Here is a 115343-nt window from a genome sequence, read left to right as displayed (position 1 = left end):
TAAACTGCCCGTCGCGGAACACGGTCACGTCGTCGCAAATCTCGAAGATCTCTTTCATGCGGTGGGAGATATAGACGATGCCACGTCCCTGGGCTTTCAGCTCGCGGATAACGCGGAATAAAGAATCGGTTTCGGTATCGGTCAAAGCATCGGTTGGTTCGTCCATCACAATGACTTTCGACTCGAAGCTCAGAACCTTGGCGATTTCGACCATCTGCTGATCGCCAATCGACAAATCACCCACCAGCTTCTGGCTAGTAAAGCGCAGGTTCAGTTTCGCCAGCAGTTTGTCTGCTTCGGCGTACATTTTCGTCCAGTCAATCTTGCCGAAACGGCCAACAAATTCACGACCGAGGAAGATGTTTTCCGCAATACTGAGCTGCGGAATCAGGTTGAGTTCCTGATGAATAATCCCGATGCCCGCTTCCTGTGAGGATTTTGGGCCGGTAAAGATGGTTTCTTTGCCAAGCCACAACAGCGAACCCGCATCACGCTGATAAATGCCGGTCAGCACTTTCATCATGGTGGATTTGCCTGCGCCGTTTTCACCTACCAGCGCCATCACGCGCCCCGGATAAACATTCAGCGCGGCTCCTGACAGGGCTTTTACGCCCGGGAACGCTTTATCGATCCCTTTTAATTGCAGTAACGGTTCCATGCCGGCCTCAGAAAGTTACGCCAGCACAGAGAATGATATTCGCATACGGGGAACACTCCCCGCTGCGAATAACCGCCTGGCTATCAGCGGTGTGTTGCTTGAACTGCTCATGACTAATGTAACGAATAGAAATGGTGTTTCCCTGGTGTTGTTGCAGTTGCTCGATATGGCTAAGCAACGTTTCATGGAGTTGGGGATTATGTTGTTTAATTTCCGAAGCTAAGTACGCCGCTTCAACCTGCATCTCTTGCGTTACGACTTCAACGACCTGCATAAAACCCGGTACGCCGTGAGTCAGAGCCAAATCTATACGCGGTGTATTGCGCGGGATCGGCAATCCTGCATCGCCAATCACCAGCGTGTCGGTGTGGCCAAGACGGGAAATAACAGACGAGATATCAGCGTTGAGAACTGTGCCTTTCTTCATTTTCTTACTCCACTAGCGAAACGTTTCGCTGGAGTAAAGTGTAGGAAATATAGTGATGGTAAAACAACCAGCACATTGCGGAAATGTGATCGCCATCGAAACGTTTCGCTGCATTGTTTCATTAAGAAGGAAATGAGAGCGCGTTCAGTCAAGAGGCAAAGAAAAACGCCCCTTCGATTGAAGAGGCGTTGGCGTTAAATCTCGACCTGGGTACCTAACTCGATAACCCGGTTTGGCGGGATTTCGAACTGGTCAGGCGCTCGCAGAGCGTTTCGTTGCAAGGCTAAGAATAGCTTGCCGCGCAGTCGCAAATACCACGGGCGTTTGCCGATGATCAGCGATTCATGGGACATAAAGAACGACGTCTCCATCATTCGGCAGCTCAACCCTTCCAGGCCACAGCGATGGAACACCTCTTCCACGTTTGGCGTTTCGCGCCAGCCGTAGCTTGCGACCACTCGCCAGAAGGTAGGCGAAAGCTGTTCTATAGAAACACGACGTACATTATGAACGTACGGTGCATCTTCAGTTCGCAGCGTCAGGAGTACCACGCGCTCATGCAGCACTTTGTTGTGCTTGAGGTTGTGAAGCATGGCAAAAGGAATCACGTTCAGCGCACGGGACATATAAACCGCTGTACCCGGCACGCGTACCGGCGGTGATTTTTCCAGGGAGGCAATCATTGCTTCCAGTGAATTTCCGTGCTCATGCATACGGCGCAGCAGACGGAAACGCTCGCTTTTCCAGGTCGTCATAATGATAAACATCACTAGCGCCAGGCACAGCGGCAGCCAACCACCGGAGAAGATTTTGACCACGTTAGCTGAGAACAACGGGATATCGATACACAGGAAAGCAAAGCCCATCAGCAGCACAGCAATTTTGTTCCAGTGCCAGTTTTTGGTGGCGACGGTACAACAAAGGATGGACGTCAGCACCATCGTACCCGTTACCGCGATACCGTAAGCTGCTGCCAGGTTGCTGGAGTGCTCGAAACTCACAATCACAATCACCACGGAGATATAAAGGAGCCAGTTAATTGCTGGCACATAAATCTGCCCGGATTCCATTTCCGAGGTGTGGATGATGCGCATTGGCGACAGGTAACCCAGGCGCACAGCCTGGCGAGTCAACGAGAACACGCCGGATATAACCGCCTGAGAAGCGATAACCGTTGCCAGTGTTGCCAGAATCATCAGCGGGATCAGCGCCCAGTCAGGAGCTAACAAGAAGAATGGGTTCTTTATAGCTTCCGGGGTTTTGAGCAGCAGTGCGCCCTGGCCGAAATAGTTAAGCACCAGTGACGGCAATACCACCGAGAACCACGCAATACGAATCGGCAACTTACCAAAGTGGCCCATATCCGCATACAACGCTTCAACCCCGGTAATAGAAAGCACTACAGCGCCGAGAGCAAAGAATGAAACTGTTTTGTATTCGATGAAGAAGTGCACCGCCCACGCAGGATTCAGCGCATGAAGCACTTCCGGGTTGTCGATAATACTGCGCGCACCTAACACTGCCAGAACCAGGAACCATAGCATCATGACAGGAGCAAACAGTTTACCCACCAGCCCAGTACCGTGTTTCTGAATCATAAACAGCAGAGTCAGTACTGCTATCGACAACGGAACGATATAGGCGTCAAGCTGCGGCGCGGCTATCTCAAGCCCTTCGATGGCCGACATAACCGATATTGCCGGGGTGATGACTACCTCGCCATAGAAGAAGCTGCCGCCGATCAATCCCATGATCACCAGCACCGACGTCATTCTTGCCGAAGTATTACGCCCAGCCAAAGACATTAGCGTCAAAATACCGCCTTCACCGGCGTTATCAGCACGCATGACAAAAGTGAGATATTTAACAGAGACGACTAAGATCAATAACCAGAAAATTAAAGATAAAAAGCCAAATACGGCGTCACGTTCTACGCCAAACCCAAATTGACCAGACAGACATTCACGAAGGGTATAAAGCGGGCTAGTACCGATATCACCGTATACCACCCCAATTGCAGCCAGCGTTATCGCAGGCAATGATTGTTTATTATCAGCGCTCATAGACTAATCTTTTGTTGGAATCCTGAAAGCGTGTGCTTAGTCCCTTGGCCCACAAAAAGGCGCACAGTATGCACGATAATGAAGTAAATCGTACCCCTAAATACAACAGGCTTAACTTATGTCAGGGAAAAAAGAGCCGTTCATCAATCCATTAACGATAATATAGATGAACGATATACTCGCTGTACCCAATGAGTTTTATACCGCGTAAGGATGCAATGCTAATTATGGCTCAATCACATTTATTGGCTGAAAGAATTTCACGGCTTAGCCAGGCACTGGAAAAAGGATTGTTTGAACGCCAACACGCGGTGCGTCTTTGCCTGCTGGCAGCGCTAAGCGGAGAAAGTGTTTTCTTGCTTGGCCCTCCAGGTATAGCCAAGAGTTTGATTGCCCGCCGACTGAAGTTTGCATTCCAGCATGCGCGCGCTTTTGAATACCTGATGACGCGTTTCTCGACCCCAGAAGAGGTGTTTGGTCCGCTTTCCATTCAGGCTTTAAAAGATGAAGGCCGCTATGAACGTCTGACTGCGGGCTATTTGCCAGAAGCTGAAATCGTCTTTCTCGATGAAATCTGGAAGGCAGGCCCAGCAATTCTGAATACTCTGCTGACCGCAATAAATGAACGCCGTTTCCGTAATGGGGCAAGTGAAGAAAAAATCCCAATGCGTTTGCTGGTGGCCGCCTCCAATGAACTCCCGGAAGCAGACAGCAGCCTGGAAGCCTTATACGACCGTATGCTGATTCGCCTGTGGCTCGACAAAGTGCAGGATAAAGGCAATTTCCGCTCAATGCTGGTCAGCCAACATGATGAGAACGACAACCCGGTTCCCGAAAGCCTGCAAGTCACTGACGATGAGTATTTCCAGTGGCAGAAAGATATTGGCACGGTTTCGTTACCGGATAATGTATTTGAGCTGATCTTCACTTTGCGCCAGCAGCTAGAGAATGTGTCGGGAGCACCTTATGTATCAGACCGCCGCTGGAAGAAAGCCATTCGTCTGCTGCAAGCCAGCGCCTTCTTTAATGGCCGAAATTCCGTCGCGCCAATTGATTTAATCCTGCTGAAAGATTGCCTGTGGCACGACACCGCAGCGATGAATTTGATGCAACAACAGCTGGAAATATTGATGACAGGGCACGCGTGGCAACAACATGCCATGCTCAGTAAATTAGCAGCCATCGTGCAGCGCCGGATTCAGTTACAACAGCAGCATAGCGACCGCGAAGCCATCACGGTGGCCAAACAGGGCGGCATGTTTGCCCGTCGCCCTCAGTATCAGTTGCCTGACAATCTGATGGGCGAAACGCTGACATTGCTGCTCCAGCAACCGCTAAAACTGCATGATATCGAAGTTCTCCATGTATCCATTCCCCGTGAAGCCTGCGCTCAATGGCTAATAAAAGGTGGCGAATTACGCGGTAAACTCAACGGTATTGGTTTTGCCCAGGTTCTGAATATGGAAGTCGACAGCAGCCAGCATCTGGTTTTGCGCGATATCAGTTTGCAAGGCACGCGGCTGATGATGCCGGGCAAACAGCAGGAAGGCATGCCAGAGGAGATCAAGCAGCAATTTGACTCTCTCGAAGAGACTCTCCACCAGCAACATGAACGATTTAACGATCAGCAAAAATGCCTGTTTATCCACAACGATTGGCTTGGAAAGATCGAAGCCAGTCTGCAAGATGTGGCCGAACAGATTAAACAGGCGCGGCATTAATGCTCAGCGTTGAGGCTCTTGATGTCATCCTCGCGATTAGCGAGGGTGAATTAATAGAAGGAGTGATTATCGCGCTGCTGGCAGCCCCGCAGCTGGCTATATTCTTTGAGAAATTCCCGCGCATGAAAAAGGCGGTGACCAAAGACATCCCCCGTTGGCGCGAATTGCTGAAAGCCCGCTTGCATGACACCAACATCCCTCAAGAATTAGCCCGGGAAGTGCAGTGTTATCAGGAAAGCCAGTTGCTTACCACCAGCCAGCTTTCTGCAAAACTGTCGGAAATTTTACAGTTACTGAAAAGCGTCGATTCACCCTTTTTTGAGCAAGCCCAGAAGCTGGTGGCCGAAACACCTCGACTGACACCCGCCCAACAAACGCTGTTTCTGCAACGCTGGCGTCTGAGTCTGGTGGTTCAGACCACATCACTTAACCAACAATTACTGGAAGACGAGCGTGACCTGTTGCTCGCTGAAGTGCAGCAGCGTCTGGCATTAAGCGGCCAGCTAGAACCAGTTTTAGTCGATAGCGATAACGCCGCAGGGCGTCTGTGGGATATGAGTGCCGGTTCGCTTAAACGTGGGGATTATCAGCTCATCGTTCAGTACGGTGATTTTCTTGCCAGCCAGCCTGAATTGCTCAAACTGGCCGAACAGCTTGGTCGCTCTAAAGAAGCAAAAGCGGTGCCGAGAAAAGATGCTCCAACCGAAACCTGGCGCATGTTGGTGCGTGAGCCCGCAACGGTGCCAGAACAGGTTGACGGGCTTCAGCGTAGCGATGACATTTTGCGGTTATTACCCCCAGAGTTGGCAACACTTGGCATTAGTGAGCTGGAATTTGAGTTCTATCGTCGGCTGGTGGAAAAGCAGTTGCTGACTTATCGGTTACATGGTGATTCCTGGCGCGAGAAAGTTGTCGAGCGCCCTGTCGTTCACCAGAATTTTGACGAGCAGCCACGCGGGCCTTTCATTGTTTGCGTGGATACTTCAGGTTCAATGGGTGGTTTTAACGAACAATGTGCCAAAGCGTTTTGCCTCGCACTGATGCGCGTGGCGCTGGCCGATAACCGTCGCTGTTTCATCATGCTGTTTTCCAGTGAAGTGGTGCGCTACGAGGTGTGTGGTGCAGATGGTATTGAGCAAGCGATCCGTTTTCTGAGCCAGCGTTTTCGCGGTGGTACCGATCTCGCCAGTTGCTTTAGGGCAATCGCAGAAAAAATGCAGGGAAGTGAATGGTTTGATGCCGATGCGGTTGTGATTTCTGACTTTATTGCTCAACGCTTGCCAGATGATGTCGTCACACAAGTGAAGGATCTGCAGCGTAAACATTTACATCGTTTTCATGCAGTCGCGATGTCGGGGCATGGTAAGCCCGGCATCATGCGCATATTCGATCATATCTGGCGCTTCGATACCGGGATGCGTAGCCGCCTGCTGCGTCGCTGGCGGCGTTAATTCTTACAACAGTGATGCTACCTTCGAATGGACTTCAGCAGGCCACACGCCGCACTGTACCTGACCAATGTGCGGCTGTTGCAGCATCAGCATCACCAGGCGAGACTGGCCAATACCACCACCAATAGTTTGCGGCATTTCACCTTTGAGCAGTGACTGGTGCCACTCAAGTTGCAGACGATCGTCATCACCCGTTACGGCCAACTGGCGTTTTAAAGTTTCAGCGTCGACTCGAATCCCCATAGACGAGAGCTCAAACGCATCTTCGAGGATCGGGTTCCACACCATAATGTCACCGTTCAACCCTTTGAAATCGCCCTGACAGGCGGTTGACCAGTCATCGTAATCCGGTGCACGAACATCATGGCGTTTTCCATCTGCCAGTTTGCCACCAATACCAATCAGGAACACCGCGCCCAGCTCTTTGGCAATCGCACGCTCACGCCCTTTTGCATCAAGGTCGGGGAAACGCTGTTGTAGCTCTTCGCTATGAACAAAGTGGATTTGTTCAGGCAGGAAAGGCGTCAAACCGTATTGCTCGCTCACTGCGGCTTCCGTGGCTTTCATTGCCGCCCAGATGCTTTCTACAGTTTGCTTGAGCGTACCGAGATGACGTTCTCCTTCACCCATAACTCGTTCCCAATCCCACTGATCAACGTACACAGAGTGAATAGGGGTCAAACGGTCTTCATCGGGGCGAAGAGCTTTCATGTGCGTGTAAAGCCCTTCGCCCGCGCTGAAGTCGTGCTGGCCGAGTGTTTTTCTTTTCCATTTAGCCAGCGAATGCACCACTTCAAACTGCGCGTCAGGCAAGGTTTTCACCTTCACCTGCACCGCCTTTTCACAACCAGACAGATTGTCTTGTGTACCATCACCCACGCGGCTGAGAATCGGAGCCTGGACTTCCATCAGACCAAGCTTTTCTTCCAGTTGACGAGAGAAGTGGGACTTAACAAAACTAATCTGGCGTTGTTTAGCGATGTAGGCAGTTTTCATGGTTTTCTCTTTATTGTGTTGTTTTACTGACGATGATTAAGCAACAAACTCGGCATAACATTCAATAATCAACAATAAAAAAGCCTTACTGGTTTTCAATCGACTAATTTAAGGCTATAAAATCTGAACTATCGTTACTAATCATAGGAAAAAGTGATGGATAATTATCAGATCGACAATCTCGATCGCGGCATCCTCGACGCTTTAATGGCAAATGCGCGTACCGCTTACGCAGAACTGGCTAAACAGTTCGGTGTTAGCCCTGGCACTATTCACGTGCGCGTAGAGAAGATGAAACAGGCGGGAATTATTACCGGCGCACGCATCGATATCAGTCCCAAGCAGTTGGGATACGACGTTTGCTGCTTTATCGGCATCATTTTAAAGAGTGCGAAGGACTACCCTTCGGCACTGGCAAAACTGGAAAGCCTCGAAGAAGTCACCGAGGCGTATTACACCACCGGACACTACAGCATCTTTATTAAGGTGATGTGTCGATCTATCGATGCGCTGCAACAGGTACTTATCAACAAGATCCAAACAATTGATGAAATTCAGTCCACCGAGACACTGATCTCCCTCCAGAACCCGATCATGCGCACTATCAAGCCATAGCCGCTATTTTTAATACCCATATTATCCACAGGTAGATCGCAGGCCTTACACAGCGTACAATGCCCATCGTTTCGAAAAGGTGGGATCGCAATGACAGAAGTTACTCTGATTAGCGGCAGTACCCTGGGCAGTGCTGAATATGTGGCTGAACATTTAGCGCAGAAGCTAGATGAGGCGGGTTTTACGACCCAAACGCTGCATGGGCCACTGTTTGAAGATCTACAAACCAGTGGGATATGGCTGATTGTCTCTTCTACTCATGGAGCAGGTGATCTTCCTGACAATCTGCAACCGTTGTTCGATGCTATAAATGAAGAACGTCCGGATCTGAGTTCTCTTCATTATGGTGCAATCGGAATTGGTAGTCGTGAATACGACACTTTTTGCGGCGCAATTGAAAAATTGGACACCCTTCTGACGGAGTGCGGAGCTAAAAGAGTGGGCTCTTTACTCAAAGTGAACATCCTTGATCACGATATTCCGGAGGATCCGGCAGAGATTTGGGTCGGATCATGGAAGAATTTACTCCTGGATTTGTAAAGATCTAACTTTTATCTGTGTATAAGTATGCTTAAAACCTTGGGTTAAGCAGTAGTTATCCCAATAACAACTCCTGTTCACTTTTTGAGTTGTGCATAACTAGTGATTTTGATCCCAGCTTATACGTTCTGGGATCACCGATCATTCACAGCTAATGATCCTTCTTAATCACTTGATCTCTTTAGCATAAAAACGGTTATCCACAGAACATGCCGATCCTAATAAGAGATCATAATAAAGAGATCTTTAAATAAAAAAGATCTTCTTTTAATTACCTACGATCCCAATACTTTCTCGAAAGGCTAAAGTTAAGTAGAATCGCCAACCTCGGGAATCAGTCATCCCCCCATTTGCAAAACCGTGAGGCAGTACCATGTTTTATCCAGATCCTTTTGACGTCATCATCATTGGCGGGGGTCATGCAGGCACTGAGGCTGCAATGGCCGCTGCACGGATGGGCCAACAAACCCTTCTTTTGACTCACAATATCGACACTCTGGGACAGATGTCTTGTAACCCAGCAATCGGTGGTATTGGCAAGGGACATCTGGTTAAAGAAGTGGATGCTTTAGGCGGTTTGATGGCAAAAGCTATCGACCATGCCGGTATCCAGTTTAGGATACTAAACGCGAGTAAAGGCCCTGCAGTACGGGCTACTCGTGCTCAGGCAGACCGAGTGCTGTATCGCCAGGCGGTACGCACTGCACTGGAAAACCAGCCGAACCTGATGATCTTCCAACAAGCTGTTGAAGATCTGATTGTTGAGAACGATCGCGTTGTCGGTGCTGTCACCCAAATGGGTCTGAAGTTCCGCGCTAAATCCGTGGTACTGACTGTCGGTACGTTCCTGGACGGCAAAATTCATATCGGACTGGATAACTACAGCGGTGGCCGTGCAGGCGATCCGCCATCCATTTCGCTTTCACGTCGTCTGCGTGAACTGCCACTTCGTGTCAGTCGCCTGAAAACAGGCACACCACCACGTATCGACGCACGCACCATCGATTTCAGCGTACTTGCAAAGCAGCATGGCGATACCCCAATGCCGGTGTTCTCGTTCATGGGAAATGTGAACCAGCATCCTGCGCAAGTACCGTGTTACATCACGCATACGAACGAAAAAACGCATGACGTTATTCGTAATAACCTCGATCGCAGCCCGATGTATGCAGGTGTTATCGAAGGGATTGGCCCGCGTTACTGCCCGTCAATCGAAGACAAAGTGATGCGTTTTGCTGATCGCAATCAGCACCAAATCTTCCTTGAACCTGAAGGACTAACCAGCAACGAAATCTACCCGAACGGCATCTCCACCAGCCTGCCGTTTGACGTGCAGATGCAGATCGTCCGTTCGATGGAAGGCATGGAAAATGCGAAGATCGTGCGACCTGGCTATGCTATCGAATACGACTTCTTCGATCCTCGCGATCTGAAACCAACGCTGGAAAGTAAATACATTCAGGGTCTGTTCTTTGCTGGCCAAATCAACGGCACTACCGGTTACGAAGAAGCTGCGGCACAAGGCTTATTGGCTGGTTTGAACGCAGCACGCTTCTCTGCAGAGAAAGAGGGTTGGGCACCAGCTCGCTCACAGGCATACCTCGGCGTACTGGTAGACGATCTTTGCACCCTCGGCACGAAAGAACCGTACCGCATGTTTACCTCACGTGCTGAATACCGCCTGATGCTGCGTGAAGATAACGCCGATCTGCGTTTAACCGCTGTTGGCCGTGAAATGGGTCTGGTGGATGACGAACGTTGGGCACGCTTTAACGAAAAGCTGGAAAGCATTGAGCTTGAGCGTCAGCGTCTGAAAGACATCTGGCTGCATCCTCACTCTGAAAGTGTTGAAGAAGTGAACGCCAAGCTAAGTGCTCCACTATCGCGTGAAGCAAATGGCGAAGATCTGCTGCGTCGTCCAGAAATGACCTATGCTGAGATGATGCAACTGTCAGTATTTGCACCGGGTCTTCAAGATCCACAGTCTGCTGAACAGGTAGAAATTCAGGTCAAATACGAAGGCTACATCGTGCGTCAGCAAGAAGAGATTGAAAAACAACAACGTAACGAAAATACGTTGCTTCCTGCAACGCTGGATTACCGGCAGGTGAGTGGTCTTTCTAACGAAGTGATCGCTAAGCTTAACGATCACAAACCAGTCTCAATAGGCCAGGCATCACGCATTTCAGGGGTAACCCCGGCGGCGATCTCCATTTTGCTTGTCTGGCTAAAAAAACAAGGCCTGCTACGCCGTAGCGCCTGATTTATAAATTTTCAGGGCCAGGAATTCCTGGCCCGTTTTTTTGATGGGTATTGACCACAGTGCTTAACAAACTGAATCGCCTGCTGGAAAGCGCAGGCATTACGCTGCCAGAAAACCAGAAACAACAGCTGGTGGGTTATGTTGAACTGCTCCACAAGTGGAACAAAGCGTATAACCTAACCTCTGTTCGTCTTCCTGAAGACATGTTGGTACGCCATATTCTGGATAGTATCGTTGTAGAGCCGTACTTGCAGGGCTCACGTTTTATCGATGTGGGAACAGGTCCTGGTTTACCAGGGATCCCGCTGGCCATTGTGCGCCCGGACTCGCATTTTACGCTGCTCGACAGCCTCGGTAAGCGCGTACGCTTCCTGCGGCAGGTCCAGCATGAGCTTCACCTTGATAACATCACGCCAGTACAAAGCCGTGTAGAAGAGTTCCCGGCCGAGCCACCTTTTGATGGGGTTATCAGCCGTGCTTTTGCCTCAATGACTGACATGGTGACCTGGTGTAAACATCTGCCTGCTGAGCATGGTCGCTTCTATGCTCTCAAAGGATTGCGCCCGGATGATGAAATTGCAGCCTTACCCGCAAGCTTCACGGTTGAAGAAGTGATTCGTTTGCAGGTGCCAGAGCTTGATGGTGAACGTCATCTGGTGATGATTAAGCCAAACAAAAATTAATATTTATCAAAAAAAGGCGAAAAAGGATTGTTTCTTTTTGGTTAAAAAATCAAGAGAAAAGGCCTGAAATCTCTGGTTACATTTAACGTGAGTTTAACTTTTCTCTATCACTTTTTTAACGCGAAATGCAGAGTTAGGTTTAAAAGTAGTTAAGCATGAAAATATAACCCTGCTAAATATTACGTAAGTATCAAACGCGGATAATTGTTAAAATATAAATAAAAATGTCAATGAAATGTTTTAATGATGTTTCAGGCTATTTTAAATAGAGTAGACAGTAATCAGCTTATTTATCAGACATCTGTGTTTCGCACTTAATGAGACAGACAAATGCATAATGGCTGTGACATGTTTGATTTGTGATCTTGTGCACGCTTTATTAGGCGACTATTTCGGTTGTTTGCCCTTTTAGGGAAAATAACCAGTATTTAGAAAAAGTTGAAAAATAACTGCGTTGGAAAATATTTAAACATTTGTTCACCTTTTTGCTACTTATTGTTTGAAATCACGGGGCCGCACCGTATAATTTGCTCGCTTTTTGAGGCTTGACTCAAAGACGTAAAGGCAGTTTTATACCAGCGCGACATACCCCGAAGGGAGCAGGAGTTAGGATACGCCATGTCTGTGTCGCTATTGAGTAGAAACGTTGCTCGTAAGCTTCTGTTCCTTCAGCTTCTTGCAGTGATAGCAATTGGATTGCTGTTTTGCCTCAAAGACCCCGCGTGGGGTGCTTCTGCTTTTGGCGGAGGCCTGGCAGCCTGGTTGCCAAATGCTGTATTTATGAATTTTGCCTGGCGTCACCAGGTGCATACACCGTCAAAGGGCCGTTTGGCCTGGACCTTCGCTATCGGCGAAGTATTAAAGGTGATAGCGAGCTTTACCATACTGGTGGTGGCGTTAGCTGGTTTTAAGGCGGTCTTGTTGCCGCTTATTGTGACGTGGGTTTCGGTGCTGGTTGTGCAGATACTCGCACCAGCTGTAATTAACAACAAAGGGTAAGAGGCATCATGTCTGCAGGAGAAATCTCTACACCGCAGGAGTATATAGGCCACCATCTGAATAACCTTCAGTTGGACCTGCGTACTTTCTCGCTGGTTGATCCGTATCACCCCCCAGCTACCTTCTGGACACTCAATATTGACTCCATGTTCTTCTCCGTGGTTCTGGGTTTCTTGTTCCTGGTGTTATTCCGCAAAGTAGCAAAAAATGCTACTAGTGGTGTCCCAGGGAAATTCCAGACAGCAGTTGAGTTGGTCATCGGTTTTGTTAATAGCAGTGTCAAAGACATGTACCATGGCAAGAGTAAGGTCATTGCACCGCTTGCTCTGACGGTCTTTGTCTGGGTATTCCTGATGAACCTGATGGACCTGCTGCCAATCGATTTCCTGCCGTTCATCGGCGAGCATATCTTTGGCCTGCCAGCCCTGCGTGTGGTGCCGTCTGCGGACGTGAACATCACCCTGTCTATGGCGCTTGGCGTGTTTATCCTGATTCTTTTCTACAGCATCAAAATGAAAGGCATTGGCGGCTTCACGAAAGAGCTGACGCTGCAGCCGTTCAATCACTGGGCATTTATACCGTTCAACTTAATCCTTGAAGGTGTGAGCCTGCTTTCCAAACCTATTTCTCTTGGTCTGCGACTGTTCGGCAACATGTATGCCGGTGAATTGATTTTCATTCTGATTGCTGGTCTGTTGCCGTGGTGGTCACAGTGGATTCTGAGTGTGCCTTGGGCCATTTTCCACATCCTGATCATTACGCTGCAAGCCTTCATTTTCATGGTTCTGACGATCGTCTATCTGTCGATGGCATCTGAAGAGCATTGATTTTACTTACCACTACTGCGTTTTAACTGAAACAAACTGGAGACTGTCATGGAAAACCTGAATATGGATCTGCTGTACATGGCTGCCGCAATTATGATGGGCCTTGCGGCAATCGGTGCGGCGATCGGTATCGGCATCCTCGGTGGAAAATTCCTGGAAGGCGCAGCGCGTCAACCTGATTTGATTCCTCTGCTGCGTACTCAGTTCTTTATCGTTATGGGTCTGGTGGATGCTATCCCGATGATCGCTGTTGGTCTGGGTCTGTACGTGATGTTCGCCGTCGCGTAGTAAGCATTGCTTAATACACCAAGCAATATCAGAACGTTAACTAACAAAGAGGCATTGTGCTGTGAATCTTAACGCAACAATCCTCGGCCAGGCCATCGCGTTTGTCCTGTTTGTTCTGTTCTGCATGAAGTACGTATGGCCGCCAATCATGGCTGCCATCGAGAAGCGTCAACAAGAAATTGCTGACGGTCTCTCTTCTGCAGAACGTGCCAAAAAGGACCTTGACCTTGCACAGGCCAACGCGACCGACCAGCTGAAAAAAGCCAAAGGTGAAGCTCAGGTGATTATTGAGCAGGCGAACAAACGCCGTGCTCAGATCCTTGAAGAAGCTAAAACCGAGGCAGAGCAGGAACGTGACAAAATCGTTGCACAGGCTCAGGCAGAAATCGACGCAGAGCGTAAACGCGCTCGTGAAGAACTGCGTAAGCAAGTGGCTCTGCTGGCTATCGCCGGTGCCGAGAAGATCATTGAACGTTCCGTGGATGAAGCTGCTAACAGCGACATCGTTGATAAACTGGTCGCTGAACTGTAAGGAGGGAGGGGCTGATGTCTGAATTTGTAACTGTAGCTCGCCCCTACGCCAAAGCAGCTTTTGACTTTGCCGTCGAGCACCAAAGCGTTGATAACTGGCAGCATATGCTGGGTTTCGCCGCTGAGGTGTCTAAAAACGAACAAATAGCAGAGCTTCTTTCCGGCGCATTAGCTCCGGATACGCTCTCTGCGTCGTTTATCTCCATCTGTGGTGACCAGCTAGACGCCAATGGCCAGAACCTGATTAAGGTGATGGCTGAAAATGGGCGTCTGAAAGTTCTTCCTGATGTTCTTGAGCAATTCGTTCAACTGCGTGCAGCCCAAGAGGCTACCGTTGAAGTCGAAGTGACTTCTGCCAGCGCATTAAACGAAGACCAGCTTTCGAAAATCAGCGCCGCGATGGAAAAACGTCTGTCACGCAAAGTTAAGCTGAATTGCAAAATTGACAAGTCTGTAATGGCGGGTGTCATTATCCGCGCAGGTGATATGGTTATTGATGGTAGCGTACGCGGCCGTCTTGATCGCCTGACAGACGTCTTGCAGTCTTAAGGGGACTGGAGCATGCAACTGAATTCCACCGAAATCAGCGAACTGATCAAGCAGCGCATTGCTCAGTTCAGTGTTGTGAGCGAGGCTCACAACGAAGGTACAATCGTTTCTGTAAGTGACGGTATCATCCGCGTACACGGCCTGGCCGATGTAATGCAGGGTGAGATGATTTCCCTTCCGGGAAACCGTTACGCCATTGCACTGAACCTCGAGCGCGACTCTGTAGGTGCAGTAGTAATGGGTCCGTACGCTGACCTTGCCGAAGGCATGAAAGTTAAGTGTACTGGCCGTATTCTTGAAGTACCGGTAGGCCGTGGCCTGCTGGGTCGTGTGGTGAACACCCTGGGTGCACCTATCGATGGTAAAGGTCCGCTTGAGCATGACGGTTTTGCTGCCGTTGAAGCGATCGCACCTGGTGTAATCGAACGTCAATCCGTAGACCAACCTGTACAGACTGGTTATAAGTCCGTCGATGCCATGATCCCAATCGGTCGTGGTCAGCGTGAACTTATCATCGGTGACCGTCAGACAGGTAAAACTGCTCTGGCAATCGATGCCATCATCAACCAGCGTGATTCCGGCATCAAATGTATCTACGTTGCTATCGGCCAGAAAGCGTCCACTATCTCTAACGTGGTTCGTAAACTGGAAGAGCACGGCGCACTGGCTAACACTATCGTTGTTGTTGCAACTGCATCAGAATCTGCTGCACTGCAATACCTGGCACCGTACTCCGGTTGCGCGATGGGTGAATACTTCCGTGACCGCGGTGAAGATGCACTGATTATTTATGATGACCTGTCTAAACAGGCTGTTGCTTATCGTCAGATTTCCCTGCTGCTTCGTCGTCCACCAGGTCGTGAAGCTTACCCAGGCGACGTATTCTATCTCCACTCCCGTTTGCTGGAACGTGCTGCGCGTGTAAACGCTGAATACGTTGAAGCATTCACTAAGGGTGAAGTAACAGGCAAAACAGGTTCCCTGACTGCGCTTCCGATTATCGAAACGCAAGCGGGTGACGTTTCCGCGTTCGTTCCGACCAACGTAATTTCTATTACCGATGGTCAGATCTTCCTGGAATCAACACTGTTTAACGCCGGTATTCGTCCTGCGGTTAACCCGGGTATCTCCGTATCTCGTGTTGGTGGTGCTGCTCAGACCAAGATCATGAAAAAACTGTCCGGTGGTATCCGTACCGCTCTGGCACAGTATCGTGAACTGGCTGCGTTCTCTCAGTTTGCATCAGACCTTGACGATGCGACCCGTAAGCAGTTGAGCCATGGTCAGAAAGTGACCGAGCTCCTGAAACAGAAACAATATGCGCCGATGTCTGTTGCGCAGCAGTCTCTGGTTCTGTTCGCTGCTGAACGTGGTTACCTCGAAGATGTGGAACTGGCTAAAATCGGTAGCTTCGAAGCCGCTCTGCTGGCTTACGTTGACCGTGACCATGCTCCACTGATGCAAGAAATCAACCAATCTGGTGGCTATAACGACGAAATCGAAGGCAAGCTGAAAGGCATCCTCGATTCCTTCAAAGCAACTCAGTCCTGGTAAAGTCTGGCGGCTTGTCTTAGGGCAAGCCGCAAGGCATTGAGGAGAAGCTCATGGCCGGCGCAAAAGAGATACGTAGTAAGATCGCAAGCGTCCAGAACACGCAGAAGATCACCAAAGCAATGGAAATGGTCGCCGCGTCCAAAATGCGTAAAACGCAGGAACGCATGGCTGCCAGCCGTCCTTACGCAGAAACTATGCGTAAAGTGATCGGCCACCTGGCTTTGGGTAATCTTGAATACAAACACCCTTACCTGGATGAACGCGAAGTCAAACGCGTGGGCTACCTGGTGGTGTCCACTGACCGTGGTCTGTGTGGTGGCTTGAACACTAACCTGTTCAAAAAGCTGCTGGCTGACATGAAAGAGTGGTCCGATAAAGGCGTTCAAAGCGAAATCGCAATGATCGGCTCTAAAGGCGTCTCTTTCTTCAACTCTGTAGGCGGCAATATTGTTGCTCAGGTGACTGGTATGGGTGATAACCCTTCCCTGTCCGAGTTGATTGGCCCGGTGAAAGTGATGTTGCAGGCCTACGATGAAGGCCGTCTGGACAAGCTGTATGTTGTCAGCAACAAATTTATTAACACAATGTCTCAGGTTCCTACCCTTACCCAACTGCTGCCGTTACCGCCAGCAGAAGACGGCGAGTTGAAGAAGAAATCCTGGGATTATCTGTATGAACCTGATCCTAAAGCGCTGCTGGACACCTTGTTGCGCCGTTATGTGGAATCTCAGGTTTATCAGGGCGTCGTAGAAAACCTGGCCAGCGAGCAGGCCGCACGTATGGTGGCGATGAAAGCCGCTACCGACAATGGCGGCAGCCTGATTAAAGAGCTGCAGTTGGTTTACAACAAAGCTCGTCAGGCCAGCATTACTCAGGAACTCACCGAAATCGTCGGTGGCGCTTCCGCGGTATAACCAGGTTTACGTATTTAGAGGATTCGAGATGGCTACTGGAAAGATTATCCAGGTAATCGGCGCCGTGGTGGACGTCGAGTTCCCTCAGGATGCCGTACCAAAAGTGTACGACGCTCTTGAGGTTACAAATGGTAAAGACCGTCTGGTGCTGGAAGTTCAGCAACAGTTAGGTGGTGGCGTAGTTCGTACTATCGCCATGGGTACTTCTGATGGTTTGCGTCGTGGTCTGGAAGTTTCTAACCTCGATCACCCAATTGAAGTGCCGGTAGGTAAAGCAACTCTGGGTCGTATCATGAACGTCCTGGGCGAGCCTATCGACATGAAAGGCGATATCGGCGAGGAAGAGCGTTGGGCTATTCACCGTTCTGCTCCAAGCTACGAAGAGCTGTCAAGCTCTCAGGATCTGCTGGAAACCGGCATCAAAGTAATGGACCTGATTTGCCCGTTCGCTAAGGGCGGTAAAGTTGGTCTGTTCGGTGGTGCGGGTGTTGGTAAAACTGTAAACATGATGGAGCTGATCCGTAACATCGCGATCGAGCACTCCGGTTACTCTGTGTTTGCAGGTGTGGGTGAGCGTACTCGTGAGGGTAACGACTTCTACCACGAAATGACCGACTCCAACGTTCTGGACAAAGTATCACTGGTTTATGGCCAGATGAACGAGCCACCAGGTAACCGTCTGCGCGTTGCGCTGACCGGTCTGACCATGGCTGAGAAGTTCCGTGACGAAGGTCGTGACGTTCTGCTGTTCGTTGATAACATTTACCGTTATACCCTGGCCGGTACAGAAGTATCTGCACTGCTGGGTCGTATGCCATCTGCGGTAGGTTACCAGCCAACTCTGGCAGAAGAGATGGGTGTTTTGCAGGAGCGTATTACCTCCACCAAAACTGGCTCAATCACTTCTGTTCAAGCGGTATACGTACCTGCGGATGACTTGACTGACCCATCTCCAGCAACCACCTTTGCTCACTTGGATGCAACCGTGGTACTGAGCCGTAACATCGCGTCTCTGGGTATCTACCCTGCGGTAGATCCACTGGATTCCACCAGCCGTCAGTTAGATCCACTGGTTGTTGGCCAGGAACACTACGACACCGCGCGTGGCGTGCAGTCTATTCTGCAACGTTACCAGGAACTGAAAGACATCATCGCCATTCTTGGTATGGATGAACTTTCTGAAGAAGATAAATTGGTTGTAGCACGTGCGCGTAAGATTCAGCGCTTCCTGTCTCAGCCATTCTTCGTAGCAGAAGTCTTTACCGGTTCTCCGGGCAAGTTCGTATCGCTGAAAGATACTATCCGTGGCTTTAAAGGCATCATGGACGGCGAATATGACCATCTGCCAGAGCAGGCGTTCTACATGGTTGGTACTATCGACGAAGCCGTTGAGAAAGCTAAAAAACTTTAACGCCTTAATCGGAGGGTGACATGGCAATGACTTATCACCTGGACGTCGTCAGCGCGGAGAGCCAAATGTTCTCCGGTCTGGTTGAGAAGATCCAGGTAACGGGTAGCGAAGGTGAGCTGGGGATTTATCCTGGCCACGCCCCGCTGCTCACCGCCATTAAGCCTGGTATGATCCGCATCGTTAAACAGCACGGACATGAAGAGTATATCTACTTGTCTGGTGGTGTGATGGAAGTGCAGCCTGGCACGGTAACCGTGCTGGCCGATACCGCAATTCGCGGTCAGGACCTCGACGAAGCTCGAGCCCTGGAAGCGAAGCGTAAAGCGGAAGAGCGCATCCATAGTTCCCACGGTGATGTGGACTACGCTCAGGCTTCTGCTGAACTGGCTAAGGCGATCGCGAAACTTCGCGTTATCGAGTTGACCAGAAAAGCGATGTAACTACCTGCTTGAAAAGACAAATGCCAGCCAGGTTTCCCTGACTGGCATTTTTTTCGTCTGAACCTTTTACTGCTTCGTTAAAAACTCACCTGTTTTGAACGAACCATCAGCATTGCGTTGCAACGGGACTGGCAGCGTCAAAGACTGATAATCTTTTATGCTCAGTTGCTTACCTTCGCTGTTTTCTGTTTTACCATCCCGAATGAAATAGTTGCTGTTATCTACATTTCCGGTGATAGCGTCATCATATTTCCCCTCAACGCTACGCAATGAAATGTTATCGGTGAATTTACCCTGAGTTTCTGCGCGCCCATAAGGGCTTGGGCGGAAGATGTAGTTAAAGCGTTGGTTATCCACTGCGACGTTGTTCGCCACCACCAGTGCACCAGGGTTGAAGTTATCGGTAAAGCCATCGAGGTGGTTACCAATCGCAATGCTGTTATGGATTTCATGCGCGACAGGCTGCCCTTCCCCGCCCAATTTGAAACCGTTGCTGGTGTTGTTGCGGGCAATAGAGTTCTCGATCACCACAACGCCATTGGCACCATCTTCAATCTTGTTGAACAGGTCATAGCCATCATCAATATTGTCGTGCGCATAGCATCCTTCAAGACGGTTGCCATCACCCACACGCATCTTCACCGCAAAGCCATCAGCATTGATTTTGCCTGGGTCTTCATTACTGAAGGATTCAGCGTTAACAACCTTGTTGTAGCTTGCCCACAACGGGCGGCCTACATCAGAAGGAGATGAAATCTGGATGCCTGTGTCGTCATTTTTATAGGCGACTACACTTTCGATAAGGTTATGACTGCCCTGAACTCGCAAGCTCTTATCGGTAACTTCAATGCCTTTGACATGCCAGTAGTTGCCATCCAAAGCCAGGCCGCGAATCACGACTTTACCATCGGCCTCGAGGGTTTTCAGTTTGCCTTTTAAGCCACTGTCCGCTGTCGAAATGGTAGTAAGTGGGTACTCACCGCTGCTTAAGATGAGTTTTCCACCAGGAGAGACGAGAGAGATGGCACTGGCCAAATCAAGCGGTGCAGATTTAGAACCATTGTTACTTGATGCACCATCTGGCGCTACGTAAAGCGTATTACCCTCCATGTTTTTGACTTGCTCAACCATGAAGTTTTGGGTGACAGGGGTTTTGTCTTTACCGCTGGTCGGGGTAAACGTCACGGTGAAACGTGCTTGCTCTTTAAGTGTGGTTGGCAGAGTGAACATCTCTCCGGCCTTGGCCACTTTTTCCTGACCGATCACAACTTCATCCTGACGTACGGTGAAGTTGCCGTCATAGTTAGCGCGAGCCTGTACCACGTACTCGCTGGTGGTGCTTTTTGCTGGAGAGGCAATTTGCATCACAACAGGCCATGCTTTCGGCACGAAAGGTGTGGAAGCAACAGTATTTGCCGCGCTGGTTTCTAATGACGCATCACTGACGGTGATTTTTGCATTACGTGAAGCAAAGAAACCAACGTAGTACTGGCTTTTGTCCTGTACGGTGATGATATCAGCGCGTTTAACATTTTCAGAAACCCATGCATCGCTTCCGGCTGGAGCCCATGAAGTGACAAAACCCTCGTTGGTTCGCTCGAGCTTCATGCGGAAAGTCGGTGCTTTGCTCAGATCAATGGCTTCCTGATAGCTTTTACGAGAAATAGTTGAGCCGGTATTTCCCCATGGCTGAGTAATACCATCACGCGCAATGGCCTGCATTTTCACGCGTGATGCGTCCTTTTTATCCTGCGTCATGATGGCATTCATCACCATATTGGAAGCCGCAGGGAACTCTTCGTAGCCTTCCTTCAGCGGCTCCTGGCGCGGATTGCCTAATACATCCCTTACCAGCATCCCGGCACCTTCCTGCGCGGCCGGTTTCGCACCATTTTCAGGGCCAAACTGATCGACAGTGACTGTTGCCTGTAAGACAAAATTCTCACTGGCGGGTAATGCGGTATAGAAGAACGTTAATCCATCGTGAGAGTTAGCGATTTTACCGCCACGGCTTTCGATGGTGATGGGTTTCGAAAGGTCGACGGAATCCGCTGTTGCCAGCTTTTTACCATCGATCGTTACGTTGTTCACACCCACTTTTTCAGGTAAGACGTTAGATGAAAAGTTAACATCTGTTGATTGCCCGAAAGCAATCGCGTGCCAGATGGGTTGTTGCTCTGCGGTTGCTGGCAGGGATAAAGCCGCGCCGCAAAGCGTAAGAGCCAGAGGTATTTTTGACGCCATTATTATTCTCCTTATAAATGTCCAAGCCATTATCTATAAAAATGAAACGTTGTTTCTTTTATGCTTGTCACAAAGGGTGATTTTTAAAACACTAACATTTCAAATATGTGGAGTAGCTTTGTTTCCGGCCGAAAAGAAGTCTTAATCCACAGAGATCTATGGCTTTTGTTATTTCAGAAGTACTTTTTACGAGCTTATCCACCTACAATTGAGCACATGAGCAACTCAAAAGCGCATCAAGAGCCTGTTTTTTAGGCATCGCGTTTTTTGTTGCAAAATATGTAGAATTTTCAACGTGAAATCGTTTTACTTCCCTCTCAAATTAAAGTCAGGACGCGTATGTCAAACAATGCGATGAGCGTGGTTATCCTAGCCGCAGGCAAAGGAACCCGCATGTATTCAGACCTCCCGAAGGTATTACATACTCTTGCTGGGAAACCGATGGTTCAACATGTTATTGATGCGGCTAATAATTTAGGCGCGCAGCGTGTACATCTGGTTTACGGCCATGGCGGCGATCTACTCAAAAATACACTCAGTGATAGCTCTCTTAATTGGGTATTGCAGGCTGAACAGCTTGGTACCGGCCACGCCATGCAGCAGGCCGCACCTTTCTTTGCTGACGACGAAGACATTCTGATGCTTTACGGCGATGTGCCGCTTATTTCCGTCGAATCTCTACAGCGCCTGCGTGATGCCAAACCACAGGGCGGCATTGGTTTGCTGACGGTAAAACTCGACGATCCAACCGGTTATGGCCGTATCGCTCGTGAGAATGGCAAGGTCGTTGGTATTGTTGAGCATAAAGACGCGACTGAAGAACAACGCAAAATTGACGAAATCAACACCGGGATTCTGGTGGCGAATGGCGCGGATCTGAAACGCTGGCTAGCGAAGCTCGATAACAACAATGCTCAGGGTGAGTTCTATATCACTGACATTATCGCGCTGGCTCACCACGAAGGTCATGAAATCACCGCCGTTCACCCGGACCGTTTAAGTGAAGTGGAAGGCGTGAACAACCGTCTGCAACTGTCACGTCTTGAGCGCGTCTACCAAAGTGAGCAAGCTGAGAAACTACTGCTGGCAGGTGTGATGCTGCGCGATCCGGCGCGTTTCGACCTGCGGGGTGAACTGACGCACGGGCGTGATGTAGAAATTGATACTAATGTCATTATTGAAGGTTCGGTGACCCTGGGTCATCGCGTCAAAATTGGCACCGGCTGCGTTATCAAAAACAGCGTGATTGGCGATGATTGTGAAATCAGTCCATACACCGTTGTAGATGATTCGACCCTTGCGGCAGCTTGCACCATTGGGCCATTCACTCGTTTGCGCCCTGGTGCGGAACTGGCGGAAGGCGCACACGTTGGCAACTTCGTGGAAATGAAGAAAGCGCGCCTGGGCAAAGGCTCAAAAGCTGGGCATCTGAGTTACCTGGGTGATGCTGAAATTGGCGACAACGTGAATATTGGCGCTGGCACCATCACCTGTAATTACGACGGCGCGAACAAATTCAAAACTATCATCGGCGATGATGTTTTTGTCGGTTCTGATAGCCAACTGGTGGCACCGGTCACCGTTGCACGCGGTGCGACGATTGGCGCAGGCACGACGGTCACACGTAATGTTGGTGAAGATGAACTGGTTATTAGTCGCGTAAAGCAGACTCATATCCAGGGTTGGCAGCGTCCGGTTAAGAAAAAATAATTTTTAACCCTCTCCCAAGGGAGAGGGTTGGAGTGAAGGTTGTTCTCGAAAATAACCCGCTCCGTAGCAGTACTAAAACTATAACCCCACTCTCTACAAGGCTCGGGGCCCCGGAATACGGGATATTTACCCAAAGAATTTCGTGCGGCAGAAAGGTGGCAAACTTGAGAAACCCAGGGAGCTTACATCAGTAAGTGACTTGGTTGAGCAAGTGCAGCCAACGCATCTGCAGTGCGAAAGACAACGGGTAAAACAGGTCAGCGACAACACATGGCGTAATGCCATTATCAGGAATCTAATCTTATGTGTGGAATTGTTGGCGCGGTCGCGCAACGTGATATCGCTGAAATCCTTCTCGAAGGACTACGTCGTCTGGAATACCGTGGTTATGACTCTGCGGGCCTGGCTGTAGTAGACGAAAAAGGTCAAATGACCCGTCTGCGCCGTCTGGGTAAAGTGAACAAACTGGCCGAAGCTGCCGCAGAAACTGCGCTGCATGGCGGTACCGGTATTGCACACACTCGCTGGGCGACTCACGGCGAACCATCAGAAGTTAACGCTCACCCACATGTTTCCGAACATATTGTGGTGGTTCATAACGGCATTATCGAAAACTATGAACCGCTGCGCGAAGCCCTACAGGGTCGCGGTTACATCTTCGTTTCACAAACCGATACCGAAGTTATTGCTCACCTGGTTCACTGGGAACTGGAGCAAGGCGGTAGTCTGCGTGAAGCTGTGCTGCGTACCATCCCACAACTGCGTGGCGCTTACGGCACCGTTATCATGGACACCCGTAACCCAGACGTGCTGCTGGCAGCTCGTTCAGGTAGCCCGATGGTTATCGGCCTTGGCATGGGTGAAAACTTTATCGCATCCGACCAACTGGCATTGCTGCCGGTAACGCGTCGTTTCATCTTCCTTGAAGAAGGCGATATCGCGGAAGTGACTCGTCGCTCCGTAACCGTATTCGATACCAAAGGTGAGCAGGTTAAACGCCCGGATATCGAATCTAGTCTGCAATATGACGCGGGCGACAAAGGCATTTATCGCCACTACATGCAGAAAGAGATCTACGAACAGCCGAACGCGATTAAAAATACCCTGACTGGCCGCATTAGTCATGGCGCTATCGATCTTTCTGAGCTTGGCCCGCAAGCCAACGAAATGTTGTCTCAGGTTGAGCACATTCAAATTGTCGCGTGTGGCACTTCCTACAACTCGGGCATGGTTTCACGTTACTGGTTTGAATCACTGGCAGGCGTGCCGTGCGATGTCGAAATCGCTTCTGAGTTCCGTTACCGTAAATCAGCGGTGCGTCGTAACAGCCTGATGATCACCCTTTCCCAGTCTGGCGAAACGGCTGATACCCTTGCAGCGTTACGTTTGTCCAAAGAATTAGGTTATTTAGGTTCGCTGGCGATCTGTAACGTTCCAGGTTCTTCCCTGGTGCGTGAATCCGACCTCGCGCTGATGACCAACGCGGGCACTGAAATCGGCGTGGCATCCACCAAAGCGTTTACCACTCAGCTTACCGTTCTGCTGATGCTGGTGGCGAAACTGAGCCGCCTGAAAGGCGGGGATGCTGCGATTGAGCAAGACATCGTTCATGGCCTGCAGGCGCTGCCAAGCCGTATTGAGCAGATGCTGTCTCAGGACAAACGCATTGAAGCGCTGGCTGAAGATTTCTCAGACAAGCATCATGCGCTGTTCTTAGGCCGTGGCGATCAATACCCAATCGCAATGGAAGGCGCGCTGAAGCTTAAAGAAATCTCTTACATTCACGCTGAAGCGTATGCGGCAGGCGAGCTGAAACACGGCCCGCTGGCGCTGATTGATGCAGATATGCCGGTTATCGTTGTGGCTCCAAACAACGAGCTGCTTGAAAAGCTGAAATCGAATATCGAAGAAGTGCGCGCGCGTGGCGGCCACCTGTATGTATTTGCAGATAAAGATGCAGGCTTTGCCAGCAGCGACAACATGCACATCATTGAGATGCCGCATGTAGAAGAAGTTATTGCACCTATCTTCTACACCGTACCGTTGCAGTTGCTGTCTTATCACGTTGCGCTAATTAAAGGCACCGACGTTGACCAGCCACGTAACCTGGCAAAATCAGTTACGGTTGAGTAATTGCTCTGATCGGTAATACAAAATAAAAAAGGCCGGTTGCGCTAAGCACAACCGGCCTTTTTACTGCTAAATCAATTCTCTTCCTGCGTCACCAGTTTTGGTTCTTCAGGGGATTTCAGCAGAACCCACAAGACAATCGCCCCGATTACATCAAACACCGAAAGCACAGCGAACAGCGGGCTGAAACCAACCGTGTCGGCCAGAGCCCCCACAACCAGTGCAAACATGGTGCTGGCGGTCCAGGCTGCCATGCCGGTAAAACCGTTGGCGGTGGCAACTTCGTTTGAATCAAACATGTCGGAAGACAGTGTAATCAACGCACCAGACAGTGACTGGTGAGCGAAGCCACCAACGCATAGCAATGCAATTGCCACCATTGGGCTGCCAAACAAACCGACCATGCCTGGCAGAATCATCAGCGCGGCACCCATTGTGACCACTAGTTTGCGGGAAACAACAATATTCACGCCGAAGACTTTCTGGAACATACCCGGCAAATAACCACCAATAATGCAGCCAAAATCGGCGAACAGCATCGGGATCCAGGCAAACATAGCGATATCTTTGAGGTTAAAGCCGTAGGTGTGCACCATAAACAGTGGGATCCACGCGTTAAACGTCCCCCATGCAGGTTCAGCCAGGAAACGCGGCAGAGCGATACCCCAAAACTTGCGCTGTTTCAGCAGGTGGCCAATGCGAACCTTTTCAACCTTTGGCTTTTCTGGCTGGCCGCCAGTGATATACAGATATTCATCTTTCGATAGTGATTTGGTTTTTGACGGACGGTTATATGTGAAATACCAGCCAGCGGCCCACAGCACGCTGAAAACACCGACGATAATAAACGCCAGTCTCCAGTCCCTGATATAGATTGCCCATGCGACCAGTGGAGGGGCAATCACCGCGCCAATAGAGGAACCAACGTTGAAATAGCCGACGGCGACTGAACGTTCAGTATCCGGGAACCATTCAGTTACTGATTTCAAACCAGCAGGTATCATCGCACTTTCGGCGAAACCGCCGAGGCCACGGAACATTGCCAGGCCTTTCCAGCCAGTCGCGAATGACGCACCAATGCAGAACACGCCCCACATCAGGCCGAAAATGGTGTAACCCACTTTTGTACCCAATGTATCAAGCAGATAACCGGCAATAGGTTGTGCAATGGTGTAGCACGCCGAGAATGTCGCAATAATGTAAGAATATTGCTGGGTGGTAATGTGCAGATCGCTCTGTAATGTTGGCGCTGCGGCAGAAATAGTATTTCGGGTTAAATAGCAAAGAATGGTGCCTAATGTCACCAGTGACAGCATAAACCAGCGCTTGTGGCCTGTTTTGCGCATAATGAATCCCCGTTTTTCAAGCAATAAGTGGCCTGACCGCTGCAAGGCAGCAGGCAAATAAATAATTCAGAGGAGATAAAAATCAGCGGCGCTTCAGAAGACGTCGAGGATTCTGGTTTGGCCCATCCTGGACTTGTTTTTGTTATGCAGATCACACTATGCGTTGATAATGAACCTGTGTTTCACTTTTATTTGTGATTAATCTCAATTTTTTGTGGGTAATCTACCCCTAACGGGTAGCGTATGTGACGTGTGTCACATTTTTTTAAGTGATGGGTTAATGGTAATTATGCAAAATTTGAATAAAACGCATCGCAAAATGCCCACTGATTCACCCATACGAATTAATAAATACATTAGCGATTGCGGTATCTGCTCCCGCCGTGAGGCCGATCGTTACGTTGAGCAGGGCGAAGTGTTTATTAACGACAGCCAGGCTAGTTTTGGCGCTCAGGTATTTTCCGGTGATGTGGTGAAGGTAAACGGTCAGCTTATTGTGCCGCGTGATGACAACGATCTCGTGCTGATGGTTTTGAATAAGCCTGTGGGCATCATCACTACAATGGAAAAGAGTGTGCGCGATAACATCAGCGGTCTCATTCATAGCGACAAACGCGTTTCCCCTATCGGGCGTCTGGATAAAGATTCGCAGGGGCTCATTTTACTGACCAACCACGGTGATGTAGTTAATAAAATTCTGCGTGCCGGTAACAATCATGAAAAAGAGTATGTGGTCACCGTCGATAAGCCGATAACTGACGAGTTTATTATTGGAATGGGCGCGGGCGTTCCGATACTTGGCACGGTAACCAAACACTGTAATGTGACGAAAGAATCTGAGCTGATATTTCGTGTTATTTTGGTGCAAGGACTGAACCGCCAGATCCGCCGGATGTGTAAATATTTCGGTTATGAAGTGACCCGGCTTGAACGTGTCCGCATCATGAATATCCACCTGCAAGGCCTGGCATTAGGGGAATCACGCCATTTGAGCTGCGAGGAAAAACGCGAATTATTGAGACGGATTGAGGGCTCAGAATCTGCAATGTGACAGGCGTAACTTGGTTGCAAAATCGCCTGTCATAAAACTGTCATAATTCGTACATTTAACTGTCACTAAACTGTCCTATTTTCTATCCTGCATCCACTAAACAATGAATTACGTTAATACCCAAATAATTCGAGTTGCAGGAAGGCGGCAAAAGAACGAATCCCGATGAGCTTAGTGAACTAAGTGATTCGGGTGAGAGAGTGCAGCCAACGCATCTGCAATTTGAAGTATGAGGGGTATATCACCTCTGCAGGAGACACTATGAAAGCTATGCGTACCACTGTCGCAACTGTTGTCGCCGCGACCTTATCCCTGACTGCTTTTGGCGCAAACGCCGCTGCAAGCCTGACTGGTGCCGGTGCAACATTCCCTGCGCCGGTGTATGCCAAATGGGCAGATACCTACAATAAATCAACTGGTAACAAAGTAAATTACCAGGGTATCGGCTCCTCCGGTGGCGTTAAACAAATCATTGCTAACACTGTAGATTTCGGCGCATCTGATGCTCCGCTGTCTGACGATAAACTGCAACAAGAAGGGCTGTTTCAGTTCCCGACTGTTATCGGCGGTGTCGTTCTGGCAGTTAACCTGCCGGGCGTGAAATCTGGTGAGCTGGTGCTCGATGGTAAAACTCTGGGTGACATCTACCTGGGCAAAATCAAAAAATGGGATGACGAAGCAATAGCTAAACTCAACCCAGGCATGAAACTGCCACAGCAGAATATCGCAGTTGTGCGTCGTGCTGATGGTTCCGGTACTTCCTTCGTCTTCACCAGCTACCTGGCGAAAGTAAACGAAGAGTGGAAAACCAAAATCGGTGCGGGCTCAACGGTAAACTGGCCAACGGGTCTGGGCGGTAAAGGTAACGACGGTATCGCAGCCTTCGTTCAACGTCTGCCTGGTTCAATTGGCTATGTTGAATACGCTTACGCTAAGCAAAACAACCTCGCTTATACCAAACTGGTATCTGCTGATGGTAAACCAGTAGCGCCTTCTGAAGAGAACTTTGCCAATGCGGCGAAGGGTGCAGACTGGAGCAAATCATTTGCTCAGGATCTGACTAACCAGAAAGGTGACGCTGCGTGGCCAATCACGTCCACAACCTTCATCCTGGTTCACAAAGAGCAGAAAAACCCAGAGCAAGGTGCTGAAGTACTGAAGTTCTTCGACTGGGCTTATAAAGACGGTGCAAAACAGGCGAGTGACCTGGATTACGCCGCCCTGCCAGACGCTGTGGTTGAGCAGGTTCGTGCGGCATGGAAGACCAACGTGAAAGACAGCTCCGGTAAGGCGCTTTATTAATTAACGAAAAAGGCGGATGGCACTTATGCTTATCCGCCCTACAACTGATTTCATAGGTCGGATTAGTGTTAGCGACATCCGACATGTTGTAAGAAATATATTTAACTTAAAGAGTAAGCTATGGCGGTAAGTAAGCCGACGTTCAAGTCCCCTGGTAAACAAGGTGATGTCATTTTCAGTGCGCTGGTAAAACTGGCTGCGCTGATTGTGCTATTTCTGCTAGGCGGCATCATCATCTCCCTGATCATCTCCTCCTGGCCGAGTATTCAGAAGTTTGGCTTCTCGTTCTTATGGACCAAAGAGTGGGATGCTCCTAACGATATTTACGGTGCACTGGTTCCGATTTACGGCACGCTGGTGACTTCGTTTATTGCCCTGTTGATTGCTGTGCCTGTGAGTTTTGGTATTGCTCTGTTCCTTACGGAGCTGGCGCCAAACTGGCTGCGCCGCCCGCTGGGTATCGCCATCGAACTATTGGCTGCGATCCCAAGTATCGTATACGGCATGTGGGGCCTGTTTATCTTTGCTCCGCTGTTTGCGAAATACTTCCAGGAACCTGTCGGTAACGTGCTCTCTTCGGTGCCGATTGTTGGTGAGCTGTTCTCAGGCCCGGCGTTCGGTATCGGTATTCTCGCCGCAGGCGTAATACTGGCCATCATGATCATTCCGTACATTGCCGCTGTTATGCGTGATGTATTCGAACAAACCCCAGTGATGATGAAAGAGTCAGCCTATGGCATTGGCTGCACCACATGGGAAGTTATCTGGCGTATCGTTTTGCCGTTTACCAAAAACGGTGTGATTGGTGGTGTGATGTTGGGTCTGGGCCGTGCTCTGGGTGAAACCATGGCGGTAACCTTTATCATCGGTAACACCTACCAGCTCGATAACGCCTCGCTGTATATGCCGGGCAACAGTATTACTTCTGCACTGGCGAACGAATTTGCTGAAGCGGAATCTGGCCTGCACACCGCAGCGCTGATGGAGCTTGGACTGATTCTGTTTGTGATCACCTTTATCGTACTGGCTATCTCTAAGTTCATGGTTATGCGTCTGGCGAAGAATGAAGGAGCGCGTTCATGACGACAATGGAAATGCAAAGCCGCGCGGCGCTCGCAGAATCTCGCCGCAAAATGCAGGCTCGTCGTCGGTTTAAAAACCGCATTGCTCTGACACTTTCAATGGGAACCATGGCGTTTGGCCTGTTCTGGTTGGTGTGGATCCTATTCTCTACGGTGACTCGCGGTATCGACGGTATGTCGATTGCGCTGTTTACCGAAATGACGCCACCGCCAAACACCGAAGGTGGTGGTTTAGCCAACGCCCTTGCAGGTAGCGGCCTGTTAATCCTGTGGGCGACCGTGTTTGGTACGCCGCTGGGCATCATGGCGGGTATCTACCTGGCGGAGTATGGCCGCAAATCAGCGCTGGCTGAGGTGATTCGTTTTATCAACGACATCCTGCTTTCTGCGCCATCCATTGTTGTCGGCCTGTTTGTTTACACCATTGTGGTTGCGAAAATGCAGCACTTCTCCGGCTGGGCTGGGGTGATTGCGCTGGCGTTATTGCAGGTGCCAATCGTTATTCGCACCACCGAGAACATGCTGAAACTGGTGCCAGACAGCCTGCGCGAAGCGGCTTACGCACTGGGTACGCCAAAGTGGAAAATGATTTCTGCGATTACGTTGAAAGCCTCTGTTTCCGGGATTATTACCGGGGTGTTGCTGGCGATTGCTCGTATCGCGGGTGAAACGGCCCCGCTGCTGTTCACGTCGCTCTCCAACCAGTTCTGGAGCACTGACATGATGCAGCCGATTGCCAACTTGCCAGTGACGATATTCAAATTTGCGATGAGCCCATTTGCCGAATGGCAACAGTTAGCCTGGGCTGGTGTTCTGATTATTACCCTTTGCGTACTGCTGCTAAATATTCTGGCGCGCGTGATTTTCTCAAAGAGTAAACACGGTTAAATTTTGCGACGCGGCAAAGGCGGCGTCGGATGGAGATTAAGAAACAGATGAGTATGGTCGATACTACCCCAGACAAAATTCAGGTTCGTGATTTGAACTTCTATTACGGTAAGTTCCATGCCCTGAAAAACATCAATCTGGATATCGCTAAGAACCAGGTTACCGCATTCATTGGCCCGTCAGGCTGTGGGAAATCCACCCTGCTGCGTACATTCAACAAAATGTACTCGCTCTATCCAGAGCAGCGTGCCGAAGGTGAGATTCTGCTGGATGGGGAAAATATCCTCACCCAGAGCCAGGATATCGCCCTGCTGCGTGCCAAAGTCGGCATGGTGTTCCAGAAGCCGACGCCATTCCCGATGTCGATTTATGACAACATCGCGTTCGGCGTGCGTCTGTTTGAAAAGCTGTCACGCAGCGACATGGACGAGCGTGTGCAGTGGGCTTTGACCAAAGCCGCATTGTGGAATGAAACCAAAGATAAATTACATCAGAGCGGATACAGTCTCTCCGGTGGCCAACAGCAGCGTCTGTGCATTGCGCGTGGTATTGCGATTCGCCCGGAAGTGTTGCTGCTTGATGAGCCGTGTTCAGCGCTTGACCCAATTTCTACTGGTCGCATCGAAGAGCTGATCACTGAGCTGAAAGAAGATTACACCGTGGTAATCGTGACCCACAACATGCAGCAAGCGGCGCGTTGTTCCGACCACACCGCGTTTATGTACTTGGGTGAGCTGATTGAATTTAGCGAAACCGACACGCTGTTTACCACACCAGCTAAAAAGCAAACCGAAGATTACATTACTGGCCGCTACGGCTGATCCGGGAGAACAAAATGGATAGCCTCAATCTCAACAAACACATTTCCGGCCAGTTTAACGCCGAGCTGGAATATATCCGCACTCAGGTGATGACCATGGGTGGGCTGGTGGAACAACAGCTTTCTGATGCGATCACCGCCATGCACAATCAAGATGGTGAGCTGGCAAAGCGCGTTATCGAAGGCGACCAGAAAGTTAATATGATGGAAGTGGCAATCGATGAAGCCTGTGTGCGCATCATCGCTAAGCGCCAGCCAACAGCCAGTGACTTACGCCTGGTGATGGCCATCATCAAAACGATATCTGAGCTGGAACGTATCGGCGACGTCGCAGACAAAATCTGCCGCACGGCGCTGGAGAAATTCTCTCAGCAACACCAGCCGTTACTGGTTAGCCTGGAATCATTGGGCCGCCACACCGTGCAAATGCTGCATGACGTGCTGGATGCGTTTGCGCGTATGGATCTCGACGAAGCGGTGCGTATTTATCGCGAAGATAAGAAAGTTGACCAGGAATATGAAGGCATCGTGCGCCAGCTGATGACTTATATGATGGAAGACTCACGCACCATTCCAAGCGTGCTGACTGCTCTGTTCTGTGCGCGTTCTATCGAGCGTATCGGCGACCGTTGCCAGAATATCTGCGAGTTTATTTTCTACTTCGTTAAAGGGCAGGACTTCCGTCATGTCGGTGGCGATGAGCTGGATAAGCTGCTGGCGGGTAAAGATCCGAAAGAGTGAGATCTATGAGTGGGGAATCCCGCTCTGTGAATATCATATTTAGTAAGCCGGATGAGCATGATTGCTATCCGGCTTTCTTTTTTACTTCGTAATATTCCAGCCTCGCGCGCGCCATAACTCCGGCAACTGCGCTAAATCGGTAAAGGTTGTCACTTTCGGGTGGTTAATCGGCTTGTTATGCGGGTCGGCACAGAAATAGAAAACTTCCATACCTGCAGCAATGCCTGATTGCGCACCGGCCATTGAATCGTCCACCAGCACGCAGTTTTTCACCTCGACGCGCATCGCATCGGCGGCGTGGTACATAATCGCCGGATCGGGCTTCCACAGCTGAATATCGTAGCCGCTGAACAGTTTGTCTTCGAAATGGTGGAGCATGCCGGTTTTGCCCAGCGAATGATGCATCTTGCTGACCGGGCCATTGGAGACAATGCATATCGGCACGGTGACTTGCGCAATCAGCGCGGTGGCTCCTTCAATCTCCACCAGCTCGCTGTCAAACAAGCGTGAAACTTCGGCGCGATAAATCGGCTCAAGTTCCTCTTTCGCCAGGTTCACTCCATATCGGGCATTGATCGTGTCGATGATCTCGTAGAGCTTGATACCCTTAAAGGTTTTATGAACCTCCTCGAGCGCAAGTTCGATGCCGTATTGCGCAAACATATGCACGTAGGCCTGGGAGCAAATCACTTCACTATCAACTAGCGTGCCATCGCAGTCGAAGAACACCGCATCTATCCGGGACATACTTCTTCCTTTTATTAAAGTGAAGGGCCATCTTACCCAATTTGCGCAATTTTTGCGGCACGCAATCGTTGCCGTATAAGAAAATTCAATGAAAAAAATCTGCGTTGGACATCATGTTTTGTCATTTTTGGTATAGGATAGCGACGGATTTTCCCTCTCAATGTTCGGAATTAAGACTAATGAGCCAACCACAATCTACTCCGGCCGCAAATCCGGGGCTGCTCGAGCGCGTGTTTAAACTGCGCGAACACGGCACCACGGCACGCACTGAAGTGATCGCCGGTCTTACGACCTTCCTGACGATGGTGTATATCGTTTTCGTCAACCCGCAGATCCTTGGCGCCGCTGGTATGGATACCCAGGCCGTTTTTGTCACCACCTGTTTGATTGCCGCATTAGGTAGCATCCTGATGGGTATTTTCGCCAACCTGCCAGTGGCACTGGCTCCGGCAATGGGCCTGAACGCGTTCTTCGCCTTCGTGGTGGTTGGCGCGATGGGGATCTCCTGGCAAATTGGGATGGGCGCCATTTTCTGGGGTGCTGTAGGCCTGCTGTTGCTGACCATTTTCCGCGTGCGCTACTGGATGATTGCCAATATCCCAATGAGCCTGCGCGTTGGTATCACCAGCGGTATTGGGCTATTCATCGGGATGATGGGCCTGAAAAACGCCGGTATTATCGTGGCGAACAAAGACACCCTGGTGACCATTGGTAACCTGACTTCGCACAGCGTACTGCTGGGCGCGCTGGGCTTCTTTATCATCGCTATTCTGGCATCACGTAACATTCATGCAGCTGTGCTGGTCTCAATCGTTGTGACTACTCTGCTGGGTTGGATGTTGGGCGATGTTCAATATAACGGCATTGTTTCTGCACCACCAAGCGTGCTTTCGGTTGTTGGTCAGGTTGATTTAGCCGGCTCCCTGAACATTGGTCTGGCGGGCGTTATCTTCTCCTTTATGCTGGTTAACCTGTTTGACTCATCCGGCACGCTGATTGGTGTGACAGATAAAGCAGGTCTTGCCGACGAAAAAGGGAAATTCCCACGCATGAAGCAGGCGCTGTACGTTGATAGCGTTTCATCTGTTGCGGGTGCGTTTATCGGGACATCTTCCGTTACCGCGTATATCGAAAGTTCTTCTGGCGTGTCTGTTGGCGGGCGTACTGGTCTGACGGCGGTGATCGTTGGTCTGCTGTTCCTGCTGGTAATCTTCCTGTCACCATTAGCGGGTATGGTTCCTGCGTATGCAGCAGCAGGCGCTCTGATTTACGTTGGCGTGTTGATGACATCCAGCCTGTCGCGCGTGAAATGGGATGACCTGACAGAAGCGGTTCCGGCGTTTATTACTGCGGTAATGATGCCATTTAGCTTCTCAATCACCGAAGGCATCGCGCTCGGCTTTATCTCTTACTGCGTGATGAAGCTCGGCACCGGTCGCTGGCGTGAAATCAGCCCATGCGTGATTGTTGTGGCGCTGTTGTTCATTCTGAAGATCGTGTTTATCGACGCACACTAATACCCGTCATACTTCAAGTTGCAGGTGCGTTGGCTGCGGCCGCGCGCGCCAGTCACATAGTTATCTATGTTCCTGGGGACTTACGGCCTGGCCGCCTTCCTGCAGCTCGAATTATTTTGGGTATTGGATGTACTATAAAATAGCCAGTTATTGCGACTGGCTATGATTCTCTCTGCGATACCTGCCCGGCGGCTGATTAAACGTACGCGTAAATATCCGCGTAAACGTCTGCTGCGAATCAAAACCATACTTCAAACTAATATCGTAAACCTTGTTATCGGTATCGCGTAAATCACGCGCCGCCAGCAGCAATTTGCGGTCGCGAATGTACTTCCCGAGACTCTCGCCTTTGTACTGCATAAACAAACGCTGCAAGTGCCACTTCGAATAACCCGCATGACCGGCGATATCGTCAATGCGTAATGGCTGGTGCAAATTGTCGTCAATCCATTCAACGATGGTGTCGATAACCTGAGCGGAAATCGTCATACGTCCCCCTGCGCGGTTCGCTTACATGGCACTGGCAGATTCCCACCAGGCGCTAAATTGTTGTGCGTTGTCATTCACCAGTACGGGTTCGCCCTGCTTTGGTGTTAACAGGCGGAATGGTTCGCCGGAACTTGCTTCGGTCAGGCTTTTATAGGGTGCATCCCAGGTATGTTTTGCCAGCACAAAACGGCCTGCATGGCCCGGCAAAATAGCGCGCGCGTTCAAATCTACGGCAGCCTGCGCGGTTTCTTTCGGCATCATATGAATATTGTTCCAGTCATCGTCGTACTGGCCGTTTTCCATAATCGCCAAATCCACTGATCCAAATTGCTCGCCGATAGCTTTGAAATGCGGCCCGTAGCCGGTATCGCCGCTGTAATAGATTTTGTGATCATTAGTCACGAACATAAAACTCGCCCAAAGCGTCTGGTTTCTTTTCAGGCCACGGCCTGAAAAATGACGCGCAGGCAAAACGTGAACGGTCAGTGCGTTCGAGAGTTTTACGGCCTGATTCCAGTCTTTTTCATGAATGATGTCGCTATTTATTCCCCAGTAACGCAGGTGCGAACCGACACCGAGCGGTGTGATCACCTGGCGGATTTTAGGTTTCAGCGCTTTGATGGTGGCGTAATCCAGATGATCGTAATGGTCGTGGGAAATAATCAGCAGGTCGATTTCAGGCATCGACTCCGCCGTCCACGGGTAATCCCCTGGGAAGGCTTTATTCAGAAACGGAAAGGGCGCGGCGTAATGACTGAACACCGGATCGATAAGAATGCGTTTTCCCGCCAGTTGCAGATACCACGAAGAGTGGCCGAGCCAAACCATGGTGTCTTGTTCCAGCGGCAAGCTGGCCAGATCGGTTTTCACTAACGGCAACGGCTGCTGCGGGCGCGCGTTTTCAGTGCGCGTGGTTAAAAATTCCCACGATGCCGCGAGGATACTTTTCTTCCCGGTATAACTTTGGGTTGGCACCTGGTTGCGGAATTGGCCGTCAACGTAATGGGCAGAACGTTCGACTAAACTTAAACCTTCTCCCTGCGGAGCCTGACCAAATCCGGCATTCAGGACAAAAGGCAAACTGGCTGCTGTAGCAATCAACATAATAATAACCGCGCATAAGGAGAGACGTTTCATATCCTGGCCTGCATGTACGCCCCATCCTTTGGAACGTTGCGAACAAAACTTGATAATGAGTGAGTAAGCACTCATTATAGGTGGCAAGTGACTTGCGTCAAGATGCTTTTCAAACGCTGACATTCAGCGTTGCAGTGGCGTAGCTCGCGTGATTCAATTCGGTTTCGTAAATTTAGAGGGTTAAACGTTGTGGCTCGTCCGAAGAGTGAAGATAAAAAACTAGCGTTACTGGAAGCGGCGACCATCGCTATTGGTCAGTCGGGTATCGTTGCGTCCACGGCGCAGATTGCCCGTGCCGCAGGGGTTGCAGAAGGCACGCTGTTTCGCTATTTCGCCACTAAGGATGATTTGCTCAACGAGCTTTATCTCCATTTGAAGCAGGGTTTGCTGCTTGCGATGCAGGCGAATCTCGACCGCACGTTGAAGGAACCCAAGGAATACACCCGCTATATCTGGAACAGCTACATCGACTGGGCGATTGCCAATCCGCAGGCGCATCGCGCGATTCGCCAGCTCGCAGTGAGCGATAAAATTGATGAAGAAACTAAGCAGAAAGTGGCTGAGTTGTTCCCGGAATTACACGAAATTTGCTCGCAATCGATCTTAAAAGCCTTCAGCAGCGGGCCGTATCGCGCGTTTAGCGATGCTATTTTTTCTTCACTGGCAGAAACGACGATGGAGTTCGCCAGCCGCGAACCGGAACGAGCTGGCGATTTTAAAGCGCTTGGTTTTGAAACGATGTGGCGCGCTTTGGCTAACTAGCGTTTAACGCGCTGAATATAGTCGCCAAATGCGGTGAGTTGCCCAGCCAGATGGTCGAGCGTGCTTTGATCGACCACTTCACCTGTTTGCGTATCGACTTTATTCTGAATCACGCCGCCCATAAATTCTGGCTTGTTCATGACCATCGCGTCGAGGAACACCAGAATCTGGCGTAGATGGTACTGACAACGTGCGCCGCCAATGGCGCCCATTGAACTGGTTTGAATCAGCACAGGCTTACCCGCCAGAGGTTGCTCAGGCAAACGAGATAGCCAGTCGATGGCATTCTTTAGCCCGCCCGGTACCGAGTAGTTATATTCCGGGGTGACAATCACCACGCCGTCAGCGGCGCGAATTTGCTCGGCAATGGCTTCAACTGTCGCCGGGAAACCCTCTTCTTGTTGCATATCCGCGTCATACAATGGAATGTCTTTAATCGACGGCAACGCATCGATGCTCATTCCCGCAGGAGCGATTCCGGGCAAAGTACGAGCAACCATGGCATTGAATGAGCCATGACGCAGGCTACCTAATAGCGTCACAATCTTTAACGTGTCGGACATGAGTACTCCTTGGTGTCAGTACGTTCGGAAACGATCAGTTTTGATATAACACTTTTTCTGATGGCATGCTGGTTAAGCGAATAATGCTGCCATTGGGATCCCGATAGCGAGATTTTACATCCCCCAGACTATGCCAGTTCTGCGGAGCTTCAAATTCCCACAAACTGAGCTTTTCAATGGCTGGTGACACCACGCATCCCCAGATCAATAGTCCTTCCACATCGCTGATCGCTTCAATTTCTGATTGGTCGTTAGCGCGTATTCGCCCAGCGCCTGGCAGAAGCTGCAAACTTTCTTCGCGGCCTGTCAGTTTAAAAGTGCTTTGATGCAATGTGCGTAGCTGTGCGCGGGCTTCAGCTGGGTTTTTTTGATTGTTTATCCAGATGGATTCATTGCTGCGAAAAGTGGAGCCTGAAGCGACAGAGGGGAGATGGCCAAAAGACTGATTAATCTCAATATCTAATCCACACCGGCCTTCTGTTGTTATCAAAACGGCGACATTGTTTCCGGCATAGGCAATGCTGAAGTCCATCAATGAAGGATCGGCAAAGTGCGGGCGTCCAGCTGCCGTGGCGATTATTCTCGGTAGTTGTTGAATGCCATAAAGCATATGTAGCAATTCAGCTAGCAGGCTACGAGAGGCTAAATACCGTGTTCGGCGATGCTCGGGCATTTGCAGAGCTTCAGCCTGGCACTCTTTATTCAGTCGGCTCGAAAAGGGGTATTTCTGGTTGATCGTCCATCTTGCGAAGTGCGTTGCCATTTGTCTCTCCTTGATAATGGGCACTGTACTTAGCGATCGATTGTAGGTTTTTTAAAGCGGAAACGCACGGACAGGTGTGTGTAAAAAAGCGTCAATAGATCGACCCTATGAATATTTAGCTTTTAATGCACCAGACAAAAGGGCAAAAAAATCCCGCAATACTGGATATATTGCGGGATGAATGAAAAGTAAGCGCCTGCTTACTTTTTCACTTATTTACCGATACAGAAACTCGAGAAGATACGTCCGAGCAAATCATCCGAAGTAAATTCCCCGGTGATTTCGCTCAGGCTCTGCTGAGAAAGACGCAACTCTTCGGCGAGTAATTCCCCGGCCCATGCGCCCAGAAGCTGCGCTTTGCCTTGCTCCAGGTGCGTTGCCGCCTGTTCGAGCGCCTGCAAATGGCGGCGACGTGCGAGGAATCCGCCTTCCATATTGGTTTCAAAACCCATGCTCTGTTTTAGATGATCGCGCAGCACATCTACGCCTTCACCGGTACGCGCAGACAGGCGTACAAGTGAGTGACCATTCACATCGCTCAAACCCAGCGTTTCGCCTGTGACATCAGCTTTGTTTCGCACCACGGTAATCGGCAGGCGTGTTGGTAAGCGCGCAATAAAATCAGGCCAAATGTCTGCCGGATCGGTGGCGTCGGTCGTTGTGCCGTCAACCATAAACAGCACGCGGTCGGCCTGTTCGATCTCATTCCATGCACGTTCGATGCCGATACGCTCAACTTCGTCACTTGCTTCGCGAAGACCTGCGGTATCGATGATATGCAGCGGCATACCGTCGATGTGGATATGTTCGCGTAATACGTCGCGCGTGGTGCCGGCAATATCCGTCACAATCGCTGCTTCGCGGCCAGCAAGGGCGTTCAGCAGGCTCGATTTCCCGGCGTTTGGACGACCGGCAATTACCACCTTCATCCCTTCGCGCAGCAGACTTCCCTGACGGGCTTCGGCGCGAACCGCGTCCAGATCGCCGATCACCTGGTTTAGCTGCGCTTCAATTTTGCCGTCAGAGAGAAAATCAATTTCTTCATCCGGGAAATCAATCGCCGCTTCTACGTAAATTCGCAGATGGGTCAACGCTTCAACCAGATGGTTTACGCGAGCCGAGAATGCGCCCTGCAAAGAGTTTAAGGCTGAGCGAGCAGCTTGTTCTGAGCTGGCATCAATCAGGTCAGCAATCGCTTCAGCTTGAGCCAAATCCAGCTTGTCATTCAGGAATGCACGCTCGGAGAACTCACCTGGCCTTGCGATACGCAGCCCTGGGAGCGCCAGAATGCGTTTTAACAGCAAATCGAGGATAACCGGACCACCGTGCCCCTGAAATTCCAACACGTCTTCACCTGTGAAGGAATTTGGCCCAGGGAACCACAGCGCGATGCCTTGATCGAGCACGCTGCCGTCCGCATCACGGAATGGCAAGTAATCGGCATAGCGTGGCTTGGGGAGTTTACCCAGAATCGCTTGCGCGACTTCACGAGCTTGCAGGCCTGAGACGCGCAGGATACCGACTCCACCACGTCCCGGCGGTGTCGCCTGGGCAACGATTGTCTCGTTATGGCTCATAATTTTCCCTTTCGAGATGGCTGGTGGATGACGCTTCGCTTATCCACCCTACAAAATAAAAAAGGCGGTCTAATGACCGCCTTTCGTAAGCTTATCGCTAATTGTTATCAGGTCTTTTTCTTATCGCGGCTGTGTAAGCCACGTTTCTCAAGACCGCGATAAATCAGCTGCTGCTGGATGATGGTCACTGTGTTACTGACGATATAGTACAGTACCAGGCCTGACGGGAACCACAGGAAGAACACCGTGAAGATGACCGGCATAAAGGTCATGATCTTCTGCTGCATCGGGTCGGTCACAGTGGTCGGCGACATCTTCTGAATGAAGAACATCGTCAAGCCCATCAGGATCGGCAGAATGTAGTACGGGTCTTGTGCAGACAGGTCATGAATCCACAGTGCGAACGGCGCATGGCGCAGTTCCACAGAACCCATCAGCATGTAGTACAACGCCAGGAAGATTGGCATCTGGATAACCAGCGGGAGACAACCACCCAACGGGTTAACCTTCTCAGCTTTATACAACGCCATCATTTCCTGGCTCTGGCGCTGTTTATCGTCACCAATACGTTCACGCATGGCGGCCAGTTTCGGCTGCAACATACGCATTTTCGCCATGGAGGTGTACTGCGCTTTAGTCAGCGGGTACATGATGCCACGAACGATAAAGGTGATTACGATAATGGAGAAGCCCCAGTTACCGATGAAGCTGTGCAGGAATTTCAACAGCTTGAACAGCGGCTGAGAAATAAACCACAACCAACCATAATCCACTGTCAGGTCAAGATGCGGCGCAACGGCTGCCATTTTGTCCTGAATTTCCGGGCCGACCCACAGGGTGCTACCCAGTTTAGCGGTCTGACCTGGCTGAACCAGTTGCGGCGAAGATTTATAACCAATCGCTGCCACATCGTTGTTCAGTTTGGTGGTATAGAAGTTGTTGGTACCCTGATTATTTGGAACCCACGCTGTTGCGAAATACTGCTGCAACATCGCAACCCAACCATTGCTGGCGTTAACGTTCAGGTTTTCACCATCAGCGATTTTATCGAATTTATATTTTTCGTATTTCGCATCTGGAGTCGAGTACGCAGCACCACGGAAGGTATGCAACGCAAAGTTGTTGCTTCCTGTATCGCGGTGAGTCGGCAGATTGATGGACTGCTTCAGCTGACCAAAAGTAGCCAGCTCCAGCGGTTTCTCACCGGCGTTCTTCACATCGTAATTCACGCTTACCGCGAACTCGCCGCGTTTCAGGGTGAAGGATTTAGTGAAGGTATTGCCCGCCGCATCGGTATACGTCATTGGGATAACGATTTCGTTCTGGCCTTCTGGCAGCACGAAAGTATCACTAGCAACGTTATACAGAGGACGCTCACCGTTAGCCGGGTTATCCGGGCCATCGCGACCGGTCAGGCCACTTTGTGCCTGGTAGACAAACTCTGGCGTAGTTTCCAGTAACTGGAACGGCTCATTAGATTTGAGCTCTTTCGGGTAGGTCAATAACAGCGCCTGCTCAACATCACCACCACGGGTGTTGATGGAAAGCTCAAGAACGTCAGTTTTAACCGTGATGATTTTACCCTGGCCACTGGTCGGCACACCCTGGTTTGCGGCGTTACCTGCTGCGGTGGTCGTAGTCTGCGTGGTCTGTTGCACCTGAGGTTGTGGAGCGTGGTCCTGCTCCCAGGCTTGCCAGATCATGAAAGACACGAACAACAAAGCGATGAGAAAGAGATTGCGTTGCGAATCCATCGTTAGTGTTCTCTGGTATCAAAAGGTCCAGGTGGGACGGGATCGTCTCCACCGGGGTTCAAAGGGTGGCATTTTAATACGCGTTTCACTGTCAACCAACTGCCTTTTAACACCCCAAACCTGCGCAATGCCTCAATTCCGTAGTGAGAACAGGTTGGAGTAAAACGGCAATGCGGCCCGAGAAGCGGACTTATCAGGCGCTGATAGACCCTAATCAGGCCTATCAAGAGCCGGGAGAAAGGCGACAATGACGGCGCCATAACTTTTCCAATGCTTCCGATAAAGCCCGGTTATCCAGGTCTGCAACCCCTTTCTTAGCCACTACCACGAAATCCATTGGAGGAAGTTCGTGCTGACGCAAACGGAAACTCTCACGCGTCAGACGTTTAATCCGATTGCGTTCGTGTGCACGTTTAACATTTTTCTTAGCGACTGTAAGACCGATGCGGGGATGCCCCAGCGAATTTAGGCGGCCGAGGATGGTGATTTGCGGCGTGCCAGCCCGTTGAGGCTGCTGGAAGACGAAAGTGAAATGAGTGGGAGTTAACAAGCGTAACTCCCTGGGAAATGCGAGCTTAACCACTCAGGGGTTAGCTTTTATTACTTAGAAACGGTCAGACGGGAACGGCCTTTAGCACGACGACGTGCCAAAACCTGACGACCATTTTTAGTTGCCATACGAGCACGGAAACCGTGTGAACGGTTACGCTTCAGTACGGACGGTTGAAAAGTGCGTTTCATGGCGATTTCTACCTAAACTTGGATAAATTTCACTGGGTTAGCGAAGAGCCTTGCAGAAACTGCAAACGACTTACGCCTCAGTGTGGCTGATTAAAGAGGCCGGATTGTAATAATTGTACACTCCGGAGTCAATTCTCTTTCCTTATTCCCGTGCCTTAATTCGCTTTTTGACCCCTGAAACGACCAGGATCTGACCAAAATAAAGCCGTGGTGACACGCGACGGGTGGGGAATTATACGGCGTCCCCACTAAAGCGCAAGGATCGTTGGGGATCTTCCTTAGATCAGATAAGTCGATTTTGTGCACTAGTCATTAAATTTTCCAATATAGGAAGGTAAAGCGCTGCGCGTCTGACAGGATCGTTTACACTTAGACTCCACAAAACAGCCCTGTGGATAAATCGGGAAGAAACTGTGAGAAACAGAAGATCTCTGGCGTACTTTAGGCTATGATCCGCGGTCCCGATCGTGATCCTTTAGCGTTCACCCTGGGGTATACCCGAGTGACTTCAGGATGTAGGTAGGCGGCAATCGAATGACAAATTCGTCGGGAACGAATTTGACCAGCCAAAGGCTGGCCTTCGGTGAGAGACAGGAGTCTCTCATTAATCCCGATGAGCTTACTTCAGTAAGTGATTTGGGTGAACGAGAGCAGCCAACAACCCTACATCTTGAAGGGCGATGGGTATAAACCGCAGATAGCGGTTCGCACGCTTCCCGAATCGGGGTTCCGTTGTGGAAGAGTCGGCGTGTGTCAACAATCATGAATATAAACTTTCAGTCTTCGTCATTTTATCGACTTTGTTCGAGTGGAGTCCGCCGTGTCACTTTCGCTTTGGCAGCAGTGTCTTGCCCGATTGCAGGATGAGTTACCAGCCACAGAATTTAGTATGTGGATACGCCCCCTACAGGCGGAACTAAGCGATAACACGCTGGCCCTGTATGCGCCAAACCGTTTTGTTCTCGATTGGGTGAGAGACAAGTACCTCAATAACATCAATGGCTTGCTCAATGATTTTTGTGGCACTGATGCACCCGTATTGCGTTTTGAAGTAGGCAGCAAACCGGTCAGCCAAACGCTGAATCAGCAGACTGTTACTACTGCTCCGGCGCATGTACACATCGCACGCCCTACTGCTCATCTTCGCCCAAGCTGGGATAACTCTCCGGCTCCGGCTGAACACTCCTATCGCTCTAACGTTAACGTAAAACATACTTTCGATAACTTCGTTGAAGGTAAGTCGAACCAACTGGCTCGCGCGGCAGCACGTCAGGTGGCAGACAACCCTGGTGGCGCTTATAACCCTTTATTCCTTTATGGCGGCACCGGTCTGGGTAAAACGCACCTTTTGCATGCTGTTGGCAACGGTATTATTGCGCGCAAACCGAATGCAAAAGTGGTGTACATGCACTCTGAACGTTTCGTTCAGGACATGGTAAAAGCACTGCAAAATAACGCTATTGAAGAGTTCAAACGTTACTACCGTTCTGTTGATGCACTGCTAATTGATGACATTCAATTCTTTGCTAATAAAGAACGTTCACAAGAAGAATTCTTCCACACCTTCAACGCCCTGCTTGAAGGCAACCAACAGATCATTCTGACTTCGGATCGTTATCCAAAAGAGATCAACGGTGTTGAAGATCGTCTGAAGTCCCGCTTCGGTTGGGGGTTAACGGTTGCCATCGAACCACCAGAACTGGAAACGCGTGTTGCGATCCTGATGAAAAAAGCAGACGAGAACGATATCCGTCTGCCAGGTGAAGTGGCCTTCTTTATTGCCAAGCGTTTACGTTCAAACGTGCGTGAGCTTGAAGGGGCATTGAACCGTGTTATCGCTAACGCCAACTTTACTGGCCGGGCGATTACTATCGACTTCGTGCGTGAAGCGCTGCGCGATCTGCTAGCGCTGCAAGAGAAGCTTGTCACCATCGACAATATTCAGAAGACGGTGGCAGAGTACTATAAAATAAAGATTGCTGACCTGTTGTCCAAGCGTCGTTCCCGCTCTGTTGCCCGTCCACGTCAAATGGCAATGGCTCTGGCGAAGGAACTGACTAACCATAGCTTGCCAGAAATCGGCGATGCCTTTGGTGGCCGCGACCATACTACGGTTCTGCACGCCTGCCGTAAGATTGAGCAGTTGCGTGAAGAAAGCCACGACATCAAAGAAGATTTCTCTAACCTAATCAGAACATTATCTTCGTGACGCTATGAAATTTACCGTTGAACGTGAAACTTTATTAAAACCGCTGCAACAGGTGAGTGGCCCGTTAGGTGGCCGTCCGACGTTACCGATTCTCGGCAACCTGCTGTTGCAAGTCGCACAAGGAACTCTTTCATTAACAGGTACTGACCTGGAAATGGAGATGGTGGCGCGTGTCGCGTTGGTGCAACCGCATGAGCCGGGTGCCACAACGGTTCCAGCACGTAAATTTTTTGATATCTGCCGTGGTTTGCCGGAAGGTGCAGAAATCGCTGTTACGCTTGAGGGTGACCGCATGTTGGTGCGCTCCGGGCGTAGCCGTTTCTCGCTTTCAACGCTGCCTGCTGCTGATTTCCCGAACCTGGACGACTGGCAGAGCGAAGTAGAATTCACGCTCCCGCAAGCGACCATGAAACGCCTGATTGAAGCCACGCAGTTTTCTATGGCGCATCAGGACGTTCGTTACTATTTGAACGGTATGTTGTTTGAAACCGAAGGCGAAGAACTGCGCACCGTGGCGACCGATGGTCACCGCCTGGCTGTGTGTTCTATGCCGGTCGGTCAGTCTCTGCCAAACCATTCGGTGATCGTGCCGCGTAAAGGCGTGATTGAGCTGATGCGTATGTTGGATGGCGGCGATTCACCGTTGCGTATCCAGATCGGCAGCAACAACATCCGCGCTCACGTCGGCGACTTTATCTTCACTTCCAAGCTGGTTGATGGCCGTTTCCCGGATTATCGCCGCGTATTGCCGAAGAACCCGGATAAACATCTCGATGCCAGTTGCGATTTGCTGAAACAAGCATTTTCACGCGCGGCAATTTTGTCGAATGAGAAATTCCGTGGCGTTCGTCTGCAAGTGATTGCCAATCAGTTGAAAATCACCGCTAACAACCCGGAGCAGGAAGAAGCCGAAGAGATTCTGGACGTCACTTATGACGGCACAGATATGGAAATCGGCTTTAACGTCAGTTACGTGCTGGATGTTCTGAATGCACTCAAATGCGAGAACGTGCGCATTTTGCTGACCGACTCTGTTTCCAGCGTGCAGATTGAAGATGCAGCCTCTCAAGCGGCGGCTTACGTCGTTATGCCAATGCGTCTTTAGTATCGGGCTATCTTACTTGTTATTCTGGTTCCGGGCAGTGCTCACAATCCTCACGTACTTCAGTACGCTCCGGTTGTTGCGCGCTGGCCGTAATCAGACTAACTGCGCCGATAACGCCCTGGTTGTGAGTTAAATATGTCGCTGTCGCGTTTGTTGATTAAAGACTTTCGAAATATCGAAGATGCGGATCTGGCTCTATCTCCAGGGTTTAATTTCCTGGTGGGGGCTAACGGAAGCGGCAAAACCAGCGTGCTTGAGGCGATTTATACCCTCGGGCATGGTCGCGCTTTTCGCAGTCTGAAAATCGAGCGCGTGATCCGCCATGAAACAGAATCCTTTGTACTGCATGGGCGTATACAGAACGGCGAGCGGGAAACCTCTGTTGGCCTGACCAAAGACCGTGCCGGCGACAGCAAAGTGCGTATCGATGGCAGCGACGGCCACAAAGTGGCTGAACTTGCTCTCTTGATGCCAATGCAACTTATCACCCCTGAAGGATTTACATTGCTCAACGGTGGCCCTAAATACCGTAGAGCTTTCCTCGATTGGGGATGCTTCCATAACGAACCAGGTTTTTTTGTTGCCTGGAGCAATCTCAAGCGCCTGCTTAAGCAACGCAACGCTGCGTTGCGACAGGTAACGCGCTATGCGCAACTACGGCCATGGGATCAAGAGCTTATCCCACTTGCGGAGCAAATCAGCCGCTGGCGTGCCGAGTACAGCGCAGCCATTGCTGATGATATGGCTGACACCTGTGCACAATTTCTGCCGGAGTTCTCGCTGAACTTCTCTTTCCAGCGCGGCTGGGAAAAAGAGAGTGACTACGGCGAGCTACTGGAACGCAACTTCGAACGCGATCGTATGCTGACCTACACCGCCCACGGCCCCCACAAAGCTGATTTTCGGATTCGTGCAGACGGTGCGACGGTAGAAGATACGTTGTCGCGCGGGCAGCTTAAATTACTGATGTGCGCCTTACGACTGGCGCAGGGTGAGTTTCTCACCCGACAGAACGGGCGACGTTGCCTGTATCTGATAGATGATTTTGCCTCTGAACTAGATGATGCACGCCGTGGTCTATTAGCCAGCCGGTTAAAGGCGACGGAATCACAAGTTTTTGTTAGCGCAATTAGCGCAGAACATGTGATGGATATGGCGGACAAAAATTCGAAGATGTTCGCCGTGGATCAGGGTAAAATAACGGATTAACCCAAGAATAAATGAGCGAGAAACGTTGATGTCGAATTCTTATGACTCCTCCAGTATCAAAGTCCTTAAAGGGCTGGATGCGGTACGTAAGCGCCCGGGAATGTATATCGGTGATACGGATGACGGCACCGGTCTGCACCACATGGTATTTGAGGTCGTAGATAACGCTATCGACGAAGCACTTGCCGGTCACTGTAAAGACATCGTTGTCACCATTCATGCTGATAACTCTGTCTCAGTAACCGATGATGGTCGTGGTATTCCTACTGGTATTCACCCGGAAGAAGGTGTGTCTGCTGCCGAAGTTATTATGACCGTGCTTCACGCCGGCGGTAAGTTCGATGACAACTCCTATAAAGTTTCTGGTGGTCTGCACGGTGTGGGTGTTTCTGTAGTTAACGCCCTGTCCCAGAAGCTGGAACTGCTGATTCGCCGCGAAGGCAAAGTGCACCAGCAAACTTATATTCACGGTGTGCCACAAGCGCCGCTGGCGGCAACGGGTGATACCGATGCAACCGGTACGCAAGTCCGTTTCTGGCCAAGCCACGAAACCTTCACCAACGTGATTGAGTTTGAATACGACATTCTGGCCAAACGCCTGCGTGAGTTGTCGTTCCTGAACTCTGGTGTTTCTATCCGCCTGATTGATAAGCGTGATGGCCGCCAGGACCACTTCCACTACGAAGGTGGTATCCGCGCGTTTGTTGAATACCTCAACAAAAACAAAACCCCAATTCACCCAACCGTGTTCTATTTCAGCACTGAAAAAGACGGCATTGGCGTGGAAGTGGCGTTGCAGTGGAACGATGGTTTCCAGGAAAACATCTACTGCTTTACCAACAACATCCCGCAGCGCGATGGTGGTACGCACCTGGCCGGTTTCCGCTCGGCGATGACACGTACGCTGAATGCGTATATGGAAAAAGAAGGCTACAGCAAAAAAGCGAAAGTTAGCGCCACCGGTGACGATGCCCGTGAAGGCCTGATTGCTGTTGTCTCTGTTAAAGTTCCAGATCCTAAATTCTCTTCTCAGACCAAAGACAAACTGGTTTCTTCAGAAGTGAAAACCGCGGTTGAACAGCAGATGAACGAACTGCTGTCTGAATACCTGCTGGAACACCCGTCTGACGCGAAAATCGTCGTCGGCAAAATTATTGATGCCGCTCGTGCTCGTGAAGCAGCACGTCGTGCACGTGAAATGACTCGTCGTAAAGGCGCGCTGGATTTGGCTGGCTTGCCAGGCAAACTGGCGGATTGCCAGGAACGCGACCCGGCTCACTCCGAACTGTACCTTGTGGAAGGGGACTCTGCGGGCGGCTCTGCAAAACAGGGGCGTAACCGTAAGAACCAGGCGATCCTGCCGCTGAAAGGTAAAATTCTGAACGTTGAGAAAGCGCGCTTTGACAAAATGCTCGCTTCTCAAGAAGTTGCCACGCTGATTACCGCGTTGGGCTGCGGCATTGGCCGTGACGAATACAACCCGGACAAACTGCGTTACCACAGCATCATCATCATGACGGATGCGGACGTCGATGGTTCGCACATCCGTACCTTGTTGCTGACCTTCTTCTACCGTCAGATGCCTGAAATCGTTGAGCGCGGCCATGTGTATATCGCACAGCCACCGCTGTACAAAGTGAAGAAAGGCAAGCAAGAGCAGTACATTAAAGATGATGAAGCGATGGACCAATACCAGATTGCAATCGCTCTGGATGGCGCTACGCTGCACACCAATGCCAACGCACCAGCTATCGCTGGCGAAGCGCTGGAAAAACTGGTGTCTGAGTTTAAAGCCTGCCAGAAAATGATTGGCCGCATGGAGCGCCGTTATCCGCGCAATTTGCTAAACAACCTGGTGTATCACCCAACGCTTGAAGATGCCGATCTGACTGACGAAAGCAAAGTGACTGCCTGGGTTTCTGCTCTGGTTACTCAGCTTAACGAAAAAGAACAGCACGGCAGCACCTGGAATTCCCTGGTTCGTCATAACCGTGAACTGAATCTTTTCGAGCCGGTGATTCGTGTGCGTACCCACGGTGTGGATACTGACTATCCGCTGGAGCAAGAGTTTATCGTCGGTGGCGAATACCGTCGTATTTGCACGCTGGGCGAGAAACTGCGTGGCCTTATCGAAGAAGACGCGTTTATCGAACGTGGCGAACGCCGTCAGCCAGTTGACAGCTTCGAAGAGGCGCTGGAATGGCTGGGCAAAGAATCCCGTCGTGGCCTATCTATTCAGCGTTACAAAGGCTTGGGCGAAATGAACCCGGATCAGCTCTGGGAAACCACAATGGATCCACAAAGCCGCCGTATGCTGCGCGTAACTGTTAAAGACGCGATTGCAGCGGATCAGCTGTTCACTACTCTGATGGGCGATGCGGTTGAACCACGTCGTGCATTTATCGAAGAAAACGCCCTGAAAGCGGCGAACATCGATATCTAAGTTAGTTGATGCTGGTGGGCAATCTGCTCACCAGCATATCCACTGCCAGGCGAATTTTCAGGGGCAGATGGGGTGTCTGGAGCCATACCGCATGGCTTTCATATACATTTTCCCTGTAATCCCGCAATATCCTCACCAACTTCCCGTTCTGTAGTTCTTCTCCAATCAACCAACATGGCAATACCGCAATACCAAATCCTGAAATCACCGCTGCGGCAATGGGTTGTAATTCATCCATTAGCAGGCGTGATTTGGGGACAAACTCAATTGTTTTGCCATTATTTTGGGGAATAACCCAACGGTGCGGGACACCTGCGTTGATATAGTTAATCACTTCATGGCTTGAAAGATCGTCTATTGTTTGTGGTTCGCCGCATCGAGCCAGGTAGTCAGGCGAAGCACAAATTACCATGCGGTGTAAGCCAATACGGCGGGCGATCAAGCCGCTGCTGTCCGGTAACTTTCCGTTTCGGATCACAAAATCCAACCCGTCTTCAATCAGGTCAGAAACCCTGTCACTAAAAAGTAACTCCATTTTCAGCTCCGGATGCTGGCTTGCAAATTCTGTCAGCAACGGCGCGATGCACATTCGCCCATACAGCATCGGCATTGAGACTCTTAACCGCCCGCGAACAGTTTGCTTTCCACTGTCGAGCAGTGCTTCAGCCTTTTGAATTTCTTCCAGGGCGCGCAGGCAGTGCTCGTAGAAAAGTGCTCCATCGTCGGTGAGAGCGAGGCTACGCGTGGTTCGTTGAAAAAGCCGAATGCCCAGCCTTTTCTCTAGTTGAGAAATCGTTTTCCCGACAGCGGAACGTGAAAGATGCAGTCTCGTCGCTGCAAGCGAGAAACTACCCGCCTCAACCGCCGTAATAAAAACAGAAATACCTTTCAGTTGCTCGCTCATTGTTTGTATCCATTTTGGAATCAATAGGAGGAAAATCTATCGCCACTGGTGAGTTTAGGCCAGCGATATACTTTTGGCTGTGACGTATTCCCTCGAAATTCAGGAGCCAATAATGATGAGCCAAACCATGCAACGCTGGACAATGAATGCCATTGGGCGCGAAAACCTGACGTTTTCCACAGAAGCAATACCCACGCCTGGTCGTGGTGAAGTATTGGTGCGGGTGAAAGCAGTATCACTTAATTATCGCGACAAAATAGTTATCGAAGGGGCTATGCCCCTTGAGATGCCATTCCCGTTTACACCAACATCGGACATGGCGGGTGTGGTAGAAAGCATCGGTGAAGATGTGACTCGCTTCCAGCCAGGTGCGCGCGTTATCTCCACCTTTTCACCAGACTGGATAGACGGTAAGCCAAACGGCACTGCTCGTACTCCACCATACCGCACGCTGGGTGGTGTGTATCAAGGCATGCTGGCGGAATACGTGGTGATGAGCGAAAACTGGCTGGTGGCATCGCCCGAAAGTCTTGATGACATTCAGGCCAGCACCTTGCCGTGCGCAGGGCTTACCGCTTGGTTTGCGCTAGTGGAACGAGGCGGTTTGCACGCTGGGCAATCTATTCTGGTGCAGGGAACGGGTGGCGTTTCTATGTTTGCCCTGCAAATCGCCAAAGCCCACGGTGCCGAAGTTTTTGTTACTTCTGGTAGCAATGAAAAATTGCTGCGCGCCAAAGCATTGGGGGCCGATCACGGTATCAACCGGCTGGAAGATGATTGGGTCGAGGTAATTTATGAACTGACCCAGGAACGTGGTATCGACCATATTATCGAAACCGTTGGTGGTGCAAATCTCGGAAACTCTTTACGAGCTGTGGCGGTTCATGGGCGTATATCAGTAATAGGTGTGCTTGAAGGTTTTGATATTTCAGGGCCTGCAGGCGACCTGATACTGAAATCACCAATCATTCAGGGGGTTAGCGTCGGACATCGCCGCGCGCTTGAAGACTTCGTGCGTGCTATTGATGCGAATGGCATCAAACCGGTCATCGAAACAACCTATAAATTTGACGAACTGCCGCAGGCGCTTGAGCATCTCGACCGTGGTGCGTTCGGCAAAATCGTCTTAACCCGCCCGTGATTGACTACACTTCTATTGCACACTTCGTGATTGCAAGAGGACACGGTCATGGGTTTATTCGATCAAGTTACTGGCATGATGGGGGGTGGCGATGCAGGTAAATTCAAAGTCATCCTTACATGGATTAATGAACAAGGCGGCATTCAGGCAATTCTTGAACGGTTTCGGGAAAAGGGTTTCTCTGATGTTGTCACCTCCTGGCTGAGCGGCGCGCATAACCAAAGCGTTAGCCCAGAGCAAATGCAAGACGTGCTGGGCACACCAGCAATCAGCGGTCTGGCTGAAAAACTCGGGATTGATGTGGGAAGTGCATCTCAACTGCTGGCAGAGCAGTTCCCGAAAATCGTCGATACTTTATCGCCTGCAGGTGAAGTCGCTCACGATGAAGATTTGCTGACTAAAGGCTTCCATATGCTGAAGGATAAATTCTTCAGCTAGTGCCCGTCATTCTTCAAGCCGCAGATGCGTTGGCTGCACATGCTCACCCAAATCACTTACTTGAGTAAGCTCATTGGGATTCCCGTGTTTGCCGCCTTTCTGCAACTCGAATTATTTTGGGTATCAACGCCACTTTCTTCGGGTGGCGTTTTTTCATCCAAAAAACGGACCTATTTCACCCGTAACGTAGCGCTATTTTTGCGAGCTTAATCGCGTTAGCATGAGATAAACTCATTACCTCAGAAAATCCTATGCCTATAAAACTCATTGCTATTGATATGGACGGCACATTGTTGCTGCCTGACCACACCATTTCTCCAGCCGTTAAAGCCGCTATCGCCAGCGCGCGCGAACGCGGTGTAAGTGTTGTTTTGTGTACCGGACGCCCTTTTGCAGGTGTTGAGAGCTATCTCCGCGAGCTGCACATGGATAAGCCGAATGACTACTGCATCACCTATAACGGTGCGTTAGTGCAGAAGGCCAGCGACGGCAGCACCGTGGCACAAACCGCGCTGAGTTACGACGACTACCGCTATCTGGAACAGCTTTCCCGCGATGTCGGTTCCCACTTCCATGCGTTGGATCGCCACACCCTGTACACCGCTAACCGTGATATCAGCTACTACACCGTTCATGAATCCTTTATTGCCAATATCCCGCTGGTGTTCAGCGAGCCAGAAAACATGGATAAAAACGGTGCATACCTGAAAGTGATGATGATCGATGAGCCGGCTATTCTGGACAAAGCGATCGCCAAAATTCCAGCCGACGTGTATGAGCGTTATACGTTGCTGAAAAGCTCGCCATATTTCCTTGAGATTCTCGATAAGCGAGTCAACAAAGGTACTGGCGTAAAAGCGCTGGCTGAATCTCTCGGCATCAAACAAGAAGAAGTGATGACGCTGGGCGACCAGGAAAATGACATCGCGATGCTGGAATACGCAGGCATCGGTGTTGCGATGGATAACGCTATCGATAAAGTGAAAGAAGTCAGCAACTTTGTTACTAAATCAAACCTTGAAGATGGCGTTGCGTACGCGATTGAGAAGTTTGTTTTGAATTAATGACGTTGTGGTGGTTTCTGTCAGTCTGGTTGCCTCTGCGGGAGTCAACCAGACTCAATGGCTGAACCGGTGCATTACATGTCCGGTATCACTGGCACATCGGCAAATCGGCTTTTCATGACTAATTTTCTCGACCATGCAGAGGTCAGGATTTTGGCTTTTATCACCTTTGCGAACAGTTTCCTTCTGATTTTCCCCGTTCGTTTCTGATAGACAGCATTTGGTCGTGAATTCTGTTCATTGAAGATATTTCCCAGTATTTCGGCGCTATCGAGCGCATAACTTATCCCTTCGAGCGAACTTGCACTAATAAATCCCGCCGCTTCACCAATCAGAAATGCATTGTCTTTCCCGCAAACAAAGTCACGCCATTTTGACGGGCAAAGCACGATACATTTTTCTTCCTTTTCAGGGCTGCTAAAGACAAAACCGCGTTCGGTCATTTTCTCTTTTAGATGGAAGAACCGCTTTTTGCCCTCTTTCATTGGAAAGGCACCGCCAAAAATAAAGTATCCATCCTTCGACATACTCCATGAATAACAGTCCGTTACCTGATTATCGAAAATGCAGGAATAGAAAGGACGGGCATGCAGCTCCTTAAACCACTGCTGAATGGCCTGATATTTTCGAATGCTGTGCTGCGGGTAAAGCGTCCGGCGCAGCAATGAATTTGCACCATCGGCACCGACAATATATTGCGCAGTGATTTCCTGAGTTACTCCGTTTTCCTCAAATGTGAGGCGATAACTATCACCCTCTTTTTCAATGCGTTTGCACAGTGTGTCATGGCGAATATCTACCGTTTGCGGGATAAGCGTTTTAAGCCATAAATCGAAAGCATGGCGATTGATATTAATGTATGACCGCTGGTAGTTGCAGGTGATATTTGATTGTAAATCAATGGTTTTTACGCTGAATATTTGTGGGTTTGCCAGCACGTGAACGGGCAGGTTTATACCGGAACGGATAAACGAACGTTGAGCATCAGGCGCCAGTAACCCGCCGCAGGGCTTCTGAAACCCATCTTCCCCTTCCCGCCGCTTCTTATCCAAAGCAATTATTTTGAATTGTGGTTCGAGGATCCGCGCAAGCGTAGCCCCTGCGGGGCCGAGGCCAATAATCGCGATATCGTAATGTTCCATTTGAGCGTTCCGTTGGCTGGGGGTTGGAACGGAAACGTAATCTGCTTGTGTGAAGTTGCTATGAAGTGGCGGGTAAGTTTTCTGTGCGTCGCTTTTTTCGCCATTCTTTGCTATGGATTGTCCGTTTTGTGATCCAAATTGTAGTACAACATATAATGTTTGTACTACATTGATCCCATCGGAAGCGCTATCAGATTCACATTTGTACTTCAAAATAGCGGTGTTTTTCAGCGCTCGCGGTAAAGTGTGGTTAATACCTAAATTGAACAGGGCAAACCATGACTAAGACCGATCGCATCATCGTGACGCTGGGTAAACAGATTGTCGGCGGTAAATACACTCCGGGCGCAGCATTGCCGTCAGAAGCCGACTTATGTGAGGAGTTCGAAACGTCGCGCAACATTATCCGCGAAGTTTTTCGTTCTCTTATGGCGAAGCGGTTAGTTGAAATGAAGCGTTATCGCGGAGCCTTTGTGCAGTCGCGTAACCAGTGGAATTACCTCGATACCGAAGTGTTGCAGTGGGTGCTGGAAAACGATTATGACCCGCGCCTGATTAGCGCCATGAGCGAAGTGCGAAACCTGGTCGAGCCTGCCATCGCGCGCTGGGCCGCAGAACGGGCTACATCAAGTGACCTGGCGCGAATCGAAGACGCACTCAACGACATGGTGGCAAACAATCAGGATCGGGATGCTTTTAATGAAGCCGATATTCGCTATCACGAAGCGGTGCTGGATTCGGTTCATAACCCGGTGCTACAGCAGTTGAGTATTGCCATCAGTTCACTTCAGCGTGCGGTTTTCGAGCGCACCTGGATGGGTGATGAAGCCAACATGCCGCAAACGCTTCAGGAACATAAGCAGCTGTTCGATGCGATTCGTCACCAGGACAGCACGGCTGCAGAAAGAGCGGCGCTGACAATGATTGCCAGCTCCACCAAACGACTAAAGGAAATCACATGACATCACGCTACATCGCTATTGATTGGGGTTCGACTAACCTGCGTGCCTGGCATTACCAGGATGGAATTTGCATTGATAGTCGGCAAACCACAGCGGGCGTTACCCGTCTGAATGGTAAAACCCCAAAAGCGGTGTTCGATGAAGTCACTCAAGGTTGGCGTGAAAAAACCACGCCAGTTTTGATGGCCGGGATGGTGGGCAGCAATGCCGGGTGGAAAATCGCCCCTTATCTCCCATGCCCGGCGCGTTTCTCTGATTTAAGCCAGCAACTGACTCCAGTGCTGGATAACGTCTGGATTATTCCCGGCCTCAGCGTAAAAAGTGATGACAACTGCAACGTGATGCGTGGTGAAGAAACCCAGCTTCTCGGTGCAAAAACGCTTGGCCCGGCTTCGCTTTACATAATGCCGGGTACGCACTGCAAATGGGTGCATGCCGATGAACACACGGTGCAGGATTTCCGCACGGTGATGACCGGTGAACTGCACCATATCCTGCTCAACCACTCCTTAATTGGCGCAGGCCTGCCTGAGCAACAAAGCAGCCATCAAGCATTTTTGGCTGGGCTGGATCGCGGCATTAATGACAGCGCTTTGTTGCCACGACTTTTCGAAATACGTGCAGCCCATGTGCTGGGTGAATTGCCGCGTAGCGAAGTCAGCGAATTTCTTTCCGGGTTGTTGATTGGTAACGAAGTGGCGGCGATGACTCGCCAGTACGCTCCGGACACTCAACAGCCTGTCACCATTGTTGCTAATCCATCCCTGAGCCAGCGTTATAGCAACGCGCTCGAGTTATTGGGCTACCAGGCAAAAGTGTTGGATGGCGACAATGCATTCCAGGCAGGAATAAGGAGTATTGCAAATGCAGTGGCAAACTAATCTTCCGCTCATCGCCATTTTGCGCGGTATCACGCCAGGCGAAGCGCACGCACACGTTGCGGCGTTGCTGGATGCGGGATTTGATGCGATAGAAATCCCAATGAACTCACCAGACTGGCAGCAAAGTATCGCGGCGATGGTGACCGAGTTTGGCCATCGGGCGTTGATAGGCGCGGGTACCGTTTTGAAAACCGATCAGGTTAATGAACTGGCCGCCATGGGTGGCAAACTGGTGGTAACGCCGAATACGCAGCCTGAAGTTATCCGCCGTGCGGTCGCCAGCGGAATGACAGTATGCGCGGGCTGTGCAACGGCAAGCGAAGCCTTTACCGCATTGGATGCCGGTGCTCAGGCGCTGAAAATTTTCCCTTCTTCCTCTTTTGGCCCGGATTACATCAAAGCGCTGAAAGCCGTATTACCGCCAGAAGTGCCGGTCTTTGCGGTCGGTGGTGTGACGCCTGAAAACCTGGCTATTTGGCTAAAAGCCGGATGTGTCGGTGCTGGGCTCGGTGGCGATTTATATCGGGCGGGGCAATCTGTGGAATGCACCGCTGAGAAGGCAAAAGCATTTGTTAAAGCGTATGAAGAGGCTGTGAAGCAATGAAAATCACTAAACTGACGACCTACCGTTTACCACCACGCTGGATGTTCCTGAAAATTGAAACCGATGAAGGTATTGTCGGCTGGGGTGAGCCGGTAATTGAAGGGCGAGCAAAAAGCGTTGAAGCTGCGGTACATGAGCTGAGTGAATTATTAATCGGCCAGGACCCGGCGCGTATAAATGATTTATGGCAAGTGATGTATCGCGGCGGTTTTTATCGCGGTGGGCCTATTTTAATGAGCGCAATTTCCGGTATTGACCAGGCATTGTGGGATATTAAAGGAAAAGTATTAAATGCACCTGTCTGGCAATTAATGGGCGGCCTGGTTCGCGATAAAATAAAAGCCTACAGCTGGGTTGGTGGCGATCGTCCGTCAGATGTGATCGACGGTATTAAATCACTGCGTAACATCGGCTTTGATACGTTTAAATTAAATGGCTGCGAAGAAATGGGGATTATTGATAATTCCCGTAAAATTGATGAAGCCGTGAATACCGTAGCACAAATTCGTGAAGCATTCGGTAATGAAATTGAATTTGGCCTTGATTTCCATGGCCGTGTTAGCGCGCCAATGGCAAAAGTATTAATTAAAGAGCTTGAGCAATATCGCCCGCTGTTTATTGAAGAACCGGTGCTGGCGGAACAGGCTGAATACTATCCGCGTCTTGCGGCTCAAACGCATATTCCTATCGCTGCGGGTGAGCGTATGTTCTCGCGCTTTGAGTTCAAGCGTGTGCTGGAAGCGGGCGGACTGGCGATTCTCCAGCCTGATTTGTCACACGCAGGCGGTATTACCGAATGCTATAAAATTGCCGGAATGGCAGAGGCCTATGACGTGGCGCTGGCTCCGCATTGTCCGCTCGGGCCGATTGCGCTGGCTGCCTGCCTGCATATCGATTTTGTCTCCCGCAATGCTGTGTTCCAGGAGCAAAGCATGGGCATCCATTATAACAAGGGCGCTGAATTGCTCGATTTTGTTAAAAATAAAGAAGACTTCAAAATGGATGGCGGCCACTTTATGCCATTAATGAAGCCAGGGCTTGGCGTTGAAATAGACGAAGAACTGGTTATCGAACGCAGTAAAAATGTGACTGATTGGCGTAATCCTTTATGGCGCTATCCAGACGGTTCTGTAGCCGAATGGTGATAGTTATTTTATAAACAACTAGTCATACCCAAATAAATATAAAACACCCTCTGTATATAACAGGGCATGGTGGCCGGTATTGCCATGCTCAAATTCTGGAGACAGAACACGATGGATATTTCTGTAACCGCTACAAAACCTACGCGTCGCCGTTATGTGACGCTCATTATGATCTTTATTACTGTGGTTATTTGTTATGTCGACCGCGCGAATCTGGCCGTCGCCTCTGCCCATATTCAGGAAGAGTTTGGCATTACAAAAACTCAAATGGGTTATATCTTCTCGGCTTTTGCCTGGCTCTATACTTTATGCCAGATTCCTGGCGGCTGGTTCCTTGACCGCGTCGGCTCGCGCATGACCTATTTCATCGCTATTTTTGGCTGGTCGGTGGCAACGCTATTCCAGGGTTTTGCCACCGGTTTAATGTCGCTGATTGGTTTGCGTGCAATTACCGGTATTTTCGAAGCACCCGCATTCCCGACCAACAACCGTATGGTCACGAGCTGGTTCCCGGAACATGAGCGTGCGTCTGCAGTAGGTTTTTATACCTCCGGCCAGTTTGTCGGGCTGGCGTTCCTCACGCCACTGCTTATCTGGATTCAAGAAATGTTGAGCTGGCACTGGGTGTTTATTATCACCGGTGGTATCGGCATCATCTGGTCGTTTATCTGGATTAAGGTTTATCAGCCACCGCGTGCCAGCAAAGGCATCAATCAGGCTGAACTGGATTACATTCGTGATGGTGGTGGTCTGGTTGATGGCGATGCGCCAGCCGAGAAAAAATCCCGCATTCCAATGACGGCTGCCGACTGGAAACTAGTCTTCCACCGCAAACTGGTTGGCGTGTATCTCGGCCAGTTCGCGGTTACGTCCACGCTGTGGTTCTTCCTGACCTGGTTCCCGAACTACCTGACGCAAGAAAAAGGCATTACCGCCCTGAAAGCCGGGTTTATGACTACCGTTCCATTCCTTGCCGCGTTTGTGGGTGTGCTGCTTTCTGGTTGGGTAGCAGACCGTCTGGTGCGTAAAGGATATTCGCTGGGTATCGCGCGTAAAACGCCAATCATCTGCGGTTTGCTGATCTCGACCTGCATTATGGGCGCGAACTACACCAACGATCCGGTCTGGATTATGACATTAATGGCTATCGCCTTCTTTGGTAACGGCTTTGCCTCGATCACATGGTCGCTGGTCTCTTCGTTGGCACCAATGCGTCTGATTGGCTTGACCGGTGGAGTGTTTAACTTTGTTGGCGGCTTGGGTGGGATCACCGTTCCACTGGTTGTAGGTTACCTTGCTCAGGGATATGGTTTTGCACCTGCGCTGGTTTATATCTCAGCCGTGGCACTGCTTGGCGCACTCTCCTACCTCCTGCTGGTCGGCAAAGTAGAAAGGGTGGGATAAAAACCATCAATGATTTACCCTGAGGCGTCCAATATCTCGGGGTAAATCATGACCAAACAACTCACCTTTGCACCACGTAACCACCAACTCACTAACATCAATACCTGGACACCAGATAGCCAGTGGTTGGTGTTTGATGTTCGCCCTTCTGGCGCCTCGTTTACCAGTGAAACGATTGAAAGGGTTAACGTGATGACTGGCGAAGTGGAACTGATCTATCAGGCATCGCATGGCGCGCATGTCGGTGTGGTGACCGTGAACCCGCAGCAACCCGAGCGCTATATCTTCATTCACGGCCCGGAAAACCCCGACGAAAGCTGGCATTACGATTTCCATCACCGCCGTGGTGTGGTGGTCGAAAACGGTATCGCAACCAATCTCGATGCAATGGATATTACCCCACCGTTTACCCCCGGCGCTTTGCGTGGCGGCAGCCATGTCCACGTCTGGAGCCCAGATGGTGCACGCGTGAGCTTCACCTATAACGACCATGTGATGCATGAATATGATGCGGCAAAAGATCTGCGTAACGTCGGTATTGCTCTGCCATTCGGCCCGGTGACACCTGTTAAACAGCATCCTCGGGAATATGATGGTAGCCATTATTGCGTGCTGGTAAGCCGTACTACGCCATTACCACAACCTGGAAGTGATGAAATAAACCGTGCCTATGAAGAAGGTTGGGTGGGCAACCATGGCTATTTAAAACCTGATGGCAGTCAACAGCGTTGGGCGCTGGCATTTATTGGCGATACCGTTTCAGCTAAAGGCGAGAAAGTGCCCGAGCTGTTTATCGTTGATTTGCCTGAAAACAAAGAAGCTTATTTCCAGGCGGGTTCTGAGCCAATTGAAGGAACGCCAACCTCGCTGCCTGCACCACCTGCGGGTATTACGCAAACACGCCTGACTTTCACTCATCAGCAGCGTTACCCAGGATTAGCTACCCAGCCAAGGCATTGGGTGCGAAGCAGCCCGGACGGCAGCTTACTGGCGTTCTTGATGCGCGATGATGCAGGTATTGTGCAAATGTATCTGATTTCACCAAACGGTGGGCAGCCACGCCAACTTACGCATGGGCAAGATGATATCCAGTCGGCATTTAACTGGCATCCGTCAGGGCAAGCGTTGGGCTTTGTGAGGAAGGAGCAGATTGTCTTGTGTGATTTAAACGATGGTGAAATCACGACGCCTACAGCAACCGATGGTTGTGCGCCTTCAGCGGATGCGGTGGTGTTTTCACCTGATGGCAAATACATCGCCTGGATGCAGGATGTAGACGGATTCCGTCAGTTATTTATGACGCAAACAGGGCTTTAATTACTGAACAGGCGGGATCACAGAATTGGTTGCCAGGTTCTGCTTCTCGCTTGCTTCTACTTTGGATTTTATAGACTTGTCGGTGCGGAACATATCCCACGGTAACAGAACGGTATCCATTACTGCCGTAAACGGCATATCCAGCGCGACAAAAGGTTTGTATCCCCAGCTTGTCTCGCCATCGGCCAGCATTTCGTAACTGGCACGTGTGCCGGGATAGTATCCCTCTTGCCCACCAGTGTGAGTCATCACACTTGAACATCCGCTGACTGTTAGCAATCCGCTGCCGAGAATTAATGTTGGAAGATAGCTTTTCATCATTAGTGTTGCTTATCGTTTCTGGGGGGCCATTTACGGCCAGGCTGCTCTGGTTTATATCACCCATGCAGATAATTAATATATTGCTCTTGCCACTCTGTGGCGGCTATCGCAGATAAATCCTGTTTACTACCAGGACAGTCTATGTACTGACAGCAGAAGCCGCAAAAAATTTCTTTCTGTGGCCTTGAAAAGTGCGAATAAGGACCGATTTTAGAGATGTAGTCAGAAAAAGTACGCCGTAAGGGTACTTGGTTTTAGAAGCCTGTCCATGATGGAAGGCAATGTTTGATTCTCGCTGATTTCAGGAGTTTTTATATATGCGTAATTTCGACCTATCCCCGCTTTATCGTTCAGCTATTGGTTTTGACCGTCTGTTCAATCTGCTGGAAAACAACCAAAGCCAGAGCAACGGCGGCTATCCTCCATACAATGTTGAATTAGTTGACGAAAATAACTATCGCATTGCGATTGCTGTTGCCGGTTTCGCAGAAAGCGAACTGGACATTACAGCCCAGGATAACCTGCTCGTTATTAAGGGCGCGCATGCAGATCCGCAACCAGAGCGCACTTATCTCTATCAGGGGATAGCTGAGCGCAACTTCGAACGCAAATTCCAGTTAGCGGAAAACATCCACATCCGTGGTGCTAACCTGGTTAACGGCCTGCTGTATATCGACCTGGAACGCGTGATTCCGGAAGCGATGAAACCGCGCCGTATCGAAATCAATTAATTCAGTGGGTCGCATTGTGCGGCCCAGGCAATAAAGGCTGGCTTGCCGATAGGGAGCCAATACCAGTTCGCATACTGGTAAGACTTAACTCGCTTCAAAGAAGGAGAAAACTTATGCGTAACCACGATTTATCACCTCTGCTGCGTCAATGGATCGGTTTTGACAAACTGGCTAATGCTTTACAAACAAGCACTGAAGGCCAGTCATTCCCGCCTTACAACATTGAAAAAGGCGATGACAATCATTACCGCATTACGCTTGCGCTGGCAGGGTTCCGCCAGGAAGATCTCGAAATTGAACTCGAAGGTACGCGTCTGCATGTGAAAGGGACGCCGGTTAAACCCGAAAAAGAGCCAACCTGGCTGCATCAAGGATTAGTGACTCAGCCATTTAGCCTGAGCTTCACCCTTGCTGAATATATGAAAGTATCTGGCGCGACCTTTACTAACGGTCTGCTGCATATAGATCTGGTGCGTGAAATCCCTGAAGCCGTTGCGCCAAAACGCATTGCTATCAGCGAACGTCCGGCACTCAACAGCTAAACTGAGTATCCCCTTTGAGGCCCCATTTTATGGGGCCTTTTTTGTATAGATGGAGAGGTTTTGCTCGAATCACGTCGAAGGGATAGACTGAAACCAATATTAGGTGTTCGGGGGTAAGGATGTTAGGCGAAAAGCTAGAATTTGAAGGGCTTACTGGTGTTGGTAAAGTTCAACTGGATCTGGAACCCAACCAGCAGATTTATACCTTTATTGGCGCTAATGGCGTGGGTAAAACCAAGACGCTTGAGGCACTTTTTCAGGTGCTGTTTTTTAGTCATAGGATTATGAAGGATACCCAAGGCGTTTTTAATGGAAAAAATATTGCCTTCCAACGGCTTGAATTACATTCTCCACAAAAATATATACTTAATATTAATAAGAAAATCCCCATGTTTATTACTGCGTGGTTTAAGGATTATTTTTCCCCGGTTGCACATGATAGTCCAGTAATCTTTTTGGGTGCTCAGTCTAGAGGTTTAGTTAAACATAGCTCTGGGAATAATGTGTCGGTCTTAGGTTCATTAGCGCAACGGCGTGAAAGTTATCTCTCTTCAGTTATACAAAAAATGGAATCTGATTTCGGTTCCCTTAATATGGAAACCAGTATTGAAGAGTGGTTTATCACTCTTGCGCGCTCATCTAATCCCTATCAGAAAAAAGAAGATAATCGCGATATAGAAATCAAAACGGTCATCCGACTCCTTAATCAACTTGATGAACGAATCGATCCTGATTTTCTGGAAATAAGCGGTGATGATCGCGTTAGCCTGATGATCAGCGGCCAGAAGCGAGAATTAAGCCAGCTTAGCTCGGGCTTTACGTCCATTCTTAAATTGATGCAGGCAATTGTCTCTGGTTACGGCTATTTCACCAATGAAACGAATCTACAAAAAGTGAAAGGGATTGTTCTTATCGATGAAATAGAAAGCCACCTGCACCTGACGTGGCAGGCAAACATCATCCCACTGCTGAAAAAAATATTCACTAATACAACGTTCTACATCACCACTCACTCATCAATAGTGCTTTCCCAACTAAAAGAAGGTGAAGCTTACAAACTCTATCGTGATGAAGATGGAGTAGTGAAAACCAACAAAATTGCAGCACCAAATAAAGCCGCACTTGTCGATATCATGAAAGACGTTTTCAAGGTTGATCTAAACCAGATGAAGTTAGAAAACAGCAGCGTAGATGAGCAAAAAGACGCCAAAAATAACCTTCTAAGCCTGTTAAAAAAGCAGGAGAAAAAGAAATGACAAGGAAAGTATTGCTGGATGCGAATTTGCTTATTGCCGCTTTTGATGTCAATGGAACGACTTCCCCTGAGATGAAAAAACAGGCAATAGAGCAGCTTTCAATACTTTTAGCTGACGAGGATGTAAAGCTATTTATTACACCTCTGGTACGCTATGAAGTGTTACGTGGTATCTCATGGCAAAGTCGGGAAGATTTTCTGAGTATGAAATCAACATTAAATGATTTCCCTGATTTAGATATCACTCGGGATATTTCTGAGTTATCAGCTAACTTGTTTCGTTTTGATAAGCATAAAGCTGAACAAGCTAATAACCGCGCCAGAAATCTCGATAAACGCAAATTTGATGTCTTCCACTTTTGCAGCGCCCACTGCAATGGGCTTGGTTTTTGCTCGAATGACACTGATATAGCCAAAATTGAAAGGCTCCATTGTGAGTATGTCGCGAATATAGTCGCTTAGCCCGAATGCTCCCGAGGCCCCATTTTATGGGGCCTTTTTTTGTGCTCTGTACCCCATTAACTCCTTCTCCTCTCTGCCAGAATCCCTTGTAACGATGATGTTATTCACAGGGAAATCTTCGATGAGTGGAATAGCGTTAACTGTCAGTATGTTGGCTCTGGTCGCAGTTGTCGGTTTATGGATTGGCAATATCAAAATCCGCGGCGTCGGATTTGGTATCGGTGGCGTGCTGTTCGGGGGAATTATTGTTGGCCATTTCGTCAGTGAGGCTGGGGTAAGCCTGAATGGAGATATGCTTCATTTCATTCAGGAATTCGGCTTAATCCTCTTCGTCTATACCATTGGTATTCAGGTTGGGCCTGGCTTCTTTTCCTCGCTACGCGTTTCCGGTTTACGCCTTAATCTATTTGCTCTTCTGATTGTAGTGATTGGTGCGCTGGTCACGGCACTCGTCCATAAAATCTTCGATGTTCCGCTTCCCGTGGTGCTGGGTGTTTTCTCTGGAGCGGTAACTAACACTCCAGCGTTAGGTGCAGGTCAGCAAATTTTGACCGACCTCGGCACACCTTCAGAGTTGGTCGATAAAATGGGGATGAGCTACGCGATGGCTTATCCGTTCGGTATTTGCGGGATTCTTCTGACCATGTGGTTAATTCGCATGGCATTTAGAATTAATGTCGATCAAGAAGCACAACGCTTTGATAACAGTAGTGGGCAAAACCACGCGCAACTCCAGACCATGAATATCTGTGTTGCCAACCCTAACCTTAACGGATTACCTATTCAGGAAGTGCCGGTCCTTAATAGCGACACTATTATTTGTTCGCGTTTGAAACGTGGGGAATTGCTGATGGTGCCAGCGCCTGGCACGGTTATTCAAACCGGAGATTTACTCCACCTCGTCGGCCAGGAAAAAGATCTGCACTCTGCATTGCTGGTGATCGGCCAGCAGGTGGATACCTCGCTTTCGACTCGTGGCACAGACCTGCGCGTTGAACGTGTGGTGGTGACCAACGAGAAAGTGCTCGGCAAGAAAATTCGCGATCTGCATTTAAAACAAAAGTATGACGTGGTGATTTCGCGCCTGAATCGTGCAGGTATTGAACTGGTCGCAAGCAGCAATGCCAGCCTGCAATTTGGTGACATCCTGAACCTGGTGGGCCGCCCAGAATCAATAGAAGCGGTAGCCGCTGAAGTCGGTAACGCGCAACAGAAACTCCAACAGGTACAAATGCTTCCGGTATTTATCGGCATTGGTCTTGGAGTGTTGCTTGGTTCTATCCCGCTTTTCATCCCTGGTTTCCCTGTGGCTCTACGTCTTGGGCTGGCAGGTGGGCCGCTTATTATGGCGATCATTCTTGGGCGAATTGGCAGCATCGGCAAGCTGTATTGGTTTATGCCACCGAGTGCGAATCTGGCGCTGCGTGAATTGGGGATTGTGCTGTTTCTGGCGGTCGTCGGTTTAAAATCTGGCGGTGATTTTGTCAGTACTTTGCTGCACGGAGACGGAGTGAGTTGGATTGGCTACGGAATTCTGATTACGGGAATTCCATTGCTGGTTACTGCATTGTTGGCAAGATTGCTCGCCAAAATGAATTATCTGACACTGTGCGGAATGTTGGCAGGCTCAATGACCGATCCCCCTGCACTGGCTTTTGCCAACGGCTTGCACGCAACCAGTGGAGCTGCAGCGCTCTCTTATGCCACTGTTTATCCACTGGTCATGTTCCTGCGCATTATTACGCCGCAGCTACTGGCTGTATTGTTTTGGATGTGAATTTAACTCGTTGCGATAGCCATTTCTCCATGACGTTTTTTTGCTGGAAGATGGCTATCGCCGATTACGCATTTGCTGTTACAGGGTGATAAACAAAATCATTGAGGGTGTGATTTTTATGTAATCAATTGAACTACATGATTTTTTTATTTTCAATTTTGCAAATAATAGGATGAAATAGCGATTGTAGTGCCATCGATTTTTTTGCTATAACCGACAAGTGTTCTCATCATCGTTATCGTCACCGCTTACTTTTGTTAGCGGTTTTTTTTGCGTCCAGGAGCTATCATGTTGACCCCCCAAGTTATCAGGGAGGCGACTTCTTTCGCCTTCAATAATGCCATTCTAAAAAATGAAAAAATAATTGCATATAATCTAATTGGTACTTCCATTATTAATAAGTGCAATTTGAATAACTGTCTGATTGATACATATAGAGACCATGGTAGCTATTCGGGGATAGAGGTACTTAATGGTAAGGTAGTAAACTCATTGTTTAAAATAGATGGTGACCTCTTACTATTTGAGAACTTCATCGAAAACTCAGTGTTAAATTCAAAAGGAAAATTGCATATTAAAAATGGAGTATTACAAGATTCTTTTATAAGGCTAAATTCAGGTATTTCATTGCAATTGGAAGGAGTTGAGTCTCGGTCGATTGATATTGATAATACTGGAGAGCGCTTGTCGGAATTTTCTATTAAGGGATTGCTTGTTGATTGCGTCTTACGTGGTCTGGTTACTTTCTCTGGTATTGTTAATGCGATCATCTATTCATCTGTTCTACGAAGTTGCTTTTTTGAAAACACCTCATTCGAAAGCACGGTTATAAATAAGTGTAATTTACAACGCGTAGTCTTTATGAATTGCAATCTAAAAAATACCACTTTTTCACATTGCAACATTGTTGAACGCTCATTGGTATTGGAGGGTTGTGATGTTACAGGTGCTCGTTTTCTTAACATACCTAAGGGTGCCGTTAATTTTATAAACTGTTATGGTGCTGAAAAAGTACATTTCATCAAATAGCTGAATCCATTTTATGTATTAATTTCTAAAGAAAAATCACGCACGGTCGATAATGATACACAACACGTAGAATTCTGTTGCATATCGATCTACCCTATATAAGGAAGTGTATTGTGGAAAAGAATAATATCAGCTTTAATAAAATCTCTCCATCCAGACTTGCAGTAATTGTTGAAACAAGTGGCGCCAATTTTCATATGGAAGGAAAAGATGGGCACTCCGGAAAATGGGTTATTGGTAAAGGTAAAGTTCCGGAGGTTATTATTATTCGCAAGGAAGATGATGTAAATAAATCTCAATTCGATATTATAGTTGCAGATATAGTCAAGATTCATGAAGTTGAAGGCGTAAAAGTAAATAAGAAAGTAGTGTATTTTACAAATGCTCATATTCATGGGAAAACAACTTTGAATTGGGAAGAGTTCACAGGTAACCGTTCATATGGTTCAAAAATAAAATATATTAATGTTCCAGCAGGAATTCCCACGGATATTATTGCGTCAACGTTAACTGCTAAAAGACACGCGCCAAACAGAGACATTTATACAACTGTTATGACGAGTATATATGCTCCGGAAGTTGAGGACGTTGAAGAAATCCTTACTGATGTATCTCTGAGTGAAACAGAGAAACTGACGTACATTGAAGCGCGTCGGGGTCAGGGGATGTTCCGGGTGGAATGTTTGAAAATTTATCCAGCATGCCCTGTGACTGGTGTTTCTTTCCTTCCCCTACTTAAAGCAAGTCATATCAAACCCTGGCGCGCTTGTGAGACTGGTTCAGAACGGTTGAATCCTTATAACGGGATTATGCTCGCTGCTCATATAGACGTGCTTTTCGATAATGGTTACTTGTCGTTTACCAACGATGGCTTAGTAATGCTAAGCCCATGCTTTGACAGTAAAATATGGCAAGATTTAAACATCAAAATCCAACGGGTTCGCGAATTTCATCCAAAGGCTTACACATTTCTTGAATGGCATAGAGAAAATGTATTTAAGAAGTAAAAACGAATTCAGAGCTTTTAACGAAATTGCTGCCCATTAGGGCAGCAATTATCTTATTGTTATTAAATTAGTTATCAGCAAGCTATGTTTATTCCTCATCTCTTATTCTATTCATATGTACCCGCCGCAAATGGTAATCCACCTGGTATTCGCTGGCATTTCGGAACATCACTGAATAATTCACATAGTCACCGCTGTCGCTGTATGACAGTGACGTGATGCGCAGAATGGGTGTTAGCTCATCGATATTGAGCAGTTTTGCCATTTTCTTGTCGGCCAGCACGGGTGTGAGGCTTTCGTAGTTACCACAGACGATGATGTGGCACTCATCTTCGATATAACTGAATTTAGAACCTTCCAGATGTGCGATGGACAAATTACGGAATAATTTCACCGGCATATAGCTGTCTTCAACCATCAGCGGCTTACCATCCACCGAGCGAACCCGGCGCGAGAAATAGATCCGTTCATCAATATTAATGCGTAATTGGCTGGCGATTGCTGGCGGGGCGGGCATCACATTGAACTCCAGCACGTTGCTCACCACCTCTTTGCCCTGGTTGCGCATCACCTCAATAAACCCGGTAAGATTCGTCGTTTCATGATGAACATCTTTCTTCGCTACATAAGTGCCACTGCCATGGCGGCGTACGACCAACCCCCAGCCCACCAACAAATCGATGGCTTTACGAATCGTCATACGTGAAACACCAAACTCGCCTGCCAGGCGAACTTCAGAAGGTAGCGGGCTGCCAATGTTGTAATCAGCAGAATTTAGCCGGATGCGTAACCGATCGGCGATAGATTTGTAGATCACCTGTAGACCTCTTAGCCGCTTCGAATGGGGTTTATAAAACCGTCATTTCATTAATCAAATTCATAATTTAAATGATTTTTATTTCATATTTTCATGATGAATAAGAAATTAAAAATCATCGTGTCTATTTAACTATCAAAAAGTAGACAACTTACCCCAAATAAAAACTATGAAAGCGATCACGAATCGGTGCGACGGGCAACGATAAGTCATCTGCGTCTCCCTACTCTCAGTCTCAGGCCAGCGTTAAAACCAGCGTTAAAAAATAAGGCCATTTACCCTACAGGTTGTTACGTGAGGATTTAAAAATGCTCAGTCAAATACAACGTTTTGGTGGCGCAATGTTTACCCCGGTTTTGTTGTTTCCGTTCGCCGGGATTGTCGTAGGCATCGCCATTATGTTGCGCAATCCGATGTTCGTCGGCGAAGCGCTAACCGCACCCGATAATTTATTCGCGCAAATTGTTCACATTATTGAAGAAGGTGGCTGGACGGTATTCCGCAATATGCCGCTGATTTTTGCCGTCGGCTTACCGATTGGCCTCGCTAAGCAAGCGCAGGGCCGTGCTTGCTTAGCCGTACTGGTTAGCTTTATGACCTGGAACTACTTCATTAACGCCATGGGGATGACCTGGGGCCATTACTTCGGTGTTGATTTCAGCGCCGATCCGGTGGCGGGAACCGGGCTAACCATGATTGCCGGGATCAAAACGCTTGATACCAGCATCATTGGCGCGATTGTTATCTCCGGTTTTGTCACGGCTATCCACAACCGCTATTTCGAAAAACAACTCCCCGTCTTTCTTGGCATCTTCCAGGGCAGTTCATTTGTCGTGATTGTCGCCTTCTTTGCCATGATTCCTTGCGCCTGGCTCACCCTTTATGGCTGGCCGAAAGTGCAAATGGGCATTGAGTCTTTGCAGGAATTCTTGCGTAGCGCCGGTTCGCTTGGCGTCTGGGTTTATACCTTCCTGGAACGCATTCTGATTCCAACCGGCCTGCATCACTTCATCTACGGTCCGTTTATCTTTGGCCCGGCGGTAGTTGAAGGCGGTATTCAGGTTTACTGGGCGCAGCATTTGCAGGAGTTCAGCCAGAGCACGCTGCCTCTGAAAACCCTGTTCCCGGAAGGCGGATTTGCACTGCACGGCAACTCTAAGATCTTTGGCTGCCTGGGGATTGCGCTTGCTCTGTACGCCACCTCAGCACCTGAAAACCGCGTAAAAGTTGCTGGCCTGCTGATACCTGCAACGCTCACCGCGATGCTGGTGGGTATTACCGAGCCACTTGAATTTACCTTCCTGTTTATCTCGCCAGTCTTGTTTGCCGTCCACGCCTTCCTTGCCGCAACCATGGCGACCGTGATGTACATGTGTGGCGTGGTGGGCAACATGGGTGGCGGGCTTCTCGACCAGTTCCTGCCGCAAAACTGGATACCGATGTTCCACAACCATGCATCAATGATGTTTATCCAGATTGGTATTGGCCTCGTCTTCACCGGCATCTACTTCGTGGTGTTCCGCACCCTCATCTTGCGCTTCAACCTGAAAACACCAGGGCGTGAAGACAGTGAGGTCAAGCTGTACAGCAAGGCGGATTACCAGGCATCACGCAAGCAAACCACCGCTGCGGCGACCAAAGAGACCAAACAAGGTCAGGCCGCAGGCTTCCTCGAAGCGCTCGGCGGTACCGGCAACATTCTTAGCGTCAATAACTGTGCGACTCGCTTGCGTATCACCCTCGCAGATATGGCCCTGACGCACAGTGACGACATTTTCAAAGCGCTGGGCGCCCACGGTGTGGTGCGACGCGGCAACGGTATTCAGGTGATTGTGGGCCTGCATGTCCCGCAAGTCCGGGACCAACTTGAAACCCTGATGAAAGACACTTCTTCGACCGAACTTAAATCCATGACGGAGGCAGTATCATGAAAAAATTCTCTGTAGTAGTAGCCGGTGGCGGCAGCACATTCACTCCTGGTATCGTATTGATGTTACTGGCAAACCAGCACCGATTCCCGCTGCGTGCCCTGAAGTTTTATGACAATGACGGCGCACGCCAGGAAACGATTGCAGAAGCTTGCAAAGTTATCCTCAAAGAGCAGGCTCCTGAAATCGAGTTCAGCTATACCACCGACCCGAAAGAAGCCTTTACCGATGTGGACTTCGTGATGGCACACATCCGCGTGGGTAAATACCCGATGCGTGAACAAGATGAGAAAATCCCACTGCGCCATGGCGTTCTGGGCCAGGAAACCTGTGGACCAGGCGGGATTGCCTACGGTATGCGCTCCATCGGTGGCGTATTAGAGCTGGTTGATTTCATGGAGAAATACTCGCCAAACGCCTGGATGCTTAACTACTCCAACCCGGCAGCGATTGTGGCTGAAGCGACTCGTAAACTGCGCCCGAACGCGAAGATTCTCAACATTTGCGATATGCCAATCGGCATTGAAAGCCGCATGGCGCAAATTGCTGGCCTGAAAGATCGTAAAGAGATGCGCGTACGTTATTACGGCCTTAACCACTTTGGCTGGTGGACATCAATCGAGGATAAAAATGGCAACGATTTGATGCCGAAGATCCGCGAGCATGTGGCTAAATTTGGTTATGTCCCGCCATCAGATGAGCATGGAACCGAAGCCAGCTGGAACGATACATTCTCTAAAGCAAAAGATGTGTGGGCCCTGGACCCTAGCACCTTCCCTAATACTTACCTGAAATATTACCTGTTCCCGGATTATGTGGTTGAGCACTCCAACCCGGAACACACCCGCGCCAACGAAGTGATGGAACACCGTGAAAAACACGTGTTTGGTTCGTGTAATGCCATCATTCAGGCAGGGAAATCATCAGCAGGGGAGCTGGAGATTGACGAACATGCGTCGTACATCGTCGATCTGGCGGCGGCAATTGCCTTTAATACACAAGAACGCATGCTTTTGATTGTGCCAAACAACGGTGCGATTAATAACTTTGACCCGGAAGCAATGGTTGAAATTCCATGTCTGGTTGGGAAAAGTGGGCCGGAGCCACTGGTTGTCGGCAATATTCCGCAGTTCCAGAAAGGGTTGATGAGCCAGCAGGTGGCGGTCGAAAAACTGGTGGTTGAAGCCTGGGAAGAGCGCTCATACGTGAAGTTATGGCAGGCGATTACGCTGTCGAAAACCGTGCCAAGTGCATCGGTTGCCAAAGCGATTCTTGATGATTTGATCGTAGCGAACAAAGAGTACTGGCCTGAACTGAAATAAGTTTTGTTGAGTGTGGGTCACCCTCTCCCATAGGGAGAGGGTTGAGGTGAGGGTGGGCTTGTTACTTCGCTTTCGCCAGATATTGCGCCATCTCCGCTTCTGGCACCATGCCGCCGCCTGTCGCCCAAACGATATGAGTAGCATTTTGCAGTTGCTGCGCGGTGAAGCCATGCATCTGCTGGTAAGCCGTATCTGCACTTACGTGCAGCGGGCCTGGCATTCCTGCTAATGCTGAAGGCTCAAGACGAATATTTTCTTCTTCCGCAAGCCAGCCGAGCAACCGGTACATGGTCTGGTCTTCAAGAGTATAAAAACCATCGAGTAACCGTTGCATTGCGCGCCCAACAAACCCGGATGCACGCCCCACCGCCAGGCCATCAGCGGCAGTAACATTATCAATACCCAAATCTTGCACGGATATCTCATCATGCAGGCCGGTATAAACCCCCAGCAGCATACAAGGCGAATGCGTCGGTTCTGCAAAGAAGCAGTGAACGTTATCACCGAACGCCATTTTCAGACCAAATGCCACACCACCAGGCCCACCGCCCACGCCGCACGGCAGGTAAACAAACAGCGGGTGTTCTTTATCCACAACGCGACCTTGCTGGGTAAACTGGTCTTTTAAGCGCTGACCGGCAACTGAGTAGCCGAGGAAAAGCGTGCGGGAATTCTCATCGTCGATAAAGAAACAGTTAGGGTCGGATTCAGCCGCTTTGCGACCTTGTTCAACGGCAACACCGTAATCTTGCTCGTATTCCACAACCGTCACGCCATGGCTACGCAGTTTGGCTTTTTTCCACGCTCGGGCATCGGCAGACATATGTACGGTGACATTAAAGCCAATGCGCGCGCTCATGATGCCGATGGATAACCCCAGGTTGCCGGTTGAACCAACTGCGATGCTGTATTGGCTAAAGAAAGCTTTAAATTCAGGTGATAGCAGTCTGGTGTAATCATCTTCGGTGGTCAGTAAACCGGCTTCGATTGCCAGTTTTTCGGCATGAGTCAGGACTTCATAAATCCCGCCACGCGCTTTGATGGAACCTGAAATTGGCAGATGGCTGTCCTTTTTCAGCAGCAACTGGCCGCAGATTTTCTGATTAAACTCTTTTTCCAGGCGTTTTTGCATTGCTGGAATGGCGACCAGTTCGGACTCGATAATGCCGTTAGTCGCAGCGGTTTCCGGGAATGCCTGCGCCAGATAAGGCGCAAAACGCGTCAGGCGTGCATGGGCATCCTGCACATCTTCGGCGGTCAGCCCCACGTACGGTAAGCCTTCGGCGAATGTTGTGGTTTCCGGGTTAAACCAACGGGTTTCTTGCAAATCAATCAGATCGCGAACCAGCGGAAACTGTTGAATCAATGTGTTTATTTCAGCGTTTTTCATAAGACAATCTCTTTGCGCTTAGATGATAAAGGAAAGCAGGAACGTCGCGCCCAGTGCTAACAGAGAGGCGATAAAAGTCGCCGTTGTATAGTATTTGAATGTTTCGTTAAGCGTTGCGCCGCAATATTGCTTCACCAGCCAGAACAGTGAGTCCGTGACGATGGTGCAGCCAATTGCGCCGGAGCCAATAGCAATGGTGATAATTTCCGGGCTGACGTTGGGATAAAGCGGCAGCATCGGTGCCACAATCGCGGTTGCGCCCATCATAGCCACTGTTGCAGAGCCTACAGCCGCATGCAAAATCAGGGCGACCAGCCATGCCAGCAGGATCGGGTGCATATGCAAATTGGAGAGCAACACCGCCAGCGAATCTGCCAGGCCACTGGTTTTCAGAATGGCGTTAAACGCACCGCCCGCACCGATAATCAGCAAAATGTTGGCGATAGAACCAAAGCCATTCTCGGTATGGGTTAACAGTTGGCTCATGCCGATATGCTGGCGTAATCCAAGCACGTAATAGGCGACAAACACCGCAATAAACATGGCTGTGATTGGGTTGCCGATAAACTCCAGCAGTGTATATAACGCCCCTCCTTTCGCCATATTCAGCTCGGCGAGGGTTTTGATCAGCATCAGGCCAATCGGCAGTAAAATCGTAAACAGCGTCGCGCCCAATGAAGGCAGCGTTTCTTCGTTACGCACTTTCAGGTCAGAAAATTCAGCAGGGACCGCTTTAAACGGCAGACGATTTCCAACGATTTTCAGGAACAGCGGCCCGCCGACTAACGATGCGGTTAAACCCACCAGTAAACCATACACAATCACTGTGCCGACATCCGCACCCAGTTTGTTGGTGACAAACATCGCCGCTGGGTGTGGCGGAACCACGCAATGCACTGCCATTAACGCAGTACACAATGGAATAGCCAGTTTCAGCAAAGAGGTATTGGTCTTTTTGGCGATAGAAAATGCCAGCGGAATCAGCAACACCACTCCAACCTCTACGAACAGCGTGATACCGCAAATCAAACCGACTAAAACCATAATCACGTCAGCCGATAACCATCGACAACGCTGTAACGCCAGGCCAATTCGTTCGGCACCGCCTGACACTTCCATCATCTTGCCCAGAATCGTGCCAAGGCCAATGACCGCCGCGAGGAAGCCCAACGTACTGCCAATGCCGTTTTCAATGGCGTTCACCATATCCAGCGGGCTCATACTCATCATGGTGCCGACAAAAAAACTGGCCAGCAACAAAGCGAGGAAAGGGTGAAACTTCAGTTTTACGATGGTAAAGACGATTAAAATTATGCTGCTGAGCAGCGTTCCCACAACCCAAATCTGAGATTCCATACCCACCTCACTCTGCGATTTATCTGCCACTATTGGATAAAAATTGCTCCTGGCTGACAAACGATATAAATAGCATCTCAGATGAGCCAGATTGAGGCAAAAGAGTGATTCAGGTCGAAATCAGGGGTGTTAAATTGATGTTGGTTCGATTTTTCACATCTTAAAACGACGTTTTCGAGGGCGTATTTTACAATGTCGCCATGATTTATCTTTCAGGAAAGCGCTATGGACCCGATTCGTGAAGTCAGAAACCGCCTGCTCAACGGCTGGCAGCTATCAAAACTCTACACATTTGAAGTCGCAGCTCGGCATCAATCCTTCGCGCTGGCAGCGGCAGAGCTTTCGCTAAGTTCGAGCGCGGTCAGCCATCGGATTAATCAGCTTGAGCAGGAGTTGGGGATCCAGCTGTTTGTGCGTTCACACCGTAAAGTTGAGTTAACACATGAAGGAAAACGAGTTTTTTGGGCGCTGAAATCATCGCTGGATACGTTAAATCAGGAGATCCTGGATATCAAAAACCAGGAGCTGTCGGGCTTACTGACTATTTATTCGCGTCCTTCAATTGCTCAGTGTTGGCTGGTGCCGATTTTGGGCGATTTTACGCGGCGCTACCCTTCCATTTCACTGACCATTCTCACTGGCAACGACAACGTGAATCTGCAACGTGCTGGAGTCGACCTGGCGCTTTATTTTGACGATGCCCCTTCATCACAGCTAACCCATCATTTTCTGATGGATGAAGACATCTTGCCGGTTTGCAGTCCGGAATACGCACAGCGATTCGAATTGCATAATAAACCAGAGTTCTTACGAAACTGTACGCTGCTACATGACCGCCAGGCGTGGAGTAACGATTCGGGCACGGACGAATGGCATAGCTGGGCGCAACATTTTTCCATCGATTTACCTTCATCTTCAGGCATTGGATTTGATCGTTCAGACTTAGCTGTTATTGCCGCCGTAAACCAGATAGGTGTGGCAATGGGGCGCAAAAGGCTGGTGCAAAAGCGCCTGGATCGCGGCGAGTTAGTTGCTCCATTTGGTGATATGACGTTGAAATGTCATCAACATTATTACGCAACCACGCTACCCGGGCGGCAATGGCCAAAAATTGAAGCATTTATTCACTGGCTGCAATCACAAGTTTAATTTGGTGCTGTCACAGCGTTGTTTCATGTGCGGGACGAACTCCGAAAAATGAGTCTGTTGTAACTTTCAGTTGATGCCTTCCGTCAATTTATGTATTTTTATGCAAATTAAATGCATAACTAAATAACTTTTCGGAGTGCAAAATGTTCAGGAAATTAGTTAAATCAGTTGTTTTCGCCGGGTGCATGTTGTTCTCCGTTGTCTCTTCCGCTTATGCCGCGCAGCAGACTTATGTTGTGGGCTCTGGTGGTACGTACCGCCCGTTTGAATTTGAAAACAGCCAGAAACAGCTGGAAGGTTTTGATATCGATATCATCAAAGCTATCGCCAAAGCAGAAGGCTTTGATATCAAACTGGTTAATACACCGTGGGAAGGAATTTTTGCCACGCTGAACTCCGGCGACCGTGACATCATTATTTCTGGCATCACCATCACCGATAAACGCAAAGCGATGGTTGATTTCTCCGCGCCATATTTCCCGGCAGAGCAGTCCATCGTGGTACCCAATGACTCCAAAGTGGATTCCGTTAACGCGCTAAAAGGTAAGAAAGTCGGCGTGGTGAACTCTAGCGCAGGCGATACTGTCGTGTCCGATACGCTGGGTAAAAACAGCACTGATATCAAACGCTTTGATAATACGCCGCTGATGCTGCAAGAACTTGCTGAAGACGGCATAGACGCGGCAGTTGGCGATGTGGGTGTGGTGAAGTACTACATCAAATCTCACCCGGAAAAAGCGTTGAAAGCGGTTAAAGATGACAAATTCGAACGCCAGTATTTCGGTATTGCCGTAGCGAAAGATAACCAGGAACTGCTGGGTAAAATCAACGCAGGCCTGAAGAAAATCGTCGCCGACGGGACCTACGCAAAAATCTATTCCACGTGGTTTGATAGCAACGTTCCAACTCTTCCCGCTGAATAATTTGCGATACCCGTTAGCATTCGAGTTGCAGCCAACACCCCTGCAGCTTGAAGGATAATGGGTATATGACTTGGGGCCGTTTCGGCCCCAACAAGGACAGGTATGACCGGATTTCGCTGGGAGATAATCTCAGAATACGCGCCGCTATTTATGCAAGGCGCGATCATGACCATCAAGTGCACCATCATCTGCGTTATTTTAGGCACCACATGGGGCTTGCTGCTTGGTCTGGGCCGCATGGCGCATGCCGAAGATGGCCCGTGGAAACACGTGCTGCGTTATGCGGTGCAGTGGCCGGTGCGCGTTTACGTCAGTGCGTTCCGTGGCACACCACTGTTTGTGCAAATCATGGTGGTTCACTTTGCGCTGGTACCGCTGTTTATCAACCCGCGTGATGGCATGTTGGTGACCAGTGGGCTGATGTCGGTGGATTTTGCCCGTGCACTGCGCTCTGAATATGGCGCATTTCTCTCGTGCGTGGTGGCGATTACGCTCAACGCCGGGGCTTATGTCTCTGAGATTTTCCGTGCGGGTATTCAGTCTATCGATAAAGGCCAGATGGAAGCTTCCCGCGCTTTAGGTATGGGCTGGGGCAAAACGATGCGCAAAGTGATTTTGCCGCAGGCATTCCGCCGGATTCTGCCGCCGCTAGGTAATAACGCTATCGCCATTGTGAAAGATTCTTCACTGGCTTCAGCGATTGGCCTTGCAGATTTGGCCTACGCCGCACGTACCGTCTCTGGCGCTTATGCGACTTATTGGGAACCGTACCTGACGATCTCGCTGGTGTATTGGGTGCTGACGTTCATGCTCTCGCTGATGGTGCAACACATGGAAAAGAGGTTTGGCAAAAGTGATTCACGTTAAGGATTTACAGAAACAATTTGGCAAAACCCATGTGCTGCGTGGCATTTCCTGTGATATCGCGCCACAGGAAGTGGTGTGTGTGATTGGTCCGTCCGGTTCCGGTAAGAGTACCTTTCTACGCTGCCTGAACGCGCTGGAAAAGCCGGATGGTGGTGAGGTTATGGTGAACGGTTTTGCCGTACACGACCCAAAAACTAACCTCAACACGCTGCGCGAAAGTATTGGCATGGTATTCCAGCGTTTTAACCTGTTCCCACATATGACAGTGCTGGAAAACCTGACGATGGCGCCGATGTCGCTTAAAGGTTTATCGAAGGCTGAAGCCGTGTCGCGTGCGGAAAAACTGCTGCAAAAGGTTGGGTTGATAGACAAAATCGACGCCTGGCCGTCAAGTCTTTCCGGTGGGCAGCAGCAGCGTGTGGCGATTGCCCGTGCGCTGGCAATGGAGCCGTCGATCATTCTGTTTGATGAGCCAACTTCAGCACTCGACCCGGAACTGGTAGGTGAAGTGCTAGCCGTGATGAAACAGCTGGCTCTGGAAGGAATGACGATGGTTATCGTCACTCACGAAATGGGGTTTGCCCGTGAAGTGGCAGATCGCGTGGTGTTTATTGATCAGGGTGTGATTCAGGAGCAGGGACCACCGTCGCAACTGTTTAGCAACCCGACTAACCCACGTACCAAAGAGTTTTTGAGTAAAGTGCTTTAAGTTGGATAGTGTCGGGTAGCGCTACGCTTACCCGACCTACGCTTGCGTTTCACCTTCTCGGGTTGAGCGGAAATTACACCGCTTCACCATGCCGCTGAAACTTATGCGACAACGGAAGCCAGCAAAACAAAATCATCACACCCATCGCGGTCATCAACATACCGAGGCTGAATTGCCCGGTTTGTGGCAGCAACGCAGAAAACCACGCCATTGCACCAGAACCGATATTTTGTAGCCCCCCAACCAGCGCGCCCGCGGTACCTGCGAGGAATGGGAACGGCTCCATTGCGCCGCTGGTCGCCAGTGGGAATAACATCCCTGCACCGAAGAAGAACAGCGCGGCTGGCACCAGTAATGTCCAGATGTTCATAATTCCAAGCCAGCCTGGAATCCACATTAAAATGCCGGCAAACAGGCAGCTCAATACGGCTTGCCACATCAATGAAGAGAAGCGCGCATTCTCCCGGCCAGCATACCAGGAGCCAAAGAAGGCTGCTGGGATAGGGAGAATAAACAGAATACTCACTACTACGCCATTGAGCCCAAGAACGCCGCCCATCAATACACCGGAACAGGCTTCAAATACGGCTACGCCTGCCAGTCCACCGACCAGCATCAGCAGATAACAATTAAACGAACCGCTGCCTAGTAAGGCTTTATAGCTCGTAACCAGTCGTTGAGGTTTAGCCTGAACCGGGCGCGTTTCAGGTAACCAGCGCAACATGCAGAAGGTGACAATGGTGCAAAGCACCAGCAAGAAGCCGTAGCAAGCACGCCAGCCCCATACGGAATCAAGCATCCCGCCGATGACCGGAGCCAATAGCGGGCTGACCAGAATCCCCATATTCAGCAGACTGTTGGCTGAACGGAGCGATGCACCTTCGTAAAGGTCACGCGGCATGGTTCGTGCCATCACACCTGCAACGCCTGTCCCCATTCCCTGCAACGCACTGGCAATCACCAGAGCCGTTAAATTAGTGGTGAACAGAGCCCAAAGTGTGGCGAGGATGAAAATACTCATCCCGGTGAGAATGACCGGGCGGCGGCCGATGCGGTCTGAGATCGGCCCGTAGACAAGTTGCGACACGCCATAGGTCAGCAAATACGCCGCCATCACTTGCTGAATTGCCCCACTGCGCACGCCGAAGTCGTGAGCCATATCGGGAATTGAAGGGATATAAATGGTTTGCGTCATTTGCCCGACAGCAACCAGCAGAATCAACATCATCAGCAGGTGAATATTGGCTAACTTTTTCATTTTCTCAGGTGTTATTTGTGGTGTAGATGCCAATCGTCAGTTTATAAAACTGACTACGCCAAAAAATCGAGAGGAATCTACCACACAAAGACGATGAAACCCTATGGCCTGACACCTTTTGAATGAGAGATAAATTGGCAGCATGTAAAGCCTGAACGGCAATTTATGTTGCCAGCGAAACGGCAACAGAGGTTTATAAAAAGGAGGCGGTTTCCCGCCTCCTTTTGGTGCGACTTGAAGACGATGAATTACTTGAAGTATTTCATGGCGACCTCAAGCAGTTGCAGTAACGCAACCATGAGTTTCAGAAACGCAATAGCCAGTCCCATCAAGCCCATACGCTTTCTCCTGTTACCAGGAGCACTTTCAGCAGACGAGCCTTTCCGCTGCCTGTAGCCTGCTGAATTTGTTGAGGTGATCCGATGTGCTCCACTGAGGTTAAGGCACTGACGGCACCACCCGTTTCAGCCAGGACTTAAATTGCGCGGCGGTTTGCGGCCTCAGAGCACATCACATTCAACACAATCAGTATACCCATTATACTGTATAAATAAACAGTAAAAAGATGAAAATGCGAACAGCTTCGCAAGCCATAGATTTATGCGTTGTTCACATTAGCAGCAAGTATTTGCACCACGGTGGGTTTCGTCGTATATTTTGGAGGTTGATGTGATCTGGTGTGCGAAGCAGTAAAAGCACTAGTAGCAAAAACAAAAAACCTCGCCTCACCAGCGGGGTTTTTTGTTTTTGTAGGTTCTGAAATTGACTGAGTTCTAAAACCCGTGGGGAACGGATTGCCCGAAGCCATCGCCGCTGTCAGTGCTGTTATCCTGCCGTCCTCGTGCTTCCAGCCTGTCTGCACGCATTTTCTCGCTTATTTCTCTGCGCTGCTCAGTGGTTAAATTTTCACGGCCATAATACTGATCCGGATATTGCGAGCGCATGATTAATGCCTCGTTAGTCTCTGCCGGGCTAATGGTTTTATGCCCGTCATAGCCTGAGGTATCAGTCGATGAACAGCCAATCACGGCAAGTGGGATAAGCACTATCAGAGCAAATTTGTAAGCCATATCTCTTCCTGAAGCAGCACGATGGTAAGCGTATTCACGCAGCGTATCATGGTTAGTTTAGCTGCGACTGCCTGGCGTCACACGATTTGGCGAAATGTTTAAACACACTCTTTCAAACGACTTTCCTCACCGGTTTTCATTTGCGAATTACCCTTAATAAGCTTGCTAATGATTCATAAACTGAATACTGGAGAGAAAAATGACTAAGCATTGTTTTTCCGCTTTGCTGCTCAGCGCATTGCTGCTGAGTGCTGGTTCTATGGCGACGGCAGCTGAAAATGTTATCAGACCGGTGCGTGGCATTATCGATGCTGTGAATGGTAATACGCTCAAAATCACCACGCGGCAGGGGGAGAAGCTCGATGTCGCACTGACCGATCAAACTAAAGTGAATAGTGTCAGCGAGGCAAAAGTAAGTGATATCAAACCTGATAGTTTTGTTGGCACAGCGGCGGTGCAGCAGGCTGATGGCACGCTGAAAGCGTTAGAAGTACATGTATTCGCACCGAGTTTGCGGGGATCGGGTGAAGGGTTTAACCCTTTTGAGTCTGCCGACGGCAATGTAAACACCATGACCAACGGTACGGTCGGAAAACTGGTTAATAGTCATGGCCGTACGATGACGGTGAAGGTTAAAGATCAGGAAAAAACAGTCATTGTTCCGGATGACGCTCCGGTCGTGCTGATTACCCCAGCGGATAAATCACTGTTGAAACCAGGTACTAAAGTCGTTTTACATACCACGAAAGATGACAAAGGTCAGTTGGTTGCACGCGGTATATCCGCTGGTAAAGATGGCCTGACACCGCCGATGTAAATGCAGAGTTTTTCGCCCTGGCAATGAGCCAGGGCGAGATACAGCCAAATCCAATGCTTAAGACAGTGGGCTCAGCGTAATTTCTACGCGGCGGTTCTGCGCTTTGCCTTCAGCCGTGCTGTTGCTGGCGATTGGATTCGCCGGGCCTGCACCTGTGGTACGCACACGGTTTGCTGCCACACCTTGGGTGATCAGCGCGCTACCCACACCATCTGCACGCTGCTGGGAAAGCTTCATATTCAGCTCCTGGCTGCCGGTGCTGTCAGTGTAACCCACGATGTTAACCGCAGTTTTTGGGTATTCTTTTAATACCATTGCCACGCCGGTCAGGGTATTCGCACCAGCCGGTTTCAGTGTTGCGCTGCTGCTGTCGAAGGTGACATTGTTTGGCATGTTAAGCACGATGTTGTCGCCACTACGCGTCACACTCACGCCTGTTCCCTGCATTTTTTCGCGAAGTTTCGCTTCCTGCACATCCATGTAATAACCGACGCCACCACCTAATGCAGCACCTGCTGCGGCACCAATCAAAGCGCCTTTGCCGCGATCTTTTTTCGATGAGGAGAGAGCGCCAACGCCTGCGCCTACCAGCGAGCCAATACCGGCTCCAATGCCTGATTTCCCTGCTTCACGTTCGCCGGTGTAAGGGTTGGTAGTACAACCAGAAACTGCTAACGTGCCGCAAACAATGGCGGCAATCATCATGACGCGTTTTTTCATCTCATTTCCTTTGTGAATTTAATAACTCAACCGCGACTTCAGCGGCGGTTGATTATGCCGTGTGAATGTGTAGAAATTTCTATAGAGTCGTCTGAATTTGTAAACAAAATATTGAGTGGCCATCAGGCCGCCACCTGCACAACACCTGCAAATAAGGGAGCCCGAATTGGCTAACGCATTCTCATCAAACAAGAAAATTCTAACTGCCGCACACTGGGGCCCGATGATCGTTGAAACTGACGGAGAGCGAGTTCTCGCTTCCAGAGGGGCATTGGAAACTGGGCATGAGAATTCATTGCAAAGCGCAGTTCCAGACCAGGTACACAGTAAAGCTCGTGTGCAGTATCCCATGGCCAGGAAAGGTTTTCTTGTCTCACCCGAGGCACCACAAGGTGTGCGGGGTGAAGATGAGTATGTGCGCATCAGCTGGGATGAAGCGCTCCAGTTGATTCACCAGCAGCACCAACGCATTCGCAAGACTTATGGAGCAGCGTCTATTTTCGCGGGTTCCTACGGCTGGCGCTCCAATGGGGTGCTTCATAAAGCGTCTACGTTATTACAGCGTTATATGAATCTGGCGGGCGGCTATACCGGGCATTTGGGGGATTATTCCACCGGTGCGGCACAAGTCATTATGCCGTATGTGGTTGGATCAAATGAGGTTTATCAGCAGCAAACCAGCTGGCCGTTGGTGCTTGAGCATAGCGATGTGGTGGTGCTGTGGAGCGCCAACCCATTGAACACACTAAAGATTGCCTGGAACGCCAGCGACGAACAGGGCGTGAAGTTTTTTGAGCAACTGAAAAACAGCGGTAAAACCGTGATCGCCATTGATCCGATGCGATCGGAAACGGTGGATTTCTTTGGTGAAAATGCCCAGTGGATTGCTCCAAATATGGGAACTGATGTCGCGCTGATGTTGGGTATCGCGCATACGCTGGTTAAACACGGCTGGCACGACACAGACTTCCTGGTGCGCTGTACTCATGGCTACGAAAAATTCGCCGCTTATCTGACGGGTGAAACCGATGGCCAGCCGAAAAACGCCGAATGGGCGGCGAAGATTTGTGGTGTGCCGGTGCAAACCATTGAATATCTGGCGCAGGTGTTTAGCCGCAATCGCACCATGCTGATGTCGGGCTGGGGGATGCAGCGCCAGCAGTATGGTGAGCAAAAGCACTGGATGCTGGTCACGCTTGCAGCGATGCTGGGGCAAATTGGTACACCGGGCGGCGGTTTTGGTTTGTCTTATCACTTTGCGAACGGCGGCAACCCGACGCGACGCGCGGCGGTGCTGGGTTCAATGCAGGGAACGGTGGCAAACGGTACAGATGCTGTCGAAAAAATCCCGGTGGCACGCATTGTTGAGGCGCTGGAAAACCCAGGTGGCGAGTATCAGCACAATGGGCAGCAAAAAATATTCCCGGATATTCGCATGCTCTGGTGGGCGGGTGGCGGCAATTTTACCCACCATCAAGATACCAATCGTCTAATAAAGGCCTGGCAGAAACCGGAGTTGGTCGTTATTTCCGAATGCTTCTGGACGGCGGCCGCAAAACACGCAGATATTGTGTTGCCGATCACCACATCGTTTGAGCGTAATGATTTAACGATGACCGGTGATTACAGTAACCAGCATTTAGTGCCGATGAAGCAGGTCGTTTCCCCACAAGGGGAGGCGCGCAATGATTTCGATGTTTTTGCCCAACTCAGTGCATTGTGGGAAGAGGGCGGTGAAGCCCGTTTTACGGAGGGAAAAACCGAGCTGCAATGGCTGGAAGAGTTCTATGACATTGCGCGCAAGCGCGGTGCGACACAGCAGGTCGAACTGCCGGAATTTAAACAGTTCTGGGAAGCTAACCAACTGATAGAAATGCCGGAAAGTGAAAAGAACGCCGGATTTATCCGTTTCGCTGATTTCCGCCATGATCCGCAGGCTAATCCATTAAAAACACCAAGCGGAAAAATCGAAATTTACTCCGAGCGTATTGCCAGTTTTGGTTACGCTGATTGCCCTCCGCATCCGACCTGGCTTGCGCCAGACGAATGGCAAGGCAATGCGCAGTCCGGCCAGCTTCAACTGCTTTCATCTCATCCGGCACACCGCCTGCACAGCCAACTCAACTATGCGGCATTGCGTGACAAATATGCGATTGCCGGGCGTGAGCCGTTAACGTTGCATCCAAAAGATGCGGCTGAACATGGCATTGCGGATGGTGATTTAGTGCGTGTCTGGAATGCGCGTGGGCAGGTGCTGGTGGGTGCGCTGGTAACAGAAGGCATCAAGCCTGGAGTAGTCTGTATTCACCAGGGGGCGTGGCCGGATTTAGACGATGAAAAGCTGTGTAAAAACGGTGCGGTGAATGTGCTGACCCTCGATATTCCGACTTCGCGTCTGGCAAATGGCTGTGCTGCAAACTCGTCTCTGGTGTGGGCCGAAAAGTATCTCGGCCCGGTACCGGAAGTTACGGCATTTGTTCCGCCTGCCAGCTCATAATCCAGGTCGGGTGGTGCGTTTCGTTTTGCCAGGCGCTTTCTTCAATGCGAAAGCCCTGGTGATGGTAGAAATGTACTGCCCGATGATTCTTCTGGTAAACCTCAAGGCTTAGTGAGGGATAAAGCGCTTTGACGTGCTCCATTAACGCTTGCCCGATTCCTTTGCCAATAAACGGTTCGCTAACAAATAGTGCGCCAATAAATAGCGAATCCAGCACGCTAATAAATCCCACCATTTTGTCCTGGTGCAGATAAACCCAGGTCGCAGATTGCGGAATATAGACATTCCGTACGATGGACTCACTTTCGTGCCAGTAATTTTCGCTAATAAATGGATGAGCCTGAATCGTGCTGGCAAGCCAGATTTCAATCAGTTCATCCATTTCACCAGGCTGTAAGCGGCGAATCATTTGAGATTATCGGGGTGGCAGAAGCAAGTGGTGACGTGGTCATTGACCAGCCCGCAGGCCTGCATAAATGAGTAGCAAATGGTTGACCCCACAAACTTAAAGCCGCGTTTTTTCAGCGCTTTTGATAACGCGTCGGAAGCAGGGGTGGTGGTAGGGATTTCTGCAAGCGTTGCGGCCTGCGTAATCTGCGCCTGGTTATCGACAAACGACCAGACAAACTCCGGGAATTTCTCACCGTTGGCTTCCATCGCCAGATACGCTTTCGCGTTATTGATGATGGCTTCTATTTTCCCGCGATGGCGGATAATACCGGCATCCTGTACCAGTTCGTCGACATCTTCCGGTTGCAGTAAAGCCACGGCTTGAGGATCGAAATTTTTAAAGCAGCGACGGTAGTTTTCGCGTTTTTTCAGCACGGTTATCCATGATAAACCGGCCTGTTGTCCTTCAAGGCAAATCATCTCAAACAGGTGTTGCCCGTCAGTCATCGGCACACCCCATTCCTTATCGTGGTACTCGATATAGAGCGGGTCATTGGATACCCATCCACAACGCAGCATACGTCTCTCCTTTGATGAAATTTCTCGTGCCAACTTGACGTGCGAAATAAAGCGACAATAGTTAATTCAGGGCCATCTTGATACACCATGAGTTATTTAGGGGTTATCCGCAAGCCCGACAAAAAGACTAATAATATCGCCGGATTTGGCTCTTTTCTGGAGTCGTTTTGATGATCAAAATTATACGCAGTGGTCGCCGTGTCACTTTCTCCACGGTGCTGGCTTTGTGTTGCCTGTCACACGCTACGAATGTATTTGCCTGGCAACAAGAATATGTCGCCGAAGAAACTTCGGGCGAAGCGCAGGATCGTTACACTTGGGACAGTAATCGCCAACCAAGCTACAACGATATTCTCGCAGAAAGGATTAATTCTTCTTTTACCTCCCAAAACCAGGAGGGGCTGATGCTCGTTTCTGGTAACGATAATATTAGCGCTGATACCTCACGTTTGGGCATCGGCTGGAATATCTCTTTGCCTGGCAATATCACAACCGGCCCGACAGCAAAATACAGTTGGGATGGCACAACGCCCGGGATTTATAACGAGTATGGCGACACGGCTGTCGCAGCGCGCTTTACCGATCAGCTCTGGCATGCCAGCGTCTCTACTGTGGGTTGGCGTCTGGATTCGTCGGTCGGCTATCTGCGCCCGTGGGCCCAGGTTAGCTATAACCATCAATATGGTGAAAATCTCTGGAAGGCACAGTCAGGACTGCGAACAAATGTCGTGACGAGTCAGGATGCGAGCTGGATGGATGTGACCGTGGGTGCCGATATGCCAATTGGTAAAAATATGGCAGCGTTTGCTTCTATGTCGCAAGCCGAAGGATTAACGACGGGTGAGGCATATATATATAACGTTGGCGTCAGTGCGCGTTTTTGATCATTAACGTAACCTTCAATTGATATATTTAACATTTAATAATCAGTGTTTACGCACCTTATATTGATAGTAATTACTAACGTTATTCATTTTTGAATCAACGTCCAGGCCATTCATACCCTCTCAGGTGCATTTCATTCCGGCCTGAGTGCACTTCATGCCTTTTTCTCCTGGAATAAAATGCACTTCGTTACTCTTGGCAGCAGAAGATTTCTCTTAAATTTTGCGGACATCTGCCATGAATAATTCTACCTACAACCGTACTCGTTGGTTAACTCTGATCGGCACCATCATTACCCAGTTTGCATTGGGTTCCGTTTATACCTGGAGCTTGTTCAACAGCGCACTGTCGCAAAAGCTGGGTGAGCCAATCAGCCAGGTGGCATTCTCCTTCGGTTTACTCAGCCTTGGCCTTGCGATTTCTTCCTCTGTTGCGGGTAAATTGCAGGAACGTTTTGGTGTACGAAAAGTAACGATGGCGGCAGGTGTGCTGCTGGGTGTTGGTTTCTTCCTTACCGCCCACTCCAACAATCTGCTGATGTTGTGGTTGAGTGCGGGTGTGCTGGTGGGCCTGGCAGATGGTGCAGGTTACCTGTTAACGCTTTCCAACTGCGTGAAATGGTTCCCTGAGCGTAAAGGTCTGATTTCCGCATTTGCCATTGGCTCTTATGGCCTCGGCAGCCTGGGCTTCAAATATATCGACAGCCATTTGCTGGCGACCGTCGGCCTGGAAAGCACCTTCATGATCTGGGGTGGCCTGGCGATGGTGATGATTCTGTTCGGTTCAATGCTGATGAAAGATGCGCCATTGCAGGAAGTTAAAACCGCAAATGGTGTGGCTGAAAAAGATTACACCCTGGCTGAATCCATGCGTAAACCGCAGTATTGGATGCTGGCAGTAATGTTCCTGACAGCTTGCATGAGTGGCCTGTACGTGATTGGTGTGGCGAAAGATATCGCACAAGGCATGGTGCATTTAACTGCTGAATCTGCGGCAAATGCGGTAACCGTTATCGCCATTGCTAACCTGAGTGGCCGCCTGGTGTTGGGTATTCTGTCCGATAAGATTGCTCGTATCCGCGTTATCACTATCGGTCAGGTCATTTCTTTAGTCGGTATGGCTGCACTGCTATTCGCTCCACTTAATGAAGTGACTTTCTTTGCCGCGATTGCCTGCGTAGCGTTTAACTTCGGCGGTACTATCACCGTTTACCCATCACTGGTGAGCGAGTTCTTTGGTCTGAATAACCTGACTAAAAACTACGGTGTGATTTACTTAGGCTTCGGTATTGGCAGCATTTGTGGTTCGATTATCGCTTCCATCTTCGGCGGCTTCTACGTGACCTTCTGCGTCATCTTTGCCCTGCTGATTTTGTCTCTGGCGATTTCAACTACCATCCGCACTCCAGCGCGCGAAGTTTATCAAGAAGCTCACGCTTGATAGCGAGCCATTAACGCCGCAAACCATGCCGCCGGGACGTTGTACGGCGGCATCATTAATTGTGAAATCCCCTGCTCTATAATGCCTTCAGCTTGTGCTTTTAAAATCTCATTTCCCCGCTGTAACCCTGCCAACTGAATACGTTTTTCTATCAAATAGACTCGAGCAAAGTGCGGGTCGTAGAGCAAAATTTCACGCGTGTTATCGATGATGTCAGCCAGTTTGATGGTTTGCGCTTCCTGGCTTGCGTTGGCGGTATGCAGGAAGTGAGCACGTTTACGATGCATGCGATTGGTGCCGGGGAGTTGTTCAGGGTTGGTAACCATTGCCACCAAAGTCGCCACATCCGGGCCAAAGTGCTCCTGAATGTCGATAAGCGTGGTGCCGGTGTCCTCAACAGTGTCGTGCAACCAGGCTGCCGCGAGCACTTCCTCAATGGGAGAAACGCTCCTGACTATCTCCACCACGGCTGCTGGATGGACGATATATGGCTCAAGAGTATATTTGCGGAGCTGATCGCAAGCCGCATGAGCTTTCGTTGCATATCGGCGTGCGCGTTCTTCTAAAGACAGCATAACTACCTCTCTGCATCACCAATATTGCCTGATATGTTCCATAACCCACCTGCGTTGAGCCAGCATGAGATATGTAAACAAGCGTGTGAATCACGAATTTTGCCGATACTTTTTTCTCTCCCTATGTTCTACTAATCCGCGCCAAAAATTGGCTAAGAATCATCCTGATTCGGACTCTATTTTTTATTGCTCAGAATTTTCTTCACCAGAGGGAGTCTGAGTGATGTTTATAACATCTCCTTTTTGCTTTATTTTTCGGACAACCTGCATGAATTACATTAAATCGATGGCCCAGCAGAAACTCTGTTTTCTGTTAGCGGTATACATCGGCATATTTTTAAACCTCTCGGTTTTTTATAATCGTTTCATGGGATTTGCTCAGGACTTTAGTCGCCTGAAAGGTTTCTCCATGGTTGCTGAGGTTGTGGCTTGCGTTCTGGTCACTTTCTTTTTATTCCGCGTGTTATCCCTGTTCGGTCGTACCGTCTGGCGCATCCTCGCTACATTAATCGTGTTGTGCTCCGTCGGTGCCAGCTATTACATGACGTTGCTTAACGTCGTTATTGGCTACGGTATTATCGCCTCGGTGATGACTACAGATATCGACCTCTCGAAAGAAATTGTCGGGTATCAATTCGTATTGTGGATGGTTTTGGTCAGTGCTATTCCGTTGGTACTTATCTGGGGAAGCAAAACACGCGATACCCTCCTCAACCAATTGAAAACCCCAGGTCAACGCATCAAAAACGTGGCCATTGTGCTGTTGGCTGGACTGATGGTTTGGGCACCACTGCGTTTACTCGATAAACAACAAAATCGCACAGAAAAACGCTCCACGGTAGATATGCCAAGCTACGGCGGCGTGGTGGCTAACTCTTATCTGCCATCAAACTGGGTCTCAGCGTTGGGTCTTTTTGCCTGGGCCCAGGCTGATGAGTCCAACGATAATAGTTCGTTGCTCAACCCAGCGAAGAAGTTTACTTATGTCGCGCCAAAAGAGCTCGATGATACCTATGTTGTGTTTGTGATTGGCGAAACCACTCGCTGGGATCACATGGGTATTCTGGGCTATGACCGTGACACCACACCAAAACTCGCCCAGGAGAAAAATCTGGTCGCGTTCAGAGGTGAATCTTGCGATACCGCGACTAAGCTTTCGCTGCGTTGTATGTTCGTGCGTGAAGGCGGCGCGGAAGAGAATCCGCAGCGTACTCTGAAAGAGCAGAACGTCTTTGCGGTACTTAAACAGCTTGGTTTCAGCTCAAACCTTTTTGCGATGCAAAGTGAAGTCTGGTTCTACGGCAACACCATGGCAGATAACTTCTCTTACCGTGAGCAGATTGCCGCTGAACCGCGTAACCGTGGCAAGCAGGTCGATGATATGTTGCTGGTTGAAGAGATGAGACGCTCTGTTGACGAGCATCCAAAGGGTAAGCATTTGATTGTGCTGCACACCAAAGGCTCGCACTTCTCTTACGTACAACGTTACCCGCGCAGCTACGCGAAATGGACTCCAGAGTGCGTCAGCATTGATAAAGAGTGCAGCAAAGAGCAGCTGATTAACGCTTTTGATAACTCCGTGCTGTATACCGACAGTGTGCTTGAACAAGTGATTTCTGAGCTGCGTGATAAGCGTGCGATTATTTTTTATGCCTCTGATCACGGTGAGTCTATCGACGAGCACAAACACTTGCATGGTACGCCACGTAAAATGGCTCCACCTGAGCAGTTCCGTGTGCCGTTACTGGTTTGGGCATCTGATAAATATTTGGAAAACCCGGATCGCGCACGTGAGTTTGCACATATGCAGGAACAGGCAAAAATGAAGGTGCCGCATCGCCATGTTGAACTGTATGACACCATCATGGGTTGCCTGGGTTACACGTCTCCAGACGGTGGTATCAACCAGAACAACAACTGGTGCCATGTGCCGGAAAAGAAAGCCGCACAGTAACTTTTTAGCCACATGTGCTGGAATTTAAAGCAAACAGACAGGATTTTGAATTTCAGGGATTGACGGGTAAAACGGTGCGCAGTAAGATGCGCTCCGCATTCGGCGAGTAGCGCAGCTTGGTAGCGCAACTGGTTTGGGACCAGTGGGTCGGAGGTTCGAATCCTCTCTCGCCGACCAAATTTAGAAAAGACCAACCTTCGGGTTGGTCTTTTTGCATCTGGAGTTTGAAGAGGATGAGAACCTCCGAAGGAGGTTTGAGCCGAGCGAAGCGAGACAACGTTGCTTCAGCAACGGCCCGCAGGGGAATAATCCTCTCTCGCCGACCAAATTTAGAAAAGACCAACCTTCGGGTTGGTCTTTTTGCATCTGGAGTTTACCGCCACGCATCTGACATCTCGCTCATCCGCCCCACGTTAAATCCCTAATCTTGCAAAAATATCCGCTTCATCGTCCAACATCTGTCTTTATATGCTTTTGTGACATTTCCCATCGTATTTTGTTATGGAAAATCGTGGGTTAATACGCCATTGCTTATGTTTCATACCAGCATGATTCGCTGTAAGAGATGTGGATCACAAAACTTATCGTTCAGATAATCAGCATCTGGCAAGAAATTTTACAGAAATAGCACAACTGCATACCACTCCCGCTCGTCTTTTAATCAGTGGATAATTCTGGCTACATGGCAGTAGCATAAATTTCCCTGCTGGAAACAGAGCGGCTGGCTTTTTTTAAACTTTGTTCGCTGATTCTCACCTCGGTTGTAAATCCCCGTTACCTATATTGACGTTTTACTCATCTATTGACAGATTGTAGGGCGTGAGGGGCAAATTATGGACAGTCCGCACTACCACACAGCTAGCCTGACGAAAGGAACACCTGGCCTCACTACCGCCTCCGGGCATACCGAACGGACCGCACACAAATAACAAAGGTCTAACGGAAAAAACAACACGACATATGTCCCCGAATTATTTCTTGCTGCAGCACTGCGGTAACTGAACAAATCATTGTGAGCTTACTTGTGTAAGCGATCGGTGTGAGTAAAGGCAGCCTATAAAGCCGTGGCAAGAAAGATAAAGGGAACATCACAACGGAGCAGAAGAATGAGTCTTTCCTTGAAGAAGTCAGGGATGCTGAAGTTTGGTCTGAGCCTGGTGGCCTTGACCGTAGCAGCTAGCGTTCAGGCAAAAACCCTGGTGTATTGCTCAGAAGGTTCCCCAGAAGGTTTTAACCCGCAGTTGTTCACCTCTGGTACAACTTACGATGCCAGTTCAGTGCCAATCTATAACCGCTTGGTCGAGTTCAAAACGGGTACCACTGAAATTATCCCGGGCCTTGCTGAGAAATGGGAAGTCAGTGCAGACGGTAAAACCTATACCTTCCACCTTCGTTCAGGTGTGAAGTGGCAGGACAACAAAGATTTCAAACCAACGCGCGATCTGAATGCTGATGACGTCGTGTTCTCATTTGATCGTCAGAAAAATGCCAACAACCCGTACCACAAAGTTTCTGGCGGCAGCTACGAATACTTCGAAGGCATGGGTTTATCTGACCTGATCAGCGAAATTAAGAAAGTGGACGACAATACCGTTCAATTCGTGCTGACTCGTCCAGAATCACCATTCCTGGCAGATCTCGCGATGGACTTCGCCTCTATTCTTTCCAAAGAATATGCTGACAACATGATGAAAGCCGGCACGCCGGAAAAAACTGACCTGAACCCAATCGGTACCGGTCCGTTCCAGCTGCTGCAATACCAGAAAGATTCTCGCATTCTGTACAAAGCGTTCCCAGGTTACTGGGGCACCAAGCCGCAGATCGATCGTCTGGTCTTCTCCATTACGCCTGATGCCTCCGTGCGTTACGCCAAATTGCAGAAAAACGAGTGCCAGGTTATGCCGTATCCAAACCCGGCTGACATCGCTCGCATGAAGCAAGACAAGAGCATCAACTTGATGGAACAGGCTGGCCTGAACGTGGGTTACTTGTCCTTCAACACCGAGAAGAAACCGTTTGATGACGTGAAAGTGCGTCAGGCGCTGACTTACGCGGTGAACAAAGAAGCGATCATCAAAGCGGTTTATCAAGGCGCAGGTACTGCGGCTAAAAACCTGATCCCACCAACTATGTGGGGCTACAACGATGACGTGAAGGATTACACCTACGATCCTGAGAAAGCTAAAGCGCTGCTGAAAGAATCTGGCCACGCTGACGGCTTCACCGTTGACCTGTGGGCAATGCCAGTACAGCGTCCGTACAACCCGAACGCTCGCCGTATGGCTGAGATGATTCAGGCTGACTGGGCGAAAGTGGGTGTGACCGCCAAAATCGTCACCTACGAGTGGGGCGAGTATCTGAAACGCGCCAAAGCGGGCGAGCACCAGGCTGTGATGATGGGCTGGACTGGCGACAATGGGGACCCGGATAACTTCTTCGCGACTCTGTTCAGCTGTGCGGCTGCGAAAGATGGTTCTAACTACTCTCGCTGGTGCTACAAGCCGTTTGAAGACCTGATCCAACCTGCGCGTGCAACAGACGATCACAACAAGCGTATCGAACTGTACAAGCAAGCTCAGGTAGTGATGCATGACCAGGCTCCGGCGCTGATTGTTGCTCACTCCACGGTATACGAGCCTGTGCGCAAAGAAGTGAAAGGTTATGTGGTTGACCCATTGGGCAAACACCACTTTGAGAACGTGTCTGTCGAATAATAAATAACAGTAGCGTGCTTTATTCCCTCTCCCAATGGGGAGAGGGTGAAAGATTTGTGAGCAATACAGACTGAAGGCTGCAAGGCTTTCAGTCACTACAGAGAATCCGGGTTATGTTGCAGTTCATCCTCCGACGTCTGGGGTTAGTTATCCCCACTTTTATCGGTATCACCCTTCTTACCTTCGCCTTCGTGCATATGATTCCCGGTGACCCGGTGATGATTATGGCCGGTGAGCGCGGTATCTCTCCTGAACGTCATGCTCAGTTGTTGGCTGAACTTGGCCTCGACAAGCCTATGTGGCAGCAATACGTCCATTATATTTGGGGCGTGATGCACGGCGATCTGGGCATTTCGTTAAAAAGCCGTCTTCCTGTGTGGGACGAGTTCGTACCGCGTTTTAAAGCGACTATGGAACTCGGCGTTTGCGCGATGTTGTTTGCCGTTGCCGTGGGTATTCCGGTCGGCGTTCTGGCTGCGGTTAAGCGCGGTTCCATTTTCGACCACACCTCAGTGGGCCTGGCGCTGACCGGCTACTCAATGCCTATTTTCTGGTGGGGTATGATGTTAATCATGCTGGTTTCCGTCTACTGGAACCTCACCCCGGTATCAGGGCGCGTCAGCGATACAGTATTCCTTGACGATACCTTGCCACTCACCGGTTTTATGCTGATAGACACCGCCATTTGGGGTGAGCCGGGCGACTTCATCGATGCAGTGATGCATATGATATTGCCAGCCGTAGTGCTCGGTACGATCCCGCTGGCGGTTATCGTGCGTATGACCCGCTCATCCATGCTGGAAGTGCTCGGTGAAGATTACATCCGTACCGCTCGTGCGAAGGGCCTGACGCGTATGCGCGTCATCGTGGTTCATGCGCTGCGCAACGCTATGCTGCCAGTTGTAACGGTTATCGGCCTGCAGGTCGGTACGTTGCTGGCGGGTGCAATCCTGACGGAAACTATCTTCTCCTGGCCGGGCCTTGGCCGCTGGCTGATTGATGCATTGCAACGTCGTGACTACCCGGTAGTACAGGGCGGCGTATTGTTGGTCGCGACGATGATTATCCTCGTGAACCTGATCGTCGACTTACTGTACGGCGTGGTGAACCCGCGTATACGCCATAAGAAATAAGGGGCCATCATGACGCAAATGACTGAACAAAAAGTGGTAGCGGCGCCCGTCCCAATGACGCCGTTCCAGGAATTCTGGCACTACTTTAAACGTAATAAAGGGGCGGTCATCGGCCTGGTGTATGTCACCGTGATGATCTTGATCGCCATATTCGCAAACGTACTCGCGCCACACGGCCCGGCAGAACAGTTCCGTGACTCACTGTTGCACCCGCCGGTCTGGCAGGATGGCGGAAGCTGGCAGTTCCTGCTCGGTACTGACGACGTTGGCCGCGACATCATGGCGCGCCTGATGTACGGCGCGCGTCTGTCGCTGCTGGTAGGTTGTCTGGTGGTTGTGCTGTCGCTGATTATGGGCGTGGTGCTCGGCCTGGTTGCGGGCTACTTCGGTGGCCTTATCGATAACATCATTATGCGTGTTGTCGACATCATGCTGGCACTGCCAAGCCTGTTGTTGGCGCTGGTGCTGGTGGCGATTTTCGGCCCGTCGATAGTTAACGCTTCGTTGGCGCTCACTTTCGTCGCCTTGCCGCACTATGTGCGACTGACGCGCGGTGCAGTGCTGGTGGAAGTGAACCGTGATTACGTAACCGCTTCGCGCGTTGCGGGTGCAGGTTCTATGCGCCAGATGTTCATCAACATTCTGCCAAACTGTCTTGCACCGCTTATCGTGCAGGCATCCCTTGGCTTCTCTAACGCCATTCTCGATATGGCCGCTCTCGGCTTCCTCGGCATGGGTGCGCAACCGCCAACACCGGAGTGGGGCACCATGCTCTCCGATGTGTTGCAGTTTGCCCAAAGTGCCTGGTGGGTTGTCACCTTCCCTGGTGTTGCAATCCTGCTGACGGTGCTGGCATTTAACCTGATGGGTGACGGGCTGCGTGACGCGCTCGATCCTAAACTCAAGCAGTAAAGGGCGACGAAATGGCGTTATTGAATGTAAATAAATTATCGGTGCATTTCGGCGACGAAAAGACACCGTTCCGTGCCGTAGACCGCGTGAGTTACAGCGTAAATCAGGGCGAAGTTGTCGGTATCGTTGGGGAATCAGGTTCCGGTAAATCGGTCAGTTCGCTGGCGATTATGGGGCTGATTGATTACCCAGGCCGCGTGATGGCGGAAAAACTGGAATTTAACGGCCAGGATCTGCAAAAGATTTCTGAGAAAGAGCGTCGTAACCTGGTCGGTGCCGAAGTGGCGATGATCTTCCAGGACCCGATGACCAGCCTCAACCCTTGCTACACCGTTGGTTTCCAGATTATGGAAGCTATCAAGGTGCACCAGGGCGGCAACAAGAAAACCCGTGTTCAGCGTGCTATCGACCTGCTGAACCTGGTGGGTATTCCCGATGCGGCTTCGCGTCTGGACGTTTACCCGCACCAGCTTTCCGGCGGTATGAGCCAGCGTGTAATGATCGCGATGGCGATTGCCTGTCGCCCTAAGCTATTGATTGCCGATGAACCGACTACCGCGCTGGACGTGACCATCCAGGCGCAAATCATCGAACTGTTACTGGAGCTGCAGCAAAAAGAGAACATGGCACTGATTCTTATCACCCATGACCTCGCGCTGGTGGCTGAAGCGGCACACAAAATCATCGTGATGTACGCCGGACAAGTGGTGGAAACGGGCGCATCGCAAGATATCTTCCGTGCGCCGCGTCACCCGTACACTCAGGCGTTGCTGCGAGCGCTGCCTGAATTTGCGCAGGACAAAGCGCGCCTGGCCTCGTTGCCGGGCGTGGTTCCGGGTAAGTACGACCGTCCGAACGGCTGCCTGCTCAACCCACGCTGCCCGTATGCCACCGACAAATGTCGCAGCATAGAGCCAGAACTGAATATGGTGGATAACGGGCGTCAGTCCAAATGCCACTTCCCACTCGATGATGCCGGGAGGCCAACGCTATGAGTACCGATAAGGCCACTGCGCAACCTCTGTTGCAGGCCATCGACCTGAAAAAACACTACCCGGTGAAGAAAGGCTTTTTCGGCCAGGAACGCCTGGTAAAAGCGCTGGATGGCGTTTCGTTTGAACTCGAACGTGGCAAAACGCTGGCGGTGGTGGGCGAATCTGGCTGTGGTAAATCCACGCTGGGCCGCCTACTGACGATGATCGAAATCCCGACCGGCGGTGAGCTTTACTATCAGGGCCAGGATCTGCTCAAGCCTGATGAAACAGCTGAAAAGCTGCGTCGCCAGAAAATCCAGATTGTGTTCCAGAATCCGTACGGCTCGCTGAATCCACGTAAAAAAGTGGGGCAAATTCTTGAAGAGCCACTGCAAATCAACACCAGCCTGAGTAAAGCCGAGCGCCGTGAGAAATCACTGGCGATGATGGCGAAAGTCGGCCTGAAAACCGAACATTACGACCGCTACCCGCATATGTTCTCCGGCGGCCAGCGTCAGCGTATTGCTATCGCCCGCGGCCTGATGCTTGACCCGGACGTAGTGATCGCCGATGAACCGGTATCTGCTCTCGACGTTTCCGTGCGAGCGCAGGTGCTGAACCTGATGATGGATTTGCAGCAGGAAATGGGGCTGTCATACGTGTTTATCTCCCACGACCTGTCCGTGGTAGAGCACATTGCCGACGAAGTGATGGTGATGTATCTGGGGCGCTGTGTAGAGAAAGGGACGAAAGATCAGATCTTCTCAAACCCACTCCACCCGTACACTCAGGCACTGCTGTCTGCCACGCCTCGCCTGAACCCGGACGACCGCCGCGAGCGCATCAAACTCACCGGCGAGCTACCAAGCCCGCTGAACCCGCCTCCAGGCTGCGCGTTCAACGCCCGCTGCCGCCGCCGTTTCGGGCCGTGCACGCAGTTGCAGCCGCAGCTTAAAGAGTACGGCGGCCAACTGGTGGCGTGTTTCGCTGTGGATCAGGATGAGAACGGGGAAATTCGGTAATTCAGGATGCTCTCACCCTCTCTCACGGGAGAGGGAATAAAACGTTTTTCTCCTTCTCTTGGGGGAAAAGGTTGGGATGAGGGCGACCAATGCTTAACCCCTCGGTTCAATCCCTTTCTTCTTAAAAGCACCGCGCTTCGTGCGAACCGAAGCCGGGTTGATAATGATCGGCGGCGATACAGTGCCAGGAATCCACTAGGTTTTCATTGGGCGGTTAAACGCTATGTTTTTCCGCCCTACACCTGGGTTTAACTAGAGATAAAAACATGATTGATGAAGGTCATATCGGTTCCACTGGCGAGGCGGTGTATCCAACACTCGATCCGTTGGAGCAAAAAGAGTCGCAAATGGAGAGGTTGCGCAAAGCTGTTCTTGCGGGAGACGTAAGCGGCGAAAGCTTAATGACATTTCGTGATATTGCGGAAATTTCCCATGTGTTGTGTAACTCACGCCAAAAATAAAGCGCTCAGTTTTCATAGGGCGGATAAGCCTGCGTCATCAGCCTTCTTCATACACCCATGCTACATTTTTGTATCACCCGCCCCGCTGATGTAAATTACAGGCCGAGACACGCAAAGGAGCACCCCTTGAGCACATTAAATGCCACCCCACTCGGATTTACCTGGAATGCCAGCGTACTTCCCACCGTTAACCCAGGAAGCACTCACCGGGCGCTGGCGATTTATCAGCAGCAATTGGCCTCTTTTGTGTGGGATGCAGCCAAACTCGAAAATAACCCGTTTACATTTGTAGAAGTGCAAACGCTTCTGGATGGCGTAACTGTTGGTGGGCATAAACTCTCCGATGCCGAGCAGGTCACAAATCTGGCGGACAGTAGCAAAAAGTTGGTTGAGCTGGTGAAGAGCGGGCGCTTTGACCTGGATAAACCGACAATCGTACTTCTCCACAGCATTATCGCGCGTAACGAAGCGCTTGAGTGGGGCGTATTCAGAGGTGAGGGTGAAGAAACAACATACTCTCCTTATGTCGCATTAGGTGAGCAAGGCGAGCATCGACCGTTGCCAACGTTAGCGGGTGCTCCAGAATTAAATCGCGTCTTTTCAGAAGGCGTGGAGTTTATAAAGACATTGTCGCCATTTGAAGGAGCACTAACGATGTTTCTCTTTGGCGCATTGCAGCAGTTCTTTTTTGACGGCAATAAACGCACCAGTCGCCATATGATGAACGGTTGGTTGATGAAACATGGCTATGACCCAATCAGCGTCCCCGCTGGCCGCGCCCAAGAATTTAATGACAAGATGGTGAGTTTCTATGTCAGTAAAGAAGGGACTGACATGCTTACTTTTCTGAATAGCTGCCGCCGAACCTGAGTGTTTCACACTTTAATTCGCGCTCAATAAGCCCTTTTATTTAAAGGGCCATAATTCTTTGGAAGTTCCCCCATATCCGCAATTCATTAATTTCCTAATATATAACCCAACATCGCGGTAAATCACCGAAACATGCACTCCCTTAATAATGTTAATTCTCTTTGCGAAATATCAGCTGACTATAAATACTCTTTATGTGTGTTGAATCACAAACAAAGTCTGCTACCTTTACCGATCAGAATTAAATGACGTTTAATCACAAATCTATGCATCTTCATGCTTAGATAGATTTTAATAAGAAAAAAAGGTGGAGAAATGACCTCCTGAGCCTATATATTGGCTTGAAATGCCGTCGATTTATCAAAAAAAGAATAATAAAATAAGTAATGATAACGCACGGCAATTAATAACTATTCATGAAGTCAATAAGCCAAAATCATTAACTAAAAAACCTTTTTAATAGTATTGGTATAAGCTTTGAATAACTATTTTATCGAAACGTCTTATAAATCATGAGTGTCGCAATGAAAAACTATGATGACTTGCAGCGATTCAAGGATAAGACCCGCACAGGCGCTATCGAATTCAAGGATATGTCGGCGCAAAATCAACAGTCAGAAACCAGTAACTGGACAATAATTAAACAGTTGATGAATACTGGCGATGATGATTCTGTGCTTGCTCAGGCCGGGAGTATTTCTGTTCCTGCACCGCAAGCTGTGAAGGCTGATGAGTTTGATGCCAGCCACTTCAGGCCGCTTGCAGCACAACCTATCAGCAACACTGCATCACAGGGTTCGATTCTCAATAGCCTGAATAGTGCATTGCCTGAAGCTAAGTCTGCGATTTCGCAGCCAGAGCCTGGTAAACCGACCACTAATACGTTATTTGAACAACTGGGACCCGTGGTTGCATCACCTGAACCGGTTATAGAACCCATAAAAGAAACCGTGAAACCTGCCGTCGTGTCTACGCCGCAGGCCCCTGCACCGGTCACAACCGAGCCCGTGCGTTTTGACAAACTGTTCGTAGCCAAAGGGAATACGGCGCGGAGTCATCCCGCCAAAGACTTACCGCTGCAACCGTTGCTGGAGATGATTGCGTCATGCCGTTAGTCTGTGTTTGCTCGCCAAAAGGCGGAGTAGGAAAAACCACGGTTACCGCCAATCTGGCGTATGCGTTGGCTCGCGCAGGTAGCAAAGTGTTAGCCATTGATTTTGATGTGCAGAACGCGCTGCGCCTGCACTTTGGTGTGCCTTTGTCTGATGGGCGGGGTTATGTCGCTAAAGCCATTGAATCTGCAGACTGGAGCCAGTCGGTTCTGACGGCAGGCAGCAATATGTTTGTGCTGCCATATGGTGATGTCACTGAAGATCAAAGACTTGAGTTTGAACAACGTCTGACTAACGACAGCCACTTTCTGTTACGTGGGTTAAGCACTTTGCTGAACTATCCAGGTCTTGTGATTATTGCTGATTTCCCGCCAGGGCCGAATCCTGCGCTGAAAGCCGTATCGCATCTGGCCGATTTGCATTTGGTGACGATGCTTGCGGATACCGCTTCACTTTCCCTGTTGCCGCATATTGAAAACCACCGCTTGATTGGCGAGCCGCTAAATAATAAAGCCGGATATTATTTTGTCCTCAACCAGAGTGATAACCGTCGTCATATAAGCCGCGACGTAACTGCATTTATGCAGCAACGTCTTGGCGATCGCCTGCTTGGTGTTATTAACCGCGATGAAAGTGTGGCTGAAGCTAACGCCTCTCAGCAATCAATATTCGATTTCAGCCCTGCTTCCGCTGCGGCTTTTGATATTGAGCTTATTAGTAAACGTGTAGCCGCTCTTCTCGGTATAAAAATTGGTGATGGCGCGGTTCATACCGCCTTAAGAACATCAAATTTCTGACAATCATTCAGGATGTCCTATGAAAAAGGTCCTGTTCTATTTACTGCTATTGGTGTTAGCACCAATAGCAGTGCTTATCATCATTACGCCTATGGACAGCCAAAAGCAGTATATCTTTGGCTTTATCAGTCTCGCGATAATGTTTGTATTAGGCTTCAGCAAAAAACACAGCGTGTCGATGATCATGATGCTGGTCTCGGTCTTGATGTCGACGCGTTATATTTATTTTCGTGCCACGCAAACGCTGCACTTTAATTCTGAAATAGAAGCCATCCTCGGAATAGGGCTATTTTTAGCTGAGCTATTTATCTGGGTCATTTTATTACTGAGCTATCTGCAAACTTCTTTCCCACTAAAAAGGGGAATTGTGCCGTTGCCGGACGATACGTCGACCTGGCCGACGGTGGACGTTTATATTCCCAGCTACAACGAAAGCCTTGAAGTGGTGCGCGATACCGTACTGGCTGCGCAGTGCATCGACTATCCGCGCGATAAGATCAAAATCTATCTGCTCGATGACGGTAAGCGGCGTGAGTTTGCGGTTTTTGCGGCAGACGTCGGCGTGGGTTACATCACGCGAAACGACAACTCGCATGCCAAAGCCGGCAACCTCAATCACGCCATGAAGCTAACCAAAGGTGAGCTGATTTGCGTCTTTGACTGCGACCACGTAGCCACGCGTATTTTCTTGCAGGCGACGGTTGGCGCATTCCTGAAAGATCCAAAACTGGCACTGTTGCAGACGCCACACTACTTCTATTCACCCGATCCGTTTGAACGCAATTTATCGGGTGGACGCAATATCCCTAACGAAGGTTCGTTGTTCTACGGCCCGATTCAGCAAGGTAATGATAACTGGAACGCGACATTCTTCTGTGGCTCTTGCGCCGTTATTCGTCGCAGCGCGCTTGAAGAGATTGGTGGATTTGCCGTTGAAACCGTCACTGAAGATGCCCACACCGCGCTGAAGATGCAGCGCCTTGGCTGGAAATCCGCGTTCCTCGATATTCCGCTGGCGGCAGGGCTTGCGACTGAGCGCCTGGTGCTGCACGTGATTCAGCGAACCCGCTGGGCGCGCGGCATGACGCAAATATTTCGTATGGATAACCCGCTGTTTGGCCGCGGCCTGACGTGGCAACAGCGCTGCTGTTATCTCAGCGCAATGCTCTACTTCCAGTTCGCTTTACCGCGAGTGGCGTTCCTCACCGCACCTCTGGCGTATTTGCTGTTTAACCTGAATATCATTCACTCCTCGGCGAGCCTGATTTTTGCTTATGCGTTGCCGCATTTGCTGCTAACCATCTACCTGAACTCGAGAATGAATGGGCGCTACCGCTATAGCTTCTGGGGTGAGATTTACGACCTGGTGCTGGCGTTCCACCTGGTTTTGCCAACGGTTATCACGATGATTTTCCCGAAACGTGGCAAGTTCAACGTGACGGACAAAGGTGCGTTGCTGAACGTGGGTTACTTTGATTTCAGCGTGGTGCGGCCTCATGTGATTATCGCGGTGTTGCTGACGGTGGCGGTCATAGCCGGGATAGTGCGCGCCTGTGCGCATGACTACTTTGGTGTCGACCCGAACGTTATTGCGCTCAACGTTGGTTGGGGCTTGTATAGCCTGGTGTTCTTGCTGGCGGCCATTGCGGTAGCCCGTGAAACGCGCCAGACGCGTAAAACCATCCGTATTGATGTCGAAGTGCCTGTCGTTATTCACTACGCCAGCGGTATCTCATCGCGCAGTAATACGCTCGATTTGTCGATGGGCGGCTGCCGAATTGCGGTGCCGGATGACCGACACCTCACTGACGAAATTGAAGAGATCGAGCTGCAACTGAAATCCGGTTCAATCAGTATTCCGGTGCAAGTGGTTGCCAGCGACGAACAGGCGATTCGCCTGCAGTTTGAAGAGATTCCTCTGGACCGTCGCCGGGAACTGGTGCGTGTGGTTCTGGCGCGTGCTGATGCGTGGATTAACCCGCCAAAGCCGCAGGACAACCCATTCCGTTCCCTGTTAATCATTATTCGTTGTGTATTTGACCTGTTCTGGCTGACGTGGAAATCACGCCGCGAAAATCGCCGTTTACGTCAGGAAGAAGCAAGACGTATGGCAGCAGCCGGCGAGGACAATGTTGCATGAAACGGATGACCTATAAAGTTTGTCAGTTGTTGCTCGCATTTAGTGTACTGACTTCACCGATTATGGCCGAAGAGCCTACGACAGTGGAGTCGTTGCTTCCGGTAGATTTACCGGCTCCGGGGCAAGATGCCGTGGAGTCGCAAGATTCAATGCCAGCACCAGAAACGGTGCCTGTTCCCGATCCTGTGCAAGCTCCAACGCCGGCTCCTGCTCCTGCGGCGACACCATCGGTCTTTGTTCCGGGGAGTGTCAGCAGCATTACTATGGCGCAAATGGGCCAGCCGCGTGGTATTACGCTCAGCGGTGGCCAGTTGCAGGCGGGGATTGATTTCACGCTGCCCTCGGATCAGGTCATTACTAATGCACAATTGGCGCTGAACCTAAAAGTGTCTCCGGCAATGGCGGCACGAAATACGACATTGCAGTTGATGATGAATGGACAGCCGCTAGGGACTGTTCCGCTGGGTTCTGCCGATAGCGATGTCTCGAGCTATCAGCTGGAAATCCCGGCGGCGATGGTGGTGTCGAGCAACAACATCAGCTTCAAAATTAATGATGGCGATGCCTTACTGTGCCTGCGCGACCTGTCTGAAAAATACCAGGTCACCATCATGCCGAATACGCGCCTGGATCTGGAAGGGCAACAGCTCAATATTGGCGCAGACCTCAGCCATTTCCCGCGCCCGTTCTTTGACGCGATGCAAATGACTCCGGCTGCCGTGACATTTGCCTTCCCGGCAAAAACGTTACCAGAGCAAGTGAGTGCTGCGGCATTAGTCGCTTCCTGGTTGGGGATTGAGGCGGACTATCGTGGCATCTCCTTTAACGCATTGCGCGACACACTGCCGGAGAAGAACGGCATTCTGTTTGGCAAATCGGGTGAGCAGATTGGCGGTCTGACGCTGCCAGAAACGCAAAAACCGATGCTGCAAATTATCGATAACCCAGGCAACCCGGTTTATAAACTGCTGCTGGTGGTGGGTAATTCAGACCAGCAATTACGTGCTGCGGCATGGCGTTTAACTCAGGGTAAATTCCCGGGGCAAACTGCAAGCACATTGGTTGAAAACCAGACAATCCCGATGAGCAAAGCGTATGACGCGCCGCGCTGGATTCCGACCGATCGTCCGGTACGTTTGACTGAGCTGATGCGTAAAGACCAAAGCCTGACGGCAACGGGTATCTGGCATGAGCCGTTAAGTGTGGCCTTCCGCGCCGCCCCGGACCTGTTCTTGTGGGATGGTGAAACTATTCCCGTGAAGATTGGCTACCGCTTCCCGACGGAATCCTGGATTGATGAAGAGCGTTCTTATCTTTCACTGACCTTCAACGGTACCTTCCTGCACAACCTGCCGGTAAACAAGCAAGGTGCGCTGGAAACCCTGTGGCGCAAAGTGGGCGGCGATGCGCGTCAGGAAGATTACAACCTGGCGCTGGAGCCTTACCTGATTTACGGCGACAACCAGTTGTCGTTGTACTTCAACATCCAGACCAAAGAAACGGCACCGTGTAGCGTACTGCTCAATAACAACATTAAGAGCCGTATCGATGAAAACTCATCGATTGATTTGAGCAAAACGCGCCACTTCTCGCTGCTGCCAAATCTGTCTTACTTCGTCGGTGCATCGTTCCCGTTCTCGCGCTTTGCTGACTTCGCGCATACCGTGTTGTTGCTGCCAGAAAACCCTGGTGAGGCTGAAATCAGCACACTTCTGAATATGGCCGCGCGTTCAGGTAATGCGACCGGAACGTCGCTTAACAATAACGCCGTGATGTTCGGGGTGCCGACGGCGGGTGCCAACCTGCAACGCCTCGAAGAAAGCCACGTGCTTGCGGTTTCTACCATCAACAAAAATACCTTTAACCGAACGCTGCTGGCTCAGTCACCGTTTACCAGCAACGAACACTCATTCGGTGTGCGGGAGCGTTCAATCTGGCAAAAAGTACAGAGCTGGCTTGAAGGCGACTGGGGCTCGGCCGGTATTGCCGCCGACCGTTACTTCTCCTCGAACGAGGCATGGCGTGGGTTTGTCAGTTTCCGCTCGCAGTGGAACCCTGACCGCGTGGTGGTGATGGCGATTGGCAGCACTGACGAACAGCTTTCACGTCTTCAGACCGACTTAGCCTCGGCACGCATTAACGCCGGAATTCGTGGTGATGCCTCAATCATTACCGATGAAAATGGCGTGCGTAGCTTCCGTGTTGGCCAGCAGTTCCCAAGCGGCCAAATGCCCTGGTACATGATGGTGGTCTGGTACGCCAACCAGCATTCTGCACTGCTGGCCATTTTAGGTTTGTTGTTCGCCACAGTGATTGGCTTGAGCTTGTATGCCTTACTGAAAAAACGCGCGCATAAACGTCTTAATCCTCAGGATGATGGTAAGTAAAGGTGGTGCTCATGAATCATAAAAACAAAACCGCCCGTCGCTTGTTAACTCTGTGCTTCTTTGGCAGCCTGACGTTCGGCGCCCAGGCCGCGGAAAACAATCCGGCATTAAAAGCGCTGTTTGACCAGGCCAATTACTGGCATGAAAAGTCGCATGACGAGCTGGCAAAAGAAGCGCTGCAAAAGGTGCTGATGGTTGATGCCAATAACACGCAGGCGATGTACCTGATGGCGTTGTGGGCGCAGCAGGCCGGGGATATCAAAGGTGCTGCCCAGTGGCGCGAACGCCTCGCGGCGGTGTCACCACAAGATAACAATTTGCAGGCGCTGGATAATGCGAAACAAATTCAGCAAATCCCGCGTGGGCAGTTGGATTTGGCGCGCCAACAGGCGCGAAGCGGCAACATTCCCGCCGCACTTGCCACCTGGCGCAGTTTGTTTAATGGCGATCAACCGCCACCAAGCCTCGCACCAGAATATTATCTGACGATGGCGGGTGATAAATCACTGTATCCGCAAGCAGTGGTGGGTTTACGCCAGTTTGTCGCGCAAAACCCACAGGATAACGGTGGGAAAATTGCGCTCGGCAAAGTGCTGACCTATCAGGAAGGCACGCGCCGTGAAGGGATAGATCTGTTGCAGAATATGGCGAGCGGCAGCTCAGACGCTGATAAATCGCTGCGGCAGGCATTGTTGTGGCTTGGCCCAACGGCGAGTGACGAAACCTATTATCAAACCTTCCTGCAACGCCATCCAAAAGACATAGCGGTACAAGACCACTACCGTAAAAGTATTGGTGGTACAGCGAAAGGTGAAGGCTTTACCGCACTCAATAGCGGCAATACTGACGCGGCAAAAAGCCAGTTTGAACAAGTGCTGCAAACTAACCCGCAAGATGCCGATGCGCTTGCCGGGATGGGTTACATCGCACAACGCAAAGGTGATTACACCGCTGCATCAGAATACTTAAACCGTGCGGCAAGCCTCGGTGGCGACCAGTCGGATGAGCGCAAACAGCAAGCTGATGACGCCGCGTTTTACGGGCAACTGGCGAGCGCTCAGGCGGCATTCAAACAAGGCAATGTCAGCCAGGCGTTGGCACTGAGTGCACCTCTGGCGCAGCAAAGCGGTGAGCGAGGTACCGCGGCGAAATTATTCCGTGCTGATGTGCAGCGCCACAATAAAGATTACGCCGCCGCAGAGCAGACACTGCGCGGCATCTTGAACGAGCAGCCGAATAACGGCTCGGCCCGTGAAAACCTTTACTACGTGCTGCGTGAGCAGAATAAAACCGCCGAAGCGCAGGCTATGTTGCAAACCTTGCCTGCAAGCTTACAAGCTAAATTGCAGCCGCGAGTTTCCGGTGGCAACCCAACTGACCCAGTACGCCGCCAGGCGCAGCAGGCGGCAGCCAATGGCGATCCACAACGTGCCATCGCCATTTTGCAGCAGGGTGTCGCACGCTATCCGTCTGACCCATGGTTGCGTCTTGATTTAGCACGCCAGCTACAAAAACAGGGCAACAGCGCGGAAGCCAGCAACGTGATGGCGCCGTCTTTCCGGCCGAATGCCTCCAATACTGAACTCTATGCAGGCGCTTTGTTTGCCAGCGAAAACAACGCCTGGCAGCAATCGCAGACTTTGCTGTCGCGGATACCGGCTTCCAGCCAGACCAGCGATATGCGCGCACTTGCGGCGCGTGTTAACTACAACCTGCAAATGTCTGTTGCGGAACGTTATCTGGCGCAGGGTGATACCGTGGCTGCGGCTAATACCTTAAAAGCACTGGCTACGCGTCCACCGCAAAGCCCGGCAGATGCTGGCAAACTGGCAAAAATGCTGGCGCAAAGCGGTGATGTCAGTACCGCCGTTGCGATTGTGCGCGGCAATATGAGTCGTGGTGTACAGGGCAATGCGGGTGATTATGGCGACCAGATTGCCGTCCTTAATCAGGCAGGTCTTGGGCGTGAAGCGCAGGCGTTCCTGGCGAGCCCGGAATTGCAGTCGCGCAGCACGCCGACACAGCTTGCCAGCGTTCGTAATGGTTATGTGATCAACGAAGCTGACCAGCTTCGGACTCAAGGTAATTATGCGGCAGCGTACGACAAACTGATCCGCGCCATGCAGAGCGACCCGCAAAATACCGACCTGATGTTTGCGATGGCGCGTTTGTATCAGTCCGGCAAAATGAACAAAGAAGCTGGCGTGGTTTACGACTACCTGATGACCCGTGACACGCCTGAGCAAGATGCACGCGCGGGCGCTATCGATGTCGCACTCGCCAGCAAAGATGTGGATAAAGCGAAGCAGCTAGCGGCTGGTTTGCGTAACGATGAAACGCCGGATCGCTTGCTGTTGCTGGCGCGTGTGGCTGAAGCTGATGGCAACCACCAACAGGCGATGAGCTATTTACGCACTGCGCGTGGGAAACTGCTTGGCCTGCAAGGTGTGGGTGATGGTACTGCTCCGACATTAGGTGGCCTGGCGTTGGCGGATAACCCGTTTACCCCGAAAACCTCTGTCGCCCCGCAAGACACCGCATCTAGCTCATTGTATGGCGAAGCGATGCCGTGGCAAGTTGCTCAACTGGCACGCAATCCGCAAACTGCATATCCGGGCACGACGCGTACCGATCTGCCGGTAGAAACGGCTCAGGCAGGCACGTTGCGCCAGGTGGATAACATGATGGAGCAGTTGACCGACAAAACGGCCACATGGGCACGAGGTGCGGTATCTGTACGCGGTCGTGATGGCGAAAGTGGCCTGAGCAAACTCACCGAGATAAAGGCTCCGCTACAGTGGTCAACGGTGCCATTTGGCGATTCGCGTTTAGATCTTAACGTTACGCCAATTAGTCTGAATGCCGGTAGCTCGTCAGATGAGGCTAGTCGCCGTTTTGGTACAGGCGCTTGGCAGCAGGGAATGACGGCCATTAGTGAATATATTTCTACAGGTGAGCTGCCTAATATCGACAAAATTAAAGTGCCTTCTCAGGGCTCCCAAAGTGCTGCCGGTGTGGAGCTTGGCATGGCACTGACTGGTGAGCAGTACAAATTGGATGTGGGCTCCACGCCATTAGGCCAGGATTTAAATACGATTGTTGGTGGTGTGCAGTGGTCGCCGCAGCTAACTGATTATCTGAAATTGATTCTGACGGGAGAGCGTCGAGCAGTGACTGATAGCCTACTTTCCTACGTCGGAGCAAAAGATAAATTTATTGGTAAGACCTGGGGCCAGGTCACCAAGAATGGCGGTAGTGCTCAACTGAGTTACGACGATGGTGATGCCGGCTTCTACGCAGGTGTCGGGCTGTATAACTATATTGGTGAAAACGTACCAAGCAATGATAGCTTCACCGGGAATGCGGGTGTTTATATACGCCCATATCGTGCTGATGACCGCGAGCTGAAAACCGGTATCAGCATGACTTACATGGACTTCTCTAAAAACCTCAGCTACTTCAGTTACGGGCAAGGCGGCTACTTTAGCCCGCAGGACTATATCAGCGTCTCCTTCCCGGTGGATTACTCGCAGAAGTTTAATAACTGGACAATGTCGGTTGGCGCATCGCTGGGTTATCAATCTTATAGCCAGGACGAAAGCCCGTATTTCCCAACCGACTCAACCGCGCAGTCCCTACTGGAATTACTTGCTGCTAATGGTTTTGCCAAAGAGGCGTGGTATAGCGGTAGTAGTGAAAACGGTATGGGCTATAACTTGCGTGCCGCAGCCGACTACAAAGTTAATAAAGATATGACGATTGGTGGCCAGGTCGGCTATGACACCTTTGGTGATTACAACGAAAGTACCGCGCAACTCTACTTCCGTTACCTGCTGGGGAATAATTAATCATGCATGACGCGCAGCTTTTGCAGTATTTTCAAAATCAGCAGACGCAACCGGGTTGGTTTTCTCTGCTCCACATCATGATAGACAGCATGGTGGCGAATGCTGGCGAAGCAGAAAGCCGCCCGTTTCTGATACAAATGGGTGATACATTGGCTGGGCGTCACCCGTTAGCATTAGCGCGAACTGTGGGTGAGCTCGAAACGCAGATAAATGTTCAGCTCGCTCGTTTCAACTGGGGCTATATTGATATCGAAGCCAGCGAAACGGCGATGTTGATTCGCCATATGGCTTTACCTGTTCCTGCGGATGAAGCGCAACAGGCTTCCTGGAATAGCGCGTTTAGCGCGGTTCTGGAAGGAGTATACGCCCGCTGGTTACGCGATCAGGGCGGAAAACCGCATGTGTCGCTGTGGCGCGAGTCTTCACCGTCGGCAACAGTGGTACACTTTCGATATCAAAATAGTCGATGAGGTGCTTCAATGTTGCAGCGATGCAAAACGCTGATAGTGGCAGTCTTTGCCTTGATCTTCTGCCAGCAAGCGCTGGCAGATAATGCATGGGATAGCTATAAATCACGGTTTTTAATGCCTGATGGTCGCATCGTCGATACCGGAAATAAAAACGTCAGCCACACTGAAGGCCAGGGTTTTGCCATGATGATGGCGGTGGTCAACGATGATCAAACCAGTTTTGATAAAATGTGGAGCTGGACGCGAAAAACCCTGAAAAATCCCGAAAATGGTCTCTTCTACTGGAGATATAACCCGGTCGAGGCGCAGCCGATCACCGATAAAAATAACGCCACCGATGGCGATACTTTTATCGCATGGGCGTTGCTTAAGGCGGGAGCAAAGTGGAAAAACCAGGATTATCTCAACGAATCAGATGCGATTACCAAGGCTCTGGTAGCTCATAACGTTGTACGTTTTGCGGGTTACCAGGTGATGCTGCCCGGAGCCAAAGGTTTTAATCTTAATACCTACGTGAATCTTAACCCTTCCTATTTTATTCTTCCGGCCTGGCAGGATTTTGCTAACCGCAGCCATTTAATGGTGTGGAAGGATTTGATTAGCGACGGGCAGAAGTTGTTGGGGAAAATGCACTTTGGTGATCCACAACTCCCTTCTGACTGGGTTTCACTCTATTCTGATGGTCACACCGTTCCAGCCAAACAGTGGCCTGCTCGTTTTAGTTATGATGCGATTCGCGTTCCACTTTATGTATCATGGTTTAACCATAGCAGCCCGGAGCTTCAGGTTTACAAAAACTGGTGGGGACGTTTTGCACGCGACAAAACGCCTGCCTGGGTGAATGTGACAACCGGCGATCCAGCTCCATATATGATGAACGGTGGATTGTTGGCGGTGCGCGATTTAGTGCTACAGTCGGCAAGCGTGGAGCAGCCGCAAATTATGGCTCAGGATGATTATTATTCTGCGAGTTTAAAGATGCTGGTGGCGCTGTCGGTGAGGTGATGTTTGTTCGTGCACAACCCCCTCACCCGAACCCTCTCCATCAGGAGAGGGAACATCCTGAAGATTTCCCTGATAAGCCAGCCTCAACACCTAAACATCACTACAATGCAGTATACTCAGCCTGCTTAAGAATATGCCCTATACGGCACGGTAATTGCGGAGAGTAAGTTTGCGAGTCAGTCGTTCATTAACGATTAAACAAATGGCAATGGTGTCAGCCGTTTCCATATTGTTTATTTTCATTTTTATCGTGGTACAGCTTTTCCACTTTGTGCAGCAAAGCCGCTACGACACTGCAAGCCAGATGGAGAAAATCGCCCATTCGGTGCGTATTCCGCTGTCTGCAGCAATCCTTAAAGCAGATATTCCCCAAGCTGAATTCATTCTTAATCAAATACAACCCTCCGGGATTATCAGCCGGGCAGATGTTGTTTTACCAAACCAGTTCCAGGCGTTACGCCAGAGCTTTGCACCGGAACGCCCGATTCCGATGTGGATTGCTCGCCTGTTTGAGCTCCCGGTGCAAATTTCGTTACCGCTGTATTCACTTGAGCGCCCGGCAAACCCGCAGCCGTTGGCTTATCTTGTGTTGCAGGCGGATTCCTGGCGGATGTACAAATTCATCATTAGTACGATTTCCACGTTGTTGACCACATATTTGCTATTGGCGCTAATTCTCTCGGTTGCCATCAGCTGGTCGATTAACCGTTTAATTGTGCACCCGATCCGCAAAATCGCTCGTGAGCTCGACAGCTTGAGTCCGCAAGATGCGGCGAGTCATCAGCTCAAACTGCCGCATCTTCATCATGATGATGAGATTGGTATGCTGGTGCGTAGCTATAACCGCAATCAACAAATGTCGCTGCGCTTGCATGAAGAAATGAGCGCTGTGAGCACCAGAAACATGCTCACAGAACTGCCAAATAAAGCCCTGTTCCTGGCGTTGCTTGAGCAACTCACGGCGAGTGGGAAGAACAGCACACTGATCGTGATTGCCAGCGAAACCTTGCAGGATGCAGCCGGTGTATTAAATGAAGAGCAGCGCGAAATGCTGTTGCTGACGCTGGTCGAAAAAATTAAAAGTGTTCTCTCGCCGAATATGGTTCTGGCACAGCTTAGTGGCAATGACTTCGGCATTATTGCGCATGGTGTTCAGGACGCCTGGCAGGCCATGGCACTGGCAAAGCAAATCCTCACTGTGCTCAACGAAAAATTACCGATTCAATCGATCTCCCTTAAGCCTACGGCCAGCATCGGTATTGCGATGTATCACGGCGGTTTGGCAGCAGAACAATTGTATCGCCGCGCGGTATCGGCGGCATTTTCCGCCCGTCGCCATGGCAAAAATCAGATTCAATTCTTTGACCCTGAGCAGATGGAATTAGCTCAACGCCATCTGACTCAGGAACAGGATTTATTGAACGCTTTAGAGAACCAGCAGTTCGCTATTTGGCTGCAACCGCAAGTCAACATGCTTACCCGCGAAGTTGTCAGTGCGGAGGTTTTGCTGCGTATGCGACAGCCTGATGGCAGTTGGGCGTTACCTGACGATTTGATTGCGCGTATTGAAGACTGTGGCCTGATGTTCACCATCGGCAACTGGGTACTTGAAGAAGCTTGCCGCGTCCTGGCGGGTTGGCAGAGCCAGGGCATCACGATGTCGTTGTGTGTGAATGTCTCTGCACATCAGTTGCTGCACGAAGAAATGGGCTCGTCGTTGTTAGAGTTGTTGACGCGTTATCGCATTCAGCCGGGCATGTTGATTTTGGAAGTGACGGAAAGTCATCATATCGACGATCCGAAAAGGGCGATCGGTATTTTGCGCCCGTTGCGTAAAGCCGGAGTGCGCATCGCATTGGATGACTTTGGGATGGGCTATGCCAGCCTGCGCCATTTGCACCATTTGAAAGCGCTGCCGGTAGATATCCTGAAACTCGACAAGAGCTTTATCGATGGCCTGCCGGAAGACAGTGCGATGGCTGGCGTGATTATCGGTATGGCGAAAACTCTTGGGCTGAAACTTGTAGCCGAAGGGATTGAGAACCAGGCTCAATGTGACTGGCTATTAAACGAAGGTGTGACTCTTGCTCAGGGTTATCTATTCTCCAGGGCCATGACTCTTAAAGAGTTTGATGCGCAGTATCTATCTACCCCTCAACAGTAAATGATTTGTTGTAATTGTTACTTGGCTGGCGCGAGTCAGCTCAATTATTTAACAATTATGTTTACAAATTAGCGCGATATCACTTTTGAGTGTTTTTGTGGGTGTTATTTTCGATGCCGCAAGCCGAAAGGTTTGCGGAATCTTCACCTCTCAAGGACACCCTATGAAACTCTCTCTTTTCAAAAGCCTCTACTTCCAGGTTCTGACGGCAATCGCTATCGGCATCTTGCTGGGACATTTCTACCCAGAGTTAGGCGCGCAGATGAAACCGCTCGGCGATGCGTTCGTTAAACTGATTAAAATGATTATCGCGCCGGTTATCTTCTGCACCGTTGTGACCGGCATCGCTGGCATGGAAAGCATGAAAGCTGTCGGCCGTACCGGTGCCGTGGCGCTGCTTTACTTCGAAGTGGTCAGTACCATCGCCCTGATTATCGGCCTCATCGTAGTAAACGTGATGCAGCCAGGTGCTGGCATGAACGTTGACCCGGCAACTCTTGATGCTAAAGCGGTAGCAATCTATGCCGAACAGGCGCAACAACAGGGTATCGTGGCGTTCTTGCTGGATGTTATTCCAGGTAGCGTTATCGGTGCTTTTGCCAGTGGCAATATCTTGCAAGTGCTGTTGTTTGCAGTGTTGTTTGGTTTTGCACTGCATCGTCTGGGCCACAAAGGCCAACTGATTTTCAACGTCATTGAAAGTTTCTCGCAGGTCATCTTCGGCATCATCAATATGATCATGCGTCTTGCGCCAATCGGTGCTTTCGGGGCCATGGCGTTTACTATCGGTAAATATGGCGTGGGCTCGTTGGTACAGCTCGGCCAGCTGATTATCTGCTTCTACATCACCTGTATTCTGTTTGTTGTGCTGGTCCTGGGGTCTATTGCCCGCGTGACAGGCTTCAGCATCTTCAAATTTATCCGTTACATCAAAGAAGAGCTGCTGATTGTGCTGGGCACATCTTCATCTGAATCTGCGCTGCCAAGAATGCTCGATAAAATGGAAAAACTCGGCTGCCGCAAATCGGTGGTGGGGCTGGTGATTCCAACCGGTTACTCATTTAACCTTGATGGTACCTCCATTTATCTGACGATGGCGGCGGTGTTTATCGCGCAGGCAACCAACAGTCACATGGATATTTTCCATCAAATCACGCTGTTGGTGGTGTTGCTGCTCTCCTCCAAAGGAGCTGCGGGTGTGACCGGAAGCGGCTTCATTGTGTTGGCTGCGACCATCTCCGCTGTGGGCCACCTACCGGTAGCCGGACTTGCGCTGATTTTGGGTATTGACCGCTTTATGTCGGAAGCTCGTGCGCTGACAAACCTGGTCGGTAACGGTGTTGCGACGGTCGTAGTGGCGAAGTGGGTGAAGCAACTGGATGAGAAACAGTTGAAAGAAACTCTTGATAATCCACATTCCGCAAAAAAAGTGAGCGAAGTCTCGTCTTAACCCTCTCAATTGCCCACAGTGACTTGCCCTCGCTGTGGGCTGCTGCGCATAATTGACCCCTGAGCCATTTTCTTTGGCGTTTTTTTCAATTTTAAAGTGACGTTTCCGCGAAGATGCGGTCAAACGGAGTGGTGAAATGCCACTTGTGGTGGCTTTATTGCGTAATGCTATGTCGCTATTACACTTTTTAATCAGGATTGTTTTCCAGGGGTTCACATGCAGGGCACCAAAATTCGACTCTTAGCTGGCGGATTGCTGTTGGTCGCCGCCGCCAGTAATGTGCAGGCAGAAGCACTTCAGCCCGACCCAGCCTGGCAACAAGGGACGCTGGCCAACGGTTTTCAATGGCAAGTCCTGGCCACACCTCAACGTCCTAGCGATCGTATTGAAATTCGTCTGTTGGTTAATACTGGTTCATTGACTGAAACCACCCAACAGAGCGGCTATAGCCACTTTTTACCTCGTCTGGCGCTGACACAAAGCGGCAGCTTGCAGCCGTTACAGGCTCGTTCTTTATGGCAGCAAAGTGTGGACCCAACGCGTCCGCTGCCCCCGGTTATCGTCTCTTATGACTTCACGCTGTTTAATCTCAGCCTGCCAAATAACCGCAATGATTTACTCAAAGAAGCCTTAACCTATCTTTCAGACAGTAGCGGCAAAATGGCCATTACCCCAGAAACGGTGAATGTCGCGCTGCAAACTCAGGATATGGTCGCCACCTGGCCGATGAACACTAAAGACAACTGGTGGCGCTATCGCCTGCAAGGTTCCACGCTGTTGGGCCATGACCCGGCAGAAGATCTCAAGCAGCCGGTTGATAACGAACAACTGAAGGCGTTTTACCAGAAATGGTATACCCCGGATGCAATGACGCTGATTGTGGTGGGTAATGTCGATAGCCGTAGCGTAGCCGATCAAATCAACAAAACTTTTGGCACCCTGACCGGCAAGCGCGAATCACCAGCACCGGTTGCAACCCTTTCTCCGCTTAAACGCACTCCGGTAAGTTTGATGACCGATAGTGTGCGTCAGGACAGGCTCTCACTGATGTGGGATAACGCCTGGCAGCCTATTCGTGAGTCTTCTGCGCTATTGCATTACTGGCGTGCAGATCTCGCCCGTGAGGCGCTGTTCTGGCATGTGCAGCAGAATCTAAGCAAGCAGAACCAGACAGACCTCAACCTGAGCTTCGATTGCCGTGTGCTATACCAGCGTGCGCAATGTGGCATTAACCTTGATTCACCTAACGATAAACTGAATGCTAATTTGGCGACCGTGGGCAAAGAGTTGCTTAAGGTGCGTGATAAAGGGCTTTCGCAGGAAGAATTTGATGTGTTAATTACACAGAAAAAAGCTGAGCTTGCCAAGTTGTTTGCCACTTATGCGCGTACTGACACCGACGTGTTGATAAGCCAGCGCATGCGTTCACTGCAAAACCAGGTGGTTGATATCGCACCGGAACAGTATCAGAAGCTGCGTCAGAACTTCCTGAACAGTTTGACGCTGAACATGCTGAACCAGGATTTGCGCCAGCAGTTGTCTCAGGACATGGCTCTGGTGTTGTTGCAACCGCAGGGTGAACCTGAGTTCAATATGAAGGATTTGCAAGCCACGTGGGATAAAGTGATGGTTCCTTCGAAGGCACTTCCGATAACGGATGAACCTAAGCAGGATACGACTTCAGATATTCCTCCGGCTCAGTGACCGTAAAATAAAAAGGCGCCTTTCGGCTAATGCCGGTCACTTAAGGTGACCGGCATTGTTTTTTAAGGGATATTTCGACCTTTTTTCTCTCACTTCCCTTGCATATTCACGCTCACGCCTCGAGGGGAGTTTTAGCATCGCTGCGTTG

At 50.1% G+C, this 115343-nt stretch carries 100 protein-coding genes, 1 tRNA gene, 1 other RNA gene, 1 pseudogene and 1 other annotated feature (1 of these 104 running past the window's edge); of the genes and pseudogenes, 75 read left to right on the top strand and 28 right to left on the bottom strand.

All coding sequences use genetic code 11. From position 1 onward, the window contains the following. From rbsA to kup, 3 genes are all read right to left on the bottom strand, one after another. A protein-coding gene (gene rbsA, locus LVQ76_RS20090) for a ribose ABC transporter ATP-binding protein RbsA (RefSeq protein ID WP_232905447.1) crosses the window boundary here: on the bottom strand, positions 1-658 show its start. It extends 857 nt beyond the left edge of the window; the window shows 658 of its 1515 coding nt (coding positions 1-658); its start codon is at positions 656-658; its stop codon lies off the left edge, out of view. A gap of 7 nt (positions 659-665) precedes the next feature. Then, positions 666-1085: a D-ribose pyranase gene (gene rbsD / locus LVQ76_RS20085; RefSeq protein WP_232905446.1), complete on the bottom strand. Its 420-nt coding sequence runs from the start codon at positions 1083-1085 to the stop codon at positions 666-668. Between the two features lie 194 nt (positions 1086-1279). Continuing rightward, a complete protein-coding gene (gene kup, locus LVQ76_RS20080; RefSeq protein WP_151993923.1) occupies positions 1280-3148 on the bottom strand; it encodes a low affinity potassium transporter Kup in 1869 nt (622 codons plus the stop codon). Positions 3149-3375: 227 nt separating this feature from the next. On the opposite strand from kup, the gene ravA reads away from it, so the two are divergent. Then, positions 3376-4869, top strand: a complete 1494-nt coding sequence (ravA, locus tag LVQ76_RS20075) for an ATPase RavA (protein ID WP_232864011.1) — start codon at positions 3376-3378, stop codon at positions 4867-4869. Beyond that, on the top strand, positions 4869-6320 hold the full coding sequence (gene viaA, locus LVQ76_RS20070) for an ATPase RavA stimulator ViaA (RefSeq protein ID WP_232864010.1): 1452 nt from the start codon (positions 4869-4871) through the stop codon (positions 6318-6320). The genes ravA and viaA overlap by 1 nt, the downstream gene beginning before the upstream one ends. A 3-nt stretch (positions 6321-6323) precedes the next feature. On the opposite strand, the gene asnA is transcribed toward viaA, so the two are convergent. Next, the gene (asnA, locus tag LVQ76_RS20065; RefSeq protein WP_232922328.1) at positions 6324-7316 is read right to left on the bottom strand and encodes an aspartate--ammonia ligase; all 993 of its coding nucleotides are present in this window, start codon (positions 7314-7316) and stop codon (positions 6324-6326) included. Between the two features lie 156 nt (positions 7317-7472). On the opposite strand from asnA, the gene asnC reads away from it, so the two are divergent. From asnC to LVQ76_RS20000, 13 genes are all read left to right on the top strand, one after another. After that, a complete protein-coding gene (gene asnC / locus LVQ76_RS20060) occupies positions 7473-7931 on the top strand; it encodes a transcriptional regulator AsnC (protein WP_034499887.1) in 459 nt (152 codons plus the stop codon). 90 nt (positions 7932-8021) lie between these two features. After that, positions 8022-8471: an FMN-binding protein MioC gene (mioC, locus tag LVQ76_RS20055; RefSeq protein WP_064555894.1), complete on the top strand. Its 450-nt coding sequence runs from the start codon at positions 8022-8024 to the stop codon at positions 8469-8471. Positions 8472-8844: 373 nt separating this feature from the next. After that, positions 8845-10734 carry a tRNA uridine-5-carboxymethylaminomethyl(34) synthesis enzyme MnmG gene (mnmG, locus tag LVQ76_RS20050; protein ID WP_232864007.1) on the top strand — a complete coding sequence of 630 codons (1890 nt, stop codon included), beginning with the start codon at positions 8845-8847 and terminating at the stop codon, positions 10732-10734. A 59-nt stretch (positions 10735-10793) separates the two neighbouring features. After that, positions 10794-11417 (top strand): 16S rRNA (guanine(527)-N(7))-methyltransferase RsmG, encoded by a 624-nt coding sequence (gene rsmG / locus LVQ76_RS20045; protein ID WP_151993918.1) that lies wholly within the window; start codon positions 10794-10796, stop codon positions 11415-11417. A 618-nt stretch (positions 11418-12035) separates the two neighbouring features. Then, positions 12036-12416 (top strand): F0F1 ATP synthase subunit I, encoded by a 381-nt coding sequence (gene atpI, locus LVQ76_RS20040; protein ID WP_064541969.1) that lies wholly within the window; start codon positions 12036-12038, stop codon positions 12414-12416. A gap of 8 nt (positions 12417-12424) precedes the next feature. Beyond that, positions 12425-13243, top strand: a complete 819-nt coding sequence (atpB, locus tag LVQ76_RS20035; RefSeq protein WP_034460700.1) for a F0F1 ATP synthase subunit A — start codon at positions 12425-12427, stop codon at positions 13241-13243. A gap of 48 nt (positions 13244-13291) precedes the next feature. Beyond that, positions 13292-13531 carry a F0F1 ATP synthase subunit C gene (atpE, locus tag LVQ76_RS20030; RefSeq protein ID WP_004393045.1) on the top strand — a complete coding sequence of 80 codons (240 nt, stop codon included), beginning with the start codon at positions 13292-13294 and terminating at the stop codon, positions 13529-13531. A gap of 61 nt (positions 13532-13592) precedes the next feature. After that, entirely contained in the window at positions 13593-14063 is a 471-nt protein-coding gene (gene atpF, locus LVQ76_RS20025; protein ID WP_034460698.1) for a F0F1 ATP synthase subunit B, read from the top strand. 14 nt (positions 14064-14077) lie between these two features. Continuing rightward, a complete protein-coding gene (gene atpH / locus LVQ76_RS20020) occupies positions 14078-14611 on the top strand; it encodes a F0F1 ATP synthase subunit delta (protein ID WP_064514880.1) in 534 nt (177 codons plus the stop codon). Positions 14612-14623: 12 nt separating this feature from the next. After that, positions 14624-16165 (top strand): F0F1 ATP synthase subunit alpha, encoded by a 1542-nt coding sequence (atpA, locus tag LVQ76_RS20015; protein ID WP_124025053.1) that lies wholly within the window; start codon positions 14624-14626, stop codon positions 16163-16165. Between the two features lie 50 nt (positions 16166-16215). After that, entirely contained in the window at positions 16216-17079 is an 864-nt protein-coding gene (gene atpG, locus LVQ76_RS20010; protein ID WP_115631717.1) for a F0F1 ATP synthase subunit gamma, read from the top strand. Positions 17080-17107: 28 nt separating this feature from the next. Beyond that, entirely contained in the window at positions 17108-18490 is a 1383-nt protein-coding gene (gene atpD / locus LVQ76_RS20005; RefSeq protein WP_064514874.1) for a F0F1 ATP synthase subunit beta, read from the top strand. A gap of 20 nt (positions 18491-18510) precedes the next feature. Continuing rightward, entirely contained in the window at positions 18511-18930 is a 420-nt protein-coding gene (locus tag LVQ76_RS20000; protein WP_124025055.1) for a F0F1 ATP synthase subunit epsilon, read from the top strand. Between the two features lie 66 nt (positions 18931-18996). Here LVQ76_RS20000 and LVQ76_RS19995 read toward each other — a convergent pair whose 3' ends face one another. Continuing rightward, a complete protein-coding gene (locus LVQ76_RS19995; RefSeq protein WP_232922327.1) occupies positions 18997-21174 on the bottom strand; it encodes a right-handed parallel beta-helix repeat-containing protein in 2178 nt (725 codons plus the stop codon). A gap of 339 nt (positions 21175-21513) precedes the next feature. On the opposite strand from LVQ76_RS19995, the gene glmU reads away from it, so the two are divergent. After that, the gene (gene glmU, locus LVQ76_RS19990; RefSeq protein ID WP_232864005.1) at positions 21514-22884 is read left to right on the top strand and encodes a bifunctional UDP-N-acetylglucosamine diphosphorylase/glucosamine-1-phosphate N-acetyltransferase GlmU; all 1371 of its coding nucleotides are present in this window, start codon (positions 21514-21516) and stop codon (positions 22882-22884) included. A 303-nt stretch (positions 22885-23187) separates the two neighbouring features. Further along, the gene (gene glmS, locus LVQ76_RS19985; protein ID WP_232864004.1) at positions 23188-25017 is read left to right on the top strand and encodes a glutamine--fructose-6-phosphate transaminase (isomerizing); all 1830 of its coding nucleotides are present in this window, start codon (positions 23188-23190) and stop codon (positions 25015-25017) included. Positions 25018-25088: 71 nt separating this feature from the next. On the opposite strand, the gene LVQ76_RS19980 is transcribed toward glmS, so the two are convergent. After that, a complete protein-coding gene (locus LVQ76_RS19980) occupies positions 25089-26360 on the bottom strand; it encodes an MFS transporter (protein ID WP_232922326.1) in 1272 nt (423 codons plus the stop codon). 319 nt (positions 26361-26679) lie between these two features. Between LVQ76_RS19980 and rluF the strand changes: the two are divergent. The 6 genes and pseudogenes from rluF to phoU all read left to right on the top strand — a co-directional run. Next, positions 26680-27402, top strand: a pseudogene (gene rluF / locus LVQ76_RS19975) (23S rRNA pseudouridine(2604) synthase RluF); the annotation flags it as partial. A 270-nt stretch (positions 27403-27672) separates the two neighbouring features. Beyond that, positions 27673-28713, top strand: coding sequence for a phosphate ABC transporter substrate-binding protein PstS (gene pstS, locus LVQ76_RS19970; protein ID WP_232864002.1), 1041 nt, complete (start codon positions 27673-27675; stop codon positions 28711-28713). A 120-nt stretch (positions 28714-28833) separates the two neighbouring features. Next, positions 28834-29796, top strand: a complete 963-nt coding sequence (gene pstC, locus LVQ76_RS19965) for a phosphate ABC transporter permease PstC (protein ID WP_034460683.1) — start codon at positions 28834-28836, stop codon at positions 29794-29796. Continuing rightward, positions 29793-30683, top strand: coding sequence for a phosphate ABC transporter permease PstA (gene pstA, locus LVQ76_RS19960; protein WP_151993912.1), 891 nt, complete (start codon positions 29793-29795; stop codon positions 30681-30683). The genes pstC and pstA overlap by 4 nt, the downstream gene beginning before the upstream one ends. Before the next feature lie 47 nt (positions 30684-30730). Further along, complete coding sequence (gene pstB / locus LVQ76_RS19955) at positions 30731-31504, top strand: phosphate ABC transporter ATP-binding protein PstB (RefSeq protein WP_064514930.1); 774 nt, start codon at positions 30731-30733, stop codon at positions 31502-31504. 14 nt (positions 31505-31518) lie between these two features. Then, positions 31519-32244 (top strand): phosphate signaling complex protein PhoU, encoded by a 726-nt coding sequence (gene phoU / locus LVQ76_RS19950; protein ID WP_034460681.1) that lies wholly within the window; start codon positions 31519-31521, stop codon positions 32242-32244. Positions 32245-32325: 81 nt separating this feature from the next. Here the strand turns inward: phoU and yieH are convergent, their stop codons facing one another. Further along, positions 32326-32991 carry a 6-phosphogluconate phosphatase gene (gene yieH / locus LVQ76_RS19945; protein WP_232922325.1) on the bottom strand — a complete coding sequence of 222 codons (666 nt, stop codon included), beginning with the start codon at positions 32989-32991 and terminating at the stop codon, positions 32326-32328. Between the two features lie 179 nt (positions 32992-33170). Between yieH and LVQ76_RS19940 the strand changes: the two genes are divergently transcribed. Next, positions 33171-34508, top strand: a complete 1338-nt coding sequence (locus tag LVQ76_RS19940) for an NCS2 family permease (RefSeq protein WP_232905437.1) — start codon at positions 33171-33173, stop codon at positions 34506-34508. Positions 34509-34655: 147 nt separating this feature from the next. On the opposite strand, the gene LVQ76_RS19935 is transcribed toward LVQ76_RS19940, so the two are convergent. Together LVQ76_RS19935 and LVQ76_RS19930 are read right to left on the bottom strand one after the other, a co-directional pair. Further along, positions 34656-34997: a RamA family antibiotic efflux transcriptional regulator gene (locus tag LVQ76_RS19935; protein ID WP_232905436.1), complete on the bottom strand. Its 342-nt coding sequence runs from the start codon at positions 34995-34997 to the stop codon at positions 34656-34658. Between the two features lie 21 nt (positions 34998-35018). Beyond that, positions 35019-36134 (bottom strand): MBL fold metallo-hydrolase, encoded by a 1116-nt coding sequence (locus LVQ76_RS19930; protein WP_232863995.1) that lies wholly within the window; start codon positions 36132-36134, stop codon positions 35019-35021. Positions 36135-36323: 189 nt separating this feature from the next. Between LVQ76_RS19930 and LVQ76_RS19925 the strand changes: the two genes are divergently transcribed. Further along, complete coding sequence (locus LVQ76_RS19925) at positions 36324-36896, top strand: TetR/AcrR family transcriptional regulator (protein ID WP_232863994.1); 573 nt, start codon at positions 36324-36326, stop codon at positions 36894-36896. Here the strand turns inward: LVQ76_RS19925 and LVQ76_RS19920 are convergent. From LVQ76_RS19920 to rpmH, 7 genes are all read right to left on the bottom strand, one after another. After that, positions 36893-37459, bottom strand: coding sequence for an NADPH-dependent FMN reductase (locus LVQ76_RS19920; RefSeq protein WP_232863993.1), 567 nt, complete (start codon positions 37457-37459; stop codon positions 36893-36895). The genes LVQ76_RS19925 and LVQ76_RS19920 overlap by 4 nt on opposite strands. A 34-nt stretch (positions 37460-37493) precedes the next feature. Continuing rightward, the gene (locus LVQ76_RS19915; protein WP_232863992.1) at positions 37494-38222 is read right to left on the bottom strand and encodes a 4'-phosphopantetheinyl transferase family protein; all 729 of its coding nucleotides are present in this window, start codon (positions 38220-38222) and stop codon (positions 37494-37496) included. A gap of 212 nt (positions 38223-38434) precedes the next feature. Further along, positions 38435-39799: a tRNA uridine-5-carboxymethylaminomethyl(34) synthesis GTPase MnmE gene (gene mnmE, locus LVQ76_RS19910; protein ID WP_232922324.1), complete on the bottom strand. Its 1365-nt coding sequence runs from the start codon at positions 39797-39799 to the stop codon at positions 38435-38437. A gap of 107 nt (positions 39800-39906) precedes the next feature. Then, positions 39907-41553: a membrane protein insertase YidC gene (gene yidC, locus LVQ76_RS19905; protein ID WP_064514830.1), complete on the bottom strand. Its 1647-nt coding sequence runs from the start codon at positions 41551-41553 to the stop codon at positions 39907-39909. Between the two features lie 2 nt (positions 41554-41555). Beyond that, positions 41556-41813 carry a membrane protein insertion efficiency factor YidD gene (gene yidD, locus LVQ76_RS19900; RefSeq protein WP_072009476.1) on the bottom strand — a complete coding sequence of 86 codons (258 nt, stop codon included), beginning with the start codon at positions 41811-41813 and terminating at the stop codon, positions 41556-41558. Beyond that, entirely contained in the window at positions 41777-42136 is a 360-nt protein-coding gene (rnpA, locus tag LVQ76_RS19895; RefSeq protein WP_034499799.1) for a ribonuclease P protein component, read from the bottom strand. Before rnpA ends, yidD begins: the two co-directional genes overlap by 37 nt. 17 nt (positions 42137-42153) lie before the next feature. Beyond that, positions 42154-42294, bottom strand: a complete 141-nt coding sequence (gene rpmH / locus LVQ76_RS19890; protein ID WP_003849659.1) for a 50S ribosomal protein L34 — start codon at positions 42292-42294, stop codon at positions 42154-42156. Between the two features lie 889 nt (positions 42295-43183). Here rpmH and dnaA point away from each other — a divergent pair. From dnaA to gyrB, 4 genes are all read left to right on the top strand, one after another. Then, on the top strand, positions 43184-44503 hold the full coding sequence (dnaA, locus tag LVQ76_RS19885) for a chromosomal replication initiator protein DnaA (RefSeq protein ID WP_370639827.1): 1320 nt from the start codon (positions 43184-43186) through the stop codon (positions 44501-44503). A 4-nt stretch (positions 44504-44507) separates the two neighbouring features. Continuing rightward, a complete protein-coding gene (dnaN, locus tag LVQ76_RS19880) occupies positions 44508-45608 on the top strand; it encodes a DNA polymerase III subunit beta (RefSeq protein WP_232863989.1) in 1101 nt (366 codons plus the stop codon). A 135-nt stretch (positions 45609-45743) separates the two neighbouring features. Continuing rightward, entirely contained in the window at positions 45744-46817 is a 1074-nt protein-coding gene (recF, locus tag LVQ76_RS19875; protein ID WP_232922323.1) for a DNA replication/repair protein RecF, read from the top strand. A gap of 28 nt (positions 46818-46845) precedes the next feature. After that, positions 46846-49260, top strand: coding sequence for a DNA topoisomerase (ATP-hydrolyzing) subunit B (gene gyrB, locus LVQ76_RS19870; protein WP_232905433.1), 2415 nt, complete (start codon positions 46846-46848; stop codon positions 49258-49260). A gap of 1 nt (position 49261) precedes the next feature. Here gyrB and LVQ76_RS19865 read toward each other — a convergent pair whose 3' ends face one another. Beyond that, entirely contained in the window at positions 49262-50164 is a 903-nt protein-coding gene (locus LVQ76_RS19865) for a LysR family transcriptional regulator (protein ID WP_232922322.1), read from the bottom strand. Between the two features lie 115 nt (positions 50165-50279). Here LVQ76_RS19865 and LVQ76_RS19860 point away from each other — a divergent pair, with 115 nt between their 5' ends. The 3 genes from LVQ76_RS19860 (at position 50280) to yidA (ending at position 52807) form a co-directional block, all read left to right on the top strand. Next, positions 50280-51305, top strand: a complete 1026-nt coding sequence (locus LVQ76_RS19860; RefSeq protein ID WP_232864031.1) for a zinc-dependent alcohol dehydrogenase family protein — start codon at positions 50280-50282, stop codon at positions 51303-51305. Positions 51306-51353: 48 nt separating this feature from the next. Then, a complete protein-coding gene (locus LVQ76_RS19855; RefSeq protein ID WP_232863986.1) occupies positions 51354-51743 on the top strand; it encodes a YidB family protein in 390 nt (129 codons plus the stop codon). Positions 51744-51994: 251 nt separating this feature from the next. Then, positions 51995-52807: a sugar-phosphatase gene (yidA, locus tag LVQ76_RS19850; RefSeq protein WP_232922321.1), complete on the top strand. Its 813-nt coding sequence runs from the start codon at positions 51995-51997 to the stop codon at positions 52805-52807. Between the two features lie 74 nt (positions 52808-52881). Here yidA and LVQ76_RS19845 read toward each other — a convergent pair whose 3' ends face one another. Then, the gene (locus tag LVQ76_RS19845) at positions 52882-53949 is read right to left on the bottom strand and encodes an FAD-binding protein (protein WP_232922329.1); all 1068 of its coding nucleotides are present in this window, start codon (positions 53947-53949) and stop codon (positions 52882-52884) included. Between the two features lie 278 nt (positions 53950-54227). Between LVQ76_RS19845 and dgoR the strand changes: the two genes are divergently transcribed. From dgoR to LVQ76_RS19815, 6 genes are all read left to right on the top strand, one after another. Further along, complete coding sequence (dgoR, locus tag LVQ76_RS19840) at positions 54228-54911, top strand: D-galactonate utilization transcriptional regulator DgoR (protein WP_232863984.1); 684 nt, start codon at positions 54228-54230, stop codon at positions 54909-54911. Then, a complete protein-coding gene (locus tag LVQ76_RS19835; RefSeq protein ID WP_232905427.1) occupies positions 54908-55792 on the top strand; it encodes a 2-dehydro-3-deoxygalactonokinase in 885 nt (294 codons plus the stop codon). Before dgoR ends, LVQ76_RS19835 begins: the two co-directional genes overlap by 4 nt. Further along, positions 55776-56396, top strand: a complete 621-nt coding sequence (locus LVQ76_RS19830; protein WP_232905426.1) for a 2-dehydro-3-deoxy-6-phosphogalactonate aldolase — start codon at positions 55776-55778, stop codon at positions 56394-56396. Before LVQ76_RS19835 ends, LVQ76_RS19830 begins: the two co-directional genes overlap by 17 nt. Continuing rightward, entirely contained in the window at positions 56393-57541 is a 1149-nt protein-coding gene (dgoD, locus tag LVQ76_RS19825) for a galactonate dehydratase (RefSeq protein WP_232863981.1), read from the top strand. Before LVQ76_RS19830 ends, dgoD begins: the two co-directional genes overlap by 4 nt. A gap of 66 nt (positions 57542-57607) precedes the next feature. Then, complete coding sequence (locus LVQ76_RS19820; RefSeq protein WP_232905425.1) at positions 57608-58945, top strand: MFS transporter; 1338 nt, start codon at positions 57608-57610, stop codon at positions 58943-58945. 48 nt (positions 58946-58993) lie between these two features. Then, entirely contained in the window at positions 58994-60262 is a 1269-nt protein-coding gene (locus LVQ76_RS19815; RefSeq protein WP_232922320.1) for a YidR family protein, read from the top strand. Here the strand turns inward: LVQ76_RS19815 and LVQ76_RS19810 are convergent, their stop codons facing one another. Further along, on the bottom strand, positions 60263-60583 hold the full coding sequence (locus LVQ76_RS19810) for a YceK/YidQ family lipoprotein (RefSeq protein ID WP_134185972.1): 321 nt from the start codon (positions 60581-60583) through the stop codon (positions 60263-60265). It lies immediately after the preceding gene. Positions 60584-60830: 247 nt separating this feature from the next. Beyond that, positions 60831-60907, top strand: a sequence feature (ROSE (Repression Of Heat Shock gene Expression) occurs in the 5'-region of heat shock genes and acts as an RNA thermometer to modulate expression.). Here LVQ76_RS19810 and ibpA point away from each other — a divergent pair. The 7 genes from ibpA to LVQ76_RS22410 all read left to right on the top strand — a co-directional run bounded on the left by ibpA (position 60901) and on the right by LVQ76_RS22410 (position 67386). After that, positions 60901-61314, top strand: coding sequence for a small heat shock chaperone IbpA (gene ibpA, locus LVQ76_RS19805; protein ID WP_064514809.1), 414 nt, complete (start codon positions 60901-60903; stop codon positions 61312-61314). It overlaps the preceding feature by 7 nt. 113 nt (positions 61315-61427) lie before the next feature. Beyond that, on the top strand, positions 61428-61856 hold the full coding sequence (gene ibpB, locus LVQ76_RS19800; RefSeq protein ID WP_232863978.1) for a small heat shock chaperone IbpB: 429 nt from the start codon (positions 61428-61430) through the stop codon (positions 61854-61856). A 119-nt stretch (positions 61857-61975) separates the two neighbouring features. Continuing rightward, entirely contained in the window at positions 61976-63112 is a 1137-nt protein-coding gene (locus LVQ76_RS19795) for an AAA family ATPase (protein ID WP_232922319.1), read from the top strand. Further along, positions 63109-63573: a PIN domain-containing protein gene (locus LVQ76_RS19790; RefSeq protein WP_232922318.1), complete on the top strand. Its 465-nt coding sequence runs from the start codon at positions 63109-63111 to the stop codon at positions 63571-63573. Before LVQ76_RS19795 ends, LVQ76_RS19790 begins: the two co-directional genes overlap by 4 nt. A 121-nt stretch (positions 63574-63694) precedes the next feature. Beyond that, a complete protein-coding gene (locus LVQ76_RS19785) occupies positions 63695-65350 on the top strand; it encodes a putative transporter (protein WP_232905423.1) in 1656 nt (551 codons plus the stop codon). 288 nt (positions 65351-65638) lie between these two features. Beyond that, positions 65639-66379, top strand: a complete 741-nt coding sequence (locus LVQ76_RS19780) for a pentapeptide repeat-containing protein (protein ID WP_232905422.1) — start codon at positions 65639-65641, stop codon at positions 66377-66379. 113 nt (positions 66380-66492) lie between these two features. Beyond that, the gene (locus LVQ76_RS22410) at positions 66493-67386 is read left to right on the top strand and encodes an HNH endonuclease (RefSeq protein WP_232905421.1); all 894 of its coding nucleotides are present in this window, start codon (positions 66493-66495) and stop codon (positions 67384-67386) included. Between the two features lie 88 nt (positions 67387-67474). On the opposite strand, the gene LVQ76_RS19770 is transcribed toward LVQ76_RS22410, so the two are convergent. Next, positions 67475-68203, bottom strand: coding sequence for a GntR family transcriptional regulator (locus LVQ76_RS19770; protein ID WP_232922317.1), 729 nt, complete (start codon positions 68201-68203; stop codon positions 67475-67477). 308 nt (positions 68204-68511) lie between these two features. Here LVQ76_RS19770 and LVQ76_RS19765 point away from each other — a divergent pair, with 308 nt between their 5' ends. Together LVQ76_RS19765 and LVQ76_RS19760 are read left to right on the top strand one after the other, a co-directional pair. Then, on the top strand, positions 68512-70134 hold the full coding sequence (locus LVQ76_RS19765) for an alpha-glucoside-specific PTS transporter subunit IIBC (RefSeq protein WP_232922316.1): 1623 nt from the start codon (positions 68512-68514) through the stop codon (positions 70132-70134). Further along, positions 70131-71453, top strand: a complete 1323-nt coding sequence (locus tag LVQ76_RS19760; RefSeq protein WP_232905418.1) for a 6-phospho-alpha-glucosidase — start codon at positions 70131-70133, stop codon at positions 71451-71453. The genes LVQ76_RS19765 and LVQ76_RS19760 overlap by 4 nt, the downstream gene beginning before the upstream one ends. A 61-nt stretch (positions 71454-71514) precedes the next feature. On the opposite strand, the gene dsdA is transcribed toward LVQ76_RS19760, so the two are convergent. Both dsdA and dsdX read right to left on the bottom strand, forming a co-directional pair. After that, complete coding sequence (gene dsdA / locus LVQ76_RS19755) at positions 71515-72843, bottom strand: D-serine ammonia-lyase (protein ID WP_232863972.1); 1329 nt, start codon at positions 72841-72843, stop codon at positions 71515-71517. An 18-nt stretch (positions 72844-72861) separates the two neighbouring features. Further along, positions 72862-74199, bottom strand: coding sequence for a D-serine transporter DsdX (dsdX, locus tag LVQ76_RS19750; protein WP_232905416.1), 1338 nt, complete (start codon positions 74197-74199; stop codon positions 72862-72864). Positions 74200-74424: 225 nt separating this feature from the next. On the opposite strand from dsdX, the gene dsdC reads away from it, so the two are divergent. The 4 genes from dsdC (at position 74425) to LVQ76_RS19730 (ending at position 77847) form a co-directional block, all read left to right on the top strand. Next, positions 74425-75348 (top strand): DNA-binding transcriptional regulator DsdC, encoded by a 924-nt coding sequence (dsdC, locus tag LVQ76_RS19745; protein WP_034460646.1) that lies wholly within the window; start codon positions 74425-74427, stop codon positions 75346-75348. Between the two features lie 185 nt (positions 75349-75533). Next, positions 75534-76271: a basic amino acid ABC transporter substrate-binding protein gene (locus LVQ76_RS19740; protein ID WP_370640085.1), complete on the top strand. Its 738-nt coding sequence runs from the start codon at positions 75534-75536 to the stop codon at positions 76269-76271. 102 nt (positions 76272-76373) lie between these two features. Then, positions 76374-77138, top strand: a complete 765-nt coding sequence (locus tag LVQ76_RS19735; RefSeq protein WP_151993883.1) for an amino acid ABC transporter permease — start codon at positions 76374-76376, stop codon at positions 77136-77138. Next, the gene (locus tag LVQ76_RS19730; RefSeq protein ID WP_064514790.1) at positions 77125-77847 is read left to right on the top strand and encodes an amino acid ABC transporter ATP-binding protein; all 723 of its coding nucleotides are present in this window, start codon (positions 77125-77127) and stop codon (positions 77845-77847) included. Before LVQ76_RS19735 ends, LVQ76_RS19730 begins: the two co-directional genes overlap by 14 nt. Positions 77848-77920: 73 nt before the next feature. Here LVQ76_RS19730 and emrD read toward each other — a convergent pair whose 3' ends face one another. Further along, positions 77921-79105 carry a multidrug efflux MFS transporter EmrD gene (gene emrD, locus LVQ76_RS19725; protein WP_232863969.1) on the bottom strand — a complete coding sequence of 395 codons (1185 nt, stop codon included), beginning with the start codon at positions 79103-79105 and terminating at the stop codon, positions 77921-77923. A 773-nt stretch (positions 79106-79878) separates the two neighbouring features. Beyond that, positions 79879-80175: a hypothetical protein gene (locus LVQ76_RS19715; protein ID WP_232905415.1), complete on the bottom strand. Its 297-nt coding sequence runs from the start codon at positions 80173-80175 to the stop codon at positions 79879-79881. A gap of 199 nt (positions 80176-80374) precedes the next feature. Here LVQ76_RS19715 and LVQ76_RS19710 point away from each other — a divergent pair, with 199 nt between their 5' ends. Continuing rightward, on the top strand, positions 80375-80992 hold the full coding sequence (locus tag LVQ76_RS19710) for a DUF5666 domain-containing protein (protein WP_232922314.1): 618 nt from the start codon (positions 80375-80377) through the stop codon (positions 80990-80992). A gap of 57 nt (positions 80993-81049) precedes the next feature. On the opposite strand, the gene LVQ76_RS19705 is transcribed toward LVQ76_RS19710, so the two are convergent. Then, positions 81050-81712, bottom strand: a complete 663-nt coding sequence (locus LVQ76_RS19705) for an OmpA family lipoprotein (protein ID WP_034460637.1) — start codon at positions 81710-81712, stop codon at positions 81050-81052. A 166-nt stretch (positions 81713-81878) separates the two neighbouring features. Here LVQ76_RS19705 and LVQ76_RS19700 point away from each other — a divergent pair, with 166 nt between their 5' ends. Beyond that, positions 81879-84209: a molybdopterin guanine dinucleotide-containing S/N-oxide reductase gene (locus tag LVQ76_RS19700; RefSeq protein ID WP_255681856.1), complete on the top strand. Its 2331-nt coding sequence runs from the start codon at positions 81879-81881 to the stop codon at positions 84207-84209. Here LVQ76_RS19700 and LVQ76_RS19695 read toward each other — a convergent pair. After that, positions 84178-84618 (bottom strand): N-acetyltransferase, encoded by a 441-nt coding sequence (locus LVQ76_RS19695; protein WP_064514779.1) that lies wholly within the window; start codon positions 84616-84618, stop codon positions 84178-84180. The two genes, LVQ76_RS19700 and LVQ76_RS19695, sit on opposite strands and share 32 nt — an antisense overlap. Continuing rightward, on the bottom strand, positions 84615-85178 hold the full coding sequence (gene tag / locus LVQ76_RS19690) for a DNA-3-methyladenine glycosylase I (RefSeq protein ID WP_064514777.1): 564 nt from the start codon (positions 85176-85178) through the stop codon (positions 84615-84617). The genes LVQ76_RS19695 and tag overlap by 4 nt, the downstream gene beginning before the upstream one ends. A gap of 170 nt (positions 85179-85348) precedes the next feature. Here tag and LVQ76_RS19685 point away from each other — a divergent pair, with 170 nt between their 5' ends. Together LVQ76_RS19685 and LVQ76_RS19680 are read left to right on the top strand one after the other, a co-directional pair. After that, the gene (locus LVQ76_RS19685) at positions 85349-86062 is read left to right on the top strand and encodes an autotransporter domain-containing protein (protein ID WP_232922312.1); all 714 of its coding nucleotides are present in this window, start codon (positions 85349-85351) and stop codon (positions 86060-86062) included. 238 nt (positions 86063-86300) lie between these two features. Further along, on the top strand, positions 86301-87503 hold the full coding sequence (locus LVQ76_RS19680) for an L-lactate MFS transporter (protein WP_232863964.1): 1203 nt from the start codon (positions 86301-86303) through the stop codon (positions 87501-87503). On the opposite strand, the gene LVQ76_RS19675 is transcribed toward LVQ76_RS19680, so the two are convergent. Next, positions 87494-88078 carry an HD domain-containing protein gene (locus tag LVQ76_RS19675; RefSeq protein WP_232922311.1) on the bottom strand — a complete coding sequence of 195 codons (585 nt, stop codon included), beginning with the start codon at positions 88076-88078 and terminating at the stop codon, positions 87494-87496. The genes LVQ76_RS19680 and LVQ76_RS19675 overlap by 10 nt on opposite strands. A gap of 268 nt (positions 88079-88346) precedes the next feature. Between LVQ76_RS19675 and eptB the strand changes: the two genes are divergently transcribed. From eptB to LVQ76_RS19575, 20 genes are all read left to right on the top strand, one after another. Beyond that, positions 88347-90032: a kdo(2)-lipid A phosphoethanolamine 7''-transferase gene (gene eptB, locus LVQ76_RS19670; RefSeq protein ID WP_232922310.1), complete on the top strand. Its 1686-nt coding sequence runs from the start codon at positions 88347-88349 to the stop codon at positions 90030-90032. A gap of 100 nt (positions 90033-90132) precedes the next feature. Further along, positions 90133-90209: transfer RNA gene (locus LVQ76_RS19665), tRNA-Pro, on the top strand. A 35-nt stretch (positions 90210-90244) separates the two neighbouring features. Further along, positions 90245-90358: non-coding RNA, RtT sRNA (locus LVQ76_RS19660), on the top strand. A 780-nt stretch (positions 90359-91138) separates the two neighbouring features. Continuing rightward, complete coding sequence (dppA, locus tag LVQ76_RS19655; RefSeq protein ID WP_064514767.1) at positions 91139-92746, top strand: dipeptide ABC transporter periplasmic-binding protein DppA; 1608 nt, start codon at positions 91139-91141, stop codon at positions 92744-92746. Between the two features lie 113 nt (positions 92747-92859). After that, on the top strand, positions 92860-93879 hold the full coding sequence (gene dppB, locus LVQ76_RS19650) for a dipeptide ABC transporter permease DppB (RefSeq protein ID WP_232863962.1): 1020 nt from the start codon (positions 92860-92862) through the stop codon (positions 93877-93879). A gap of 9 nt (positions 93880-93888) precedes the next feature. Further along, positions 93889-94791, top strand: coding sequence for a dipeptide ABC transporter permease DppC (gene dppC / locus LVQ76_RS19645; protein ID WP_232922309.1), 903 nt, complete (start codon positions 93889-93891; stop codon positions 94789-94791). A gap of 11 nt (positions 94792-94802) precedes the next feature. Continuing rightward, positions 94803-95786 (top strand): dipeptide ABC transporter ATP-binding protein, encoded by a 984-nt coding sequence (gene dppD, locus LVQ76_RS19640; protein WP_064514762.1) that lies wholly within the window; start codon positions 94803-94805, stop codon positions 95784-95786. Next, a complete protein-coding gene (dppF, locus tag LVQ76_RS19635; RefSeq protein WP_232863960.1) occupies positions 95783-96787 on the top strand; it encodes a dipeptide ABC transporter ATP-binding subunit DppF in 1005 nt (334 codons plus the stop codon). The genes dppD and dppF overlap by 4 nt, the downstream gene beginning before the upstream one ends. A 266-nt stretch (positions 96788-97053) precedes the next feature. Then, positions 97054-97248: a type II toxin-antitoxin system ParD family antitoxin gene (locus tag LVQ76_RS19630; protein ID WP_232863959.1), complete on the top strand. Its 195-nt coding sequence runs from the start codon at positions 97054-97056 to the stop codon at positions 97246-97248. Positions 97249-97374: 126 nt separating this feature from the next. Further along, positions 97375-98118: a Fic family protein gene (locus tag LVQ76_RS19625; protein ID WP_232922308.1), complete on the top strand. Its 744-nt coding sequence runs from the start codon at positions 97375-97377 to the stop codon at positions 98116-98118. A 524-nt stretch (positions 98119-98642) separates the two neighbouring features. Beyond that, entirely contained in the window at positions 98643-99233 is a 591-nt protein-coding gene (bcsO, locus tag LVQ76_RS19620; protein WP_232922307.1) for a cellulose biosynthesis protein BcsO, read from the top strand. Next, a complete protein-coding gene (gene bcsQ, locus LVQ76_RS19615) occupies positions 99224-100027 on the top strand; it encodes a cellulose biosynthesis protein BcsQ (RefSeq protein ID WP_034460607.1) in 804 nt (267 codons plus the stop codon). Before bcsO ends, bcsQ begins: the two co-directional genes overlap by 10 nt. A gap of 19 nt (positions 100028-100046) precedes the next feature. Continuing rightward, the gene (gene bcsA / locus LVQ76_RS19610) at positions 100047-102167 is read left to right on the top strand and encodes a UDP-forming cellulose synthase catalytic subunit (protein WP_232922306.1); all 2121 of its coding nucleotides are present in this window, start codon (positions 100047-100049) and stop codon (positions 102165-102167) included. Beyond that, entirely contained in the window at positions 102164-104554 is a 2391-nt protein-coding gene (gene bcsB, locus LVQ76_RS19605) for a cellulose biosynthesis cyclic di-GMP-binding regulatory protein BcsB (RefSeq protein ID WP_232922305.1), read from the top strand. The genes bcsA and bcsB overlap by 4 nt, the downstream gene beginning before the upstream one ends. Positions 104555-104565: 11 nt before the next feature. Further along, positions 104566-108402, top strand: a complete 3837-nt coding sequence (locus LVQ76_RS19600) for a cellulose biosynthesis protein BcsC (protein ID WP_232922304.1) — start codon at positions 104566-104568, stop codon at positions 108400-108402. Positions 108403-108404: 2 nt separating this feature from the next. Continuing rightward, positions 108405-108872, top strand: a complete 468-nt coding sequence (gene bcsD / locus LVQ76_RS19595; protein ID WP_232922303.1) for a cellulose biosynthesis protein BcsD — start codon at positions 108405-108407, stop codon at positions 108870-108872. A gap of 9 nt (positions 108873-108881) precedes the next feature. Further along, on the top strand, positions 108882-109877 hold the full coding sequence (locus LVQ76_RS19590; protein ID WP_232904962.1) for a family 8 glycosyl hydrolase: 996 nt from the start codon (positions 108882-108884) through the stop codon (positions 109875-109877). A 169-nt stretch (positions 109878-110046) separates the two neighbouring features. Beyond that, positions 110047-112041, top strand: coding sequence for a biofilm formation regulator HmsP (gene hmsP, locus LVQ76_RS19585; RefSeq protein ID WP_232904961.1), 1995 nt, complete (start codon positions 110047-110049; stop codon positions 112039-112041). Positions 112042-112204: 163 nt separating this feature from the next. Continuing rightward, complete coding sequence (locus LVQ76_RS19580) at positions 112205-113491, top strand: dicarboxylate/amino acid:cation symporter (protein ID WP_232863950.1); 1287 nt, start codon at positions 112205-112207, stop codon at positions 113489-113491. A gap of 216 nt (positions 113492-113707) precedes the next feature. After that, positions 113708-115195, top strand: coding sequence for a M16 family metallopeptidase (locus tag LVQ76_RS19575; protein WP_232922302.1), 1488 nt, complete (start codon positions 113708-113710; stop codon positions 115193-115195). Positions 115196-115343: the final 148 nt, after the last annotated feature.

Origin of the sequence: Buttiauxella cochleicola (genome assembly GCF_021283185.1) — a bacterium.
Taxonomy (GTDB): Bacteria; Pseudomonadota; Gammaproteobacteria; order Enterobacterales; family Enterobacteriaceae; genus Buttiauxella; species Buttiauxella massiliensis.
Note: the sequence above shows the minus strand (reverse complement) of the source record. Positions and strands in the feature narration are given on the sequence as shown.

Bases quoted from the DNA above. Each gene is read 5' to 3' on its own strand.
- LVQ76_RS19580 (WP_232863950.1), top strand. From the start codon at position 112,205: ATGAAACTCTCTCTTTTCAAAAGCCTCTACTTCCAGGTTCTGACGGCA.
- atpA (WP_124025053.1), top strand. From the start codon at position 14,624: ATGCAACTGAATTCCACCGAAATCAGCGAACTGATCAAGCAGCGCATT.
- LVQ76_RS19795 (WP_232922319.1), top strand. From the start codon at position 61,976: ATGTTAGGCGAAAAGCTAGAATTTGAAGGGCTTACTGGTGTTGGTAAA.
- LVQ76_RS19780 (WP_232905422.1), top strand. From the start codon at position 65,639: ATGTTGACCCCCCAAGTTATCAGGGAGGCGACTTCTTTCGCCTTCAAT.
- bcsB (WP_232922305.1), top strand. From the start codon at position 102,164: ATGAAACGGATGACCTATAAAGTTTGTCAGTTGTTGCTCGCATTTAGT.
- dnaN (WP_232863989.1), top strand. From the start codon at position 44,508: ATGAAATTTACCGTTGAACGTGAAACTTTATTAAAACCGCTGCAACAG.
- dsdX (WP_232905416.1), bottom strand. From the start codon at position 74,199: ATGGAATCTCAGATTTGGGTTGTGGGAACGCTGCTCAGCAGCATAATT.
- dppD (WP_064514762.1), top strand. From the start codon at position 94,803: ATGGCGTTATTGAATGTAAATAAATTATCGGTGCATTTCGGCGACGAA.
- atpG (WP_115631717.1), top strand. From the start codon at position 16,216: ATGGCCGGCGCAAAAGAGATACGTAGTAAGATCGCAAGCGTCCAGAAC.
- bcsD (WP_232922303.1), top strand. From the start codon at position 108,405: ATGCATGACGCGCAGCTTTTGCAGTATTTTCAAAATCAGCAGACGCAA.
- LVQ76_RS19630 (WP_232863959.1), top strand. From the start codon at position 97,054: ATGATTGATGAAGGTCATATCGGTTCCACTGGCGAGGCGGTGTATCCA.
- dsdC (WP_034460646.1), top strand. From the start codon at position 74,425: ATGGACCCGATTCGTGAAGTCAGAAACCGCCTGCTCAACGGCTGGCAG.
- LVQ76_RS19705 (WP_034460637.1), bottom strand. From the start codon at position 81,712: ATGAAAAAACGCGTCATGATGATTGCCGCCATTGTTTGCGGCACGTTA.
- LVQ76_RS19815 (WP_232922320.1), top strand. From the start codon at position 58,994: ATGACCAAACAACTCACCTTTGCACCACGTAACCACCAACTCACTAAC.
- LVQ76_RS19710 (WP_232922314.1), top strand. From the start codon at position 80,375: ATGACTAAGCATTGTTTTTCCGCTTTGCTGCTCAGCGCATTGCTGCTG.
- atpD (WP_064514874.1), top strand. From the start codon at position 17,108: ATGGCTACTGGAAAGATTATCCAGGTAATCGGCGCCGTGGTGGACGTC.
- LVQ76_RS19865 (WP_232922322.1), bottom strand. From the start codon at position 50,164: ATGAGCGAGCAACTGAAAGGTATTTCTGTTTTTATTACGGCGGTTGAG.
- bcsQ (WP_034460607.1), top strand. From the start codon at position 99,224: ATGCCGTTAGTCTGTGTTTGCTCGCCAAAAGGCGGAGTAGGAAAAACC.
- atpE (WP_004393045.1), top strand. From the start codon at position 13,292: ATGGAAAACCTGAATATGGATCTGCTGTACATGGCTGCCGCAATTATG.
- dppC (WP_232922309.1), top strand. From the start codon at position 93,889: ATGACGCAAATGACTGAACAAAAAGTGGTAGCGGCGCCCGTCCCAATG.
- LVQ76_RS19680 (WP_232863964.1), top strand. From the start codon at position 86,301: ATGAATAATTCTACCTACAACCGTACTCGTTGGTTAACTCTGATCGGC.
- kup (WP_151993923.1), bottom strand. From the start codon at position 3,148: ATGAGCGCTGATAATAAACAATCATTGCCTGCGATAACGCTGGCTGCA.
- pstC (WP_034460683.1), top strand. From the start codon at position 28,834: ATGGCGGTAAGTAAGCCGACGTTCAAGTCCCCTGGTAAACAAGGTGAT.
- LVQ76_RS19920 (WP_232863993.1), bottom strand. From the start codon at position 37,459: ATGTCCGACACGTTAAAGATTGTGACGCTATTAGGTAGCCTGCGTCAT.
- dnaA (WP_370639827.1), top strand. From the start codon at position 43,184: ATGTGGATACGCCCCCTACAGGCGGAACTAAGCGATAACACGCTGGCC.
- dppF (WP_232863960.1), top strand. From the start codon at position 95,783: ATGAGTACCGATAAGGCCACTGCGCAACCTCTGTTGCAGGCCATCGAC.
- LVQ76_RS19715 (WP_232905415.1), bottom strand. From the start codon at position 80,175: ATGGCTTACAAATTTGCTCTGATAGTGCTTATCCCACTTGCCGTGATT.
- mnmE (WP_232922324.1), bottom strand. From the start codon at position 39,799: ATGAGCCATAACGAGACAATCGTTGCCCAGGCGACACCGCCGGGACGT.
- LVQ76_RS19860 (WP_232864031.1), top strand. From the start codon at position 50,280: ATGAGCCAAACCATGCAACGCTGGACAATGAATGCCATTGGGCGCGAA.
- LVQ76_RS19940 (WP_232905437.1), top strand. From the start codon at position 33,171: ATGAGCCAACCACAATCTACTCCGGCCGCAAATCCGGGGCTGCTCGAG.
- dppA (WP_064514767.1), top strand. From the start codon at position 91,139: ATGAGTCTTTCCTTGAAGAAGTCAGGGATGCTGAAGTTTGGTCTGAGC.
- atpI (WP_064541969.1), top strand. From the start codon at position 12,036: ATGTCTGTGTCGCTATTGAGTAGAAACGTTGCTCGTAAGCTTCTGTTC.
- LVQ76_RS19980 (WP_232922326.1), bottom strand. From the start codon at position 26,360: ATGCGCAAAACAGGCCACAAGCGCTGGTTTATGCTGTCACTGGTGACA.
- LVQ76_RS19790 (WP_232922318.1), top strand. From the start codon at position 63,109: ATGACAAGGAAAGTATTGCTGGATGCGAATTTGCTTATTGCCGCTTTT.
- LVQ76_RS19695 (WP_064514779.1), bottom strand. From the start codon at position 84,618: ATGATTCGCCGCTTACAGCCTGGTGAAATGGATGAACTGATTGAAATC.
- dsdA (WP_232863972.1), bottom strand. From the start codon at position 72,843: ATGAAAAACGCTGAAATAAACACATTGATTCAACAGTTTCCGCTGGTT.
- LVQ76_RS19835 (WP_232905427.1), top strand. From the start codon at position 54,908: ATGACATCACGCTACATCGCTATTGATTGGGGTTCGACTAACCTGCGT.
- dgoD (WP_232863981.1), top strand. From the start codon at position 56,393: ATGAAAATCACTAAACTGACGACCTACCGTTTACCACCACGCTGGATG.
- LVQ76_RS19810 (WP_134185972.1), bottom strand. From the start codon at position 60,583: ATGATGAAAAGCTATCTTCCAACATTAATTCTCGGCAGCGGATTGCTA.
- ibpA (WP_064514809.1), top strand. From the start codon at position 60,901: ATGCGTAATTTCGACCTATCCCCGCTTTATCGTTCAGCTATTGGTTTT.
- atpH (WP_064514880.1), top strand. From the start codon at position 14,078: ATGTCTGAATTTGTAACTGTAGCTCGCCCCTACGCCAAAGCAGCTTTT.
- yidC (WP_064514830.1), bottom strand. From the start codon at position 41,553: ATGGATTCGCAACGCAATCTCTTTCTCATCGCTTTGTTGTTCGTGTCT.
- bcsO (WP_232922307.1), top strand. From the start codon at position 98,643: ATGAAAAACTATGATGACTTGCAGCGATTCAAGGATAAGACCCGCACA.
- pstB (WP_064514930.1), top strand. From the start codon at position 30,731: ATGAGTATGGTCGATACTACCCCAGACAAAATTCAGGTTCGTGATTTG.
- glmU (WP_232864005.1), top strand. From the start codon at position 21,514: ATGTCAAACAATGCGATGAGCGTGGTTATCCTAGCCGCAGGCAAAGGA.
- rbsD (WP_232905446.1), bottom strand. From the start codon at position 1,085: ATGAAGAAAGGCACAGTTCTCAACGCTGATATCTCGTCTGTTATTTCC.
- dgoR (WP_232863984.1), top strand. From the start codon at position 54,228: ATGACTAAGACCGATCGCATCATCGTGACGCTGGGTAAACAGATTGTC.
- dppB (WP_232863962.1), top strand. From the start codon at position 92,860: ATGTTGCAGTTCATCCTCCGACGTCTGGGGTTAGTTATCCCCACTTTT.
- yidD (WP_072009476.1), bottom strand. From the start codon at position 41,813: ATGGCGCCGTCATTGTCGCCTTTCTCCCGGCTCTTGATAGGCCTGATT.
- yidA (WP_232922321.1), top strand. From the start codon at position 51,995: ATGCCTATAAAACTCATTGCTATTGATATGGACGGCACATTGTTGCTG.
- pstS (WP_232864002.1), top strand. From the start codon at position 27,673: ATGAAAGCTATGCGTACCACTGTCGCAACTGTTGTCGCCGCGACCTTA.
- LVQ76_RS19765 (WP_232922316.1), top strand. From the start codon at position 68,512: ATGCTCAGTCAAATACAACGTTTTGGTGGCGCAATGTTTACCCCGGTT.
- LVQ76_RS19915 (WP_232863992.1), bottom strand. From the start codon at position 38,222: ATGGCAACGCACTTCGCAAGATGGACGATCAACCAGAAATACCCCTTT.
- mnmG (WP_232864007.1), top strand. From the start codon at position 8,845: ATGTTTTATCCAGATCCTTTTGACGTCATCATCATTGGCGGGGGTCAT.
- ibpB (WP_232863978.1), top strand. From the start codon at position 61,428: ATGCGTAACCACGATTTATCACCTCTGCTGCGTCAATGGATCGGTTTT.
- asnA (WP_232922328.1), bottom strand. From the start codon at position 7,316: ATGAAAACTGCCTACATCGCTAAACAACGCCAGATTAGTTTTGTTAAG.
- LVQ76_RS19685 (WP_232922312.1), top strand. From the start codon at position 85,349: ATGATCAAAATTATACGCAGTGGTCGCCGTGTCACTTTCTCCACGGTG.
- recF (WP_232922323.1), top strand. From the start codon at position 45,744: ATGTCGCTGTCGCGTTTGTTGATTAAAGACTTTCGAAATATCGAAGAT.
- LVQ76_RS19675 (WP_232922311.1), bottom strand. From the start codon at position 88,078: ATGCTGTCTTTAGAAGAACGCGCACGCCGATATGCAACGAAAGCTCAT.
- mioC (WP_064555894.1), top strand. From the start codon at position 8,022: ATGACAGAAGTTACTCTGATTAGCGGCAGTACCCTGGGCAGTGCTGAA.
- tag (WP_064514777.1), bottom strand. From the start codon at position 85,178: ATGCTGCGTTGTGGATGGGTATCCAATGACCCGCTCTATATCGAGTAC.
- LVQ76_RS19830 (WP_232905426.1), top strand. From the start codon at position 55,776: ATGCAGTGGCAAACTAATCTTCCGCTCATCGCCATTTTGCGCGGTATC.
- LVQ76_RS19600 (WP_232922304.1), top strand. From the start codon at position 104,566: ATGAATCATAAAAACAAAACCGCCCGTCGCTTGTTAACTCTGTGCTTC.
- LVQ76_RS19995 (WP_232922327.1), bottom strand. From the start codon at position 21,174: ATGGCGTCAAAAATACCTCTGGCTCTTACGCTTTGCGGCGCGGCTTTA.
- LVQ76_RS19935 (WP_232905436.1), bottom strand. From the start codon at position 34,997: ATGACGATTTCCGCTCAGGTTATCGACACCATCGTTGAATGGATTGAC.
- LVQ76_RS19740 (WP_370640085.1), top strand. From the start codon at position 75,534: ATGTTGTTCTCCGTTGTCTCTTCCGCTTATGCCGCGCAGCAGACTTAT.
- LVQ76_RS19575 (WP_232922302.1), top strand. From the start codon at position 113,708: ATGCAGGGCACCAAAATTCGACTCTTAGCTGGCGGATTGCTGTTGGTC.
- emrD (WP_232863969.1), bottom strand. From the start codon at position 79,105: ATGAAAAAGTTAGCCAATATTCACCTGCTGATGATGTTGATTCTGCTG.
- asnC (WP_034499887.1), top strand. From the start codon at position 7,473: ATGGATAATTATCAGATCGACAATCTCGATCGCGGCATCCTCGACGCT.
- rpmH (WP_003849659.1), bottom strand. From the start codon at position 42,294: ATGAAACGCACTTTTCAACCGTCCGTACTGAAGCGTAACCGTTCACAC.
- LVQ76_RS19785 (WP_232905423.1), top strand. From the start codon at position 63,695: ATGAGTGGAATAGCGTTAACTGTCAGTATGTTGGCTCTGGTCGCAGTT.
- LVQ76_RS19820 (WP_232905425.1), top strand. From the start codon at position 57,608: ATGGTGGCCGGTATTGCCATGCTCAAATTCTGGAGACAGAACACGATG.
- pstA (WP_151993912.1), top strand. From the start codon at position 29,793: ATGACGACAATGGAAATGCAAAGCCGCGCGGCGCTCGCAGAATCTCGC.
- viaA (WP_232864010.1), top strand. From the start codon at position 4,869: ATGCTCAGCGTTGAGGCTCTTGATGTCATCCTCGCGATTAGCGAGGGT.
- atpB (WP_034460700.1), top strand. From the start codon at position 12,425: ATGTCTGCAGGAGAAATCTCTACACCGCAGGAGTATATAGGCCACCAT.
- LVQ76_RS19760 (WP_232905418.1), top strand. From the start codon at position 70,131: ATGAAAAAATTCTCTGTAGTAGTAGCCGGTGGCGGCAGCACATTCACT.
- LVQ76_RS19930 (WP_232863995.1), bottom strand. From the start codon at position 36,134: ATGAAACGTCTCTCCTTATGCGCGGTTATTATTATGTTGATTGCTACA.
- glmS (WP_232864004.1), top strand. From the start codon at position 23,188: ATGTGTGGAATTGTTGGCGCGGTCGCGCAACGTGATATCGCTGAAATC.
- ravA (WP_232864011.1), top strand. From the start codon at position 3,376: ATGGCTCAATCACATTTATTGGCTGAAAGAATTTCACGGCTTAGCCAG.
- eptB (WP_232922310.1), top strand. From the start codon at position 88,347: ATGAATTACATTAAATCGATGGCCCAGCAGAAACTCTGTTTTCTGTTA.
- LVQ76_RS20000 (WP_124025055.1), top strand. From the start codon at position 18,511: ATGGCAATGACTTATCACCTGGACGTCGTCAGCGCGGAGAGCCAAATG.
- gyrB (WP_232905433.1), top strand. From the start codon at position 46,846: ATGTCGAATTCTTATGACTCCTCCAGTATCAAAGTCCTTAAAGGGCTG.
- yieH (WP_232922325.1), bottom strand. From the start codon at position 32,991: ATGTCCCGGATAGATGCGGTGTTCTTCGACTGCGATGGCACGCTAGTT.
- phoU (WP_034460681.1), top strand. From the start codon at position 31,519: ATGGATAGCCTCAATCTCAACAAACACATTTCCGGCCAGTTTAACGCC.
- LVQ76_RS19735 (WP_151993883.1), top strand. From the start codon at position 76,374: ATGACCGGATTTCGCTGGGAGATAATCTCAGAATACGCGCCGCTATTT.
- LVQ76_RS19845 (WP_232922329.1), bottom strand. From the start codon at position 53,949: ATGGAACATTACGATATCGCGATTATTGGCCTCGGCCCCGCAGGGGCT.
- LVQ76_RS19855 (WP_232863986.1), top strand. From the start codon at position 51,354: ATGGGTTTATTCGATCAAGTTACTGGCATGATGGGGGGTGGCGATGCA.
- LVQ76_RS19590 (WP_232904962.1), top strand. From the start codon at position 108,882: ATGTTGCAGCGATGCAAAACGCTGATAGTGGCAGTCTTTGCCTTGATC.
- bcsA (WP_232922306.1), top strand. From the start codon at position 100,047: ATGAAAAAGGTCCTGTTCTATTTACTGCTATTGGTGTTAGCACCAATA.